We start from the raw sequence: 115,343 nt of genomic DNA, 5'->3' as shown, positions 1-115,343 counted from the left end.
CGACGTTAGGGCTCGGAATGCTGCTCGGATTCCGCCCGGAAGCGGGATTGCCTGGAGTGCTCCTGTCCATGCTGCTCGTCATGCTTTATGCTTTCAGTTTCAGCTGGATCTTTGCCTGCCTGGGACTGATCGTACGGAAAACCGAATCGCTCACGACGATGTCCTATCTCGTGTTGTATCCACTCATGTTTACGAGCAACGTGTTTGCCGATACGTCCACCATGCCGGATTGGCTGGGTCCGGTCGTTGCTTACAACCCCGTCAGCCTGGCTTCTTCATCGGCCCGGGCATTGATGCACGGTACGGCGGATACAGCTGCCCTGACCGCCGCGCTGATAAGCTTGGGATGTATCATTGCCGTGTTTATGCCGCTTGCATTTCAGCTTTACCGCAAAAAAAGCAAGTGACTGAAACCAAAGAAGACATCGTCAGGGACTGGCAACGCTTTGGTTGTAACCCTCCTTGATCCTTGGAGCGGGAAGCCCCGCCGCTAAGAGATGACTCTCCAAAGGCTTTCCCGCTTGCATTGAAAAACGGGCCTCCCGTATGCTATCATAATTTAGAGTCAATTCTATCAGAACGTGGAAGTTATCCATGAATAAACCGGCCGGGAGCAGCTATTCTCGGCCTTTTTCCATGCGGGGAGCGAATGATTGTTGAAAACTCTAGTCATAGCAGAAAAACCGGATATGGGGCGCAACATTGCCGCGGTCATTGAGCCGAGGGCGAAGAATGCCCGTTCCTATCTGGAGGGGGAGCAGTATATCATTACCTGGGCCATCGGACATCTCGTCGGATTGGCAGAGCCGGATGCCTATGATGACCGGTACAAGAAATGGAACTTTCGTGATCTGCCGATCATGCCCGACCAATTCAAAATCGTGCCGCATTATAAAACGAAAGACCAGCTGAAAACGATCGGGGAGCTGGCAAAACGCTGCGACCGGATCGTTAATGCCTGCGACGCGGGGCGGGAGGGGCAGTACATCTTTGCGCTGATTCAGCAGCAGCTGAAGCTGAAGCAGCCCGTCCGGCGGCTGTGGATTTCGGACCTGACCGCGGAAAGCATCGCCCAGGGCTTCAGGGAGCTGCGCGCCGCCGAGGAGTTCGAAAATTTGACGCAGGCCGCCAGGGCCCGCAGCGAGGCCGACTGGCTTATCGGCATGAACGCGACCCGGGCGTTTACGACCAAGCATAACACCCTGCTGTCCGTCGGACGGGTTCAGACGCCCGTACTGGCGCTCATTTATGACCGGCAGAAGGAAATCGAGTCGTTTGAATCGCTGACGTATTACGAGGTCAAGGCTCATTTTCGCCAAGAGGCGCTGGAGTACACGGGAACGTGGCAGGGAGACCGGCTGATCTCCAAGGAGAAGGCCGAGGCGATTGCCGCCAGGGTCAAAGGGAAGGAAGGCAAAATCGCCAAATACGAAGTCAAAGATACGAAGGAGTATCCTTTTAAGCTGTATGACCTGACGCTGCTGCAGCGGGACGCAAACGCCAAGTTCGGCTTCTCTGCCAAGAAGACGCTGGACATCGCGCAGGCATTGTATGAACGGCATAAAGTGATTTCATATCCGCGGACCAACTCGAATTACGTCAATGAGCAAAATATTGAAGGGATGCATAAGGCGCTGCATATGCTGAAATCCACTTCATATAAGGAACAGGCTGAAGGGGCCAACGCATCCCTGGTACACAAGAACAACAAGGCGATCTGCAATCCGGAGAAGGTCGAGGATCACCATGCCATCCTGCCGACGCTTAAGCGGCCCGGCCAGCTGGGCAAGGAGGAACAGCAGTTGTACGACCTGATCATTCTGCGGTTTTTGTCCCAGTTCTATCCGCCCGCCTTGTACAAGCAGCATACAGTCCTGACCGAAGTAGAGGGGGACCTGTTCAAAACGAACGTGAAAGAGCTGCTGTCGCTGGGATGGAAGGTGCTGATGCCGAGCACTGATAAGAGCGGGAAGAAAACGAAATCCGCAAAGCAGGAGGAAGAGGAAGAAAATCTGGAGTGGAATGACCGGGCTTTCGATCTGGATCCCGAGAAGCCGGTGAAATGCGGCAAGAGCGAAGCAAAAGAGAAAGCTACGCAGCCGCCGAAGAGCTATACGGAGGGCACCCTGCTGAAGGCGATGGAAAGCGCGGGCCGGACGATTGAAAACGACGAGCTGCGGGACGCGATGAAGGACAGCGGTCTCGGCACGCCGGCCACCCGGGCGGCGACGATCGAACGGCTGAAGAAGGTCGGATATATCGCTATGCAGGGCAAAAAGATCACGATTACCCAGAAGGGCAGGACGGCGGTCGAGCTCATTCGCCAGGCAGGCGTCGAGCTGCTGACTTCTCCCGAGATGACCGGGCAGTGGGAGCGGCGTCTGCATCAAATATCCAAGGGCGAGGCAGCCTCGGTTAAATTTATGGACAATGTCCGCAAATTTACCGTCTCCATCATCGAGAAGGTTGGTGTCCAGCAGGCGGCGCCGTCTTCGCTCTTCGGTACCGAACAGGAGCAGGGCCGGGGGAAGCTGCGCTCAAGATCGGCAGCAGGGAAGGGCAAGCGGGGGACAGGGACCGCTTCGCGAACGGCCCGCACGGAAACAGCCGCTGCTGCCGCGCCCCCCGCACCGCCGGGGGAACGGCTGACACATGGGCCATGTCCTCGGCCAGGCTGCCACGGCCAGATAATCGAAGGTAAAAAGGGTTACGGCTGTACCGCATTCAAAGACGGCTGCGGATTTGTGATCTGGAAGGAGTTCTCCGGCAAAAAAATCAGCGCCAACATGCTGAAATCGCTGCTGGCTTCCGGCCGTACGCAGCTGCTGTCCTTCAGCGGAACCGGGGGACCGTATAAAGCGCGGATCGTGCTGCAGGATCGAAGTTCCGGTAAACTGAGCATCGAGCGTTCGACTTAAATCAAACCAAAAAGAACGGACCCTGGCGGGCCCGCTCTTTTTTTTGCCTTTTTTTATCGAGGCGGCACATTCACTGTCTCAAGGCGTTTGCGGAAGCTACAATGCTCTTGCTGTGGATAACCTCGGGAACTTCCTCGATGCTTGTGACCGTGTAAAGGGAGCTGTCCGGCTTCTTCTGCAGCTCCACCATGTTATAAATCCATTCGTTCTGCTGTTTGATATAGATGCTGTGGATTCCTGCCGATAATGCCGGCATCACATCGGTGCGCAGGGAGTTGCCGATCATCCAGGTGGAAGGACGGTAGAAGCCGCCCTGCTTCAGGATGTTCTCCAGCGTCGCTTCGTTTTTGTGCTGCGTAATGTAGATCCGGTCGTCAAAGTACTGGCTCAGCTTCATCTGGTCAATCTTCCGCTGTTGTATCGCCGTTTCTCCGCCAGTGTACAGGTACAGATGATGTCCCTGTGATTTCAGCGAATCCAGCGTCTCTACCATGCCCGGATAGGGCTCCACTTCCTGCTCGTACACGCTCAGGCCGAGCTCCATCAGCTGTTTTTCTTCGTCCGGCTGAACGGGGCGGTTAAACTTGCGGCTGAAGAAGCGGTATGTTTCGATCAGCGATTTGGGGAAGATGCCGCTGCTGAAGCCAGCTTGGCTGACGGCCGCAACGTCGATTTCGATCTGCTTGCTGCGAATCTCTTCTGTCTTGATCTGGTGGGGCTCAAACCATTGTTGTACCCATTCAAAAAACTCCCCGAGGACGATGCCGAAATACTTGTTGCAGTGGATCAGCGTGTCATCCAGATCGAACAGAATATGCTGCTCAGGTGCTTTCACGTTAGGTCACTCCTTAAAGACGGATGTAGGACTCCAGAAACATCTGAAGCTCCGCCGCTCCGTCCGGACGAATGCTGAATTTCTCGGTGTTGTAGGAACCCAAATGGATGCGCAGCAGACCCGCTACCCTGAGGATCATCAAATGGTGCTTAAGCAGCTCCTGGGTCTGGTTCAGATCCCGCATCATATCGTCCAGGGAACGCGGCTTCTCCGCCGCATACCGCAGCAGGCGCAGCCGCTTAGGATCAGCCAGCGCATGCGTCATGCGCAGCAGGCAGGTCGGCGGCTCATCCTCCTGTTCTTCAGGGACGTCAACAGGATACTGGATCAGCATCATTTTCCGGTAAAAGCAGTAAGCGTTGATCGGGCGGTTGTGCACGGTCGGGAATAACACGATGGTTTCCAGCCCGGGAACATCTTCAACCACCAGTCCGCCGGAAGCGTACTCTACCAGGCTTTGAGGCTCCATCTTGGTCAGCAGCATGCGCTTCTCCTCCGCATCCTCTTCGATCAGCGGAATAATGGCGGGTTCCTCATGCTTGAAATAATGCTCATACCATAACTCGAGCAGCGGTGTATATGAATCACGAATTCGTTCAGCTTCCTTTACGGTTAAAGAAGGCAGGTAAGGGGAGGCGGCTTGGTACAGCACCTCTGCCGGCGTTTCATGCAGGCAATCCAAAAAGGCGCGGACGGTATCGCCGTTTGCGCGGTGAATCGCCCAGGCATACAGCACGTCGTAATCGTCGAATGGCCAAGCTGCGGCCGGGCCTAAGGCGGACGTCACTTCAGGTGGAAGCTTGCCGCTCACTTCACCGATCCATTCGGGCCCGATGTCGAGGTTGCGAATCCATTTCTTCGAAATGTACACCATAAAGCTGCTAAGCAGCTCGTAAATCGGTGAAACGTCAACCTTTACTTCATAGTTCATGAAACCAATAACCTCCTATGAAATCTGTGCGCTCATTCCATTATGGCTTGTTGATAGCAGGGTTGTCCACTATAATGTTCAGGGAGTTTGAACGGATTTGCACTCAAGGAGGATATTTTCATTGTCAACACAGAACGACAGCAATCGCGGATTATCTATTCATTACCTCATTCTGATCATCGTGATCGTTGGAGCAGGGCTCAGTCAGGGGCTGCTGCTGCCGGTCCTGTCCATATTTTTGGAGCAAATGGGCGTATCGTCTTCCGTCAACGGATTAAACGCAGCCGCCCTGTACGTCGGATCGTTCGCCATGACGCTTGTCGCCGAGCGGACGCTGGGCGCGCTTGGCTTTAAGAAGCTGGTGAGCGCCGGCCTCGTGCTCGTGCTCGTCTCCGTCATATTGTTTCCGCTTGTGCCGAGCGTGAAAGTGTGGTTTGTCTTAAGGCTGCTCGTCGGCATCGGAGACAGCGCCGTTCATTATGCTGCCCAATTATGGGTGCTGATGGTCACGCCGGCCGAATACCGGGGCCGAAACCTCTCGCTGTACGGCATGTCGTATGGCCTGGGATTCAGCTTCGGGCCGCTGGGTATCCAGCTCCTGAAGTATGGAAATGCGGTCCCCTTCATCGTGCTGGCGCTGCTGATGCTGCTCGTGCTTGTGCTGGTCTGGGCGAAGCTGCCCGATTTCCGCCCGGAGCGGACGGAAGGGGAGGCGCAGCCTCCGCGGCGCTTCCGCCGTAGCTATGCACTCGCCTGGTACGCCCTTCTACCCGCACTGCTGTACGGGTACATGGAAGCCGGGATTAACAGCAATTTTCCGGTCTACGGGCTAAGAACAGGGATGGGCGAGTCCCAGATCGCGTTCCTGCTTCCGTTCATCGGCATCGGCGGATTGATTCTGCAGCTGCCGCTCGGCATGCTGAGCGACCGCTTCGGCCGCAAAAACGTGCTTATCGCCTGCGGCCTCATCGGCGGCGCCGCTTTTATAGCCGTGCCGCTGGCAGGAACGGCGACAGCCTGGCTCGTTCTGCTCCTGTGCGTGGCGGGGGGCATGGTCGGCTCGTTTTTTTCGCTGGGCCTGGCCTACGCGGCGGATATTCTCCCGAAGGCGCTGCTTCCCGCAGCGAATGTCGTCGCATCCTTTCATTTTAATATAGGCAGCATCGCCGGGCCGAACATCGGGGGGATCCTGATGCAGTATGGGTGGAACGGAGGCGTGTTCGTTGTGATGGGCCTCGCCTTCGCCTTATTCGGCGCCGTCGGCACCGCCTTTCGGACTTCGGGTGGACGCAGTCAGGAGCCGCTATAGAATAGTTTTTCCCAAAAGGTTCAATAATGTGCGAAAACTCTATATAATCGATATAATAGAAACGTATTGTTCAAAGCCAAGAAGAGATAGAGATCACAGGACAAGAGGAGAAATGTCATGATACGAATTCAGCATTTAACCAAGTCAGTCGGTGTGGACAGAATTCCGATACTCAAAGGGGTATCCCTCGATATCCAGAAGGGCGAGCTTATCGCCGTTGTCGGTGCCAGTGGAAGCGGCAAGAGCATGCTGCTGCGGTGCCTGGCGCTGAAGGAAAAATGGGACGGAGGGACGTTTGTCATCGACGGCCAGGATGTGCTGAAGGAACCTCTCGGCGGAAAACGAAAAATTAGACGCGAATGGGCATACTTAGAGCAGAATCCCCAGCTCTATCCGAACCGGACCGGCCTGAAGAACGTGCTGATCGGCCAAGCCAGTCAGACGCCGCTTTGGCGCATGGTGACGGGGATGGTCCGCTCGGACGATTATATGGGCGCGATGGACGTCATCGAGCAGATGGGTCTCTTGGATAAAGCCCGTATGAAGGCGGGAACGCTGAGCGGCGGTGAAAAGCAGCGCATCGCCATCGCAAGAGCTTTGGTTCATGGGGCCAAGGTTATTCTCGCCGATGAGCCGGTGGTCGGGTTGGACCCGAAATCGGCGGAAAGCGTCATGGAAACGCTGAAAAATCTGTGCGAGGAGGAGCGCGTCACCGTCATTTCCGTGCTTCCGATTGAGCTCGCCGAGAAATTTGCCACCCGTATCGTCGGGCTGTCTGGCGGGGAGGTCGCATTCGACATCCGCGGCCGCCGTCTGACGATGAGGGAAAAAAATATGATTTAGACTTTGCGCCCGCTTGCGGGCTTGGTATAGAAAAGAGTGATGCAATGCATTTGTTGAAGACAAACTGGATACGTGCTGCAGCTGCGGTCCTGCTGACGTTTGTGCTGGGCGGCTGCACATTTATCAGCGACCCGGTCAGCTTGATGAAGACGCCGATGCTGTCTGCGGATAAAGAGACGCTGAGCTCGATCATCCACGCGCAGCTTCCCGATGGAGCGGATCTCATCCGCTCGAGGGAAGAAACCGACACCAACCTGATCCATTTCGTCGATCTGGACGGAGACAAGGTCAATGAAGCGGTCGTATTCTACGAAACACCGGATCAGCAGGTGGTCATCCACTGCATGATTTTCAAGCTGGTCAACGGAACGTGGACGAAGGTAACATCTTTCGACGGAGAGGGCAGGGTACTGGAATCTCTTCAGTTCAAGGACCTGAACAATGACGGCAAGCCGGATATTATCGCCGGATATTCCAGAAGGGACGAAAACCCTGTGAACCGTTTGTACGTCTATACGTATACGGAGGGCAGCATCAAGAAAGACCTGATGCAGGATTACACCAATTTCGTCATTATGGACCTGAACGGGGACAAAAAGAACGACCTGACGATTATTAGCCTGAAGCAGAATGATCAGGCTTTTGTGGCGACATACCAGTATGAAGAAGGCAGCTATGTCGAAATTGACAAGCTGGATATGGATCCGTACGTTTCGAATTATTACAATATTGTCGCAGGTAATGTCTATAAGGATCCAGAAGGTAGAGCCAAGGAAGGCATTGTGATCGACACCTCGATCGGCGGGGGAGACGCCTCTTATTCCAACATCATCGTGATGGAGGACGGGAAGCTGAAGTCCGTGTTCGGAGGCAATCAGGACACCACATTCAAGGATCTGCCGGTCAAGAGCGGCGACGTGAACAATGACGGGATCATCGAAATCGGATCCGTAGAGCCGCCGATCGGCTGGAACTATTTCAAGCCCGATGAAATTCCGAACTTCTTCGTATATTCGCAGTGGGACGGCAAACAAGGACTAAAATTCGTCGCCGAGCAATATCGTGATTTACAGAACGGCTTCGAGCTGGGCTTCTTCCCGCCGGAGTGGCATAACAAGGTGACGGTGGACACCAAGTCCATCAAGAACCAGTATTTGCGCTTCGTGATGGTCGATACCGGCAAAACGGTGGCCGAGATCAAATTTTTCACCCTGGCCGAGTGGGATAAACAGCATGATGAATGGAAGTACCTGTACCGGACTAACGACAAGGTGATCGGCTACAAGAAATACGGGGACTTTGATATCGATAACAGCAAAAAGCAGCTGAAGAACGAGGTACCCCCGATTGAAAGGAAGGAAAAGATCAGTGAGTAAAGTTTTAATTTTGGAAGACGAGGATTCCATCCGCAGTTTTATTGTGATCAACTTGAAACGCAACGGCTTCGATGTGCTGGAGGCGGCAAACGGGAACGAGGCGCTCGATAAACTGACGTCCAATCCCGATATCGATATCGCACTGCTGGACGTTATGGTTCCGGGGATCGACGGTTTTGAGGTATGCCGCCGTATCCGGGAAACGAACGAACGGATCGGTATTATCTTTTTGACAGCGAAAGTGCAGGAGCAGGACAAGGTGTACGCTCTGTCCGTCGGCGCGGACGACCATGTGAGCAAGCCGTTCAGTCCGACCGAACTCATCGCACGGATTCAATCGCTGCTGCGCCGGGTGAACGTTCACCGCGAAACGACGGCGAAGGTCAGCTTTCACTCCGGTCCGTTCAGCCTGGACCTGATCTCCAAGCAGTTCAAGAAGAACGGGCATGCGATCGAACTGACGCCGACGGAATTTTCGCTGATCCAATTTTTCCTCGAAAAAGAAAATACGCCTCTCAGCAGGGACGTACTGCTCGATCATGTATGGGGCAAAGAATATATGGGCGATCCTAAAATCGTGGACGTGAATATCCGCCGTCTCCGCCAAAAAATCGAGGAGAATCCGTCGGACCCCGAATTTTTACAGACCGTATGGGGCCACGGTTATAAATGGAAGGGTCAGGGACAATGATCAAGAAAGGCATACGCAGGCAGATTGTCCTGCACTACTTTATCGTAGTGTTCTCGGCACTTCTGCTGGCGGAAGTCATTTTTTTATTAGCCATAAGAACGTATTACTATGACAGCATTTATAGTCATATTAAAAACCATATCGACAATGTGGAGGATTATTATTACCAGCGGATCAACCCGGGACTTGACGGGAACCGCGACCTGGCTTCCATGCTGACCTACTACGATCTGAACTCGGCCAACGTGCAAATTCTGGATACCCAGGGCAACGTGCTGATCAACTCTTCCGAGTTTCAGCCCGATATGTCTGTGAAGACGGCCGATATATCCCAGGCGCTGTCCGGCAACGTTGGCCGCTGGGTCGGGCGTCAGGCCAGCACCGGTGAAAATGTCATGGCCGTGTCGAAGCTTGAGCAGAGCAGCGGGCAGGATGGCTATATCGTCCGTTATGTCACCTCGCTGGAAACGGTCAACGATAAATTGTTTAATCTAACCATGCTGGCCACGGGCGTAGGAGCGGCTGTCCTTGCCATCGTGCTCGTATTCAGTATGGGTCTTGCCAACTCAATCGTGCAGCCGCTGAACACGATTACGGCCGTCTCCGCCGAGATGGCCCGCGGCAAGTTCAACCAGCGGATCAAGGGCGACTACAAGTACGAGCTTGGCGAGCTGGCATCCACGCTGAACTATATGGCCCAGGAGATCGTCCGGAGCAATCAGGTCAAGGACGATTTCATTTCGTCGATTTCGCACGAGCTGCGGACGCCGCTGACGAGTATTAAAGGGTGGAGCGAAACGATCAATTCGGGAGGCTATGACCCCGAGGAGACCCGGATCGGCATGGAGATCATTACGAAGGAGACCGAGCGCCTGATCGGCCTCGTTGAGGAAATCCTCGACTTCTCCAAGCTGCAGCAGAATGAGATGAAGATTGCGATTGGCCGGGTCGATATCAAAGAGCTGCTCCAGGAAATCATGCTGAACCTGTGGACGAAGGCGGAGAGCAGGCAAATCGAGCTCCGGCTGAAGTCCGAGGACCGACCGCTCGTGGCCGGAGACGCGAACCGCTTGAAGCAGGTGTTCCTGAACCTGGTGGACAATGCGATCAAATTTTCGCATGAGCATTCGGCAATTGATCTGGTCGTGTACTTCGAAGGCGACAATGTCGTAACCGAAGTGAGGGATACGGGAATCGGGATCAGCGAGGATCACTTGGTCAAAGTGCGCGACCGGTTCTTTCAGGTGGATCCGCTCAACGGCGGCACCGGTCTTGGGCTAGCCATCTCCCAGCAGCTGGTTGAGCTTCATAAAGGAATTTTGCTCATCCAGAGCACGTTGGGGGAGGGGACGACGATCGTCGTGTCCCTGCCTCGGCTGCCGGAGAATACCGCTCAAACGGACGGTGCACCCGAGCTTCCTCCCGCAGACGAGAAACTTTCATGAAGTCCATACACATCAAAGAGCGAACTCCCGGAAAAAAAGGGGTTCGCTCTTTGTATATTCACACATATTGTATTAAGAGGATAAGCCTTCGGCACGCAGGCGTCCGGTTTTCTCGTATACATCCTGCAGCAGTCGGGAAGGCTGGGTACGAATGCTTGGTTTCGGCAAAACGGTTTCGTAAGGGCCGACTACCGTTACCTGACCCGGCGTTCCTTTGATGACCGCGCCGTCTTTAATGATCGCTCCTTCGCCAATAATGGCATGCTCGATCTGCACGTTGCGTCCGATCCGGACGTTCGGCATCACGACACTGTCCTTAATCTCGGACATTTTGCCGACTTCGACACCACAGAACATGACGGATTGATGTGCTATGCCGTCCAACGTGCACGTTTCGGAGATCAGGCAGTTGGTCGCCATCACGCTGCGGTTCCGTGTCGATCCGAGCTTCGTACGCCATGGACGGGTGTACATTGGCCATTCACTGTTATGCAGCTTCCAGTCCAGATCGTCGGACAAGAGGTCCATGTGTGCTTCCCAAAGGCTGGCAACAGTACCGACATCTCTCCAATACCCGTCAAAGCGGTACGCGAACAGCTCATCCTGATCCGCCAGCATCTTCGGAATAATATCCTTGCCGAAGTCATGGCTTGAGGCATCATTTGCGGCGTCCTCCATCAAATGTCTGCGGAGGTACTCCCATTCAAACAAATAGATGCCCATGGAAGCCAGGTTACTTTCGGGTTCAGCCGGTTTCTCGGCAAAGTCCGAGATACGAAGCGATTCGTCCACGCTCATGACCCCGAAACGGCTGGCTTCCTCCCAAGGCACCTCCATGACAGAGATGGTGGCTTTGGCGCCGTTCTTTTGGTGAAATTGAAGCATTTGTTTATAATCCATGTGGTAAATATGGTCACCGGACAAAACCAGTACGTGCTCCGGTTGGTGACGGTCAATATATTCGATATTTTTATAAATGGCATCAGCAGTTCCCAAATATTCAGAAGATCCTGTGTTGTAAGAAGGCAGCAGGGTGATTCCGTCCTCTCCATTTTTTTGGAGGCCCCATGGTTCGCCTTCCCCGATATGCAGATGAAGCGATTCTGCCTCGTACTGCGTCAGCACACCGATGGTGTCAATGCCTGAGTTTACGCAGTTACTGAGAGGAAAATCGATAATACGGTAACGGCCGCCGAACGGAACAGCGGGCTTTGCCAGTTTCGATGTCAGAGGTGATAATCTGCGCCCTTCACCTCCGGCAAGCAACATGGCGATGCATTCTTTTCTCTTCATGTCGTTTCCTCCCATTCAAAATTGTCAATGTAGTACATAAATAAACGACTATCGCCCATCTGAAACGATTATATTGAAATATCACTGAAAAATTACAATTTTATCTTTCAGCGGTCATTTTTATTTTCATTTTGGCTACAATGGGGTAATGGTTTACATGCACTATATTCCTAAAGCAGGTGATCATTTGGAGAACATGAATAAGGCGCCGGGTCAGCCGCTGTCCGCGGAAGACATCTATTTGTTTCATGAAGGGACCTCCTATCACAGTCACAGGATGTTGGGCGCTCATCCTGCTGTGGAAGAAGGCGAGGAAGGCGTCCGGTTCACCGTCTGGGCGCCCCATGCCCAGGCTGTAGGCTTGGCGGCAGACTGGAACAACTGGAACGGAGAAAAGGATTCGTTATATAAGATACCCGATTCAGGCTTTTGGACTCGCTTTTTCCCCGGAATCCGTTCAGGTACTTTTTACAAATATGACATGACCGGACCTGGCGGAGAACGGTTCCTGAAGGCCGATCCTTATGCGTTTCAGTCGGAGCTTCGCCCGGCCACCGCATCGGTGGTCACAGATCTTGCCGGATATGTATGGAATGACGGCCCCTGGCGTAGAAAGAGAAAAGCACCTTACCGCAAGCCGCTGAATATATATGAGATCCATTTCGGTACGTGGCGGCAGAAAGAGGACGGGACTTTTTATACATACCGGGAAATGGCTGATCTTCTTATTCCATATTTGAAGGAAATGCATTATACCCATGTCGAGTTTATGCCGCTTGCGGAGCATCCATACGATTTATCTTGGGGATATCAGGGAACGGGCTATTTCGCCGTGACGAGCCGCTATGGGACGCCGCATGACTTTATGTATTTGGTGGACGCCCTGCACCAGGCCGATATCGGCGTCATCCTGGACTGGGTGCCATCCCATTTCGCCAAGGACGCCCACGGACTCCGCCGGTTTGACGGGACGCCGCTGTTTGAATACAGCGATGCCTATAAGGCTGAAAAACCCGGCTGGGGCACGCTCAGCTTCGACTTCGGCAAACCGGAGGTCCGCTCGTTTCTGATTTCCAACGCGTTGTTCTGGCTGGATATGTTCCACATTGACGGGCTTCGGGTCGACGCGGTCACCAGCATGCTGCGGCTTGATTTCGAGAAGCAGGAAGGACAGTTCCAGCGCAACGAAAACGGTGGTCTCGAGAACACCGAGGCGATTGCTTTCCTGCAGCAGCTGAACACCGTGGTGTTCAGCTATTTCCCAAATGCGCTGATGATGGCCGAAGAATCCAGCGCTTGGCCCGGGGTTACCGCACCCGTGCACGAAGGCGGGCTGGGCTTTAATTACAAATGGAACATGGGCTGGATGAACGACACGCTGGATTATGTAGAAACGCCGTTTGACCAGCGGCCCGGGCGTCATCATCTGCTGACATTCCCGATTGCTTATGCTTATTCTGAGAATTATGCGCTGCCTTTATCCCATGATGAAGTTGTTCACGGCAAAAAATCGCTGCTCAGCAAAATGCCCGGGGATTACGGGCAGAAGTTCGCCGGGCTTCGGCTGCTGCTTGGATACCAGATGACCCATCCCGGGAAAAAGCTGCTGTTCATGGGCGGGGAGTTTGGCCAGTTTATCGAATGGAAGGACCAGGAGCAGCTCGACTGGCTGCTGCTGGACTACGAGAGCCACCGCAGCATGCAGCGGTATACCGCGGAATTAAACCGGCTGTATCTGAACGAACCAGCGCTGTGGGAGCGGGATCATGAGCTTGAAGGGTACCAATGGATCACGCCGCATGACAACACGCAAAGCGTCATTTCGTACCTCAGAAAAGGGAAGAAAGCCGGTGACACCCTTGTCGTCATTATTAATTTTCAACCGGTGCGGCGAGAGCATTACCGGATCGGGATTGCCAAGTCCGGCACGTACGTGCCTGTGTTCTGCAGCGAGGATTCCCGATATGGTGGAAGCGGCGAGTTTAGCGCCGAACCCGTGCAGACGGAGAAGATCCCTTGGCATGAACAAACCTGCAGTCTGGAATTAACGCTGCCGCCGCTCAGTATGCTGATATATAAAAGGGAGCAGCCTCGTACGAAAAAAGCGGTTCCGGGTAAAGAGAGTAAGCCAAGCAAGCGAAGTGCCGCGGCAAGGTCCGGCAAATCCGGTGAATCCAGCCGTGTGTCGGCGTCCAAAGGCAAGGAAGGGTTAGAAATGCCTACTGCAGAGACAAAGAAAAGATCGGGCAGAGGCACCGGAAGGAAACCGGTGACGGAAGACGGCCCGCGGATCAATGAATAGGAGGCAGGAGAGATGAAAGTCATATTTGCAGCAGCGGAATCGACACCGTTTATTAAAACAGGGGGACTTGCCGATGTAATCGGCGCCCTGCCCAAAGCGCTCAAACGAAGCGGCGCGGATGTGCAGGTCATTTTGCCCAAACATAAAGGGATACCACGGCAATTTAAAGATGAAATGCAGCATCTCACGGAAATAAAAGTGCCGGTCGGCTGGAGAAATCAATACTGCGGTATCGAAAAGCTCGTGTACGACGGCATTCCCGTATATTTTCTCGATAACGAATACTATTTCGGACGGGACGGCGTGTACGGATACATGGACGACGGCGAACGCTTTGCCTTTTTCAACCGGGCCGTGCTTGAAGTGCTTCCGCTGATCGGTTCCGAGCCGGACGTGCTCCACTGCCATGACTGGCATACGGCGCTTATTCCGGTGCTGCTGCAGGCGCACTACCGCCATAACGAGTACTACCAGCACATCCGTACCGTGTTTACGATACATAATTTGCTGTACCAGGGAATTTATCCTTACGAGGTACTTGGCGAACTGCTGGAGCTGGGACACCAATATTTTACGCCGGAAGGCCTTGAGTTTTACGGAAACGTCAACTTTATGAAAGGCGGGATCGTCTACGCCGATCACGTGACGACGGTGAGTCCGACCTATGCCAAGGAGATTCAGACGGCCCACTACGGATATGGGCTGGAAGGGCTGCTGTATTCGCTCGGTGACCGGCTTAGCGGGATCGTAAACGGTGTGGATACGAAGAGCTACAATCCCGCTAACGATGCGAGCCTCTACGTAAAATACCGGTCGAACCTGGCGAAAAAGAGGGAAAACAAAGCGGGGCTCCAGCAGGAGCTCGGCTTGCCGGTTAAGCCGGACGTGCCGCTCATCGCGATGGTGACCCGGCTGGTCGAGTCCAAGGGACTGGATCTCGTGACGCGGGTGCTGGACGAAATGCTGGATCACGACGACTTCCAGTTCGTCTTGCTCGGCACGGGCGACTCCGCCTACGAGCATTGGTTCCGCGAAGCGGCAGGGCGGCATCCGGACAACATGTCGGCGCAGATTACGTTCAGCGACGCCCTGTCACGCAAAATATATGCGGGCAGCGACATGTTCCTCATGCCGTCGAAGTTCGAGCCATGCGGCATCAGCCAGCTGCTGGCACTGCGGTACGGCAGCATCCCGATCGTTCGCGAGACCGGGGGGCTGAACGACACCGTGCAGTCTTACAACGAGTTTACGGGCGAGGGCAACGGTTTCAGCTTTACGGCGTTCAACGCCCACGATATGATGCATACGATCCGCCGTGCAGCTTCGTTTTACCAACAGCCGGAGCATTGGAGCAAAATCGTCAAGAACGCCTTTGCCGGGGATTACAGCTGGAACATGTCCGCCAAGGAGTATATGGACATTTATGAACGCGTCACCGTTTGAGCAACGGAGCTGGTACAAGCCGGCTCCGTGGTAATATCCACAGCCGCTAAGAATCCATTTGGAAAAAGCCTTCCGGAACTCCGGAAGGCTTTTCGTTATGAAGAAACCGATTTATTTGGTGAGGTTTCGGTACAAAATCCGGTACCCGTAAGGGTCCAGACTGACGTTCATCGTTCCGTTCTGGGTAGGCACCTTGTCGCCCGACAAGGCGTCCTTCCAGTCGTTCGTAACCATCGGGTGGGATAGCACTTGCGGTTTGTCGGTGTTGTTCATCCAGATGGTGAAATGAACCCGGCTGTCCATGCGCTCGTAAATGATGTTGGGATTACCCGGTTCCGCCTTCAAAAAGCGGAAGCGGCCTTCGCGAAGCGCCTTGTTTTTTTTGCGCAGACCGATGAGCAGCTTGTAAAAATCGTACAGCTCGCGGTCCTGCTTCTTCGGATCCCACTCCATGCATTTACGGCAGTCCGGATCGCCGCCTCCGGTGAGGCCCACCTCATCGCCGTAGAAGATGCATGGCGTCCCCATGAACGTGAACAGGAAGACGACCGCCAGCTTCATCCGGCGCTTGTCGTTGCCGACGCGCGTCAAGAGCCGCGGTGTATCATGGCTGCACAGCATGTTGAACACCACTTCGTTCGTCTGCTGCGGATAGCGCATCAGGATGGTGCCCATTTTGTTGGCGAACGTCAGTCCGTCCATGCCTCCGTTGAAAAACTCCAGCACCTTGTCAGCAAAAGGGTAGTTCATGACAGAGTCGAACTGGTCTCCGACCAGCCAGGCCAAGGAATCGCTCCACACTTCCCCGACGATATATGCGTCCGGATTGGCGTTTTTGACGACCATGCGGAAGTCCCGCCAAAAATGGTGATCGACCTCGTTCGCCACGTCCAGCCTCCAGCCGTCCAGTTTGATTTCCTTGATCCAGTACTCGGCAACGTCCAGCAAATACTGCTTCACCTCGGGATTGGCCGTGTTGAACTTTGGCATATTGCCGAAGAAGCCGAACGTGTCATACGTGGCGATCCCGTTCTCAACCCGTGCCGGAAACTGGTTGATATGAAACCAATCGGCATATTTGGACTTTTCCCCATGCTTAAGGACGTCCTGGAACGGTGGAAACTGTTCGCTGCAGTGGTTGAACACGGCATCGAGCATGACGCGGATCCCTTTGCTGTGACAGGCTTCCACGACCTGCTTGAGCAGCTCGTTATCCCCAAAATGCGGATCAACCTGCTTATAATCGACGATGTCGTATTTATGGTTCGACGGCGACGTGAACAAAGGTGTGAAATATATCGCATTGATGCCCAGATCGAGCAGGTCGTCCAAATGATCCAGGACGCCCTGCAGGTCGCCGCCGAAGAAATTGTCTGTTGTCGGCTGTCCTCCCCAAGACTGTGTCCCTTTCGGATCATTGCTTGGATCCCCGTTTGCAAAACGTTCCGGCATAATTTGGTAAAAAATAGCATCCTTTGCCCAATCCGGCACCTTAAATACGTCGATCTCATGTATGTAAGAAAATTCGTAATAGCCGCCCGTCGGCGCCGGACAATTTCGGTACAGCCCGTTGTCGAGCATGTAAATCGTTTCCTTGCCGGAAGTGATCCGGAACGCATAGCTAAGACGCTTGTATTTAGGCAGTACGGCAGCTTCCCAATAATCGAACATATCGTCGGTCGCGGCTTTTTCCATCGTAATTTCAAAATAGGTCGAATCCCAGTCGTATTTGTCTCCGGTCATCGCAACTACCGTATCCACGTCGTTTCGTTTGGTGCGGACACGCAGATGTATCGTCTTCGGATCGTATGCATAGGCCCATTTGTCCCGGGGGACATGGTATAAAGCTTCCAGCAGCATGACTACACCTCCACTAAATATCTAGCTATTTAATACCTCATTCCCGGAATGATGAACCATGGCTGCCGCCGTATTCTGACGTTTCGGTGAACTTTTTGCGTAGGAGTCCCCATTGCGTGTAATTACTTAATAAGAAGCGTTTCTTTCAAAGGGTGCAGGTTTTTGAAGGGATTTATGCATCGATATGAGGAAGGAGAAGGGCTTTGAAACGGTAAATACATATTTATTCCGAAAAAGAAGGGGAGGTGACTAAAAGAAACAATAGAACTAGGAATAAATGGGATTAAAAAGCTGTAATCCGCATTATTCTGGCTATTTTGAAATGTATTGACCACTGTATGAAAATGTCATTGCATAATCATGCATTTTTATTGTATGATTAGAACCGTGGTTTTTCGGGCTGAGCCGGATACGGATCATGCCTTTGAACAACAATAAGTATCATTGAAATGGACAGGAGAGATAGATATGAAAAAATGGGGTATTCTAACGGCATGCATTCTGCTGGCAGGCTCCCTGCTTGCCGGATGCGGAAGCAAACCTTCGACTGAGGGCGGCACGGCAGCGGGCGAAAAGCCGGCCAGCGGCAAGACGATCGTGCTTGGAACAAGCGCGGACTTCCCGCCGTACGAATTTCATAAAATGGTGAACGGCAAGGACCAAATCGTCGGCTTCGATATCGAAATCGCCAAGGAAATCGCCAAAGACATGGGGGCGCAGCTTGAAGTCAAGGACATGAGCTTTGATGCGCTTCTCGGCGAGCTGTCCACCGGCCGCGTAGATTTTGTCATTTCGGGCCTTACACCAAACGAAGAACGCAAGAAACAAATCGATTTCTCGAACAACTACTATAAGGCGGAGCAGGCCGTTGTCGTCAGAGAAGCTGACAAAAACAAATACAGCACGATGAAAGCTCTGGAAGGAGCTTCGCTCGGCATTCAGAAGGGTTCCATCCAGGAGGACATCGCCAAGACGATTCCGGGCGCGAAGATCACCGGTCTGGGCAAAATTTCCGACATCGTGCTGCAGCTGAACTCGAGCCGCGTGGATGCCTCCATCATGGAGAAGCCGGTTGCCGAGGCATACATCAAGAACGTCAAAGGTCTGGTAATTGCGGATGCGGTTCCTGATTATAAGGAAGACGGCTACGCGATCGGGATCAAAAAAGGCAACACCGAGCTCGTGAACCAAATCAACAAAACGCTGGACCGTCTGAAATCCGAAAACAAGATTGAGCAGTACGTTGCCGAAGCGAGCGATTTGGCTGCACAGAAATAGAGGTTAAGCTGTCTGTTCTCATTTTATACGTCGGATAAAATAGCGAAGCGAATTCGCTATTTTTTCTGTTCAATGATGGGTACCTTGTTTCAAAAATGTCCCGATCTGTTGTATACAGGGAAAGGATGGGACAGGCAGGTATGATGACAAAGGAGGTTCTTGGGTCTTTATGAATATATTCTCCGTTTTTTGGGAATACCGGACGTATTTTGCGACAGGTATCCAGTATACACTGCTCCTGGCGGCCATCGGCGTCATCTGCGGCTTCGTGCTGGGCATTATTATATCCTTGCTGCGGATGTCCCGCTTGTGGCTGCCGAAGCTGATCGGTTCGGTATGGGTGGAAGTTCTCCGCGGTACCCCGATGGTTGTTCAGCTGTTTATTATTCACTACGGCCTCGTGGCCTTCGGGGTCAAATTTACGCCAATCGAGTCCGGTGCAATTACGCTGTCCATTAACAGCTCCGCGTACCTTGCGGAAGTGTTCCGTGCCGGAATCCAGGGGGTAGACCGGGGCCAGTCGGAAGCGGCCCGTTCCCTCGGAATGACGCGCAGCATGACGATGCGGTACATCGTGCTGCCCCAAGCTGTAAAAAGCGTGCTGCCGGCCATCGGCAATGAGTTTATTACGATTATCAAGGAATCATCCATCGTATCGTTTATCGGCGTCACCGACTTGATGTACCAGTCGGGGGCTATCCAAGGAATTACGTATGATTACCTCAGTCCGCTGCTGGTCATTGCAGCCATCTACTTCATTATGACGTTTACCTTGTCCAAGCTGCTGGGGGCATTTGAAAGGAGGCTGAATACCGATGATCAGCGTTAAAGATTTGCGCAAATCGTTCGGCAAGCTGGAGATTCTGAAAGGGATCGACATCGACATCGCCAAAGGCGAGGTCGTCGTCGTGATCGGCCCCAGCGGCTCGGGAAAAAGTACCTTTCTCCGCTGTTTGAATCTGCTCGAAACCCCGACAGGGGGACAGATCACGTTTGAAGGCGAGCCGATTACGGACAAACGCCATAACATCAATGCCACACGCGAAAAAATGGGCATGGTGTTCCAGCATTTTAACCTGTTCCCGCATAAATCGGTGCTGCAGAACCTCATGCTGGCGCCGGTTAAGGTGAAAAAGCAGCCGCCGGCCGAGGCGGAACGGATTGCCCTTGACCTGCTGCGCACGGTCGGATTATCCGACAAGAAGGATGCGTATCCGTCCCAGCTGTCAGGCGGACAGAAGCAGCGGATCGCCATCGCGCGGGCGCTGGCCATGCAGCCCCACGTCATGCTCTTTGACGAGCCGACTTCGGCGCTGGACCCGGAAATGGTCGGCGAAGTGCTGGAGGTCATGAAGAAGCTCGCGGAGGGCGGCATGACGATGGTCATCGTAACCCATGAAATGGGGTTTGCCCGGGAAGTCGGCGACCGGATCGTCTTTATGGACGGCGGACAAATCGTCGAGCAAGGGACGCCTGCAGAAGTGTTCGGTAACCCGCAAAACAGCCGCACGAAAGATTTTCTGAGCAAGGTCCTTTGACCAAGAGCCTGCATCTACAAATGATAAAGCCCTGGACGAGAATATTACTCATCCAGGGCTTTTTTTGTACCTTTTTATGAATAAAAGTTAAAATGAATGAAGAAGTTGTAACTTTTTTGAAAGGAATTGAGCCGTTGCTCCCTTGCTTAAGTCAGCTAACAACTCTAAATAAAGCCTGATCATTCAATGGTTTTGGATTGGTAACATTTTCATGCGCACAGGTTACAAAATTGTGATATATTTGTTGAGCCGAAACTTTTAAGGTAAAGTGCGGGGGATGTAATTTGTGTACATAGTACGCTTGGGGTGAATCGCACCAACAGGGCGTAGGGTTGTCTCCTCAATCCGAATCCGACAGCTAACTTCGCAGGCATCACGACTTAAGGAGGAACCATGAAAAGATTTAAAGGAATCAAGACACTTGCAGCCATCATCGGCATTTCTCTGGCGGTACAGACGGTACCCACGTTTGCGGACTCGGTCCATGTAGCGAAGGATGGAGACACCTTCTATACACTATCTAAACAATATGGCGTTAATTTGAATCAACTGATGAATGCAAATCCGAATGTACAAGCAACCAATATTTATCCGGGCCTGAAATTAAACGTTCCCGGAGCAAGCACAGCCAAGGCATTTGCCGCAGAGGACAGCGGCTCCATCATCACAGCAGCTTCCCTGAACGTCAACGGCGATGACAAAGTTGTGGAAGCATGGGGTAAAACCTTCAATTACTCCAAAACACTCGACGTCCGAGCTACGGCTTATTCATCTGCCGCTAGCGAAAACGGCAAGTGGGGAGCAGTGGACTACTTCGGCAACCCGCTGAAGCTGGGAACGATCGCGGTTGACCCTTCCGTTATCCCGTTGGGAACGAAAGTGCTGGTTACCGGTCACAGCTTCCAAGGCCTTCCGAAGAAAGCCTTCGTAGCGACAGCTAAGGATACCGGCAGTGCGATTAAGGGGAAACGCATCGACATTTTCGTGCCGGGCAGCCCGGAAAGCGTTAGTGCCTTCGGGTTCCAGGACGTTGAGCTGTACTTCATTAAATAGTCAATGCTATTCATAATAACACGGAAAAACCGGCTTTTGTACTCAAGCCGGTTTTTTTTGTACGCTCAGCGCGTTACTTGTCTTTTGGAACGTGAAGTAACCTCGGCAGCGTGACGAATGAATAGCCTTTATTTTTCAAAGTCTGAATAATGTCCGGAAGGGCATCGATCGTACCGCTGAGATTGGACGTGGTTCCGCCTCCCGCATGCTGAAGAATGATCGAGCCTTGCCCAACGGTGGACAGCACGTTGCGCTTGACCGCTTCCTTGCTGATTCCTTTCCAATCCAGCGAATCGACGTTCCAGTTTACGATTTTGTAGCCCTGCTGCTTGGCCCAGCGCAGTTGGCGTTCCGTGATGTCTCCATAAGGCGGCCTGATCAGCTTGGGCTTATAGCCGACGATGCCGTAAAGCGTGTTCTCCGTCCGCTTAATCTCGGCTACATATTCGTCCATCTCCAATTTGTGAAACACGGGATGATTATAGGAGTGGTTTCCGATCACATGTCCTTCACGGACGATGCGCTCGACCAGCTCGGGATGCTTCTTCGCCCGGCTGCCCATCACAAAAAAGGTAGCTTTAATATGATGGGCTTTGAGCACATCCAGGATCTGAGGAGTAAATCTGGGATCCGGCACGTCATCAAAGGTTAGGGCCACCTCTTTGACGCGCGGACCGTGAATTTTGAACGTTTCGGGATATTTTTTGATCAGCTGGCCTAGCGTAAGGATCTGCTGTTCCTTCCGCTTTTCTTTCGCCTCCCGGCTGCTGGTTTCCCGTGCAGGTTCGGAACCTGACGGATGTTCCGGGGGTTCACCGCCTTGAGCGGCGGCTGCCGGCCACCCGGACTGCCAAGGACAGATCAACAACAAGATCAGCAGGGAAGACAGCAATGTGCATAACAGCTTCTTTTTCATCCGTCTCGACTCCTTTCCACCGCGGACAAACAGCGAAAGCATGATTTATCCTTGTTATGTCCATATGTTGATGCAATTATGTTGCTTTAAATCAGTTGCTGGGCTACATTTTCATATCGTTCGGCAAAGCGTGTATAATAGAACTGATGGATTACGGTCGCTGCACGTTGGCCGTAACCGCAAGGTATGGACGATGAGCGGCGGCGCTGCAATCATATAACCCTGTTGTCATATAGGCTTAATCACATACAACATAAAGGAGACACGAAGCAATGGCAGATCTATTTACACCTTATGTACTTAAAGGATTATCTCTGAAAAACCGGATTGTTATGCCTCCGATGTGCCAATATTCGGTACAGGCTGAGGACGGGATCCCTAACAATTGGCATTATGTCCATTATGTATCCCGCGCAGTCGGCGGAGCCGGATTGATTATCGTAGAGATGACGGGGGTTCACCCGGACGGACGGATTACGAACCGGGATACGGGAATATGGGATGACGGGCAGATCCCTGCTTACCGCAAAATCGTCGACGAAGTGCACGCCCATGGCGCAAGGATCGGCATCCAGCTGGGCCATGCCGGCCGCAAGGCGGAGGACGCGAACCCGCCCGTAGCCCCATCGGCCATCCGTTTTGACGAGAAATATAAAATTCCGAGAGCTTTGTCCACCGAAGAGGCCCAGAGTCTGGTTACCGCCTATGGGGAAGCGGCCCGGCGCGCGGTGGAAGCCGGCTTTGATACCGTGGAGATACACGGCGCTCACGGCTATTTAATCCATCAGTTCCATTCTCCGCTGACCAACCGAAGAGATGATGCGTATGGAAAAGACCTGGCGTTGTTCGGAGAAGAGGTTGTTAAAGCCGTCAAGAAGGCGGTCCCTGAAGACATGCCTGTTCTGATGAGAGTGTCAGCCAAGGAGTACGTGGACGGCGGTTATGACGTCGATTACTGCGCGGAAATCTGCCAACGATACCGGGATGCGGGCGTGGACGTATTCCATATTTCCTCCGGCGGTGAAGGTCATATCGGATCGAACGGCGGACCGAAGGCCGGCTCGGGGTACCAGGTGGAATTGGCGGAGCAAATGAAGGCAAAGCTGGATGTTCCGGTAATCGCTGTCGGCCGCTTGGAAAATTACGAGGAAGCGCAGCAGGTGGTGCTGGAAGGAAAGGCGGATCTGGTCGCAGTCGGCAGAGGCATGCTGAAGGATCCTTACTGGGCGCTTCATGCGGCCCAAGAGCTGAACGGAGAACAGAAGATCCCGAAACAGTACTTGCGCGCTTTTTAACTTAGGCATTGCGGAAATGAAGCTAATCAAGCATTCACAACAAAACGCTGGAGTCAGATCCGTAGGATCGGCTCCCGCGTTTTTTAAACGGTAAACATACCCTTGAATGAAGGCTCATTGCTGCTATATTATGGAAGATGAACAAACGCCGAAAAAATTTTGGTGATTTTTGAAACGGTCCTAAAACTGCTGCGTAAAAGAGTATCAAGAAGAACACATTAACCTTTCAGGAGGAACAAGAAACCATGGCTATTTTCAAAAGACTGCGCGATTTAACAATGTCCAATATTAATGCGATTATCGATAAGGCAGAAGACCCGATCAAGATGACGGACCAATACATCCGCGATATGACCGAAGATTTGGAAGACGCGGAGAAGGCTGTAGCCGCTCAAATCGCCATCGAGAAAAAATTCAAGCAGCTGTACGAAGAGCAGCAGGCGCTCGTTGAGAAGCGTACCCAGCAGGCACACACCGCAGCCCAGGCACAGAACGTTGAGCTGGCACGCCGTGCGCTGGAAGAGAAAAAATCGGCTGAGCAGAAAATGAACGAATACAAAGCAAGCTACGACCAGAACAAGGCTTCGGCCGACAATCTCCGTGCCAAGCTTGAGGAAATGCGCAAGCAGCTCACCGAAATGAAGAACAAAAGAGAGACGCTGGTAGCCCGCTATAATGCGGCCAAAGCGCAAACCGAAATCAACAAGGCGATGAACGGCTTCAGCACCGATTCTGCGACGAACGGCATGAAGCGGATGGAAGAGAAGATGCTGCAGATGGAGGCGCAAGCCGAAGCCAGCAACGAAATGTCCGCCAAAGGTAAATCGCTCGACGATGAGTTCGAACAGCTCGGTAAGGACAAAGAAGTTGAAGATGAGCTGGCAGCGCTCATGAAGCAGTACGAGAACAAATAATCTGCCATAAACCGGGTATGATGAATAGCGAAGGGGAACATTTGTCATATTTCTCCTTCGCTTTTATTATGTATGAGTGAGACGTTGAGAAGATGTGGAGGCTAAGGTAGATGGATTTTAATATCATTAAAGGGATTCTGGTATGGACAGGTTCCGGGGCGATCCTGCTCTTTATTTTGATGTTTGTGGATTCGCTGTTTACCAAGTACAAAGATTTTGAAGAAGTGAAGGCGGGCAACATGGCGGTCACCTCGCGCCTGGTCATCAAGCTGCTGTCCCAGGGTTACATTCTGTCCGTTTCGATTCGGACCTCGAATAACCTGCTGGAAGCGCTTGTCGTATCGATCGTCTCCTTCTTGATCTTACTCGTGCTGGAAGCGATCGTGCGCGTCTTGATGAGATGGTGGGCAAAGCTTGACCTGGATACAGGTACACAGCAGGGCAAAGTGGGTTACGGCCTGTTTGCCGGTACGATCCATTTGGTGGGCGCCCTCATCATTACCGCCTGCCTGTAGCACGACCCCAATATATATTAAAGTTTGATTACCTAAGGAGTTATAGCATATGAGTGTATTTAAAAGAATAGGCAACCTGTTTGCCAAGCCGGAACCGCCGAAACCGGAGAAAAGCATGCTGGCGCTGATGCCGGGAGATATTTGCGAGGTATCGCTGGTCACGTACGAAGTCATCGGACGCGTGCACAACCGCGGAAGAAACGCCGTTCTGCTCACGCTCCGGGACGGGAACACGATCGCTTACCTTCATATTGAAGAGCGCGAGACCGTGGAGTATGAATTGTACGCTCCGATCGACGGCCGGCTTGACAATCCTGCAGAAGTACCGACCGAGATCGACCTGGATGACCGGGTTTACTATATGGAAGAAGAATACATCGGTCATGTGTTGATTCAAGGCAAAACCCCGTTTACGCAAGGGGGAGAGCAGCACGTATGGCAGTACCAATCCGACGATTATCATCTGCTGCGGATCGAGTGGCAGAACGGACGCTTTATGCTGTATGAAGGAGAGAAAGTAATCCCAGGTGATGTGAAAGTCATCCGGGCCAATTAGAGGTGGGGCACATGATGGGTAAGAAGAGAAGCAGGTTTCTCGGCCTGAAGCTTCTGCTTGTCGCCAGCCTTGTGCTGTCTCTGCTGACCGGATGCGGCATCGGCTCGCCAAACGTCAAGGAGACCTATCCGCTGGAGTCGGTGAACCGTGACGGTAACGCTACGTCGTATGTGTACCGGGCCGCGGACAAGACGGTTCCCGAGGTTGCGAAGGAGCTGACGGACGAGAAGAAGCCCGACCAGATGTCGCCGGAAGATGCCGACCGGATGTTCCTGGTGTACGGTAACGAATGGTACCATCTGCAGAAAGATACCGCCAAGCCAAGCGATACGCTGATCGAAATCGACTCGCAGCAGTATGTGCAGCGGAATTACGATTCAAGCTTTCTTCAGGGCTATCTGACGGCCGCGCTCATCGGACAACTCTTTGATTCGTTCGGCGGCGGAGGCTCTTACCGGGGGTATACCAGCAGAGACATTTATCAGCCGAAGCAGGGAACGTACCATACACCGACGACCAACGATAAAAAGGTGGCGCCGCCGCTGACGGTTGAGAAGAAGGGCTCGATTCTCCGCCGCGGCAAAAACAGCGACACGAATCCGAGCGTCGGTTCCGGAGGCAGCATTTTTGACCGGAAGAAAGATACCAAGACTCCGAGCAGGGGCAGCATTTCAAGGGGCGGCAGCAGCGGCTCCGGCCTGTTTGATGCACCGAAGCGTTCGTATACGAAGCCGAAAACCCGCGTCGGGTCAGGCAAGATCACAAGGCGCAGGTGACGGCTGGCCGCAAGCGAATAACCTGATGCCGTGTTCACGGCGGACGAAAACGCACGAAGCATGGATTCGTGCGTTTTTTTGTGTCATGATAGACAGTGGAGACATTCAGCAACGGAAGGATGATACATAATGGATCAGACACGAACCGATTACGATAAATTTCACCGGAAACCTATGCAGGTCAAGGATGCCCAAAGGCTGATCGCCGGGTATGTAGAGGCAGGCGCTGTAGAAACGGTACCGCTGGCGGAGAGCGTCGGGCGCTTTCTGGCCGAGCCCGTTACCGCCCCGCATCCGTTTCCGCGGTTCCGCCGCTCCGGAATGGACGGGTACGCGATTCGGTCTGCTGACACGGCTTCTTGCAGCTCGGACGATCCGGTCTGGCTAGAAGTCATCGACGAGATTCCTTGCGGCAGCGTGTCCAGCCAAGTGATCCGTCCGGGGACGGCTGCGCGGATCATGACGGGCGCCGAAGTGCCGGACGGCGCGGACGCCGTCGTCATGCTGGAAATGACGGAGCAGCAGGAAAAGGACGGACGTGCCCGGGTTGGACTGAAGCGAAAAATCCAGGAGGGGCAAAACATAACCCCGATCGGCCTGGAGGTTCAGGAAGGACAGCTGCTGCTGAGCCCGGGGACCCGGATTTCGGCCGGGGAAATCTCGGTGCTGGCGACGTTCGGCATTCACCGTGTCCCGGTGTATCGCAAGCCGCGGATCGCGATTTTCTCGACGGGGTCGGAGCTGCTGTCTGTCGAAGAGCCGCTGCAGCCGGGGAAAATCCGCAACAGCAACACGTACATGCTCGCGGCCCAGGTGCGGGAAGCGGGGGGCGAGCCCTTTATTCTGGAAGCCATTATGGACGATTTGCAGCTGGCACAAGCACGGGTCGAGGAGGCTCTCCGGGAATATGATGCCGTCGTGACCAGCGGCGGTGTGTCGGTCGGCGACTATGACATTATGGGCGATCTCGTCCGCGGCGGCGGGGTGGAGATGCTGTATAACAAAATCGCCATGCGTCCCGGCAGCGTCACGACGGCGGCCGTAAAAGACGGCAAACTGCTCTTTGCGCTGTCCGGCAATCCCGGCGCCTGCTTCGTCGGCTTTGAGCTGTTCGTCCGGCCGACAATCCAGGGCATGATGGGAAGAAAGGATGCCTACCTTAAGGAGTGGACAGCCGTCCTGGACGTCGACTATACGAAGGTGAACGCCTTTACCCGCTACGTTCGCGGAAGAATGGAAGTCCGCGATGGATTGGTGTATGCCGTTCCGGCAGCGGTGGACGAATCGAGCGTCATGGTGACGATCAAGGACAGCGACTGCCTGATCGTCATTCCGCCCGCCAAGGCAGTCACACCTGCCGGATCCAAGGTGCAAATTTTGCTGCTTAAAGAGGGATCGAGATGAGCCGGCAAGATGTGAAACCGCCCGTCTGGCAAATCGTCGGGTATAAGAACAGCGGCAAGACGACGCTCGTCTGCAGTCTCGTCGAGAGGCTTGCGGCCAAAGGCATACGGACAGCGGTGATTAAGCATGACGCTCACGATTTCGACATCGATCATCCGGGAACGGACTCGTACCGGCACCGGAAATCGGGAGCGGGTGCAGTCGCCCTAGTGTCCTCGCAGCGTACGGCCGTGATCGAGGAAGCGGAAACCGGGCTGGACGAGCTCATCGGGCGGTTTTCCGCATACGACATGATTTTAGTGGAGGGCTTTAAGCAGGCAGAGTACCCCAAACTCGTGATGGTCCGCAGCCAGGAAGATCATTCGCTCGTTTCCGAATTAACATCCGTGAATGCGATCGTCTCCTGGCTTACCGATGACAAGGTGAGGGGGAACATGGATGTGCATCCGGGTTCCGTTCCGGTATTTGGCGTCAATGACACCGGCCGGATCACGGAATGGCTGCTTCACCATAGTAAGCAAGGTACGACGGAATGAACGGAAACTAACCGTTTTGCAATAAAAAACAGCACGCCCATCCTGAATATACCGGATGCGGCAGTGCTGTTTTTTATTGTGACCTCGCCTAAAGCCGTTACGGTTCAAGCCTACGCTCAATCGCCTCGGACATCGTTTTGTCCGTGAGATGGGCGTACACCTCCGTCGTTTCGGTTGAGGCGTGGCCGAGCTGTTCCTTCGTTTTGTAAATATCGTTTTGCAAATAATAGTCGGTGGCAAAGGAATGCCGGAGCTTATGTACGGTGAGATAAGGCTTGCCAAAGCGCTTGGCATACTTGATGATCATCGCCTGGATCGCCCGCTTGGTCATGCGTCCGCCTTCCTGATGCCCGTTCGGAAGCGCTGCAAACAGCGCTTTTTCCCGCTTGGGCACCTTGTATCTGGACTGACGCAGGGTAAGGTACTGGGCCAAATCATCCCTTGCCTGCTCGCGGAAATAGACCGGGGTCTTGAACGTCTCGTCGTTATTGCCTTTCCGGTACACATACAGCATCTTGTTGTTCATGTCCAGATCATCGACATTCAGGTTAACGACCTCGGACACCCGAAGCCCCGAATTCAAAATCAGGCTGGCAATGCAGGCATCGCGTTCCTTATTCAGCTCATGGGCGTAGAGCGCCTGCTTGTTATTGGCGACATCCTTGGCATAGCCGTCCATAATATAACCGATAAACTCCAGCAGCTCGTCTTCCTCGAGGATCTTTCCTTTTAGTTTGGCGGCCGTGTCTTTCGGTTTGTGGATCCGTTTGATCTCCACCTTCGCCATAATGTTGCGCTTCAGGAGCGGATAAAAGTTGTCATCCTCGGCAATTTGGCTTAAGTAATGAAACAGGGAGCGCATGGAAGAAAGCTTGCGGGAGACGGTAATTTTGGAGTTGGCACTCTCCCGGCGGGTCGTTAAATACAAGCGGTAGCTGACGACGTCTTCCATCCGCAGCACCTCCAGCTCTTCCAGCGTTACCTTGCCGTTGTCCGGCGCAGCGGACAATCCTTCGGCCCGGAGCCAGTTGAAGAACGTTTCGTAATCCCGGATATATTCAAGCAAAGTGGACGGCGACAGATCAGGCAGCTTGTAATCGATAAATTGCTGGACGTACCAAGGCATGGTCAGCACTTTGTCGTCGAGCTTTTTCCGGTCTTGTTCCTTTTGAACATTCATCGTCATCCCTCATCTTTCCTTTTCTTCGTATCTTTTTATATTAACACAATGGGCGAACAGATGTCCGCTTCAATTACGTATATGTCAGGAAATCCGTCCGTGTATAACCTTGCCCGTCCGTTGACAAAGTTATATAGTGGAAATGAAGTTTAGGATCGTGAACAGGAAAATAGGAAGGTGAAGTTAATGGAGTTCAGGCTGGACCTGGTTCCGCACAAGCGCAGGCAAGTGATCTACAATTTGATGCAGCTGTATATGTACGATTTTTCCCGCTACCAGGATATCGTAGTGGACGATAACGGCAAATTTCCCGAGTACCCGGGAATCGACGAGTACTGGCGCAGGGGAACCGGCAAGCATGCTTTTTTGATTTCGTACGATAAGGTGCCGGCCGGTTTTGCGCTGGTGGACCGGTTGTACGACCCGATCGAAGGCGACTTTTACATGACAGAGTTTTTTATTATGCAAAAATACCGCCGCACCGGCATGGGAACCTGGGCTGCGCAGTCGCTGTTCGATCGGTTCAAGGGCAGATGGAAGGTGACCCAGATCAAAAACAATCTGCCGGCTCAGGCCTTCTGGCGGAAAGTGATCGGCAGCTACACGAACGAGCGGTATTCGGAAAAGGTTCACCCGCAGTATGGCAATATCAGCCAATATTTTAGCAGTTTATAGATGGAACTGAATACATAGGCTCTCGTTGACTGGGAAGCGAGCATTTCTTGAATCGGAGCGGGCCGGGGAGGAAGAACCGTCCATGCCAGCGGTTTGGCGGCCCTCCGTTTTGGGTAAACATCTCATATACTGCGTAAAAGTCACTTCGTATCTATGAACGTATCCAATTATGAAACCAGGGAGGATTTCATTATGGAAAGACGGGCATTCGGCAAGACAGGCATGGAAGTGAGTATTTTGGGCTTTGGCGGCGCGGAGATCGGCAAGGAAACGGACCTTTCCAAAGTCGAGCAGCTGCTGGGCAGCGCGCTTGATGCGGGCCTGAACATGATCGATACGGCGGAGTGCTACGGCGACAGCGAGGAGCTGATCGGCAAAACGATGGCGAACCGCCGCAGCGAATATTATTTATTCACCAAGTGTGGACATGCCTCCGGCTTGGATTATAAAGATTGGGACCCTGAGCTGCTGGAGAAAAGCATCGACCGCAGCCTGAAGCGGCTGCAGACCGATTATGTCGACTGCATCCATCTGCACAGCTGCTCGGAGGACGTGCTGAGACAGGGCGCGGTGATTGAGGTGCTGCAAAAGGCCAAGCAGCAGGGAAAGACGCGGTTTATCGGATACAGCGGCGATTCGATTGACGCATTGTATGCGGTGCAAACCGGCGTGTTTGACAGCTTGATGGTGTCGCTCAATATCGCCGACCAGGAAGTGATCGACCTGACGCTGCCCGAAGCGCGCAAGCGGGGAATGGGGATCATCGCCAAGCGGCCGATCGCCAACGTAGCCTGGACTTACGACAAGCTCCCCGAGAACGCCTACCCGTATAAATACTGGCAGCGGCTGAAGGAGCTGCAGTATGACTTTCTGCGGGACAACGAGCAGGCGGTGGCGGATGCCCTTCATTTTACGCTGGATACACCCGGAGTGGATACCGCGATCGTGGGAACGAACAAGCCGGGGCGCTGGTCGCAGAACGCTGAGATGCTTGCAAGCACGAGCCTGAGTCATGATAAGTACCAAGAGATCCGGGCGCGCTGGAAGGAAGTGGCCCCGCGGGATTGGGTGGGTCTGACGTAAGTAGATCAGTTTGACGTAAGGCGGTCAAGTTGAATGGACTCATGAAAAAGCACTACGAACAGGAATCATTTGCCCGATAGAGAAGGCTCCCTCTGGAACACTTCAAGTTCCGGTAAGGAGCCTTTTTGCATGCGCGAAGACCGGGAGAACCACCCTTTATTCGGCCTTTCCGAGCTTCGTTTCGCTAAATTGAAGACGGTACTGCCCTGGCGTCATCCCCTCAAGCTTTTTAAACATCCGGTTGAAATACGGCGGCTGATAGCCTACCGATTTGGCGATTTCATTCATTTTGAGGTCGGTCGTCAGCAGAAGCTTTTTGCAGCGGCCGATTTTGAGCGCCGTTAAATAATCAATGTAATTCGAGCCTGTCATTTGGCGGAACGCCTTGCTGAGATGCGACACGCTGACTCCGGCTTCCATGGCGAACGTCTCGAGGGAGATATCACACATGTAATTGTCGTGAATGGTTGACAGCACCTGATCGACGATATCCTTCATGGCATGCTGATAGCTCTTGGACAGCATGTCGATGTACGGCCGAATTACCCGTTTGCCGAACCACTGGATACACGCCTCAGCGTCCCTCAGCGTCCTCAGTTCTTCTTCCAGCTGGACGCCGTCAAAGAGGGCGTACGGGTTATGTCCCGACTGCAGCATGGACCGGTACAGGCTGCTCTTCAGGCGCATCAGTCCCTGGTGGACGACCCATTCGGGCGCGCCTTCATTTTTCAGCGCGGTCACGAACCGCTCCAGGATGTCCGCTGCCTCGCGTTCCAGCCCGAGGTTCAGTGTATGCGTAAATTCCTGCTCCAGATCGTACGGAAAATCGACTTCGGGATTCGCCTGCTCCAGCACGGCGGTTGCATCCAGCAGCTGGCTCTCCGACGTAAACGTGCGGTAGCTGAGCGCTTTGCGCGACTGTTCCAGCAGGTAAGGAATGTCCATCCACAGCGATGCTGGGCCATTCACGACGATCGTTGACGGCATGCGCAGCACATGCTCCAGCGCACGGAGCATATCCCCGCCAAGCCGAAGCAGTTCATCCCGCGCATCCATGGCGGAGGTTTCAGGAAATATCAGCACCGCGGCAATCGAACCGTCGAGCAAATCGAGCGTATGCACATAGGCGGCCGAAGCCTCCGACATTTCGCCGACGATGTTGATGGCCGCGTAGGTGATGAGCTGGCTGTCCTTTTCTGTCAGGGGGGCCTTGTGACCGTCAAGTCCGTGCAGCTGGCAGACCACGACCGAAAACAGGCAGCCTGTCACGTCGAGCTGCAGAGCGCGAAGCTTTTCGATCATTTCCGTCTCCGATAAATGGGCGGCTTGTCCCAGCACAAACTGGTTGATCAGCGCTTCCCTGACTTTGGGAGTGGATTGATCCAGCCGGCTCTGCAGCGACTCGTTGGCGAACCGGTACTGCTGCCATTTTGCCTCAATGTAGGCCATTTCGTCGGACGGGTCGGCGTCTTCATCCGTTTTGCCGTCCCTGACCAGATCCATCACTTTGCGGAACGGCTGGTAGAAGCGGTTGGACGCAAACCAGCTCAGCCCGAGCGCGGCGATGAGAGACAGGATCCAGTAGACGACCACCACATGCGTATACGCACTGTTGGGCGCGGTGACTTTGGATGACGGGGTACCCGTCACAAAGGTCCAGATCCGGTTCATTTTTTCAAAAGAAACCGCATTCATGAGGAACTGCTCATGATCCGCACGGATTTGAAAGCGCGACTGGCTGTCATACGTGCGCTTGGTCGAGCCGAGCTGTTCCATGATCCGCGGCAGCAGCTCGGGATACGACTTGGCGGCATCCGACTGACCAATGACCACGTCGCTGCCATCAAGAACATAGGCGGCCTGGTCGGGGGTCACGTTCAATTGGAGCATGGACGGGTTGACGTAGAGGACGAGCGCCCCGTAAGAGGTTTGGCCGTTAAAAGGCAGCTTCATGACGATCGCATGCTTGGAGCCGCTGCGCCCAAACGGCCGAGTGAGATGATTCGTCCAGAAAATACCCTTATCCCCGTTCATGAGACTGTTCCAAACGGCACGATCCGCCGGATCGTCCAGCGTGCGCAGGCCGAGGACCGGCTGCAGCAGCACATTCTGCTTCGGTATGTACAAATAAGCCTGATCGATCAGCGATTCCCCGTTTTCGATCAGCGACATCGTGTCCAGCAGTTCCTGGGTCTTTTCGAACTCATCGACATAGTTCATGTCCGCGATCGCAGGCTTAAAGATGGGGTTGGCCATCATGTGCAGGGCGTACTGTACCAGCTGGGCGAACTGGCCGTCGATTCTGCGCACCGATTCCCGCAGCATGATCTCGTTATTTTGCTGATACTGCTGGATCAGGTACCGGTTGCCGACATACCCGCCAATGCAGCTGACGATCGTGATCGGAATACAGGTCAGCAGGATCGCAAGCGCGATGCTTCTCCAGTATACGGTCCCTTTCGATGCGAACCTTTTCGCCAAGTAGTCTCTCAACATGGTATCCACTCCCGCTCGTTTGCTTCCGCCCTGAATCTTGATCATGACGATAGTATGTCTATCATAACGAACGGCAGCGGGGTTGAATAGACCTGTAACCCATGAATTTCCGCCAGTCAAAAAAGTGCAATCCCCAGAAACGGACACGCGGAAATGATTGATCAAAAGCGGCCTCAGCCGCTTCGCTTAAAGAATTGTGCATGACCATGGGTGTGGCGCCCGTTCTGACGGGAAAGAAAATCGAATTGCCGGAAATCCGGCGGCCCCCTAACATGATTCACATAAGCGGCCGCAGGGCGGCAGGCTCATAACCACCGGATGGATATCAACCCGGGCAGCAGCCAGCCATCCCGATTGCCGCGGACCAGCTAGCAGGGGACCGACATTTTTGACGAAAGAGAGGGAGCGCGATGAGCGAAACATCGATGGGCGGGCAGTCCGAGCGGCGATCCGCCCCGGGGAAATCTGCTCCGCTAAGGGAGATCACGCTGAAGAAGCGGAGGCTGTGGCCGGATCTTCGGCGCGACAAGTATTTGTATTTACTGGCCATGCCGGGACTGCTGTTTTTCATTATTTTTAAGTACATCCCCATTACGAATCTGGTCATTGGCTTCCAGGATTATTCCCCTTACCTTGGGATCATGGGCAGCAAGTGGGTCGGATTTGAGCACTTTGTCCGCTTTTTCTCCAACCCCGATTTCTGGATGCTGCTCCGCAATACGCTGGGCATCAGTCTGATGAATCTGGTGTTCTTCTTCCCGGCTCCGATTATTCTGGCCCTGATGATGAACGAAGTGAGAAATCAGATCATGAAGCGGTCGGTTCAGTCGCTGATCTATATTCCGCATTTTCTGTCCTGGGTGCTGATTTACGGGCTGACGTACTTGATGTTCTCCCAGTCAGAAGGGCTGATCAACAAGCTGCTGGAGGCAAGCGGGAGGAGCACCGTCGATATTTTATCGAATCCGCATTATTTCTGGGGCATGCTGACGGTTCAGTCCATTTGGAAGGAAGTAGGGTGGGGTACGATCATCTTCCTCGCGGCGATCGCGGGCGTCGATCCCCAGCAGTATGAAGCAGCTGTCATGGACGGTGCCGGGCGGTTCCGCCGGATGTGGCATATTACGCTGCCCGCGATGCGCAATGTCATTATGATCCTGTTCATTTTGCGCCTCGGCACGATTATGGATACCGGCTTCGAGCAGGTGTACCTGATGATGAACGCGGCGGTAACGGAGGTGGCCGAAGTGTTCGATACCTATGTATACCGGGTCGGCATCCGCCAAGGCGAGTTCAGCTACAGCACGGCCATCGGCCTGTTCAAATCGGTCGTCGGCGTCGTCCTGGTCGTCCTTGCGAACAAGGCGGCTAAACGCCTGGGTCAAGACAGCTTGTACTAAGGTAAAACTTCGAAAGGAGAGTTGCAGCGGATGGAACTGTCCCTGACCTGGAAAGACCGCCTGTTCAGCCTGTCCAACGGCGGGCTGCTGATTTTGTTCAGCCTGGCCATGGTGTTTCCGATTTATTATACGATTGTGCTTTCGTTTACGGACCCGACGGAGTATTATACGAGGGATTTGATTTTGTGGCCGCATCACTGGTCGCTGGACGCGTACCGCTATCTGCTCGGCAACGGCTTGTTCGTCAATTCGGTGCTGATCAGCCTGTTTCTGGCGACCGTGGGCACGCTGCTGAGCTTGCTGGTGACCGGGGGACTGGCCTATGCCATCTCGGTCCGCCGGCTCCGGTTCCGCAAGACGATGATGGTCATGATCCTGATTACGTTTTTGTTTACGCCGGGACTTGTGCCGCTGTACATGGTGGTCCGAAACCTCGGCCTGATCGACAGCGTCTGGTCGCTGATTTTGCCGTCGCTGACGAGCGGCTGGTACGTGCTGCTGATGAAAGGCTTTTTCGACAGCATCCCGGACAGCCTGGAAGAGGCCGCGCGGATTGACGGCTGCACCGAAATCAGCGTGTTCTGGCGGATTATCATTCCGTTGTCGCTGCCGGCGGTGGTCGCTTTCGGGCTGTTTTTTGCGGTGGGGTACTGGAACACCTATTTCAACGCGATCATGTTTATTAATGAGCAGAACAAATGGCCGCTGCAGGTGCTCCTGCAAAATATGCTCGTCGATCCGACGACGATGGGCGGCGGCGAGAACGCCAATATCAGCGTTACCATGAACCGGCAGATGCCGACGGAGACGCTCAAAATGGCCGCGGTGGTCATTGCGACGGTTCCGATTATGCTCGTATATCCGTTCCTCCAGAAGCACTTCGCCAAAGGGGCGATGGTGGGCTCGGTCAAGGAATGAAGATATAGTACAGGGTAAATCCAAAGGAGGTTATTCTCTATGAAAAGACAAGCAGAACAGAGAGCAAGGCAATGGTTCATCAAAACGCTCGTTGTGGCGGTGGGCACCAGCCTGCTGCTGTCCGCCTGCGGCGGCGGGGGTAAAAGCGGTTCGTCGGATTCTTCGGCCCCGACCAAGATACAGATGCAAACGCTGAATTACGCGACAGAGTTTATCGACAATACGAATCCGATCTGGAAGGAATTTGAGAAGCGCACGAACACGCAGCTGGATATTACCTGGCTGTCGCCGACAACGTCCGAGGAGAAGATCAACGTCATGCTGGCATCCGGCGATCTGCCGGAGGTGACGTTCGTGGAATCGCTGCTGAATCCGCAGCTGCAAAAAATGATAGGCCAAGGCGTGTTCTGGGATCTGACCCCGTTCATCAAGGATTACCCGAACCTGAGCCAGCCCGCGCTCGCCGAAATGTGGACGGATTCGAAGGTCGACGGCAAAAATTACAGCATTCCCCGCTATTATCCGAGCTATGGAGGAGGGGCGTTCCCGATTCTGCGCAAGGACTGGATGGACAAGCTGGGACTGCAGACCCCGACCACCATGGACCAATTTTTCGACGTGCTGAAGGCGTTCAAGGAGAAGGATCCGAACGGAAACGGCCAGGCGGACGAAATTCCGTATGCCGCCAACAGCGATACGATGGGCTTTGTGTATGGAGTGTTCAATGGCGTGCAGGGTGCCTGGAAGCTGAAGGATGACAAGCTGGTGCCGACGATTACGGAAGACGCGTCGCGGGATGCGCTCCTCTGGATCAAAAAAGCGTATGACGCCGGACTGTTCCCGAAAGATTTCGCGATCCTGAAGTACTCCCAGACGGTCGACCTGATCCGCGGCGGCAAATCGGGCGGCACGTCGCAGTCGATGAACCACGCCTGGGTGACGGGCTCCAAAATCAGGGAAGTGGTGCCGACGGCCGATTACATGCCGATTACCTACCTGCAAAACGCGGAAGGGGAGAAATATACGCCATCCGGATCGCCGTATTACGGCGTGTACCTGATCCCGAAAAAAGTGTCGGAAGCCAAGGTGAAGAAAATCCTTGAATTTTTCGATTACGCTTACGGCAAGGAAGGCAATGAGCTGGCAACTTACGGCATTGAGGGCGTCGACTACACGGTCGAGAACGGCCGCAAAATCCCGACGCCACAGGCAGCCAAGGACCAGGTGGGCGACGGCAACATGAACAACCTGATCCACCTGATCAGCGACGATATGTCGATCGGAGCGGTCGGCATGCCGGACGACGTATACAACCGTAATGTGGAAATCGTCAATGAGCGCAAACAAATCAAAACGCCGAATCCTGGCAACGAGCTGTACTCCGAAGCCTACAATAAATACTATCCGGAAATTTCGAAAAAAGTGAGCGATATGCGCACCAAAGTGATCATCGGCAAGGATACGATCGAAAACTACGACAAGCTCATCGAGCAGCTCCGAAGCGATCCGACGCTGAAACAGGTTGCGGATGAGATGACAGAGGCTTATCATAAAAAAATGGAAAGCAAGTAACCTCCAAATCCCATTCATGAGAGAGGCGAAACGATGAGTGTACTAAGTGTTCAAGGCAAGCAGTTTGTGTGGGACGGCGAGCCCATCCGCCTGGTTTCCGGGGCGATCCATTATTTTCGGGTCGTTCCCGAGTATTGGCGCGACCGGTTAACGAAGCTGAAGGCTTGCGGCTTTAACACGGTGGAGACCTACGTGGCCTGGAATATCCATGAGCCCAGAAAAGGGGAGTTCGTGTTCGATCACGGGGCGGATCTCGTCCGCTTCGTCGAAACGGCCGGTGAACTTGGCCTGCATGTCATCGTAAGGCCCAGCCCGTATATTTGCGCCGAATGGGAATTCGGCGGTCTGCCCGCCTGGCTGCTCAAGGAACCGGGCATCCGGTTGCGCTGCAATGACCACCGGTATTTGAGCCACGTCGATGCTTATTATGACGTGCTGATTCCGAAGCTGGTTCCGCTGCTCAGCACGAACGGCGGGCCGATTATTGCGATGCAGATCGAGAACGAATACGGCAGCTACGGCAATGACAAGGCGTATCTGAACCATTTGAAGAAAGGGCTTACATCCCGCGGTGTGGACGTGCTGCTGTTCACCTCGGACGGGCCGGGAGATTTTATGCTGCAGGGCGGCATGGTGGAGGGCGTGCTGGAGACGGTCAACTTCGGGTCCCGTGCGGTTGAAGCCTTTCAGGAACTGGAAGCCTATCAGCCGGACAAGCCGTATATGTGCATGGAGTTCTGGAACGGATGGTTTGACCATTGGGGCAAGCCGCATCATACCCGCGATGCGGCGGATGCTGCGCGCGTGTTCGAGGACATGCTGGCGGCCGGCGCTTCGGTCAACTTCTATATGTTCCACGGCGGGACGAACTTCGGCTTTTACAACGGCGCGAACTGCGGGGAAGAAGGGTACGCGCCGACCGTCACCAGCTATGATTATGATTCTCCGCTGAATGAATGGGGAGAGCCGACAGAGAAATTTTATGCGGTCCGGGACGTTCTATCGAAGTACGTGGACCTGCCGGAACTGCAGCTTCCCGATCCGATCGAGCGGAAGAGCTACGGCGAGGTCCGCCTGACCGACCGGGTCGGCTTATTCGACTCGCTCTCCGACCTGTCGAACGCGGTGGAGCGGGCTGTGCCGGAAACGATGGAGCAGCTGGATCAGGACTACGGCTTTATCCTGTACACGACCTTCGTCTCCGGGCCGCGCGGCGAAGCCGACCTGATCCTGCAGGAGGTGCGGGACCGTGCACTCATTTTTGTCGACGGGGAGTACCGGGGCGTCGTGCAGCGCTGGGATGAGCAGCGCAGCCTGAAGCTGACGATTCCGGCCGGCGGCGCGAAGCTGCAAATTTTGGTGGAGAACCTCGGAAGGGTCAATTACGGGCCGTACATGCACGACCCGAAAGGGATTACCGAAGGGGTCCGGTTAGGCAACCAGTTTTTGTTCGGATGGACGATCCACACGCTTCCGCTGAACAACCTGGACCAGTTGGCCTTTGTTCCGCATCTGAAGGAAGAAGAGGCCGCCGGCTTGGATGCTGCAAGCCAGAATACCCCTACATTTTACAGAGGCACCTTTGAGGTAAGCGGAACCGCCGATACCTTCTTGGACGTCACAGGCTGGACAAAAGGCGTCGCTTATATTAACGGGTTTAACCTCGGCCGGTACTGGGAGGTTGGGCCGCAGTCCACACTGTATATCCCGGCACCGCTGCTGCGCGAAGGCCGGAACGAAATCATACTGTTCGAGCTGCACGGTACGCGGCAGCCGTCCGTCACGCTGGCGGATCAGGCAAAGCTGGGTTAAAGCGAACAAAGTTAATTCCTGCGAGAAAGACAGTATTATACGAACTTATCTTATAGAGTAGGAAGACATCTTCTGAACGGGAAAAGGGAACGGCCTTAGGCGGCCGTTCCCTTTTTAATTTATGGTTGGCTCAATTCATTATGTGAAAAATTCATAATAGAAAAGCAGAGCGTCATGGCTCTACGTTGGACTGGATCGACTCGCGGATGACGAGCTCTGTGGACAGCAATATTTTTTTGGATCCGCCGGACAAGTCTTTGCTGCTCTCAAACAGCAGTTTTGCCCCTTCATAGCCCAGCATCTCGAAGGGCTGATTGACGGTGCTCAAAGATACTTTGGCATATTTCGAGCTTTCTACGTCATCGAATCCCATGATCGATATTTGCTCCGGAATGCTGACCCCTTGCTGCGTAAGCTGCCCGATCACTTCAAGCGCGCGTCTGTCGTTGACGCAAAACAGGGCGGTGAGCCCGCCTCTTTCAATTTGCCGCAGCAGCCTCGCATAATCTAATTCCCGCTGAAGAAACAAGACATCGTCATCCGGCCCGAGCGAAGCGTCTGCCATGGCATGGCGGTATCCGTTGTACCGTTCGACCTCGGTGCTCAGATGAAAATCATATGCGGCGAAGCCGATCTTCCGGTGGCCCTGGGCGATTAAATACGCAACAGCCTCATAAGCGCCGTCATGGTTATTGCATGTAATGCAGTTGACCGGATAACCGGCAGGAAAGCGGTCGAGCATGACGAACGGGATCGACTTCTTCCGGATTTCGTTGAGGTACTCCCTTGCTGCGTCGGGATTGGCGGAATAAATCAGCAGCCCGCGGTTTTCGGACTGAATCAGCTTCAGGATCAGCTCCCGCTCCTGTTCGACATCATTTTCCACAAATTCAATGATAAGTTTGCATCCCTGCTGGTTCAGAAAGGATTGCACGCCTTTGATAATCTTCATATACGAACTGTCGTACATATCGTTGCCGGAAATGATAAAGGTCACGTAATTGGACGTTTGGTTGACTGTTTCCGCCGGATTGGCGACAAAGCTGCCTTTTCCCCTGATCCGGTAGATGACGCCTTCATTGACGAGCTCCGCCAGTGCTTTCCTTACCGTAATGGAGCTGACATCCAGCAGCTTGGAGAACTCCGATTCGCTCGGAATCCGGTCATCCTTGCCAAGCTCGTTATTCTCGATTTGCGACAGTACATAATCTTTCACCAGCTGGTACTTGGGCAATGTTGTATCGTTCTTGCTCATGCAGGGTCACCTCTTATATAGACATATACTTACTTATAGTGCGTTGTTTGTTAAATAGTATACCAAGTAGTGCGTACTAACTCAACTTTATTGTATGAATCTGGGTTAAGCAGATGGGGTGTCTATGCGATTTATCTTGAAATTTGTTGATTTTATCCGGAAATATCTGATTTGTGCTGGTGTGGATGAATAGTATACTAACAACATTGTATAAAAATCATAAATCTATATATTGACGACCAAATTAGTATGTGTTATCCTTCGCTTAGCATAAGAACTCCGGGGAAAATGCATATGGTTTTACCTGCTTGATGAGTACGTTTAAGTTATGTCTAACCGTCTTTACCGTTGTAGTGACTCAAGCTTGCACACCTAATTGAAAGCGTTTCGATCTCGGGAAGTAGATATTTAACAGCATGTATTGAATGCGCTTTCAAAAATGAACGTATCCGATGCGGTTTTTCGGTGAAGAACGGCCGGAGTTCAAGCGATGATTTGAAGTAACTAGAAAAGGGGTGTTTATGTTGGCGGCAACCAATAAAAAGCGATGGTCCAAACTGTGGAAACACCGATATCTGTACCTGATGGTGTTGCCCGGTATGATCACGGTGCTGGTCTTCAGCTACTTTCCGATGTATGGAATCACCATCGCCTTCAAGGATTACAACGCATCAAAGGGGATCATGGGAAGCCCTTGGGTCGGCTTTAAATATTTCACCACGTTTTTTCATGACCCGATGGCCTTCCGCGTATTAAAAAACACGCTGCTTCTGGGGCTGTATACGCTGCTGTGGTCGTTCCCTGCGCCTATTATCCTCGCTTTGTTGTTTAACGAACTGAGGAATAAGCATTTTAAAAAATTCGTCCAAACCGTTTCTTACTTCCCGCATTTTATTTCGGTGGTGATCGTTGCAGGGATGCTGAAGGACTTTACGGCGAGAGACGGCCTCTTCAACCAAATCATTACATACTTTGGCGGCACCCCGATCATGTTTCTGCTGGAGCCGGGATATTTCCGAACGATCTTCATCTCTTCCGGCATATGGCAGGGAGTTGGCTTTGGAACAATCATCTACCTTGCCGCTTTGAGCGGGATCGATCCGACCTATTACGATGTGGCGGAAGTGGACGGAGCGAGCCGGTGGAAAAAGATCGTGCACATTACCTGGCCCTCGATCAAACCGACGACGATCATCCTGCTGATTTTCGCCTTGGGCGGAATTCTCGGATCCGATTTTCAGAAAATTATTCTGCTGTATTCGCCTGAAACTTACAGCGTGGCTGACGTCATTGGATCGTATGTTTACCGTCAGGGGATCCTCGGCGCAAGATACGAGTACACCACGGCCATCGGATTATTTATGTCGGTCATCTCCTTTGTAATTTTGTACATTTCCAATTGGGTCAGCCGCAAAGTCTCGGAGACGAGTTTGTTTTAGGGGGGATAATCTTGAGAAAAATCAGCTTCGGTTCCAGAGTGTTTGACGCCTTTAATATTTTCATCATGCTGTTGATCCTTGTCGTTGTGCTGTACCCCATTCTGAATATTATCGCTACCTCCTTCAGCAGCGGGAAGTACATCGCCTCGGGAAGCGTTACGATTTGGCCGAAAGGCTTTACCGTACAGGCTTACGCAGACGTATTTAAAGACTCGCTCATTTATAAGGGGTATCTGAATTCCATCCTTTACGCGGTAGGTTCTACCGGTATTATGCTGCTGTTTACCTCGCTGCTGGCTTATCCGCTGACCATTCCCGGATTTGCGGGAAAGAAATTTATCACCATCTTTCTGATGATCACGATGTTTTTCAGCGGGGGCTTAATTCCTACTTACCTGCTGATGCGCAGTCTACATCTGCTTGACACCGTTTGGGTCATGATCCTTCCCGGCGCGGTTGGAGCTTACAATGTGTTTTTGTTCCGGACCTTCTTTTCGAATGTGCCGGCAGAACTGAAAGAATCGGCGGTCATGGATGGAGCCAACGATGTCGTCGTCCTGTTCCGGATCGTCCTGCCGTTGTCGAAGGCACTGCTTGCGACATTTGCCTTGTTTGGTTTGGTAGGAAGCTGGAACAGCTGGTTTGAAGCGCTCATCTATCTTAAGGATCAGGATAAGTATCCGCTGCAAATGATTCTGCGAAACTATTTGTTTGCGCTGGATACCAACGCGATCCAAGGCAGGGTAGGTGCCGGTAACGTGGCCATCAATTCTTCGGGATCCTCGCTTGACCCGAAGGCGATCCGAATGAGCGTGATCATCATTACGATGTTCCCTATTATGGCGATTTACCCATTCTTTCAAAAGCACTTTACGAAAGGGGTATTGGTGGGAGCGATTAAGGGCTGACAGATATTTTCAACATGGATGTAAGAGGAAAGATTCTTTTACGCCATATTTAATAAACAATGTTATAGGAGGAATTGGGATGGTTAAAAAAGCAAAAATGCTCAGCCTGATCCTGGCTTGCATGCTGGCCTTTTCCGTAACGGCCTGCTCCAAGTCCGACGAGACTTCCAAGGATTCTGCGGATGGCGACACGTTATCTTTTTCCGTAACGCTTCCGTCGAGCGGGGTGGACAACGAGAACAGCATGATCGGCAAGGAATGGAAAAAGCAGATGGAAGCCAAACTGGGCAAAAAACTGAATATCAAGTTTAATTATATTCCGTCATCGGAATATGACGAAAAAGTAAAGCTCATGATTGCGAGCGACGATTTGACGGATTTTTTCGTCACGCCATTATTTTACGACATCACAGACATGGCTGAACAAGGCCAAATTCTTGAGCTCAGCCAGTATAAGGATTTAATGCCCAACTATATGAACTATCTCAGCAAGGTGAAGAACGGCATGGCGCGTGTGACCAACTCTGAAGGAAAAATGTACTCTTTCAAGGAAACTTCGACGCCCAGATTTCCTCAGGATAAAGGCTTGCTGATTCAAAACGTATCCGCCTACAGATACGATGTATTCAAGGAGAAGAACATCAAAATTCCGGAAACGCTGGATGAATTTTATGACGCGGCCAAAAAGCTGAAACAGCTGTATCCCGATAAGTACCCGGTGGATACGAAGTGGAACAGTTTGAGATCGCTCTTCTCGGCGAATCACATCAAGGACGACATTTACTGGGATGGCAGCAAATACGTGTACGGCATTTTTAATGAAGGATATAAAGACGCCCTTCAGTTCGCGAATAAGCTGTATTCGGAGCAGCTGCTGGATCCCGAGTACACGATCGATACGGACGACATGATCCGGAAGAAGGCGATGAATGGCGATACTTTCATGTGGCTGACCCAGTGGTTTACGGAGCCGGGAGATTACACAAGAAACGCGGATGACGGCAAAATATTTGCAGTTTCGCTGTACCCGGACAATCCGAAGTACGGAAAGGCGTGGCAGGAAGCGACGAACGGAAATACCCCGGACCTGGGCTGGGCCACGTTCTGCATCAGCTCCAAAGCCAAAAATCCGGAAGAATTAATCAAGCTGATCGATTTACAATATTCCGACGAAAACATCAGGCTCGTGACTTGGGGAATCGAAGGAACGACCTACAAAATCGGAGAAGACGGCAATCCGACCTTTATGGATTCGTTTAAAACGGCGAAGGATCCATGGCTGGAAGGGGATAAGTACGGGATCCGGGCAAGCAAAAATTATAACCCGGGTTTGCAAATGGTCAACGATGCCAGAGCATTCGTAGATTTTGCCGCAACGGATTATACCGTATTTAACGGCAAGTATGAGGAAGTCCCGCTTGAAAAGTCGCCTTATCTGACAAGTCTGCCAATGCCGAACAACGATTATGTCCCTTCGTGGTACAGCGAGCCGGCCATCCAGTTCACACCGGACGAAAGCCAGGAAATATCCGAGATCATGAACCCGATCAAAACATTCGTTACGGAAGAGCAGGCAAAGTTTGTCGCCGGGAAGCAGAGCTTTGACAACTGGCCGAAATTTATCGATCAGGTTAAAAAAATGGGCGATATCGATAAAGTGTTGAAAATTTACAACGATGCGGCCCAAAGAGTCCTGTCCAAAACGTCCTAACCAACAGCATCGAGACCATTCCACCAATGACAAATCGACAAGAAGTCGGGAGGAAGCCGAGATGGTAGTGAAGATGAAAATGTGGAAGCAGGCTGGTGTATGGACCTGCGCCGCGCTGCTGTTAGTTACAATGGCACCGGGCGTTACGCCGGTCCAGGCTGCAGGAAGTAGCGCCGAGCAAAAAGCAGGCAGCTCGTTAAATCAGGTGCAGGAGCCGTTCATGATCAAGGTCGTGGATGCCGAGACGGGCCGGGGCATTCCGCTTGTGGAACTGAAGACGACGAATAACATTTTGTATTATACGGACAGCGCAGGCGTCGTGGCATTCGACGAACCGGGGCTGATGGATACGACGGTCTTCTTCCATATGTCCAGCGACGGCTACGAAATTCCCGCCGACATGTTCGGCAACCGCGGGCAGGCAGTCGAGGTTACGCCTGGCGGCAGTGTCACGCTGCAGATGAACCGGGTCAACATCGCCGAGCGGCTGTACCGGGTGACCGGCCAGGGCATTTACCGTGACAGTCTGCTGCTCGGTTTAAATACGCCGATTCAACAGCCCGTCATCAACGGTCTGATTATGGGCCAAGATTCCGTGCAGACGATCGAATACAACGGGAAGCTGTACTGGTTCTGGGGCGATACGGACAGACCCGCCTACCCGCTGGGAAATTTCCGCACGACGGGCGCGACGTCGGAATTGCCGCAAAACGGCGGACTTGACCCGGATGTCGGCGTGAACCTGAAGTATTTTACCAAAGAGGACGGATTTGCCAAAAGCATGGTGCCGACGCTTCCCGACGGAGGAAACATGGCTTGGATTTTCGGTCTGATGACGGCAAAGGACAGCACGGGAAAAGAGCGTCTGCTTACAGGTTACACGACGCTAAATCCTGATATCGTTGCGCGCGGCATCCTGGTCTTCAACGATCAGACGGAGCAGTTTGAACAGGCCGTCCAGTTCCCTTCCAAGGACGATTGGCGCCATCCGGGCGGTCAGGCAACCTATTACGAGGAGAACGGCAAGGGATACTGGCTGTTTACCGAGCACCGGATTCCGAACTTACGTGTGGCCGCCAGCTACGACGCCATCACCGACTACACTCAATACGAGTCGTTTACGTGCCTGACGCCGGGAGCGGCTTACGACGGCGCGAATACGTCCCTCGAGCGCGACCAGAACGGCAAGCTGGTATGGGGCTGGAAGAAGAACACCCCGGTGCTGACCCAGGATCAAGAAAAAGAATTAATCGGGTTTGGCCTGATCAAGGCGGACGACCCGCGCTACTATCAGCTGAAAGATGCCGATACCGGCGAAGAGGTTTCGCTGGCCCAAAGCTCCGTCGAATGGAACGATTACCGGCAGCGCTACGTGATGATCGGACAGCAGGTGATGGGCAAAACGTCGGTTCTCGGGGAAATGTGGTACGCGGAAGCAGACTCGCCCCAAGGACCCTGGACGAATGCCAAGAAGATCATTACGCATAACAACTATACCTTCTATAACCCGGCCCAGCACAAGTTCTTCTTTAAAGACGGCGGACGCGTCATTTACTTCGAGGCGACCTATACGAATACGTATACAGACCATATTCCAACACCGCGCTACAACTACAACCAGGTCATGTACAAGCTGAATCTTGACGATCCGCGGCTTGGTCTTGAGCCAGTTCAGAACCGCAAGTGACGGCTGATGCGGAAGCGGACATGATTCGCCGATCCCAATAGGGCACTCCGCCCAGGAGGTAAACGAAATGAAATGGAAGCCTTGGAAAAACGCGGGCATCTGGACCTGTGTCATGCTGACGGTCTTGACGGCGCCGGGTGCCGCGATGGCGGCTCAGGCGGAAGGGAATAGCGCCATGCCGGATGTAAGCAGCGCTAAGAAAATGGTTCAGAAGCCGTTTATGATCAAAGTCGTGGACGCCGAGACGGGTCGGGGGATTCCGCTGGTCGAGCTGAAGACGACGAACAATATGTTGTACTATACGGACAGCGCAGGTGTCGTGGCTTTCAATGAGCCGGGCTTGATGGATCAAACGGTCTTTTTCCATATGTCGAGCGACGGCTATGAGGTGCCGACAGACATGTTCGGTTACCGCGGCCAGGCTGTTGAAGTGACGCCCGGTGGAAGCGTGACGCTGAAAATGGACCGGGTCAACATTGCTGAGCGGTTATACCGGGTCACCGGTCAAGGCATCTACCGGGACAGCGTCCTGCTTGGCCAGAAGCCGCCGGTCAAGGAGCCGCTCCTGAACGGGCTCGTGATGGGTCAGGACTCCGTCCAAACGATAAAGTACCGCAATCGGCTGTACTGGTTCTGGGGCGATACAGACAGACCCGCTTATCCCCTCGGGAACTTTCGTGTGACGGGTGCCACTTCGAAGCTGCCGGAAAAAGGCGGTCTCGATCCCGATACCGGCATCGATTTGGATTACTTTACGAAAGAGGACGGTTTCGTTAAAAGCCTGGTTCCCCAGCTGCCTGACGGTGCCGGCATCGCCTGGGTGTTCGGCTTGATGACCGCCAAGGACGGCAGCGGGCAGGAACGCCTGCTCGCCGGTTACAGCACGCACAATCCCGAGCTCAGTGCCTTCGGCATTCTTGCCTTTAACGACGAGAAGAAGGAGTTTGAGCAGGTCGTTCAGTTCCCTTCCAAAGACGATTGGCGCCATCCGGGGGGCCAGGCGGCTTATTACGAGGAGGACGGCAAGGGCTACTGGCTCTTTACCGAACACCGGATGCCGAACCTGCGCGTGGCGGCAAGCTATGATGCCATCACCGACTATACCCAATACGAGTCGTTTACGTGCCTGACACCGGGAACGACTTACAACGGGGCCCAAACGTCCCTTGAACGCGGCGCGGACGGCAAGCTCGTATGGGGCTGGAAAAAGAACACCCCGCCGCTCACCCAGGTTCAAGAGAAGGAGCTGATCGATGCCGGGCTGATTCAGGCGGACGATCCGACCTACTTTCAATTAAAAGACGCCGATACCGGCGAAGAGGTTCAAATCGCTTCAAGCTCCATCGAATGGAACGATTACCGGCAGCGTTACGTGATGATCGGGCAGCAGATGCAAGGCAAGTCCTCCGTGCTCGGAGAAATCTGGTACGCGGAAGCTCCCGCGCCTCAAGGACCTTGGACCACGGCTAAAAAGATCGTCACGCATAACAACTATACTTTTTATAACGTGGCCCAGCATAAGTTTTTCAATAAGGAGGGCAGCCGGATCATCTACTTCGAGGGCACGTATACGAATACGTTCACCAATCATGTCCCGACGCCGCGTTATAACTACAATCAGGTCATGTATAAGCTCGACTTGGCCAATCCGAAGCTTGGGCTGACGCCGGTCCAGGGAACGAGTGGTTCATAGAGCGCCGGGCTGCTCAGGCAGATTGCAATGGGATGGAGATTTTTTTCAAACAACAGTGAGGAGGAATATCACATGCTGAAGGGATTGACGCTTGCCGGTTTGGGAGCAGTCGAAAGTGAAGAGAGGTTCATCGAATTGGCGGGTGAGGGCGGTTTTCAAGCGGTTGACATCGATGCCCGGGGATTGATCGAGCGGCTGGGAACAGAGGGGGCTGCGGCTAAGCTTGAGCGGCACGGAGTCGTCGTCGGCGCGATCGGCCTGCCTGTGGAGTGGAGGGCGGGCGAGGAAGAGTTCCTCGCCGGGCTGCCCGGCCTGACGGAAGCTGCTGCCGCAGCCCGGGCGCTGGGCTGTACGCGCTGCTGCACGTACATTCTGCCATCGACCGACGCCAAACCGGCGCACTTCATGGCGGTCGCCACCCGGCGCCTCCGCATCTGCGCCCAAATCCTCGGCGCCTATGGCATCAGGCTCGGACTGGAATTCGTTGGTCCGCATCATCTGCGGACGGCGTGGAAATATCCTTTTATCTGGACGATGGAAGAGACGCTGGACTGGGTCGAAGCGATCGGCGAGCCGAATGTCGGCCTGCTGCTGGATGCGTATCATTGGTATACGAACGGTCTCTCCGTAGACGACATCGAGCGGCTGCAGCCGCAGCAGATCGTTCATGTGCATATCAACGACGCACCGGATCTGCCGGTCGAGGCCGTGCTGGATAACGGGCGTCTGTACCCTGGGGAAGGCGTCATCGACCTGGAGGGCTTTTTAAGAGGGCTGCAGCGCATTGGATATGACGGTATCGTATCGCAGGAAGTGCTGACGCCGGCCATGCCGGAAGACACGCCGGAACAGCTGATTCGCCGCTCCAAAGCCGGGTTCGATCGCGTATTCTCCGCTGCCGGAATCGGTGCGGGAGGCAGATGAGTCCGATGGAGCGGGCGGTAACATCGTATTTTGTAGACGGATACCACGGCGGGATTCAGGGGCATATGCCCCTTGGATCCTGACCAGACCTCTCGTGTGAACCTGTCGCTGCAGCAGCATGGTCTCGCCACGCTCCGGTGCAGCGGCATCCGCTGCAACCCAGATCAATTCATAGGATGTGATCCGTCATTTGGATAAGAGAAAAGAGATTCTATACCATGTTGAGAAGCTGCTGAGGGATAAAAACCGCTACATGTATACCGTGGTCTCGCCGGTCGATTTTACCTGCTTTGTCACGAAGGAGCGGCTATCCTGCAGGGAAATAGAGAGTAACCGATTTGAGGCGATCGAGCCGGGCGACCGGTGGGGCGGAGACTGGACGTATGCATGGCTCCGCTCTTCCGTTACCGCTCCCATGGAAGCCGAGGGCAAACGTTTGGTCATCCGGGCCGATTTCGGTTCGGAGGCGACGGTCTACGTGAACGGAATCGTACGGGGGGCGCTGGATCTTCAGCACCATGACGTGACGTTGACACGCAGCGCTAAGGCCGGCGAGCGGTTTGAAGTCGCTGCCGAGGCGTATGCCGGCCATTCGGGCATCCAGCCGGTGCTTGGGGAATCGCAGCTTTGCCTTTTTGAAGAGGAAATCTATCAATTTTATATCGATTTGGAATGTTTGGTTCAGGTCAGAAATCATATCGATCCGGATTCGCTACGCGCGGCGGAGATCGACCGCGGTTTGACGGAGGTCGTCCGGACGATTGATTGGGGGCTTGCGAAGGATGCGCTGACGGCAAATGTTCAGCAATGCCGGCAGCGGATGGCGCCGCTCCTGGAATGCGTAAACGGATCGACGGCGCCCTTGCTGTACCTCATGGGGCAGTCCCATCTCGATATCGCCTGGTTGTGGCCGATGGAGGAAACGAAGCGGAAAATCGCCCGGACGATGTCCAATCAGCTTGCCCTCATGGAGGAATATCCCGATTACCGCTACGTCCAGAGCCAGCCGTACTTGTTCCAGCTTGCCAAGGACCTGTATCCCGAGTTATACGCGCGCATCCAACAAGCGGTGAATGAGGGTCGGATCATTCCGGAAGGCGGCATGTGGGTGGAATCCGATACGAATCTGCCCGGCGGGGAGAGCCTGATCCGGCAAATACTTCACGGCAAGCGCTTTTTCAAGGAGGAGTTCGGCAAGGAAAACGAAATGCTGTGGCTTCCCGACGTGTTCGGATACTCCGGCAACATGCCGCAAATTATGAAGGGCTGCGGGCTCCGGTACTTTGCTTCCGTGAAAATGTTCCAGACGTACGAGAACGTGTCGGACCCGTTTCCGTACAATACCTTTCTTTGGGAAGGGATCGACGGCTCGCAGGTGCTGACCCATCTGCTGGATTATGGCGATTTTCCGATTCGGGTCAATCCTTCGTTTCTCATCCGGCAATGGAATGATCGGGTGCAGAAGGACGGCATTGCGACAAGACTTGTACAGTTCGGCCACGGCGACGGCGGCGGCGGGGCGAACCGGGACGACTTGGAATTCCTCCGCCGGCTTGAAAATTTGGAGGGCGTGCCGCGTACGGTGCACGGCTCACCGATCGACTATTTTGAGGATCAGATCGAAAGAGGTGTTCCGGATGCCAAATATGTCGGGGAGCTGTACTATCCGGCGCACCGGGGAACCTATACGACGCAGGCTCAGATCAAGCGGCTAAACCGGAAGGCGGAAGTCGGGCTTCACGAGGCTGAAATGTGGGGTGCCGCAGCCAGCCTGCTTCAGCGCCGGGCCTATCCGTACGAGGAGATGGACCGGTTGTGGAAGAAGCTGCTGCTGCATCAGTTCCATGATATTTTGCCGGGCACGTCCATTCACCGCGTCCATGAGGAAGCGCAGGCAGAGCTGACGGAATTGAACGGGCAAGTCGATGCGATGGCTTCCGGCGCAAAAGAGGTGCTTGCGGGTAGCGGACGTTCCGGTGTTACGGTGTTTAACTCGCTCTCCTGGGCAAGGAAAGAGCTGGTTGTCCTGCCCGAAGGCGTAGAAGGTATCGCGGACCGGGACGGAAAAACGCTCCCTGTGCAGCGGCATGACGGCAAACGTTACGCCGAAGTCGAGACGCCGTCTGCGGGATGGGCGGCATACTCGGTTACTGCGGATGACGTAACGCCGGAAGCGCCGGGACAAGCTGTCCTAACGGCTACGAAGTCGCATCTTGAGAACGAGTACTTAGCCATGGGGATAAATGAATACGGTGAGATCGTCAGCATCCTGGACAAGGAAACCGGAACGGAATGGACGGCGGGACATTGCAACGCCATGAAGATGTACCGCGATCAGCCGTCGGCGTTCGATGCGTGGGAAATCGACCGCGGCTATCAGGCTGCTCCAGTCGCGTTGGATGAGAAGGCCGAAGTCTATGTCACCGCAGAGGGGCCTCTGTTTGCCAATATCCGCGTTGAGCGCATGCTTCATCGATCCAAATTAATCCAGGATATCCGGATCCGGGCCGGCAGCCGCCGCGTTGAGTTTCATACGACGGTACATTGGCACGAGAAGAACAAAATGCTGCGGGTCGATTTTCCTGTACGTGTCCATGCGAACGAATCGTTACAGGAAATTCAGTTCGGTTACGTCAAACGGCCAAATCATGCCTCCAGGCCCCACGATGCCGACCGGTTCGAATTATGCCAGCATAAGTGGGCGGTGCTTGCGGAGAGTAACCGCAGCTTTGCGCTGCTGAACGATTGCAAGTACGGGATCGCCGTGCAGGACAACACGATGAGCTTGACGCTGCTTCGTTCGCCGACGCATCCGGACGAAACGTCGGATCAGGGAACGCACGAGTTTACGTACGGATTCTTTGTATGGAACGGGTCATTTCTGGAATGCCCCGTCGTTCAGGAAGCGTATGAGCTGAACTATTCGGTAAGCCTCGTGCACAGCGGAAACCAGGCGGGTCATAAATCTTTCCTGCAAACGGATCAAGCCAGCGTAATTACAGAGACGGTCAAGCTTGCCGAAGACGGATCGCGAGACTGGATCATCCGGGCCTATGAGTGCAAAGGTGCCACCGTATCATGTGGATTCACCTTTAACCTCCCCGTCAAAATCGCGTACGAAACCAATATGCTGGAGGAAGTGACGGCCGATCTGCCGGTTGCTGAAGGGAAGCTGAAGCTGGATTTCCGCCCTTTTGAAGTGAAAACGATTCGGCTTGTGCTGCTTGATGCGTAGAAAAAGGTGTAAAAGGAACAAAAGATGGGAGGAATCGCGAAGATGAAGATGGACAAAGGACAGCGCCTGGTCATGATCGGCGATTCGATTACGGACTGCGAGCGTAAATTCCCTTACGGGGAAGGGTTGTTTCAAGGCGTAGGCAAAGGGTATGTGTCGCTCGTGGACACCCTGCTTCAGACGGCGTATCCAGAGCTGAACCTGCGGGTCACGAACATGGGAATCGGCGGCAACACGGTCAGGGATATGAAAGAACGGTGGCAGACGGACGTACTGGATCTGAAGCCGGATTGGCTGTCCATTATGATCGGTATCAACGACGTGTGGCGGCAGTTCGACCAGCCGGCGATTCCGGAATCGCATGTGCTGTTGGAAGAGTATGAACATACTTTGGTGGAATTGGCGGAGCAGGCGCTCCCCGGCCTCAAAGGGCTTGTCATCATGACTCCGTTTTATATCGAACCGAACTCCGAAGACGGGATGAGACGGCGGATGGATGATTTCGGCCGGGCGGCCCACAGGGTTGCCGAGCGCGTCGGAGCGCTATTCGTGGACACGCAAGCGGTGTTTGAGCCGATGTTCGGTTATGTGCATCCCACCGCGATCGCATCAGACCGGGTACATCCGAGCCTGACCGGCCACATGCTGATCGCACGAGCCTTCCTGCAGGCAATCGGCTTCGATTGGAAGCGTATGAGCGGTGAGGTTTGACTTCGATAACGGTCAGGAGATGAAAGAACAGATTCAGAATCAAGCATCGGGAAGTGATCGCAGCTGGCTACGATGTTAATATAGCATTATATGAAAAATTCACAACAATATCTGCTTAAGGGGCGAGCGTACTTCATACGCTTGCCTTTTCCTGCTTATATACTCCGGTTTATTTACTGATAGCTGCAACGGTCATGTTTCTTTGGCGCCGATCACGAAGGAAGAATACGAAACAACGGTGAACGTGCTCAGCCGCTTGATCCGACACATGAACGCGACGATCACTAAGGACTAACCGCATTAAATATATTAAAAAAACAACATATGAAAAATTCATAATAGCAAACATGATCATATTCGTATCTAGACCATACCTGCTTAAACCATCATTTCTGCGGATCTATACCGGTAAAAAAGGCGGCTTGCGCCTGACATTTACCGCCTTATCGCAAAAGCATCCTCCTGACCGGAGCGGCCGGTCTAAGGGGATGCTTTGTTGCGAATTTATAACGTGCTTGCTTGTGGGGCAGCGGGACCGTCCCGCTTCCGTTTACGTCCGCAGCATATCCCGGAACATTAGGACCAGTTTCAGCCGCAGTAGATGGTGATAATCTTTGAAGTCGACCTGAAGCAGCTCACTGATTTTCTCGAGCCGGTAGGCGGCGGTGTTGCGGTGTATAAACAGCTGCTTGGCGGTTTCGTGGATCTGTCCGTTGTTCGCCATGTACAGCTCCAGCGTTCGCAGCAACTCTTGGGCGGAGTCGGGGGCTCGGTCCTGAAGCGGGGCCAATGCCATTTCGACGAACTGCCGCATTTTATGAACCGGAACGGATTGGAAAATATAAGAGATTTCCACGTTGGCAAACTCGACGACAAAAGCGTCCAGGTTGAGCCGGGCGGCCGTGTCGCGGGCGTTCTGGCATTCACGGTAAGCCGCTTCCAACTGATCGGGCCGGGTTTTGATATGGCTCACCGTCATGCGCAGATGCCTGCCGGCTTTGGAGGCAAGCTCGAAAAAGACACGTGTCAACAGCTGAGGCAGCTTGCCGGAGCTTCGCGGGAGCTCAGAAGGAAAGATCGAGAGAATGGTGTCTTCGAGTTGAAAATGCAAAGGAGATAAATCTTTGAGCATCGGATGATAATGGAATTCCTGCTTGACACTCTTGAGCAGATGGTCGGCCCGGCCGGTGTATTCGGGATCGCATGTGGTAAGCACGCATTGGAAAGAACCGGTGCCGAAAGGGATGCCGTGGCTGGAAGCACAGGCAACGAGCTCTTCGGCGGAGACTTGCTGCTTGAGGTAGTTTTTCAGCATTGCCGCAAATTCGTTCTGGGTCGATTGGGTGAGATCGTTGCGTTCGACCGCGTTCAAATGGTAGCCGATAATTTCGGCCGCCTGATGGTACAGCCCTTCCTCCTCCTTCATCGGAATGCCGGGAGGAAGCCGGAAAATCGCCCGGCTGTTAAAATCATGCTCCTGGCCGGGGCTTTTCAGGGGCACGCACAGCAGTCTTCCCTGCTCGCAGCGGAGCCACTGCGGCGTATCTTTGAGCTGGCGTTTTTTGAGCAGCTGCATTTCGTCTGTGGTCAGGGTGCTGAAAAGCGTTTGGCCGCGCATGCCGGTGACGGCCAGGGGCACGCCGAGAATCTCGCGGATCCGGTCAAACAGGCGGCCCGTATCAACAGGGGATAGGGCGAAGCGGATGAGCTCCTTTTGTTTGTCCAGGACGTTTTGCAGGAGGAGCGTGTTCTTTTGAAGTTCGGCATTGAACAAGCCTTTCATTTGATCCGAGAACGTAAACGGAAAGGGAAGCTCGATAAGGGGAAAACCGAGGCGGTCTGCTTCCTGAAGCATTTCGTCGGGGACCGAAGCCCAGAACCGTCCAAGCTTGATACCAATTCCCGCCGCCCCTTTGTCAACCAGCTTCTGCAGCAGGCGGACCCCATCCGCGGGATTGTCCTTGATCAAATAGGCCGTCGTGAACAAGATATCCCCTTCCCGGACCCAGTCCGAAATATCGGGTGCATCCATCACGTTGACCGATTTGACGATACGGTTCAAACCGCTGCGGCCTGCGGTCAGTTTACCTTCAGAAAGCGGGTAAATGGTGAGTGCATCTTCGATGGTCAAATACATACAGTCATCATCCTTTCGCAACTGAACTCTGTCGAAACCCGAAACGTACAAGGTAAGCCCTTAGGGAAGGGCTGTACCGGATTGAATTCAATCATCGGGAAAGGCGGTTACTGCAACAGGGGATAGAATCGGACGGCCGTCCGGGTTCGCCAGGGCTACGGAGGGAAGGACTATCTTCCCAGAAAGATGCCTCCGTAAACAAAAGCGCCCACGATGACGAGCGCGGGATGAACTTTGCGGCGCTGCATCAGCCAGTACGAGATGAGGGCGATAGCGCCGAATTGGATCCAGCCGATGGAGAGTATCGACTCTTTGGAGCTTTGAATGGTGAGCTGCAGCATCATGACGGCGATAACAGGCTGCACGAGCAGTGTCATGCCCTTGACGGCCTGGGACTGCTTGTATTTCTGCAAAATTCGCATCAATACGATCAGGGCGACCGCGGAAGGCACGACGGTAGCGGCTTCGGCGGCAAGCACCCCCATCCATCCGGCGGCATCATAGCCCACGTAAGCGGCGATCTTCGTCGCGATCGGTCCGGGGAGCGAATTGCCGAGAGCGAGCATGTTGGAAAATTCAGCGCCCGACAACCAGTGGTAATGCGGCACGATCTCCCGGTACATGAGCGGAATGGAGGAGGGGCCGCCACCGTAGCCGAATACGTTGGCTAGAAAGAAGCCGATGAGGAGTTCAATCCATGTCTCCATGGCGGCGTTCCTCCTTCCGCTTGCGGGTTTCTTTTAGCTTGCCCATAACTTTAAAGTGTACCGAGCCATAGGCCAGCGCGATTGCAATCAGGATCGCCGGGTGCAGCTGCACCCACTCCAGCAGGACAAACGCAATAACCCCGCAGGCGAGCGCCATATATTTGCCAAGGCCTTTGACTGCCTTTTCGCCGAACTCGTAACACATTTGACCCAGCATGACGGCCACGACCGGAACGACCGCTTCGATCATGCCATGGATGATGCGGGACGAACTGAATACGTCGATAAAAGAGACTAGGGCGATCATCGCAACCGCAGTGGGTAGAATATGGGCGAGCAGCCCGACCAGCGCACCGAGCGTTCCTTTCAGGCGGTAGCCGAGATAGGCGGCCAACTTGGTCGCAATCGGACCGGGCAGCGTGTTGGCGATGGCCAGCACCTCCCCGAATTCCTCATCAGCCATCCACCTGTACCGGGAGACGGCCTCGTGCCGGATGAGGGGGACGGTCGACGGACCGCCGCCATACCCGAGAATTCCGGTCCGGAACATGGCGAGGGATAATTCTGCGTATGTTTTCAGCATGGTGCACTTCCTTCCTTGTCTATCAACTATTGTGACATTTCATCTCGGATTCGGGTAGGATGCGAGGGTCGCATTCTATAGGCACAGCTCTGGCATCATGGGAAAGGGAGCTGGACCGTTTCCGATGCTGATGATCATCCGTGCGGCATTGATGTTATTTAAATTTACACTATAACGGTTTTCCTTCAGGATGAAAAGTAGTTATTGCCAAAAAATCCTGCTGCATGTTAATTTAGTTAACAATTTAAGGATGCAGGAGGGATGAGTGATGAGGCAGGTTTCAATCGGCACGAAAACGATGGTGGTCAGCCCCCATGCACTGGCATCGGCCGCGGGTGCCCGAATATTGGAAAAGGGCGGGAATGCCTTCGACGCTGCGGTTGCCGTCAGCAGTACCCTGGCGGTCGTGTATCCGCATATGACCGGGCTGGGCGGCGATTCATTCTGGCTGTTGTACAGTCCCGGAGAGGGTGCAGTCCGGGGTTACAACGGAAGCGGCCGCTCGGGGTATAAGGCATCGCCGGAAGCATATGCCGGCGAGCAGGCCATCCCGACGCGGGGGATCCGCAGCGTACTGACCGTTCCCGGCATGGTGGACAGCTGGAGCGCCATTCTGCGCGAGTATGGTACCCTGCCGCTTGGGGACGTCCTCGAGCCGGCAATGACTTACGCCGGAGGGGGCTATCCGGTATCCCGCAGCCAGTACGCCAATACGAAGCTGTGCGCCGGGCTGCTGGCAGCGAATCCCTATTCGGCTGCAGCGTATTTGCGAGGCGGCGGTGTCCCGCCGGCAGGCACCCGCTGGATCCAAAGCGGCTTGGCCCAAAGTTTGCGCCGGATCGCGTCGAATGGCCGGGACGAATTTTACCGGGGCGGATTAGCCCGGGACATCACGTCATACATCCGGAAGTCCGGCGGGCTGCTGCTGGCGGACGATTTCGCCGATCATGAGGGCAATTGGGTTACCCCGCTCACCGGTTCCTATCGCGATCTTGAGCTGTATCAGCTTCCTCCGAATTCGCAAGGGTTTACGGGCATCGTGATCGCCCAAATGCTCGAACATTTTGATTTTAACAGTATTCCGCACGGTTCGGTAGCATTTTACCACGTACTGGTCGAGGCGGTGAAGCTGGCTTTCCGCGACCGCAACCTCGAGCTCACCGATCCGGATTTCCGGAATATTCCGGTGGAGCGCTTTCTGGATAAGGCCTACTGCAGGGAATTGGCGGGACGCATAAGCCGCGATTCGGCCGCTCCGCTCACCGCCGAACCGCTCGGCAGCGATACGGCGTATGCCGCCGTAGTGGACGGGGACGGCAACGCCGTTTCTTTTATCCAAAGCCTGTACTTTGAATTTGGATCGGGCGTGACGGCTGGGGAAACGGGCATTCTGCTGCAGAATCGCGGCTCGTTTTTCTCCCTGGACGAGTCTTCCGCCAACCGGCTTGAACCGCGGAAACGAACGTTTCATACCCTGATGCCTGCCCTCGCGCTCAAGGACGAGAAGCCTTACTTGCTCTACGGCTCGATGGGAGGGGAGGGGCAGCCGCAGACGCAGACGGCGCTCCTGACCCGGATCGTCGATTACCGAATGGACCCTCAGGAAGCGATTAACGAACCTCGATGGGTGTGGGGAAGGACATGGGGCGAAGCCTCCACGGAACTGAAGATGGAAGCCAGGGTGGGGGAGCAGGTGCTCAGCGGGCTTGCCGCCATGGGGCATGAGGTTCGAAAAATCGGCGACTGGGATGCCTTGACCGGGCATGCGCAGGCGATCCTTCTGGACGCTCACGGTTTTCGGATCGGCGGCTCGGACCCCCGCTCTGACGGAGCGGCGATCGGCTGGTAGTTCACCATATCATAAAGAAGTTATGAAATATGACATAGATAAACGGGTTCCTTGTGGCCGATGTCCAAACATCGGCCTATTTATTGTGCCTCGTCACAAAGATGCCTTCCGAACCGTTGTAGACTCCTGTATTGTCTGTTATAAAATGTAACATCTAACGAAAAACAGAATCACAATGGGGGGACAGCTGTGGAATTCGGACATGTGAAAGTGGAGAGGAAAGCAGCCTGCGTCATGCGGGACGGCATCACGCTGTATGCCGACATTTACCGTCCGGCGGAGGAAGGAACATACCCGGTACTGCTGATGCGGCAGCCGTACGGCCGGAAAATCGCCTCGACGGTTACATACGCCCATCCCGTTTGGTATGCTGCGCGGGGGTATATCGTCGTCATTCAGGACGTACGGGGGCGCGGGGATTCGGAGGGAGAGTTCACGCCATTCGTGAGCGAAGCCGAAGATGGCTATGATACGGTCGAATGGGCAGCCGGGTTGGAAGGGGCCAGCGGAAAGGTCGGCATGTACGGCTTTTCCTACCAGGGAGCGACGCAGTGGGCTGCCGCTTCGCAGCATCCGCCGCATTTGGCTGCCATCGCGCCTGCGATGACGGCGGCCGACCTGTACCACGGCTGGATGTACAAATTCGGCAGCTTTGATCTGCAGAGCTGCCTGCCCTGGGCCTATCAGCTGGCCAGGGATACGGCGAGAAGGAAGGACGACACGGAAGCCGAAGCGGCGTGTTCCCGCGTAATGAGCGATCCTTCCGGTGTGCTGGCCCAACTGCCGTTGGCCCAGGGGCACCCGCTGCTCGAAGCTTACCTCCCCGCTTATTTCGATTGGCTGGGTCATCCCTCGTATGATGAGTATTGGTCCCGGCTGAACTGGCTGGACGCCTTCAAGGAACAGCCGGTTCCGGCGCTGCATATCGCGGGCTGGTACGATTTTCTGCTGGAAGGTACGCTGCAGTCTTACAATGCACTGCAAGCACAGGAGAGTAGGCCGGACTGCTTTCACCGTTTGGTGGTCGGGCCATGGACGCATATTCCGTGGGGCCGCAAAGCAGGCGGAACGGACTACGGACCGAAGGCGGACGGCAATATCCACCTGGAACAGCTTGCCTGGTTCGACTATTGGCTGAAGGGCGAAGGCGGATCAGCCCTGAAGGAGCGGCAGCCGGTCCGTTATTATGAAGCCGGCAGCGGCGTTTGGGTCGAAGCCGAAGCGTATCCGGCCGGAGCGGAGGGCGACAGCCGGTGGTATTTAACCGGAACGCGGCTGCCTGCGAACGGGGCTTCCGGCGGCGGTCGGCTCGCTGCGGATGCAGGCGCGGAGCCTGGCCGGGCGGCGGACGTGTTCGTCTACGACGCGCGCCTGCCGATGCCGCTTCGCTCGGTGATGCCGCAGGACCGGAGCGCACAGCAGGACCGCTTCGAAATCCTGGTGTATACCGGGGAGCCTGCCGGCGCGCCGCTGCGGATCCTCGGCGCCCCGGAGATAACCGTCTCCTGCCAGGTGATGGACGGTCCTACCGACCTTATCGCCATCCTCACGCAGGTCACACCAGCGGGCGAAGCGAGGTTTCTGTCCGTGGGGCGCACGGAGATCGGCGCATCCGGCGGCATCAGCGGCTGGGAGACGGCGACGATCCGGATGCGGCCGCTGGCCGCCGAGCTCCCGGCCGGTTCGATGCTCCGGCTGGAGCTGAGCGGCAGCGCATACCCGCTGCTGCTTCGCCACCCCAACGGTATTCCGCTGCAGGAAGCCGCACGCCAAGGGCCGGATGCGCTGCAGATTGCCACAGTGGCGGTGGATGCCAGTGGAGGCGCCTCGTGGCTTCAGCTGCCGATTCTTGGTGACACCTCGGAATAAAGCGGACTATGAAATGAACCATTGCGTGACAAACGGAGCGGGAGCCTGCATTCAAACGCTTATTGCCCAGCCGGGTCGAACGCATATGCCCTTTATGTCCTCAGAGCCTGGCGCACGAGAGTACAGAAGTAGATAACATAAATACCGACGGATGAAAGGAGCGGGATTGATATGGAACAAGAAGTGGTGATCTTCAACGCCTCCCTGCCGCTGCAATCGGAAGAGACGCTGTACACGCTGGCCATCGGCGGCGGAAAGTGGACGTCGGTGACGGCCCAAACCGGTGAAGTGGAGGCTCCTGAAGCGGTGTGCCTGGACAAATGGAACGGATCCTCTGCGGATGCGCGGCTGCTGCTCGACGCAAAGGGGAAAATCGTTCTGCCGGGTTTCGTCGATGCCCATATGCATCTGGATAAAGCTTTTTCGCTCCCGCAGGTCGGGAATGTCTCCGGCACGCTTGGCGAAGCGGTCGTCAATTACGCCGCAGCCGCCCCAAGGTTTTCCAAGGAGGAGATCAAAGCACGCATCATGCGCTCGGCGCTGCAGTCCATTTCTTATGGAACGGTAGTGCTGCGCAGCCATCTTGATTTTCACATCAAGCATGGAAAAGACGTCGCGATGCGCACCATCGAAGCTGCGCTCGAAGTCAAAGAGGAGCTGAAGCCGTATGCTGAGCTGCAGCTGTTCCCGCTGCTCCCTTATTTTGAGCTCAGTGAAGCGGCGCTGGATACGGCCGAGGAATCGGTTGCGATGGGCGTGACGGGATTGGGCGGCGCCCCTCATCTTTCCCCCAACCCGGAACCCGACATCGACAGGCTGTTCGCCTTGGCCGATAAGCTGGGCTGCCCGGTTGATCTGCATACGGACGAGAGCGACGATCCGAACCAGCGGACGGCAATCCATATCGCCCGGCGCGCGATGGAACACGGCTGGAGGGGAAAAGTCACGGCAGGGCACTTATGCTCCTTAGCCGCCATGAAGGACGAGGATGCCGCCATGATCATTGGACTTATGGCCGAGGCAGGCATGGGCGCCGTTACGCTTCCCGGCGCGAATCTGTACCTGCAGGGCCGGCATGACGCCTTCCCGGTGCGCAGGGGGGTCACCCGAGTCAAGGAGCTGCTGGCGGCCGGCATTCCGCTGGCGGCGGCTTCAGACAATATGCATGACCCGTTTCACCCGTTCGGAAGGGGCGACCTGCTGCTGATTGGCCTGGTTACTGCCTATGCCGCCCATATGGGCAGTCCTGCCGAGATGCGCGAAGTGCTGCGGATGATCACCGAATACCCGGCCAGGGTAACGGGTGCTGACGGTTACGGCATCCTGCCGGGGAACCCGGCCCATTTTGTGGCGCTCGATGCCAGGACGCCGGAGGAACTGCTGACCATGCTGCCGGAACGCCGCTGGGTATGGCGCGGCGGCACCTGCCTGAAAGCAGCCCCGGCGAAGGAGAAATGGAGCTCCGCATTGTTACAGGGCTATTGGGAAGACTCATGCGAACGAGTCGACTTTGTCCAGAAACGTGCGCTCACGCTATGATTCGATCCGTTTGAAGGCATGCTCCGTTTCCACTATGCAATGAGGAGGTATGAGGATGAGCCGCACATTGGTGATTTATTACAGCGCATACGGCCATGTTTTGGACATGGCGCGGGCGGCCGCTGATGGAGCACGAAGGACGGGAGCCGAGGTCCGCATCTGCCGCATTCCCGAGCTGGAATCAGAGCGTAACCGGACCCCTTATCAGGATAAGCACTCCACCGGGGAGTCAGGCGAAACTTCGCAGCTGAAGACCCGTTTTAAGACGGTTGACCGCTTCGCCAAATACGAAGAAACAATGCGCCGGCAGCAGGACATACCGGTGGCCACGAACGAAGATTTAAGATGGGCGGACGGCATCGTCTGGGGATTTCCGACGTATTACGGCTCCATGCCCGCGCAGGTCAAACTGTTTCTGGAATTTGCCGGGGACCTGTGCGCCGACGGGAGCCTGGAAGGCAAACCGGCGGGTCTGCTGACGAGCACCGGATCGATCCATACCGGGCATGAAGCGAATGTGCTAACGTCGATGGTGCCGCTGTTTCATTTCGGCATGATCATGGTCGGGCTGCCCTATTCCGAAAATCCGGAATACTTGACCGCCGATCCGATCGGCTGCTCTCCTTACGGAGCTTCCACATTGGCGGGTCCGGACAGCAGCCTCAAACCGGATGAACGCGAACTGGTGATGGCCGGCCGGCTCGGACGGCGCGTGGCGCTGTGCGGGGAGGCCCTAAAGGCCCAAAGTTTTTTAAAATAACCGGTAACGGCAGAGGATGGCATCGATCGCCGGGGTATTTCATGAAAGTCCGGATGAATTCCGGGCTTTTTGTGTTAGATAATGTTACATAAATGATCATCCCTTTCGTAAATAAACCCAAAAGAATTGCGCATTATTGTAATTGACCACAAAAACAACGGATATTTATTGAGCGGTATAGGCATAGATGTTATTTATTATTACATAAAGGATTAGAGGAGGGCTGGAAATGTATACAGCACAGCAAACCGCAGCAAATCCGCAGCCGCCCGGAAGTCCCGGCGCTCCCGAGCTTTTGGTCGGCATGGACCAGATCGGCAAGGTATACCCGAATGGAACGATTGCCGTTCAGCAGGTCAATCTGCAAGCGGGGGAGGGTGAGTTCCTCTGTTTTGTCGGACCGTCGGGATGCGGAAAATCGACCATGTTTAACATGATTGCCGGCTTGACCGAGCCGTCGACCGGCCAGCTTTCGGTCCTCGGTACGACGCCGCGCGAAGCGCGGAAGCAGAACGAAATCGCTTTTGTGTTCCAGGAGCACACCCTGCTGCCTTGGGCGAAGCTTCTGGACAACGTGACGATGCCGCTGACCCTCCGCGGCGTTCCGAAAAAGGCTCGCAACGAAGAAGGCGAACGCGTGCTGGAATTGGTTGGGCTCAAGGATTACCGGAAAGTACTGCCGAGACAGCTCTCGGGAGGCATGAAGATGCGGGCGTCGATCGCCCGTGCGCTCATAGCCCGGCCGAAGCTGCTGCTGATGGACGAACCGTTCGGGGCGCTGGACGAAATCACCCGCCAGACGCTGCAGGATGAACTGCTGGGCATTTGGCGCCAGGATCAGAAGATGACCGTACTTTTCATTACCCATAACGTGTTCGAAGCGGTTTTTCTATCCACCCGGGTTGTCGTCATGACGCCGCGGCCGGGGAAGATTTCCGATATCGTGCCGATTGAGGCGCCTTATCCGCGTACGGATGAATTCCGGACCACGTCCGAGTTCGGCAAATATGTGCGCAGCATAACCGAAGTGCTGAATCACTGAGGCTCGCAGAAACCGGTGCTTGCTTTCCTGGATAATGGAAATTTAGAGGTGCATGGAAACATGCCACTTACGAAAGGAGTCGTTGAGGTCATGGAAAAAGCAGCAGTGAGCGCGGTTACCGATGCGGCGAAACAGGCTTCGCCGGCCGCGCCTATGGTCAGGAGGAGTGTCGGCAGCGGCAGCCACATCTGGGGGAAAATGGTGTCTCGGGTCGTACCGCCGCTGAGCGTATTCGTCTTCGTCGTCTTTGTATGGGAAATGGTGCTGCGGCTGACCGGCACCCCGGAGTACTTGCTGCCCAAGCCGTCCGATATCGTTCAAGCGGTGTCGCAGAACGGGCACAATCTGGTGGTGTCGGTGAGCACGACCATCATGGAGGCGGTCTTGGGATTTGCCCTTAGCGCCATTCTCGGCGTGGCCGTCGCGATTTTGCTTGCGCTGTCCAAAACGGTCGAACGGAGCGTGTATCCTTACGCGATCATTTTGCAGACGATCCCGATCGTGGCGATTGCGCCCATTATCGTCATCTGGTTTGGGGCCGGCATGAACGCCATCGTTATTATCGCCTTTCTGATCAGTTTCTTTCCGATTTTGTCCAATACGCTGATCGGGCTAAACTCGACCGAGCAGAACATGAAAAATCTGTTCTATCTGTACAACGCCACGAAGATGCAGACGATCTGGAGGCTCAGACTCCCGGCAGCGCTGCCCTACATTTTGGCCGGCTTCAAAATCTCCTGCTCCCTGTCGGTCGTCGGGGCCATCGTCGGCGAGTATATCGCAGGCATCGGCGGGCTGAACGGCGGGCTCGGTTACGCGATTACGGTCGCGGCGACGCGGATGCAGACGGCGTATTTGTTCGCCTGCGGCTTGTCGGCCGCCGTGGTCGGCATCGTCTTTTTCCTGCTGATCAATGCCCTGTCGAACCGGCTTCTGCGTTCTTGGCATGACTCGGCCATCGCCGGCTAACTGCATCCGCCAAACCGAGCGGCAAGTTTGCAGCAAAGGAGGGGGGTTCCCATGCACAGACTGGGGAATTCGAAAAATTACTGGAACGTGTCGGAGGAGCTGGCCGATTTGTCCAGGAGCGATCCCAAACCGCTCGTCACCGTGACCCTGCCGGCGCTGCCGCAGCGGATCACGCTGGATCTCGCCAAAACCGCCATCGTCATCATTGATATGCAGAACGATTTTTGCAGCCCGGGCGGATGGTTGGACTCGATCGGAGTCAATACCGCCCCGCTGCTGGCTCCCGCCAAGCCGCTTCAGCGGCTGCTTCCGGCCCTTCGCGAACAGGGGGTTCCGGTGCTGTGGGTCAACTGGGGCAATCGGGAGGACCGGATGAATCTAAGCCCTTCGGTGCTCCACGTATATAATCCGGACGGTGTCAGCCATGGGATCGGCAGCCCGCTGCCGGATACAGGCTCGAAGGTGCTGGAACAGGGGAGCTGGGGCGCGGCGCTGATTGATCGGATGGTACCGGAGCCCGGGGATATCCGGGTGGATAAATACCGTATCAGCGGTTTTTGGGATACGCCGCTGGACAGCATTCTCCGCAATTTGGACGTGAAGACGCTGCTGTTTGCCGGCGTCAACCTTGACCAGTGCGTGATGCATACGCTTCAGGACGCCGTATGCCTCGGATATGACGCCATTCTGCTGGAAGACTGCTGCGCGACAAGTTCTCCGGCTTACTGCGCGGAGGCGGCCTTATACAATATCAAACAGTGCTATGGCTTTGTTGCCGGTTCCGAGGATCTGCTGCAGGCCTGCACACGAAAAGAAAGGGATGAAGTGATATGATCGATGGTCTGGTTCTGGGGCATTTCGAGCAATGCGAGGTACGCAAAATTTCAAGCAAGGATTCCAACAAGTTTGTCATGCTGTGCGACGGGACGCAGGTGCCGTTCGTGTCCGTTGTGGAAATTTTCGACGCCGGCGGACAGACGCCGCCGAACGAGCACAGCGGAGCGTATGAGTATTTTTACGTGCTGGCCGGAGAAGGGATTGCCATCGTAGGCGATATAGAAACCGGGATTCGCACAGGATCGTTCTTCGTCGTTCCGCCCGGCAACAACCATCAGGTCAAAAATACCGGTGAGGGCAGGCTCTATGTTCTGACGACTATGGTGCCCGACGAGAAGTTTTCCGATTTAATCAAGTCAGGTCCGGCGGCAAGCCTGGACGAGGAGGATTTGGCGGTGCTGCGCGGAGCGGCTTTCCCGGGAGCGGCCGCTCCCGCGAACTCATAACGATTGGAGGAACTCGTATGCAGCCAGAATGCACGCCGTGGATTCGGTTGGGAACGGAGGCGAGACACGCGGAAGGCGGTCTCCTTCAAGGGCTCAACTTTGCCGTAAAGGACGTGTTTGCCGTAGCAGGACACACCAATGCTGCCGGCAATCCCGATTGGCTTAACACGCACAAGCCTGCCGTGAAGCATTCGGCCGCCGTGGAACGTCTGCTCGGCAGCGGAGCAAAGCTTCATGGAATGACTCACACCGATGAGCTGATGTTCAGCCTGAACGGGGAAAATGTGCATTACGGCACGCCGCCGAACCCTATCGCTCCAGGACATATTCCCGGCGGTTCCTCAAGCGGCTCGGCGTCCGCCGTTGCCTCCGGGGAAGTGGACTTTGGCCTTGGCACCGATACGGCCGGTTCGGTGCGGATTCCTTCCTCTTTTTGCGGTATTTGCGGATTTCGCCCGACGCACGGCGGCGTGCCCATGGACGGCGTCATCCCGCTGGCTCCGGCCTTTGACACGGTCGGCTGGATGGCACGCCGGGCAAGCACCTTGCTGCAGGTCGGCCGCGTGCTTCTCGAGAAACCGCTCGATGACGGCGGGAAATTCGCCCGAATGATGCTGCCGGTTGAAGCGTGGGCAGCTGCCGAGCCCGGCTGCGCCGAGTCGCTCCGCGGTGCGCTTGAATCATTCGGACCGCTTGGAGCTTTTGAATCCATCCATATGACGGACGGGGAACTCGCGGCGTGGGCCGGCATTTTCCGAACGATTCAGGGGTACGAAATATGGTCTGCCCATGGCGCATGGATCACGGCGCAGCATCCCCGATTCGGTCCCGGCATCGCCGAAAGATTTGCCTGGACCGCCACAATTACCGAGGGAGCGTACCGGGAAGCGAGCCAGCTTCAGCAAGCGATTGCTGCCCGGCTTGAGGCGCTTCTCGGAAGCGAAGGCGTGCTCGTTCTCCCGACAGCGCCTTGCGGAGCCCCCGTGATCGGGCTGCCCGGCGAGGAAATTGAAATGACGCGCACGCGGATTCTGCAGCTATCCTGCATCGCCGGGCTGGGCGGGCTGCCACAGGTTACACTTCCGCTGGCAAAGACGGACGGTCTGCCGGTCGGGCTGTCGCTTATTGCCGGCAGAGGCCAGGACCTGAAGCTGCTTCGATGGGCAGCGGATATCGAGGCGTCGATGAAGCCCGCGGCCGCGGCCGTGATCAACCAAATCCAATAGCAAAGGAACATGCCGATGTTTACACGATACGAAGGAGCAGCCTGGGAGGAGAGATTCCTGCCAAGGCTGACCAGCAAGCAGGTCAAGGAACTTCCCAAGGAAAGCACGCTGGTCATTCTGCCGGTCGGCGCGATCGAACAGCATGGACCGCATCTGCCTCTCATGACCGATACGCTGATCGGGGAGGCTACGGTGTCTCTGGCGCTCGAAAAGCTGAAGCCCGATGCGCGGGTGTGGCTGCTGCCGCCGGTTTCGTACGGCAAAAGCAATGAGCATCTCGGCCTGCCGGGAACCATTTCGCTGTCGGCAACGACCCTGCAGAGCGTGATCCTGGATATCGCGGAAAGCCTGCGGCTGAGCGGTTTCCATAAGCTGCTGCTGTTTAATACGCATGGCGGCAATACCGACTTGCTGAACGTGGTGTCCCGGGAAATCCGCATTCGCCATGATATGCTCGTCTTTTATTTATCGCCCTCCTCCCTGGGAGGTGCGGAAGATCTCATGCCCGCCGATGAACTGGAATACGGCATTCATGGCGGGGACTACGAAACGTCGATCGTGAAGGCCATCAAACCGGGATGGGTGCAGGATCAATGGCTCGTCTCGGAAACCCCGTCCATGACCGGGCAGAAATTTTTGACCCTTGAGGGGAAAATACGCTTCGCCTGGCGGATGGCGGACATTTCCGACAGCGGCATATGCGGCGATGCGACCCAGGCGACGGCAGCCAAAGGCAGCATCATTCAGGAACGGGTGACCGACATTCTAGCGGAGGTGTTTCGTGAGCTGAGCGAATTCGAGTTCAGCGATATCCGGGCCAAGGCGGAAGCGGGAGCCGAGCGATGAGGCTCGTAACTTTGGCGGGAAGCGGGCCAGGCAGCGCGGGCATCGTTGCAGGCAATCGGGTATTTCCCTTAACCGGGATCAATGAATCGCTTGGAACGGCTTGGCCGACGACCGTTCTGGAACTGCTGCGGACCGGCGAGGCGGCGGCACTGTCCGGATGGCTGCGGGAACGAGGGCAGGAGGTGCTGACCGCCATTCCCTCCGTTCCCCTGGAGCAGGCACATCTTGGCCCCTTGTATCATGGTGCGGTCAATGTCTGGGGCGTTGGCGCGAATTTCCGGAAAAAGGCCGCAGATATGGCCGTGGTGCCGCCGGAGCAGGAGCCTATCTGCTTCTTGAAGCCGGCAAGCACGATGATCGGCCCAGGCGAAGCCATTCTTCTTCCGGACGGGGCCGGACGCATTACCGCCGAGGCGGAGATCGGCCTGGTGATCGGTAAGACCTGCAAGCACGTCAGCCCCGAAGAGGCGCCGCACGTACTTGCCGGCATCGTTCCGACGCTGGATATGACTGCCCAGGACATCCACGCCCGTAACCCGCGGTTTCTTGGCCGCTCGAAAAGTTACGACACCTTCTTCAGTTTCGGACCGGAGCTGGTCAGCATGGACGAAATCGGGGATCTGGATGCACTGGATATACAGACCGTGCTTAACGGATCGGTCCGGTACAGAAGTAGTGTATCCGATATGATCTATTCCCCATGGTTGATTCTCTCGTATTTCTCGCGGATGATGACCCTTTATCCCGGCGACATCATCATGACCGGGACACCGGGATCGGTAGACATCCAGGATGGGGATACGGCCGAATGCCGGATCGGCTCCCTGCTTCCCTTGCGGAATCCGGTCGTTCAGGAACGGATTAGCACCGTTTTTTGAAATCGAAAGATTGTCCTCGCGAAATTGTTCTTCTATATGGAGTAAGCTGTGAATACAAAGAAAGCGGGTGGTTCTCATGTCAATGGTATGGAAGCCTGAAATGCCTGAAGCGTTCAGCGCACTGAGGCTGCTTACCGACGAAACGGCGGTCGAAAAGCTGTCGAAGGATTTTTATTGGTATTCCCCCGTGCTGAGCGGAAAACTGAAGGACAAAAAAGCGGATGCCGTTCTCGTGCCAGCTACAGTCGATGAAATCCGTGAAGCGCTGCGCATTGCTTACCGGCATCGGATCCCCGTCACTGTCCGCGGAGCGGGAACCGGGAACTACGGACAGGCGATCCCGCTCGAAGGCGGCCTGGTGCTGGACCTCAGCGGCATGAACGAAATCTTGGAGATTGGCAGCGGCTATGCCCGTGTACAGTGCGGCGTCAAGCTCGGCGTCCTGGAGAAGACGGCCCGGGAGCAGGGACAGGAGCTGCGGATTTACCCGAGCACTTTCGCCAAGGCGACGGTCGGCGGGTTTGTGTGCGGCGGCTCCGGGGGCGTCGGGTCGATTACCTGGGGTGACCTGTGGGACGGCAACGTGCTGGAGGCGACCGTCCTGACGATGGAAGAGGAGCCGCAGGTTTTCCGAGTCCATGGCGAGGATCTCAAGGACTATATTCATAACTACGGGACGACGGGCATCGTCACCGAGCTGGTCATTCCTTTGGCACCCCGGACCGAGTGGGCACAGGTGGTGGTGAACTTCGATCGCTTGGAAGACGCGGTCCGATTCGGGGAAGCGCTGGCGGAGGAAGCGGCCATCCCCAAACGGCTGATCACGCCGATGGAGTGGCCGATTCCCTCCTTCTTCAAGCCGCTGGAAAAAGTGATCGCATACGGCAAATCGGTGGTTTTTACCGAAATCGCCGGGCATGCCGCCGAAGCGCTGCCGGCACTCGCCGCAGCTTTCGGCGGGGAAATCGGCTATGTCATTGACCCTGAGAAGTACCGCAAATCGATCGGGCTGTCCGATTTTACCTGGAACCATACGACACTCTGGGCGCTGAAGCGTGATCCGGCTTATACCTACCTGCAAGCAGGTTTCAAGCGGGACTGCTACTTGGAGCAGATCCGGACGCTGAAATCGATGTTCGGGGACGAAATGCTGCTGCATTTTGAATGGATCCGCTCGAGGGGCAAACTCCAGCCGAACGGCCTGCCCGTCGTCCGCTACAGCACGGAAGAACGGCTGTACCATATCATAGACACCTGCCGGTCCATCGGTGTGGAAATTTATGATCCCCATACCTGGCTGCTGGACAATGGTGGACGCGGGGCTATACCCGGCATGCAAGAACGTAAGAGGCATAACGATCCGCTCGGCCTCCTGAATCCGGGGAAAATGGGCTGAGCAGCGGGGCAATGCGAAGGAAGAATCGTGTCCGGGAGAAGCGCATCCGTGCGGCATCTCCCGGACTTTCCGTACAAGAAGGGGGAAGCGCCTTTGACAACGACGATCATACGCAATGCCATCATCATGACAATGAATCCGGCCGATGAAATTATCCATGGCGATGTTCGGATTGAGGACAACCGCATTACTCATATTGGACCCGGCGCGCCGAGCGAAGCCGACCGGGTGATCGAAGCCGGGGGCAAAGTATTGCTGCCCGGCTTTGTGCAAACGCACATCCATTTATGCCAGACGCTCTTTCGCGGACGGGCCGACGACCTGGAGCTGATTGATTGGCTAAAACAAAAAATTTGGCCGCTCGAAGCCGCGCATGACGAGGAGTCGGTGTACTATTCGGCGCTGCTTGGCCTTGGAGAGCTCATCCGCAGCGGGACGACGACCATTCTCGATATGGAGACCGTACACCATACCTCTATGGCTTTTCAGGCGATCGAGGAAAGCGGCATTCGGGCGTTCTCCGGCAAAGTGATGATGGATCACGGCGATGAGGTGCCCCTGGCGCTGCAGGAGGATACGGATCGTTCCCTCCGGGAAAGCGTCGATTTGCTGCAAGTGTGGGACGGGGCTGCCGGTGGGCGGATCCGTTATGCGTTCTGCCCGCGTTTTGTCGTCTCCTGCACCGAGCGTCTGCTGACCGAAGTCCGGGATTTGGCAGAGCATTACGGGGTTCTGGTGCACACGCACGCGTCGGAAAACCGGGGCGAGATCGCCATGGTCGAGGCCGAACGGGGGATGCGGAACGTGATTTATCTGGACCATATCGGCCTTGCCCGACCGAATCTCGTGCTCGCGCACAGCATTTGGCTCGATGACGAGGAAAAGCGGATCATCCGCGAGCGCGGCGTCAAAGTCACCCACTGTCCGGGATCCAACCTGAAGCTGGCATCCGGGATTGCAGAAGTGCCGGAATTGATGCGAAGCGGTATCCCGGTCGGCCTCGGCGCGGACGGAGCCCCGTGCAACAACAACCTTGACATGTTTCAGGAAATGAGATTATCCGCATACATGCAGAAGGTGGAGCACGGCCCGACGGTAATGAACGCGAGGACCGTGCTGCGAATGGCCACGATTGGCGGAGCGGAAGTGCTTGGCATGGAACGGAAGATCGGAAGCATTGAGACGGGAAAACTTGCAGACCTGATTTTGCTGGACCTGGAAGATTACCATGTCTATCCTTCCTTTGACACGGATTGGTTCTCACGGGTCGTCTATGCCGCCACCCGCGGGGATGTTGAAATGGTGATGATCGACGGTCATGTTGTGATGGAAGGCAGGCAGGTGCTGACCCTGGATAAGCCGCGGGTACTCGACGGAGCGAACCGGGCCTTGCAAAAGCTGCTCCGTAGATTGTAATCCTACTTCAAGGAACAGGATCACTGTATTTATAGGAAAATGCATGTAAGGAGGAGTTCGGATGGAGACGGAAAGCATTCTCCGGTACGTGCAGAAAGAAGAGGGGATGGCGGTGCTTGCGAGCCTGGTATCGGTGCGCGGCCATGCTTACCGCAAGTCCGGAGCCATGATGCTGATGACCGCGGATGGACACCGCATCGGCAGCATCAGCCCCGGCTGTCTGGAAGCGGATCTCGCTGCAAGGGTTCCCCGGATTCTCGAGCGCGGCCGGTTCGAATGGGCGAGTTATAACACCGAGCCTGGCGTCGACCCGATCTGGGGAGAGGAGATGGGCTGCGGAGGCGAGCTGGTCATATTGCTGGAGCCGATCGAAGGCCGTCTTCTTGCGGTGCTTCTGGAAGCGGCCAAAATCGTCCTACAAGGGACGGCTGTCCGGCTCGTTCGGGAACTCCGCCCGGATCAGGAGATGGATTACCGGCTGGAGGAAGACGGCCCCATACAGGATTCGGTAGCAGGGCGGGGAGTGTTCTTCTATGCGACCCGGCTGGCTCCGAGCCGCCGGCTTATCATTTTCGGCGCCGGGGAGGAAGCGGCGGCGCTGGAGGCGATGGCGCGCTCCATCGGATTTGCGACAGCGGTGGCGGATTGGCGCGAGGATTGGTGCAGCAGGGAGCGGTTCCCGCTGGCCCGAACGGTTGTTGGCGATGCCGGCAGGATCGTTGAGGAGCTGTGCATCGGCATCCGCGATTACGTCGTCCTTGCCGGCCATCATTTGCGCCGCGACCGGGAGATGCTGCAGCGCCTTCTCCCGCTGCAGCCGGAGTATGTCGGCGTCATCGGCTCTGCACGGAGGATCGGGCTGCTCTTTGGTGAGCTGCCGATCCCGGACTTCGTGGATGCTCCTGCAGGTATTCCCATTGGCGCGGAAGGCGCCGCCGAAATCGCCGTCAGCATCGCGGCCCGGCTTGTGAAGTGGAAGAGCGGCGCTGAGGCGGCTGTTCGGGAGAGGCGGCATGCATGAGCATTATGGGCGTATACCTTGCGGCAGGAAGCAGCCGGAGAATGGGCTGCCGCAAGCAGTCCTTGGAGCTTGCACCAGGTATGCATCTGGCCGGCAGCGGCTTGGCGGCACTTCGGGACAGCGGCCTGAGCGGGTTGATCGTAGTCGTTCATCCCGAAGACCCGCTGGTATGGCTGGACGCCGGCCTCCCGGCAGACCAAGCGGACGGCCCTAGCATTGTCGTCGCTGTCTGCCTGGAAGCGGATCAAGGCATGGCGCTCTCGCTGCAGTGCGGTATCCGTGCTGCTTCCGATGCAGGCGCCGATGCTGTGCTTGTGGCGTTGGCCGACCAGCCGTACGTATCGCCGGCTTGGCTGATGCAGCTGATCGACGCGTGGCGATCAGCTCCCGGGCTGGATTATGTGATAAGCGAGGCGGGAAGGGAGGCGATGCCGCCCGCGGTTCTGTCGGCAACGATGTTTGAGGCGGCTGCCGGGCTGAAAGGGGATCAGGGGGCGAAGCGCCTTCTGGATTTTTCACGTTTTCAGGGGCTCCGCTTGGCCCCTGCCGATCCTTTGCTTGTTCTGGATATCGACACGCCGGAAGATTGGGCGGAGGCAAAACGAATATGGACGCTTCAGACGAAGCAGCATCTCCCTGCGTGTGAGAAATAATGACATAATTTTGATGGGTCATGCCCAATTTTGGCATCGGGCACAACGCAAATGAATCGGATTGTGCATGACTCCTAAATCGAAGTTAAGTTTATTTACACAAACACGGTGGCGGCGTATATTGTGAAAAACCAACCAATCAATTCCATTTAAGCACCAGGATGCATTCAAGACACTGCAAAGGAGAGATGGCCATGGATGCTACCTTCAACCCGGTGATGAGTGCACCGACTGTATGGCATCCGGCAGATGCCCGGGAAGCCTACTTGCTGAAACGCCGTTTTGGTCAGCAAGCGGACTATGTCGCTGGCGGCACACTCCTCCGCACGGAATGGGAAGCCGGAACACGGAGCGTTTCCCCGCATTGGATCGACCTGCAGCGTGTGACCGGCTTACGGGAGGTGTTCATGCAGGCCGGGGGATTGTGCATCGGTTCCCAGGTAACCCTCGGGACATGCCGGAGACATCCGAGCCTAGCGAACCTTTATCCTTTGGTAGGGGAAGCTATCCGCAGCACGGCAGCGTCGTCCGTACGAAACGTGGCGACGCTCGGAGGTAACGTATGCTCCGGCGTGGGAGACGTGCTGCCGGCGCTGCTCCTCTACGACGCAGAGCTGGAATGGCAGGATGAACACGGCCCCGTGGCGCCGCTGCCTTTGACGGAATGGCTGGAGCTTCGTGCAGCTGATGCCTTGGACCCGGACCGGATCCTGCTGACGATCAGGCTTCCTGCAAGGGCGGATGTGACCGGGATCCCACAGGCATCGGGCAGCGATAGCGGCTTGCCTTCGCTGCCTCGGATCGCGGTCTACCACAAAGTAGGGAGACGCGAAGCCTTCTCCCCGTCGCTCGTTACGACGGCAGTGTCTGCGGAAATCGATACCGCCGGCTGTTTCCGGCAGGTGAAGATCGCGACAGGCGGCGGGAAAGCAAAGCCAGCTCGCCTTGGCGCTCTTGAAGCATGGCTGGAAGGGAGCAAGGCAGACCAGTGCCGGCTTCCGGACGTTTATGAACGGGTCATGGATGAGTACAGACCGGCTGGCGATATATTCGCCGGAGAATCCTACCGCCGCAAGACGGCAGCATCGCTGATCACCGCAGATTTGTGGCGGCTGCTTCAACAGACTGCATCCGAAGGAGGGGAGACCCTATGCTGAACCGATCCAGCAGCGGAACGCGCTGGAGGGTGCGTCCGGACGGCCCGGATAAAGTGACGGGGCAGCTCAAGTATTTGACGGACCTGAGCGCGCCGGATATGCTATACGGCCGGGTGCTGCGTGCGGCTTATCCGCATGCGGCCATCCGGTCCGTGTGGACGGAACGGGCGTTGGCGCTGCCCGGCGTGGAGGCGGTCCTGACCTGGAAGGATGTGCCCGGACTGAACCGTTTCGGCATCGCCCGCGCCGATCAGCCGGTCTTCTGCGAGGACCGGGTCCGGTATACGGGCGATGCCGTGGCGGCCGTCGCCGCGGCTACGCCGGAAGTCGCCGAATACGCCCTTCAGCTGATCGAGGTGGATTACGAGCCGCTCCGGGCTCTTACCGAGCCCGATGAAGCTTTGGCCGAAGGTGCGCCGCAGCTTCACCAGGACGGCAACCTGCTTCACAGGAGCGAGTACCGCCGGGGCGATGCCGACGAGGCGTTCGGGATGTGCACTCATATCGTGGAGGCGACCTACCGGACGCCGCGCCAGATGCACACCTATATGGAAACGGAAGGCGGGCTGTTCGTTCCGGGAGAAGACGGGAGACTTACCGTCTACTCTCCCACACAGCACGGCCTGATGGACCGGCTGCAGCTGGCGCGGATTTTGGCGGTTCCGCCGGAGTCGATCCGGGTCGTGTCCAGCCCGATCGGGGGCTCCTTCGGCGGGAAGGACGAATTAAACGTCCAGCCGTACGGGGCGCTTCTCGCCAGGGTGACGGGCAAACCGGTGAAGATTCACCAATCCCGCATGGAATCGGTACGGGCCGGCCTGAAGCGCCATCCGATGACCATCCGTATGAAAACCGGCGCGGACGCATCGGGACGTATCCTTGCCCATCAGGTCAAGGTTCTGGCCGATACGGGCCCATACGCCACGCTGGGTGCGGAGGTGCTGAACTTTGCGACGGAGCATGCCGTTGGTTCTTATGCCTTCGGCGCCGTTGATGCCGTAAGCATCTCGGTGTTCACAAACAACGGCATGTCCGGCGAGTTCCGGGGATTTGGCGGCAATCAGGCGCTGTTTGCGCTGGAGGGTCAGATGGACCGTCTCGCCGAGGCGCTCGGGATGGACCCATGGGAATTCCGCCGCATCAACCTGCTTCCGCCGGACGGGACCGGACCCTTCGGTCAGCCGATTTCGGTGACTGGCGGGGCACTCAAAGTATGGAATGCCTTGAAGGAATCACGGTTGTGGCAGGAACGGGAACATCTCACGGAAAGCGGGAACCGGCCGCCCTGGATTCAGACCGGCGTCGGAGCTGCTTTCGTCATGCATGGTGCAGGCCTTGGTTATGGCATTCCCGACCCGTCGGGCGGCCGGCTTCTGCTCACGCAAGACGGGAAGGTGGAGGTCGCGTTCGGTTTCGAAGAATGCGGACAGGGACTGCTCGCGACGCTGGAGCAAATGCTGGTCGAGATGTACGGTCTGGACGCTTCCGATCTCAGGCTCGTCATCGGGGATACCGATGCGGTGCCGGACAGCGGCTCCAGCACTGCGTCCCGTGCGACCAGCATGATGTGGCAGTCACTGAAGCGTATGCAGAAGCCGTTTACAGAACGGCTGCTGGCCGCCGCTGCCGAAGCAGCGAGCGTGTCGGCGGAATGTCTCCGGATCGGTAACGGAGGTATTTACGACATTTACACGCAGAAGCGGGTGATGACGTACCAGGAACTGGCCGCCGCCGGGAAGGATCCCCTCCGTGCCGAAACGAGCTTTGCATACCCTGTGTCCCCTACCGAGCGGATCGGAGCTCACTATTTATATTCGTATGCCGCGGTTTGTGTCAGGATCGAGGTGAACCGGTTGACCGGGCGCATTCGACTGCTGGACCAGTTCCATGCCGTGGCTGCAGGCCCGGTCATGAACCCGCAGGGCTATCTCGGCCAAATCGAGGGAGGGAGCGGGATGGCGCTAGGCTTTACGCTGAGTGAGGATGCCGTCATGGAGGAGGGGATATACAAAACCGGCAACCTTGACACCTATCTCATTCCGACCGTAACCGACTTGGCTGGTCCCGTCGTAGTGCTGCCGATCGAGGATCTGCCGGAAGGCGACGAGCACGGACCGAGAGGAGTTGGCGAGATCGGCTCTGTCGGGCTTGCGCCGGCCATCGCAGCGGCTGTCCGGCAGGCGACGGGAGTTTGGCTGGAGAAACTCCCTGCGAATCCGGCTTTGCTTCAAGATGCATCCTTCCTTGGGAGAAAGGGGGAGACGGTATGAAATCCGAAAAGGATCGTATCCGGCTGAAGCCGTGGACCTGCGAGATCAATGGCGGGCGGGTGTCGTTAAACATATCGCCGTCCAGACGGCTCCTCGACATTCTCCGCGACGATTTGGGCATGACCGGAACGAAACGGTCATGCGACATCGGTCGGTGCGGCGCCTGTATGGTGCATATGGACGGCGTGCCGGTCAACAGCTGCCTGATCCCTGCGTATCAGGCGGAAGGCCGGTCCATTACGACGATCGAAGGCATCGGACGGGATGGACTCCATCCCGTACAGCAGGCCTTTTTGGAGGAAGGGGGCTTTCAATGCGGTTACTGCACGCCGGGAATGATCATGACCGTCATTGCGCTGCTTGATGAACATCCCGATCCAGAGCCGGAGCAGGTAGAGGAAGCGCTGTCCGGCAATCTGTGCCGTTGTACGGGATACGCGGCGATTCTAAGGTCGGTCCGGAGAGCATCGGAACGGATCATCTGGGAAAGGCGCGGTCCCGGAGGGAAGGAGGATGCGCGCATATGATCACGATCAACGAACTGAACGAAGGGACGGCCGAAACGTTCGTCCAGCACCTGGGCGGCGTCTTCGAGCATTCGCCTTGGGTGGCACAGCAGGTATGGGAGCTGCGGCCGTTCGCATCGGCTGCGGAGCTGCACGAGCGGATGATGGAGCAGGTGTATGCGGCGTCTGAGTCCCAGGTGCTGGCGTTGCTTCAGGCGCACCCCGACCTTGCCACGCGCATGCAAGTCACAGCATTTTCGGCTCAAGAGCAGCGGGGCGCGGGTTTGGATCAGCTGACCGGAGAGGAATACGAAGCCTTTGCATCCATGAATGCACAGTATGTAAGCAAATTCGGTTTTCCTTTCATTATGGCCGTAACCGGATGCACCAAAGACGACATCGAGCAAGCGATGCGGCAAAGAATGGATCATGATCCAGAGCGCGAATGGACGCAAGCGCTGCGCGAGATTGCCCGAATTACGCGAATCAGGCTGGAGCGGATCGTAACGGATCGCAGCCAGGAATAGAAAGGATGATCTAATCATGCTGAAAATAAACTCCGGACGCACGCTTTATTACGGAAAAGGAGACGTCCTTGTTTACAGGACTTACGCAGAGCCGTTGGAAGCGGCCCCAATACCAGAATCTCCCTTTGTGGGGGAGGATAATATATTGTTTGCCCATAACATTCGTTTTGCGGTCAGCGGTGACGCTCTGCTGACTTCGTTCACCGACGGGGACAATGCGCAGCTGGTGGCCACCGATTCCATGAAAAATTTTATTTTGCGCCAAGCTGCAACCTTTGCAGGAGGGACGACGGAAGCGCTGCTGCATTTTTTGGCCGTACGGTTTATGGAGACTTACAGCCATATCGACACCGTGCGGCTGTCGGCCAACCGGATTCCCTTTCTTCCTCTGCCGGTGCCGGGCCCCGGAGGGTTTCTGGATAACCGTCTCGTGTACAGGCGTTCCTACAACGATCATGCCTCCGCGGAGATGAAACTGGCGCGCGGCGCCGAGGGGTATGATCTCGACGAGGCGTGGAGTGGCCTGTCGGACCTGCAGCTGATCAAAGTCAGCGGCAGCTCGTTCTATGGCTTTATACGCGATGAATACACGACGCTGCCTGATGCCTATGACCGGCCGCTCTTTATATTTCTCGATATCCGCTGGAGGTATGAGGACCCGCAGGATGCGATCCATCCGGAGGCAGGCAAGCATGTGCCCGTCCAGCAGATACGAGACATTGCCCAGAACGTCTTTTATGAATTTGCGACCCCGTCGATCCAGCATTTGATCTGGTTGATCGGGCAGCGGATTCTGATCCGGTTTCCGCAGCTGGCCGAGGTCAGATTTGAAACGAGCAACCGGACATGGGAGACGGTCGTGGAACCTGCGGACGGCTTGTCATCCGGGGTCTTTACCGAGCCGCGCCCGCCATTCGGCTTTCAGGGCTTTTCGATGACCCGGGAAGATCTAATTGCCGCACCGGAGCCGGCTGAAGGCGCCGTCAGTTCCGGATGAGCGGGCGGATTTCGACACATGTGCTCGATACGTCCCGCGCGGTGCCTGCATGCGGCCTTAAGGTAGAACTCCGGCTGCTGGGGCGGGATGCGGAAGGGGGACGGCTGCTGGCATCCGGTATAACGGCAGCTGATGGGCGTCTTTCGCAGCCGCTGTGGGACGGCGATTTGGTACCCGGGGGCGAATACGAGCTGACATTTTGGGTCGGCGATTATTTCCGTCAACAGGCGGCGGCCGACGGGATTTCGTTTCTGGACCTTGTTCCGATCCGGTTCAGGGTGTCTAACGGCAATGAAAATTACCATATTCCGCTGCTGCTGGCGCCGGGAGGGTACAGCACGTACCGCGGAAGCTGATAGAAAAAGGGGGGGCGAAGCATGGATGCGCACGAAGAATGGATCATACGCGGCGGAAACGTCGTGCTTGAGGACGAAGTCGCAAAGATGGATATCGCCATCCGCGATGGAAAGATCGCCGAAATCAAAGACTGCATCTCGGGGATGTCCGCTTCGAAAATCGTAGAAGCGGACGGCCAGATCGTCATGGCCGGCGTTGTGGATATCCATGTCCATCTCAATGAGCCAAACTTTGGACATTGGGAGGGGTTTGAGACGGGCTCTGCCGCGCTCGCGGCCGGCGGCTGCACGGCGTACGCGGATATGCCGCTGAACGGAAACCCGCCGACGGTTACGCTGGATGCGCTGCGGCACAAAGAACGATTGGCGCAAGGCCGGTCGGCGGTGGATTATGCCTTGTGGGGCGGACTGGTGCCAGGGCGAATGGACCAGCTGCGAGCGCTGGCCGATGCCGGCGTCATCGCATTCAAGGCGTTCATGTCAAATCCCGGCGGGGAAGGGGAGGGACGATTCCGTGAAGTAGGGGCGGACGAACTGAGGGAAGGGATGCGGCATATTGCCGGTCTCGGTGGCCTCCTTGCACTGCATGCCGAAAGCGACGAAATGACGTCACGCCTGACCGCCGAGGCCCTTGCCGCAGGGCGGACCGATGCGGCAGCTTATGCGTTGACCCGCCCGGTCGAAGCCGAATTCGAGGCGGTAGCCTCCGCACTTGCCCTTGCGGAAGAGACGGAATGCCCCCTGCATTTCGTTCACATCAGCAGCCCCGAAGCGGTGGATCTGATTCAGGATGCCAAACTACGGGGCCTTGACGTAACGCTGGAAACCTGCCCGCATTATCTGACATTGAGCGAGGAGGATATGATCCGCATCGGACCGGCGGCCAAATGTGCGCCGCCGCTCCGTTCGGCCTTTCTAATAGAAGGCATGTGGGAACGTCTTAAGGCGGGTGCGATTGATTTCATTGCTTCCGACCACTCACCCTGCCCGGAAGCGATGAAGGCCGTAACCGAAGGTGACGGCTTCTTTGGAGCATGGGGCGGCATCGCCGGTGCCCAGAGCACCCTGCTGCTAATGCTGGAGGAAGGTTGGATCAAGCGGGGAATTCCGCTTCCGCAACTCTCGAAGTTGTTGTCGGAACGTCCGGCCGGAAGATTTGGCCTTGGCCGCCGCAAAGGCAAAATTCAGGTGGGAATGGATGCCGACTTGGTGCTGATTCAGCCATCGTCTCCGCACGTCTTGCGCAGAGAGGATCTGCTGCAGCGCCACCGGCACAGCCCATATATCGGCAGGATTTTCAGCTGCTCCGTAGCTGCGACTTACTGCCGGGGCCGCCTGGTCTACACGTCGGAGGGAGGAATCGTAAGTCCGGGTGCCGGCCGGCGGCTGACACCGCTGAAGCCGCACACTGCCGGCCGCAGCGGGGAGGTTGTGGCTCCATGAATATTGCCGCTGAATCTGGTGCTTTTGCCGATATGATGCGTCTGCTGGAAGATCTGGGCCGGATCGGGCGCGAACCCGGTGGCGGCGTCACCCGGCTGCTGTATTCGCCGTCCTGGCAGGAGGCGCAGCGGCTGCTGGCCGGCCGCATGGCAGATGCGGGGCTGGAGGTGCGTTATGACCGGGTCGGGAACCTCTACGGCCGGCTGCCGGGTACCCGTCCCGATCTACCCGTGGTTCTGACTGGCTCCCACGTGGATACCGTCCGCGCCGGCGGAGACTACGACGGAGCCGGCGGAATCGCCGCCGGTATCGCCGCGCTGTCCTATTTGAAGCGGAGGTTCGGGATGCCTGTCCGTACGCTCGAAGTGGTCTCCTTCTGCGAGGAAGAAGGCAGCCGATTCCCCTTAACGTATTGGGGCTCGGGCAGTATTGGCGGCCGCTACCGGATCGGCGATGGAACCGGAATTTACGACGCTGATGGTGTATCGCTGGATGAGGCCATGAAAGCGGCTGGCTTCGGACACGAGAGCCAACCCGACTGCCGCCGAAGGGACATCGGCGATTACGTTGAGCTGCACATCGAACAGGGCGTCGTACTGGAGGCAGCCGGACGGCGAATCGGCGTGGTCGAATCGATCGTCGGACAGCGCCGGTACGGGATTGCGGTGACGGGCAACAGCAACCATGCGGGAACGACGCCGATGTCCTACCGTGCCGATGCGCTGGCCGGAGCGGCCGACATGATCGTCCGGGTGGAGGAAATGGCGAAGCAGGCCGGTAACGGAGTGGTAGCGACCGTCGGGCGTATCGAAGCCTTGCCTAATACTCCGAATGTCATTCCCGGTGAGGTACGCTTCTCCTTGGATATCCGCCATACCGAGAGTGGGATGCTGAACGAGTTCAGCGAGTCTGCTCTTGAAACGTTCCAACGGATAGCCGCCGCAAGAAAGCTGCAGGTGAAGGCCGACTGCTGGCTGAAGACAGAGCCTGTCCCGATGGACGGTACGCTGGCGGGACGGATCGAGCGGCTGTGCATGGAGGCGGGGCTTCCGTACCTCCGCATGGTCAGCGGCGCGGGACACGACGCGCAAATGATGGCCGCCGTCAGCCGCGCGGCCATGCTGTTCGTTCCGAGCCGGGGCGGGATCAGCCATGCCAAGGAGGAATACACGGAGCTGGCTCACCTTGCGGAAGGAACGGCAGTTTTAGCTGCCTGCCTGCATGAGCTTGCCTATACGACAGGAGTGGATGGATGATGAATAGGGTACCCGGAGGAAGCTGGAATGAATTTGTGCCGATTTCGCGCATCATTATGACGCCGGGGCCGGTAGAAGCCGACCCGCGCGTGCTGCGGGCTATGTCTTATCCGATTCTTGGTCAATTCGATCCGGCATTTACGGAGCTGATGAATGAAACGATGGGAATGCTTCGCGAATTGTTTCGCACGGACAACCGGTGGGCGTATCCCGTCGACGGGACGTCGAGGTCCGGGATTGAGGCTGTGATGGCAAGCCTGATCGAGCCGGGGGACCGGGTGCTCGTTCCGATCTACGGGCGTTTCGGCCATCTGCTGCACGAAATCGCCGAGCGGTGCGGCGGCAGGGTTATTACACAGGAGAAGCCGTGGGGTACTGTGTTCGACCCTGCCGAATTGATCGAAGCCATCGGCCGCGAGCAGCCGGATGTCGTCGCCATGGTGCACGGGGAGACTTCCACAGGCCGGATGCAGCCGCTGGCTGGGATCGGCGAAGCCTGCCGTCGCCACGGCGCGCTGCTGATCGTCGACGCTGTAGCAACCATTGGCGGCACGGCGGTCGATTCGGACGCATTGCAGCTCGACGCGGTCATCGGCGGCACGCAAAAGTGCCTGTCCGTTCCGTCAGGCATGGCGCCGATAACGTATAACGACCGCGCAGAGCGGAAAATTGTTGCCCGCAAACGCATTGAGCGGGGACTGCGCAGCAATGCCCCTTCCCTCCCGTTACGGGAGGCTCCGCCGGGGCCTAGTCCTATCCAGAGCAATTATCTGGATTTGGCCCAGCTGCAGGATTACTGGAGCCCCAAGCGGCTGAACCATCATACGGAGATGACCTCCATGATGTATGCGCTTCATGAAGGGCTTCGCCTGGTGCTGGCCGAGGGACTGGAGGCGCGTTTCAAGCGGCACCGTCTGCACGAATCCGCGTTGATGGCTGGACTGACCTCGATGGGACTGTCCATGTACGGCGATCCGCTGTCCAAGCTGCCGATGGTGACCTGCGTGCAAATTCCGGAGGGCGTAGACGGGGAGACGGTACGTGCGATGCTGCTGCACCAATTCGGCATCGAAATAGCCAGCTCCTTTGGGCCGCTCGCGGGTCAGATTTGGCGGATCGGCACCATGGGATACAGCTGCAGGCAGACGAATATCCTGCACCTGCTGGGTGCGCTGGAGGCGGTACTGCTCCGGGCCGGCGTCAAGCTGCCGGCGGGTGAAGCGGTGCAGGCGGCATTAGACGCGTATGAAGAAGCGCGAGTGGGTTAGGTTCAGGCACCATCCATCCGTTTGCCTTTCGACTAAGGGTGTCGAAAAGCGCAAACGGCTTTTTTGGATTGTGCCAATGGAATTTACGGGCCACGGGCGGGTAAAGACAAATACAATTTTAGTCAGGTTCATGTAAGTATAATTTACAAATTAGACGTAGTAATGTTAGTGAATAGGCGTTCGTTACACATTTAATTTGATTTTTTGTTCGTGATTACAAAACGACGGTATATTTGTTGACGCTAATTTGACGTATCTCCTATGATAGGCATAGAAAGTCAAGTCCTAAGGGGGATGGGTAACATGGCAACGAAAATGACAGCGAACAAACGCAGTGTTAAGAAGATGATGGCATTGTCCTTATGCGCCGTATTGATGACGGGAGTGCTGGCCGCCTGTTCGGGGAAAACGGCAGCTCCGGAAACAGCATCCTCCGGGGAAAAGACGGGGACGGCTTCCGCAGAGCCGAAGCTGGAGAAATCCACCTTGGTTCTCAACTGGTTCGCCGAACCGGAACACGGCGGCAACTTCGCGGCCGTCCAACAAGGCTTCTATAAGGACGCGGGACTGGACATGACGCTGACACCCGGGGGTCCGCAGGTATCCTCCACACAGATCGTAGCTTCCGGCAAAGCCGATTTCGGCATCGCGAACGGCGACGACATTCTGGTTGCAAGGCAGGAGGGCATTCCGATTGTAGCCATCGCCGCCTCGTTTCAGAAGAGCCCGCAGGTGCTGATTTATCATAAGGAAGCGGGAATCCAGGACTTCTCCAACCTGAACGGACATGCGGTTTACGTCGCTCCGACGGCGAGTTTCTGGCTGTACATGAAAAGCAAATATAAGCTGGATCAGGTCAAGGAACTGAAGTATACGGGATCGTTGGTCAATTTTGTGAACGACCCTAACGCTTTGACGCAGGGATACATCACATCCGAGCCTTATACTTTGGAAAAACAGGGAGTGAACGTCGGCACGCTGCTGATCGCGGATTCCGGGTATAACCTTTACGCCAACGTCTATTTTACGACCGAGAAGATGATCAAGGAGCATCCGGACAAAGTCAAAGCGTTCGTTGAAGCTACGGTAAAAGGGTGGGATTACTACAAGAGCCACGCCGAGGAAATCAATCCAGCCATCCACGAGCAAAACCCGGATATGGATCTGGATATGATGAAGTACAGCGCCGAAAAGGAGATGGATCTCGTATTCGGCGGTGACGCGGCGGAGCAGGGCGTCGGTACCATGACGAAGGAGCGGTGGGAAGAGGTGCAGAAGCAGCTCATCGAAGTCGGCGTTTTGAAGGAAGCGGAGCCGATCGCCAACGTATTTACCACCGAGTTTTTACCGGCCAAATAAAGCAACTCCGGCCATTCCGCCGTATCCTTCCTCTCGCCAGTCCAGAACAAGGAGCGGCCAATATGATCCCTTTAGACCCAAAGAAAAGCAGTGCCGATGCGGCAATGCTTTTCTTTTTTTTGAATGCGATACAACCTTTGGAGAACGCCGGGCGGTTTTAAATTCATGCCTTTTGGATAAAAATCTTTTCAACATTCCGCCTTCCATCCATTGACTTCATCCAAGGTGCGATGATATATTGTGCATACACGATATACACAATTTATCGAGGAGGAACGGTATGCTGGCATTAGACATTCGAAACTTAAGCAAAACCTATCCGAATTTCCAGTTGAAAGACGTGACGTTTCAGCTGGAAAAAGGTTATATTATGGGTTTTATCGGCGCCAACGGGGCGGGGAAGACGACGACGATCAAATCGATTTTGAATCTGATTCATATCGACAGCGGCGAAGTGCGGATATTCGGCAAGAACATTGCCGAACACGAAATCGAATTGAAGCAGGACATCGGATATGCGTTTGGCGGCATCGACTTTTATACCCGGAGCAAAATAAAAGCATTGACGGAAGTGGTTAAAAAGTTCTATACCAACTGGGATGATGAAATTTATTCGTATTATTTAAGAAGATTCAAATTGGATGAAAACAAAAAAATCGTCGAGTTGTCGACAGGGATGAGAGTAAAGTACAGTTTGGCCCTTGCCTTATCCCATGGCGCAAAGCTTCTGATTCTCGATGAACCGACAAGCGGGCTGGATCCGATCGCCCGGGACGATCTGCTCGATCTTTTTCAATCGCTCGTCGCAGAGGGTGAAATCAGCATCCTGTTCTCAACGCATATTACATCGGATTTGGAAAAGTGTGCGGATTACATTACCTATATTCATAACGGAAGAATCATCAACAGTGCCGTGAAAGAAGAGTTTATTGAATCCTACCTTTTACTGAACGGTAGCGTGAGTCAGCTGGACCCGGTGAAGGCGCAGCTGATTTCCTACAAAACGAATTCGTTCGGCTTTACGGGATTGATCCATGCCAAAGACTTCGATCCTTCCTTAGATGTGAAAGCGGCCCGGCCCACTCTTGAGGAGATTATGATTTATTTCGCGAAAAAGGAGGATATGTATGTATAACTTGGTAATGAAGGATTTAAAATTGGGGATCAATCCGTTGTTTTTTTTGGTGCCTGTCGTTTTGGGCGCGTTGATGCTCATACCGGGCTGGTTGTATTTTATCGTGCTGCTGTATTTTTGCTGGATCACGGTCCCTAATACATTTGGCCAGTTCCGGTCACAAAACGATTTGATGTTTACTTCGATGATGCCTGTCACCAAAACAGATATGGTCAAGGCCAGGGTGCTTGTCATTGTCATCCTGGAAATGCTTCATATGCTGATGGCCATCATCTTTGGTATCATCAATATTCGTCTCTATGGGGAAATACACAACGTTTTCTTCGGACCGTATCCGGGTTTTTGGGGACTGTGCTTTGTGATGTTTGCGGTTTTCAACGTGTTCTTTATCCCCATGTTTTACAAGACGGCGTATAAATTTGGCGGGGCGGCGCTGGCGGGCATTACCGGGGCGATGATTTTTGCCGGACTCGCGCAATGGATCGGAATCCAGAATTCCTATGTGTCCGACATGTTTAATGGCAGCGGCGTCCACAATGTGGCACTTCAAGCATCCTTAATGATCGCCGGAATCGTTATTTTCATCGCACTCACTGTGATTGCTTACCGGATTGCGGTTAAACGTTTCCACAAAGTGGAGATCCAATGAACATTGCGATTTCGAACAACTCCGAAAAACCGATCTACCAGCAGCTTTTCGAACAAATCAGCGCCCAAATTTTGAAAGGGGAACTGGAAAGCGGATATAGTTTACCGCCGATCCGGCAAGCGGCCCAGGAGCTGCGTGTTAGCGTCATCACCGTAAAGAAAGCCTGGGAAGAACTCGAGCGATGCGGTTTGATCAACACGGTCACGGGAAAAGGGTGCTTTGTCGCCGATTTCTCACCTGAAGACAAGCTGCGTCTACGCGATGAAATGATTTTGAAGCAGATGGTAAACGATACTGCATACTACAAATCCTTCGGCCTTACCCTGGATGAAGTGATGGATCTGATGAAGAAGATTTATTAAGCACCGCCTGATTGAGCTTGAAAAAAGTCACCGTAAAAGCCCAGCGGAACAGCGAATGAACGATCGCCGTTTCTGCCGGGCTTTTTTTGCCGTTGTCTACGCAGCTACCGCATGCAGAGTATTTTCCTGGGCTAACGCGATAAATCGTTAATGCATGCCTGGCTTCGCCTGTGTTAACCTACATCTGATCTTCTCCCATTTCATTTTCCAAGACCTGAAGGAGGGGCCAAGCCAAGCATGAGAAAAGAGGGACTGCCATGATGAATGCCATGAAAACAAGGTGGAAGGCACGTATCTATCATTATTTGACCTTGAAACGAAGGATTATGATCATTTTTCTGTTCAGCTCATTGATTCCGTTTGTCAGCATCGTGCTCATCTCGTATTTCACCATTTACTCCATCCTCACCAACAAAATCCAAAACGGTATCCAGAGCAACCTCAAGCAGGTCGAGCTCTCCCTGGAAAACTCCATCAACAACCTCAACCATGTGTCGCAGCAGTTCGCCGTAGGCGGAAGCGTCGGAAACAAGCTGAGTGAAATGCTGTCGGCAGAGGAGCCATTCGAACGGGCGAAAACGCTCAGCGATTTGAAGGAGGAGCTCGGCCTGATTACGTTCACCAACCCTAGTATCGGACTGGCCATGTATTATTTTATGAACGACCGTCACTATGAACTGGAGAATACGGGCGTCAAGGACAGCTTCGCTCCAGAGAAACTCCCCCTGCTGGCCCAGTACAGCCAAATTTCGTACTACGGACCGCATGTGAGCAACAGCCGTTTTGACAACCAATACGTGCTTTCGGCCATGCGCAAAGTGGATCTGCCTAACCTGGACGGCGTGTACATTTACATGGAGACCGGCTTTAAGCTAACGCAGAACATATTGAATAATGATGCCGTCGGCGGGACGGCTTCCCATGTGTTCGTGGATAACGACGGGCGGATCGCCTACAGCGACGCCCCGGATTCGTTTCAGGTCGGAACGAAGTTTCCGCATTTCGACCAGGCCAAGTCGTCGGGCACGGAACAAGGCTATTACTGGTTTAAAGAAACAAGCAATCAAGGCTGGAGCATCGTCTCGTTAACGTCCAAGGCGGACTATAACCGCGAAATGAACCGTTGGTTCGTGCAGATCGGCCTGTTTTCGCTGCTGTTTCTCGGCATGAGCCTGCTGTTGGGTTGGCTGTTGTGGAAAATGGTGTACCGCCCGCTTCGCGGCTTTCACCGGGAAATCGAACAGATGGCCGACAGTCGCATCGGCAGTCCGGCCGCCCGCACCCATATTCCGGAATTCGACCTGCTGGTGCGACGCTTTCAGCAAATGAAGCATCAAATTTGGGAATTGTTCCGGGAAGTCGAGGCCAAGGAAAAACGGCGGGCGGATCTGGAGGTGGAGAAGCTGCTGTATCAAATCAACCCGCATTTTCTGATGAACAGCCTGGATACCGTCCGCTGGATCGCGGTCATGAATGGGCAGGAGGAAATCGACAGGCTTGTCTCTTCCTTGAACAAACTGCTGCATTACAATCTGGGAAAGCTCGGCCAGACATCCACCATTCAGGAGGAGATCGATGCGGTAAAGCAGTACCTGATTTTGCAGCAGATCCGCTACGATTTCCAGTTCGACGTCCATATCCACGTTGATCAGGAGGTGCTGGATGTGCCCATTCCCCGGTTTATTTTGCAGCCGCTCGTCGAGAACGCCCTCTATCACGGATTGGACGACGACGGCTATATCCAGGTGGATGTACGGCAGTTGGATCAAATCGAGATCTCCATCCGGGATAACGGAGCGGGCATTCCCGAGGACAAAATCGAGGCGCTGCTGTCCGCGGAGGGCGGTAACCGGAGTGCCGGCATGGGCATCGGGATGAGTTACGTCAACCGGATCATCGGGATGCATTACGGCGAAAGGGCTAAGCTCGGTGTATCGAGCAGGCTCGGAGAAGGGACGACGATCAAGCTTAGCTTACCTAATGAAGGAGGTGCGGATCATGATTAAAGTGCTCGTGGTCGATGACGATAAACTGGTCCGGAAGGGGCTCATTTCGGTGATGCCCTGGCAGGATTTCGAGATGGAGGTGATCGGGGAGGCGAATAACGGAGCAAAAGCGCTGGAATTTCTGGACAATCATGAAGTCGATCTGCTGCTGACGGATCTGGAAATGCCGGTTATGTCCGGCATGGAGCTGATGCGCTTGGTGCGTGAACGGCATCCGGAGGTTTACATTGCGGTGCTGACCCTGCATCAGGATTTCGAATACATCCAGGAAGCGATCCGGCTGGGAGCGATTGATTATATCGCCAAGGTCCAGCTGGAGAAGGAACGGTTCGAGGAGGTGCTGGGACGGATTCATCGCCGCATCACAGAGCAGGAAGGGCGGCTTCGGAAGCTGCGCATACTGCCTGGGGCAAGCAGTCCTGACGAATCCTTTGCGACGGACAGGGGTTATGCGCTGCTGTCAGTGGTCCGCGATCCAGAACAAGGTGCTGTGGTGGAGTGGGCGGTCCGGCATGCGGAGCATTTTGCTGAATTGGGGCGCCAAGTCTTGTTCTTTACCCTCGGGGGAGGGGAGAAGGAGGAGGAGGGACTGGATGAACTGGTACGATTGGCTTCAGCGGACGCCGGGTGGACGCTGATCCGGTTAAAGGGTATCCAGGGCCGAATGCCTGCCGAAGTCCATGACCAGGTGCGGAGGTACTGCGAAGGGGAGTTTTTTTACGAGTATGACCCGGCCGTAAAGGTCATGGATCGATCCTTGTCAGCGCTCGTGCAGAGCGTGAATCCCGTAAATGATGATCTTACACTCACCGTAATGGCCCAGTGGCTCTCGCCGGGCTGGATCTACCGGGAAGGTTTGTTTCAGGCAAATCTGCAGGAGCTGAAAGAACTGCGGCTGCCGCAGGCGGAGCTCTCGGGGCGGCTGTACGTGCTGGCCGACCGGTTGGACCAGCTGGCCGGTAAAACCGGAACGACTCGCATTCGCCTGCCCGCCCCGCTGAATTCCTGGTTCGAAGTCGTAGCATGGTTTGACGGCGTTCGCAAGCAGCTTCGCGAAGAATGGGGCAGGGCGCCGTATTCACCCGAAGTCGTTCAGAGCGTGATGACGGCCGTATCCATGCTGCACGAGGAGCTGGGCCAGCCGGTGACGGCGGCGGACATCGCCCGCAGGGTCAGCATGAGCCGCAGCTATTTCAGCCAGTGCTTCAAGGAAATTGTCGGGACCAACTTCAACGCCTACCTGCGCCGCATCCGTCTGGATCAAGCCAAACATTACTTGCGGAATACGACCAAAACCGTCCTCTGGATCGCGCAGCACGTCGGCTATGAGGATGAAAAGTATTTCAGCCGTTCTTTCCGGGAGTATACCGGGCTGCTGCCGAGCGAATATCGGAATCAATCGGATCTGGATAGAAAAGGGTAGAGAAATGTCCTCCGGCAGGTAGGAAATTCGTCGAAAACGCTTCAGTGAAACCGCTGACATCCTCCCGATTTGAAGTCAATTGTCTATCTCAACCTGAAACTTCCGTCTAACCGGGAAAAGCGGAATCCTGTGTTACCTTAAAGGTGCAAGCAAACCAAGAGCGAAAGAAGGGGCGAAGAAGATGAGAGCAAAATCCATGATGAGCCTGGCGATAGCGGGCCTGATGCTGGTTCTGTCGGCCTGCGGCAGCGGCGGCGCTTCGGAGAAGGAAGCCGACGTATCCAAAGATCCGGTGGACCCGTTCGGCAAGTACAGCGAAACCGTTACGATCAACATCGGCAAAGAGGTGGACTCGGCAGATAAGAGCCTTCCGCCAGGAGACTCACCGGAAAACAACGTGTATACCCGGTACGTCAAAGACAACCTCAATATCGATACGAAAATTATTTGGCAGGCCGGCGTCGGCAAGGATTATCAGCAAAAGGTAAATCTGGCCATCGCCAGCAACGACCTTCCGGATGCGCTCGTCGTGACGGACACGCAGCTGCGGCAGATGGTCAAGAGCAACCAGTTGGCCGACCTGTCGGAAGTATACGAGCAGTATGCCTCCCCTGTGCTGAAAAAGATCATCGATTCGACGGATGGGCTTGCGATGAAATCCGTCACCTTCGACGGAAAAATGTATGCGCTGCCAAACGTGACGGCGGAATCGGACATGCAGCATATTATGTGGATTCGCAAAGACTGGCTCGACAAGCTCGGTCTCGAGGTCCCGCGTAACGTCGATGAGCTGGAGAAGGTCGCCAAAGCCTTTGTGGAACAGGATCCGGACGGTAATGGCAAAAACGACACCATCGGCATCAGCGGCCCGCAATCCGGCGGACTGCTCAATGCGGATTTCATCAATCCTAACAACAACAACTACGGATTTGATCCGATCTTCGGCGCCTATCACGCGTATCCGGGCTTTTGGCTGAAGGGTGCGGACGGGAATCCAACCTACGGATCCATCGAACCCGAAACGAAGGAGGCGCTCGCCAAACTCCGGGACCTGTATGCCAAAGGGCTGATCGATCCGGAAATGAGCATCCGCAAGGACGCGCAGGAGCTGATCAAGAACGGCACATCCGGGATCTACTTCGGCCTGTGGTGGGCAGGCGGGTACGGGCCGCTGGCGGACGCCATCAAAAACAATCCGAAGGCGAACTGGCAGGCCTACACCCTGCTCGACAAGAACGGGGAGTTCACACCTCATATGGGAACGCCGTCCAACCAATATCTCGTCGTCCGCAAAGGCTACAAGCATCCGGAAGCTGCGATTAAAATGGAAAACCTTCTGCTCCGGGACGAATCCAAATTCGACGTCAGCGTCGGCATTGGGAATTACCCGCTGCGCATCGTGTTCGCGCCAATGGACGAAATGTACGTGACCTACAACGCGATGAAGGAAGTGCTCGCCGGCACCAAAAAGCCGGAGGAGCTTGATCTGCCGGGTTACAAGCTGCTGAAGGCCGATGCCGAGAACATTAAGAAGGTGAAGCTCGAACCGTACGATAAAATGGACATCCAGTATTGGGACCCGAATGCGGATCTGGGCGCCTGGAAGCGGCTCTACTCCACCTTGGTCGGCATTGCGCCGCTGATGGAGCCCTATAAAAAGACGTACAGCCTGACTTATTCCCAAACGAAAACGATGGAGAGCAAGTGGGCGACGCTCGACAAGATGGAGAAGGAAACGTTCCTGAAAATTATTATGGGAGCAGCCCCGCTGGACACCTTTGATCAGTTCGTGAAGGACTGGCGGAAGCAGGGCGGAGACGACATCCTCAAAGAAGTAGCGGAAATCGCGCAGCAGTAAGCTTTCAACGCTCCAAGGAAAGGCAGGTGCCGGAAACCGATCCGGCGCCTCCCCTATTTAAGCATATGACCCGGAAAAGGAAGGAGCTGCAAGATGATTAACAAGGGATTCGCCAAGCACTATTACTTGATGCTTCTCCCCGGAATGATCTGGCTGACCTTGTTCAGCATCGTTCCGATGTTCGGCATCGTCATGGCTTTTCAGGATTACAACCCGGGCCTCGGAATTCTGCATTCGGAATGGGTCGGTCTTGAAAACTTCAAATATATGTTTTCCTTGAACGACAGCGTCACGATTCTGGTCAACACCCTGGTGATCGCCGTGCTCAAAATTGTAGGTAATCTGATCATCCCGCTCGTCTTTGCCCTGCTGCTGAATGAGCTGCGGCTGCGGTATTTGAAGCGCTGGATTCAGACGATCGTATACCTGCCGCATTTTTTGTCCTGGGTTATCCTTTCGGGGATTCTGCTCGATATCTTCGGCTACACCGGTCCGGTGAACCAAATTTTGTCGGTGTTTCATATCAAGCCGGTCCTGTTCTTCGGGCGGGCGGACCTGTTTCCGGCCCTCATCGTTGGAAGCGACGTGTGGAAGGAATTCGGGTTTAACACGATCATTTATTTGGCTGCGCTGACCGGCATCAACCCGGCTCTTTACGAAGCGGCTGCGATCGACGGGGCGACCCGGTTCAAGCGGATGCTGCATGTGACGCTTCCCGGCATCGTCTCGGCGATCGTGCTGCTCTCAGTGCTCAGCCTTGGCAACGTGCTGAACGCGGGCTTTGAGCAGATCTTCAATCTGTACAACCCGCTGGTCTATTCCAGCGGCGACATTATCGACACCTGGGTCTACCGGACGGGGCTGGTCAATCTGCAGTTCAGCCTGGCGACCGCCATGGGCCTGCTTAAATCGGTGGTCAGCTTCCTGATGATCACGATCTCCTATTATCTCGCTTACCGGTTTGCCAACTACCGTATCTTTTGATGACAAAAGGAGTGCATGTTCAATGGTAAAAGACAACACGGCAGGCTCCCGGCTGTTTGATATTGCGCTGATCGTGATCCTGGTAGGCATCGCAATCTTATGCATCCTGCCCATCTGGTACACCCTTGCCGTATCCCTCAGCAACAATGCAGCGGCAAGCTCGGGCCGGGTCGGGCTGTGGCCCGTCGGTTTCAACCTCGGTTCTTACCAGGAGCTGATGGGAGACCGCAAATTTTTTAACTCGTTCTGGATATCCGTGCAGCGGGTCATCCTCGGGGCGGGGCTGAACTTTGTGGTCATTCTGCTGATGGCGTATCCTTTATCCAAAAATGCCAAGGAGCTGCCGTATCGCAATGTTCTCATGTGGATCCTCGTGTTTACGATGCTGTTTAACGGCGGACTGATACCTTGGTACATGACGGTAAAGTCGCTGGGGCTCATCAACAACATTTGGGCGCTCGTTCTCGGCAACAGCGTACCGGTATTCAGCGTCATCCTTGTCATTAACTTTTTCCGCAATCTGCCTAAAGAGTTGGAGGAGGCAGCGCTTGTCGACGGTGCGGGCCCCTGGCGGATGATGATCCAGATCTTTGTCCCGCTCGCGGGGCCGGTCATCGCCACGGTTACGCTGTTCAGCATCGTGTACCATTGGAACGAATTTTTTAACGGGCTGGTGCTGATGTCGGCGGCGGACCATTATCCGCTTCAGACGTATATCCAGCAGATGGTGGTGGTGATCGATGCCAACACGATGACGGCCGAACAGATTCAGCGGATGAGCGAACTGTCGAACCGGACGCTGAATGCGGCCAAAATTTTCATAGCGATGATTCCCGTGCTGGTCATCTATCCGTTTCTGCAGAGGTTCTTTATTACGGGGATTACGCTGGGATCCGTGAAGGAATGAGGGGGATGCTGGCAAAATGGATCAGGGAACAGCCGCTGATCCGGTATCGTCCTTGCGTGCTTAGCCCAACGAAAAAGCAAGGAATAAAGACAAAAGGGATGCCCTTACGCCGATATGACGGCAGGGCATCCCTTTGTGTGTTGAATAAAGCGGCAGCTTAGATGAAGCCTGACCGGATCAGCGAGTAAAGTTCCACATGCCGGTGATGAATCGGGACCCGTCCTGCCGGTTTGCAGGTTGGTCCGTCCTTCGCGCTGCAGCAGGCTCCATCATTCCTAATTGGAGAGCTTGGCTGACATAACCTGCGGCCCAGGAGGGAACGGTGGCTTCGTTGGCTTCGGGAGCTTCCCCTGACGCCGAGGCTTCGCGGTGAATGAACCCATAGGCACGAACCGCAATCGCAGCCATTTCAGCACGAGTGATTGGAGCAGACCCATTGAACAAGCCCTCACCGGTTCCGCGCACGAGGCCAGCTTGACGGGCTGCGGCGATATCGCCTGCAAACGGATTGTCGTCACGGATATCGTGAAATTGGCTGGATTGATCCGCAGCGGATGCCAGGCCAAGTTCCCGGGCGACCAGGGAAGTGAACTCCGCGCGGGTGAGCGGACTGCCGGCGGATGCTTCCTGATCCTTGACCTGCTCGCTGTAGATGGCTCTGGCGGCCTTTTGCACGATGGGATTGCCGATCCGCTGCGCTTCGTCGAAATCTTGGGTTGTCGTTACCTGCAGCAGCACGGAGACGGCGAGCTCATGTCCCGGTACAAGGAAATACCCGGCATCGTGGGTGACGTTGGCGTTTTCCCCGGTTTTATGAGCGATTGGCGCATCAGGCAGCGCAGCTCCAAACTTGGTGTTGACCTCCTGCCGGGCCATCCAGGCGATGATCTGGTTTCTGGAGGAGACGCTGAGGAAGGAACCCTGATAGATTTGGCCGAGCAGCTCCGTCAAATCCGCGGCGTCGATGTAATTGTCCTGGGCGGGGGAGGGGGCAGCCGCAAACATTTTGCGTCCAAGGTGCATCGTCCGCAGGTCCAATTGGTCCATCAGCTGCTGGACCCTGTTCATGCCGACCTTGTCGATGAGCACGTTGGTCGCCGTGTTGTCCGACTGGGTGATCATCAGGCGGGCAAGGCGTTCCAGGGTAAGGTCCTGCGGAAAGCTTTCGGTCTGCAGCGATCCGCTGCCGCCCACGACTTCTTCGGGCGTTACCCTGACCTGATCGGCCAGGGACAGCTCGCCCCGGTCAACCTGCTGCATCAATGCGGATACGACGGCAAGCTTGATCGTACTGGCCGGCATGTAGGGTTCCCGCGACCCAAGCAGCAGCGTTTCATGCCCGTAGTAGCCGCTGAGGTCGCGGATGCCGACCGACATGCGAATCCCGTCCTTCTCCGCCTGCTGGAGGATGGGAGTCAGGGCTGACGCGATAGCAGATAAGCCCTTTTCCGGAGAAGCATCGGACGCTGCCGGAAGCAAGCTGGTCAGCAGGGCAGTAGCGGCAATCGTCGTCATCAGGGTTCTTCTTAATACCGGTTTCCGTCTGCGGGTCATCAAACATCCCTCCACAAAAGAAATGTTATATAAAATGACATGATCGGTTGATGTATACCTCTTATTATAAATGGATGTAATATTAGTTTACAATCTGTTTTTGTGAGCGTTCACTTTTTGTTCATAACATTCTGTCGATGCCGTGGATTTGACAAAATTACTTACATAAACCCGAAAAAAAGCGGTGCGCAGACTCTGTTTTTTATTTTACAAAAACATAAAATAGTAGGGACGTCAGAAGAAACGTGCGGAAAAATGTCGATTGGTTGGGGTGGAATGCAGACAATGAGGATAACGATCAGCTAAGTAAAGGGATAAAAGAGCTAGTTTGGGCAGCTAAATGAAGAAAAGGACGTATTGGAGCTAAATGTGACTCCTGTTATTATGTTTTAAAAAAATATAAAATGTTTTAGATTTTATATTTACAACTCCATTTCCTGTATGTTATTTTATACTTGCAAACGGATTCATTCAATATGTATTGAATTATTTTAGAAAACATTAAAACCGAGGAGGTCATCTTCGCAGCAACCTATCGAAGCTGCCCCGGTTCAGCTTGCGGGAGTCGCCCGGAAGAATGGTTCCTGAGATGAGGAGCCGCCGGACCCGGCAGGAGAGTTGAAATCAGACACAAATGAAAGCGCTTTATTCATGTTTTTAGGTCACCCGTTCTTGGTCAGTCAGATTTGTTTTGTCCTGCAAGTGCTTGGCGGCAAGAAAAATCATTGAAACTTAAGGGAGGATCCTGGATATGAAGAAAAAATGGCTGATGCTGCTGCTGGTCGTCACGATGACGACGATGTTGTGGGGATGCGGCAAGTCTTCCAATAGTGCGGAAGGCAAAACGTCCGTCCTGGACGGAGGGGCCGGCGACACGGCAACCGAGCTGTCCTATTGGACATTTGTGGAGCTGCACGGGCAGCATTTTAAGAAGATGCTGGAGAAGTGGAACGCGGCGAACCCGGACCGCCAGATCAAGCTGAACGTCACGGTCATGCCGTATGACGACATGCATAACAAGCTCTCGATCGCGGTACAGACAGGCGTTGGGGCACCGGATATTGCAGACATCGAAGTCGGTAAATTTCCGGACTTTCTAAAAGGAACGCCGCAGCTGGAGCCGCTGAACGATGTGGCCGACCCAGTCAAAGATACGCTGGTTCAGTCCCGGCTGGACCTGTACAGCAAGGATGGCCAAGTTTATGGCCTTCCGACCCACGTCGGTGCGTCGGTTGCGTTCTATAACACCGAAATTCTAAAGGAAGCCGGTGTGGACTACAAATCGATCGTCACCTGGGACGATTTCAAGAAGGCAGGCATGCAGGTGTACGAGAAGACCGGCAAATACATGGGCACGGCGGATACGAGCGCCGGTTGGGAGGCATCGATGATGCTGGCTCAGCAGAAAAGCGATTTTACCGATGATGCGGGCAATCCGATCGTCAATTCGGACGCCATGGTTAAAGGATTGAAGGTGCTGAAAGACCTGCAGGATAACAACGTCATCGCCACAATTGCCGGCGGACAGCCGGACACGGAGGAAGCCTACGGCGAGTTTAACGAAGGAAAATATGCGACGGCTTTCATGCCGCTGTGGATGATGTCGCGTTACACGAACTACATGCCTGACCTGTCCGGTAAAATCGCACTTGCGCCGATTCCGGTCATGGAAAAAGGAATGCCGCGCTCTTACGGCGGAGGCGGAACAGGTACCGTCGTCACCAAAACGGCCAAAGACGTTCAGCTGGCCAAAGACTTCATTGCTTACGCCAAGCTGTCCCTCGACGCGAACATCGAAATCTGGAACACGCTCGGCTTTGACCCGATCAATATGGACGTATGGAATATGAAGGACGTGACGCATAATCCCGAAAACCAATTCGTGAAATATTTCGTCAACAACCCGTTTGACGTGCTGAACGATATCAAGGATGAAATCCGTCTGATCAAATCGACGCCGGCTTCGCCGACGATCAACAACGTGCTGTACACGACGACGCTCAACGAAATTTTCGAAGACGGACGGGACATAAAGGAAGCGCTGGACGATGCGCAGGCACAGATCGAACAGGAACTGAAATAGCCCGCCGGCATGCCCGGAATCAGAGCTGCTCTTGTCTTTTCGGGGAGCGGCTCTTTTTCAAACAGAAAGGAGTAGAGACATGATCAAGCGTTTTATATATTCGCAAAAGGTCGCCCCGTACGTGTTCGTGTTCCCGTTTGTCGCCATTTTTCTGGTGTTCTGGGTTTACCCGCTGCTCAGCTCGTTCGGCATGAGTTTCCAGCATGTCACCCTGGGGCAGGAGGCCGAGTGGACAGGGATGGACAACTATCAGAAGCTGATGGGGGACGGCGTGTTCCTGAAGTCGATCGGCAACAGCGCGCTGTATATGGTGCTGACGCTGGTCATTCTGATTCCGTTTCCGATGCTGCTTGCGGTGCTGATCAACAACAAATGGATGTGGGGCCGCGAATTTTTTAAGTCGGCTTTCTTCTTTCCTGCACTGACATCCGTGGTGGTGGCGGGGACAATCTTCCGCCTGATGTTCGGGGAGATGGAAGGGTCGCTGATCAACAGCGTCCTTGGTGTCTTCGGTATCGAGCCGGTGAAATTTCTGAAAGGGCATCTGACCGGTTTTGTTGCGCTGCTCGCCCTGGCGACCTGGCGGTGGACGGGAGTTAACATCCTTTACTTCCTGTCGGGTCTCAAAAATATTCCGGAGGAATACTACGAAGCCGCCTCGATCGACGGCGCCTCCGCATTCCAGAAATTCATGAGAATCACGATGCCGCTGCTGAAACCGACCACGATCTATGTGCTTACGATCAGCATTTATGCGGGACTGGCCATGTTTATCGAAAGCCTCATGCTGTGGAACGGCAACAACTCGCCGAAAAACATCGGCCTTACGATCGTCGGCTACTTGTACCGCCAAGGGATCGAGAAGAACAACCTCGGCTACGCCGCCGCGGTCGGCATTGTGCTGCTCGCCGTGACGATGATCATTAATCTGACGCAGCTGGCGTTCTCCGGCATGTTTAAGAAGGAGGATTAGGGATGAAAAAGAACACCGCGCTCAACATCGTCCTCGTCGTCATTTTCGCCGTCATCTGCTTCCTGATCCTGCTGCCGTTCTACGCTATTACGCTCGCTTCCTTCAAGCCCGGCGAAGAGCTGATCCGGTACGGATTGAACCTGAAGCTTGATTTCTCGGTGATGAGTCTGGACAACTTTGTCTTTTTGTTCACGGGGGATCATGCGTATTTTACGTGGTTCTTCAACTCGCTGCTGCTGACCGTGGTACAGGTCGTTCTGACGCTGCTGGTCAGCGCAACGGTAGCTTACGGCTTTGCCGCTTATGATTTTAAAGGAAAAAATATCCTTTTTGTCTGCGTACTGCTGATCATGATGGTTCCCTTTGAAATACTGCTGCTTCCTTTATACACGCTTACTTTTAACCTTGGCATGATGAACTCCTACTCGGCGATTATTTTGCCGGGCATTGCCAATGCGGCGACGATCTTTTTCTTCAGACAATACCTGTCTGGAATCCCTAAAGAGATTATTGCCTCCGGCCGGGTGGACGGTGCAAGCGAGTACGGCATTTACGCCAGGCTGATCCTTCCTGTCATGAAGCCTTCCTTCGCGGCGATGGCCATTCTCAACGGCATGAACAGTTGGAACAACTTTTTGTGGCCGTTTATGGTGCTGAGCGATTCGCACAAGTATACGCTGCCGATCGGTTTGAAGACGCTGCTGACGCCGTACGGCAACAACTATGACCTGCTCATCGTCGGCTCGTTCTTTTCGATTCTGCCGATCTTTATCCTGTTTGTGGCCTTCCAAAAGTACTTCATCGACGGCATGACAGCCGGTGCGGTGAAAGGGTAGATTCGTTTCGGAAAAAGCTGCATACGACCCGCGAGTACCGGCAAATTTGCCGGTTTTTCTTTTGAGCTACATATGAGAAATTCGATATATGAAAAAATCACACTAGTCGGATGAAGGTTTCTTAACCCATGCCAGAAGCAAAATCAGTCCGATGATACACGCCGTACCCAGCCACTGAAAAAAACCAAAAGGCTCTTTCAACCAAAATACGGTTGTAATCACGGCGGCCAGCGGCTCCAAACTGCCTAAAAGGCTCGTTTCTTTGGGGGATAGGCTTTGTAAGCTTTCGATATAAAACCAAAATGCGACCATCGTGCCGAAAATGACCACGAAAGCAAGGTATAGATAGGCGTCGATCGTCAAGCCTGTAAAGTCGGTGTGCCATGGCGGATGGATCACACTTAAGCCCAAACCGCCGATGATCATCGCCCAACCGACAATGACGAGGGAATCGTATTGCTTCAGCAGCGGGACGGCATATAAGGTGTAGAACGCCAAGGCCGCGCCTGATAAAACACCCCAAACTACGGCTGGAACTGGCACGGAAAGCTCCGAGATCGAGCCGTTGGTTAATAAGAAGAAGCAGCCCGCTAAAGCCAGGATCACGGTGAGCAAGTCTTTTCGCGTGAAAACCATTTGCTTCCGCAGCATTAAATAGAGGATGATCATGACAGGCGCCAAATACTGCAGCAGTGTTGCCACAGCGGCATTTCCATGTTGAATCGATGCCAAATACGTATATTGAACCGATAGCATGCCAACCCATCCGAAAACAATGAGCCGCAAAGCGGTCCAACGGTTTCTCCATACCCCTACGATTTGCGAGCGGTCTTTGACCCAAAATTGAATGGTTAACAGTAAAATACCGGCGATGAGCAGGCGTACCGTGACCAGTCCGTTAACATCGATTGCGGTTTGCTCAAAGAGCTTTTTGGCGACGGTGCCGCTCACTCCCCAAAATATCGCCCCTGTAATGACAAGAAATAACCCTTTTCTTCTAGCTGTTGGATTCATCGATCGATTCTCCGCTTCAAATATAATAATAGTGTTATAATAGGTAAAAAATCTCGTTCGGAATACCGGAATTGGATATAAAAATATAACAATATTGAGGTGGGGGTTATTTGCAAATTAAAGATTTCAGGATTGGCGGCAATTTGAAGGAATTAACCGAGCACCGGACGGTCGTGCTTCCGGTTGCATGCTACGAAACGACGATTAACCAAAATATACACGGACATATTCCGCTTCATTGGCATGATGAATTGCAATTCGTTCGGGTTGTCCAAGGGGAAGCCGAGTTCCAAATTAACGAAGAGAAGCTCGTTGTTCGGCAAGGGGAAGGGGTCTTCATCAACAGCGGCTGCCTGCACATGGCGGAAGATCGGAATGCATCGGGCTGCGTGTATATTTGCCTCAATGTCTCACCTGACTTTGTCGTATCACGGGAGCTATATGCAGCCTATGTGGCTCCGTATATTCAAGCGACGAATCTGCCTTATTTATACATCGATCCTAATCAGGCTTGGGGCGTAAATATTTTAGATGCCTTGGTGAACATTCATCAATGGATTCAGACTCAACCGCCATACTTTGAACTGAATATGACGATGCAGCTGGCTTTCATTTGGAAAAACCTGATCCTGAACGGATTTCAACTGCAATATGACCAGGTGGAAGCTCTAAAAAACGAGCGGATGAAGCAGATGTTGAGCTGGATCGATAACCATTACGCCGAAAAAATCGCGTTAAATGATATTGCCAGAGCCGGTCAATTGAGCCGCTCGGAATGCTGCCGCTATTTTAAGCGAATGCTCCATACGACTCCGCTGAATTATGTGACTGATTACAGACTTCAGAAAAGCGCAGTCCTTCTGCAGCGAGCCGATTCCAGCATTACCGAGGTGGCTTACCAAGTTGGATTTAACAGCACCAGCTACTTTATAGAAAAATTCAGAAAGGCAATGAAGATGACACCACTTGCTTACAGGAAATCAAAAATGGATGCACGTTCATAATCGGAACGGGGCGAGGACAGCCGGTCAAAGAGACCGGCTGCTTTGTATGTTCAAAAAGGCCTCTGCGGCGAGCGACAGAGACGAATGCTTTCTGACGGCTACGCCTACGTGCCGGTCCGGCAGCGGAACTTCCATAGAAAGCTCCAATAAAGCGCCCTCATCGATTTTAGAAGCTACAAACGCTCTCGGCAAAATAGCTGCGCCATACCCCCGCTCGGCAAACTCCGCCAGCATATCCAAGCTGTTCAGCTCGAAATCGGCCGCCGCTTCCACGCCTTGGGATTGAAACCAGGCTTCGATATAGGAGCGGGTCGCACTTCCCTGGGACAGCATTAGCAGGGGAAGCTCGGCCAATTGTGCAGCGGACAAGGGGGCTTCTGCCAGAGCGGCAAAGGGTTTCCCCGCCACCACACCATACGGCGAGACAAAAGTATCCACGACCTGAATCTCCGCATCCTTCACCGGAAGATAAACATAGCCCAGATCAAGTAAGCCCTGCTGTAACTGCTCCAATATCTGACCGGTCTTTTGCTGCGAGACTTGAACCCGGATGTTGGGGTATTGGGACCGGAAAATATCGAGTAGAGGAACGATATAGTCGCGGATGATCGCTCCGTTGGCACCGATCCGCAACCGCCCTTCGTTCAGCTGTCCCAACTGCTTCATGTATCGTTCGGCGTAATCCAGTTTATCGAATACTTGTCTGACTTGATCGTACAAGGCATGCCCTTCTTCTGTTAAAACGATTCCTTTGGATAAGCGGTCGAACAGCTTAACTCCAAGCGCGTCTTCCAGCTGCTTGATCGCATAACTGACGGAGGGCTGTGTCATATTTAAGCGCTGCGCGGCTTTCGTCATATTCAAGGTTTCCGAAGCGTGAAGAAAAATCCGGTACCATTCCGTGTTAATCATCATTTGGCATCAATCCATTCTATGGCAAGAGTCGAAAATTACAATTTCATTTATTACAAGTATACCTCTAAACTAGTACATAACGACACTACATGATATATGAGGGGGATTTTTATGCCGGGAAGTACTTTTGGTGAACGGTTTAAAATGACGACGTTTGGTGAATCGCATGGAGAAGCCATTGGCGTCATTATCGAAGGCGTCACTCCAGGCCTTGAACTGAACGAGGACGATATTCAGGTTCAGATGGACCGCAGAAAGCCGGGACAGTCTTCGGTCACAACGCCGCGTAAAGAATATGATAAGGTCCGGATTTTATCCGGTGTGTTTGAAGGCCGGACAACAGGGACTCCGCTCAGCGTGATGTTGAACAATACGGACATGCGTCCGTCCGCATACGATGACATCAAACAGATGTATCGCCCGGGGCACGCGGACTTTTCTTACGATCAGAAATATGGCATTCGGGACTACCGGGGCAGCGGGAGGGCTTCCGGAAGGGAAACTGCGGCACGGGTTGCGGCCGGAGCGGTTGCGCGGAAACTGCTGGAACGGCGGGGAGTCTCCGTCATGGCCTACACGACCGAGGTCGCCGGAATCCGCTGCGAAGCCTTCCATCCCAATGCCATCGAACGAAATCCTGTTCGCGCCTGTGATCCTGAAGCGGCGGCGAAGATGATTGAGCGGATCGAACAACTCGCGGCAGAGGGCGACAGCTGCGGCGGCATCGTTGAATGCCGGATCAGCGGCGCTGCGGCAGGGCTTGGGGAGCCTGTGTTTGATAAGCTGGACGCTGATCTGGCCAAGGCCATGCTTTCGATCGGCGCGATCAAAGGGATCGAGTTCGGGACCGGTTTCCAGGCGGCATCCATGCTGGGAAGCGAACACAACGATCAAATGGACGAGAACGGGTTCATCACGAACCATGCCGGAGGCGTTATCGGTGGAATCAGCACCGGGGCCGACATCATTTTCCGGGTTGTCGTGAAACCGACTTCGTCGATTTCCAAGCCCCAGCGAACCGTAGATACGGAAGGAAACGAAAGGGAAATCACAACGATCGGAAGGCATGATCCGTGCATCTGTCCGCGGGTTGTACCCGTGATTGAAGCTATGGCCTGTATGGTGATCGAAGATCACTATAAAAGACAAGCGGCGCTGCTGTACTAGCCTCATTCGAGGGTAAAGTTGACTTAACTTATTCATTGCCTATATCCGTTACATGATCAGGTGGTATGATGACGACAGATCAGGGGCGCGCAGCTGATACTGAAACATCAATCTTTTGTGTATGTAAAGGAGATCTGCACATGAGTAAGGATCATATCCTTAAGTCCATGCTTTCCGAACAGGTGAGCATGACACCAAACGGATTTCTCGCCGATGCGTTAAATCCGCAGCAATTTGCCGAAGTCTACGAATTGTTTTTTGACAGCATCTTAAAAATCAGCGCATCAGATATAACGGGCGTCGAAGGCTACGGTGAGTTCAATGAGAATTGTAAAACGGAGTACAGCACCTGCAGGGAGTTTCTCGTTGACACATTCGCGGATGATAAAGAAGGGTATTGGTATCATTGGAAAGAGCTCTATGATACGACGCTTCTGGATCGTGATTTTGTCGACAAATACTTGATGGAGATGGAAGCCAGAATCAAGTATTGTGAAGGCAGACGTTTTTTAGTAAACAATAATACGTTTTTTGAAATTATGATTACCGATGGAAAAACGCAGGTTGGTTTCCCGGACTGGAGCCGGTCCGGCATTTGCGATTTCCTTCTGGATTTTGCCATTATGGACTTAAATAAGCCCTATTTGAACATCCCTGAATTGTTATTCGAATATTGCGGTAAACGAAACATCGTCATCCCGGATTTTAAAGAAAGATTTTTATGTATGGCGTATTATAAGGGAATCGATGTGTTGCGGTGGCATGCGTCGATCGATGACGAGGAATCGTGCATGTCCATCATGAAATCCATCAGCGAACTGAAGGATCGAATTTACGCTATATAAAAGGTGATCGTATGAAATATGAAAATGCCGGCGAGGTCCTGCCTGAGGAGCTGCTGAAAGAAATCCAGAAATACGCCGCCGGGAAACTGCTGTATATACCGAAGGGTGAGGAGAAAAAAGGCTGGGGAGAAACGTCCGGCTACCGGGATCGCCTGCAGAGGCGAAATGTGATGATCCGCAACAAATATGCCAACGGGATGACGGTTTCGGAGCTTGCGGACGAGTACTTCTTATCCCTGGATTCCATAAAGAAAATCATTTATTCGAAGAAACATGACAGGCATATCACTTATGCTCCGACGGTACGCTCGGCAGTACAATATGCGAATAACGGGCTGCTGGAAGAATGGATTCAGTGCTACCTGATGCTTACGAGGCAGGTGGCTTCGACTCTGCATGATTATTCAGGAGAGAAGAATCATTATTTTGGCGTCGTCAAGTTTCCATTACGCCTGATCCAGATGGATGGAATAAAGCTAGAGGCAGATGATTCGGCTGAAGCAGATGATCACGCTGCGGATCTTCCGCCTCTTCTTATTGAATATGAAAGAGGCAAATTTTACTGTATCGAACAGAAAGAACTTCTCGCCAGACTAAAACGGCGCAAAGTAAATGCTTATTCCACAATCATTGTCTTAAAGGAATCGGCCGATTATAAAAGGTTCATGAAGCACTATGGTCACGCGCTGTTTTTTATAGATCATGCATAATGAGCACGGATGCGGAAAAATTTACAATTTAATGAGAAGGAATTTATCCTGGGCCCCGAGAATGCTTATTTACCACAATCGAAGGGGCTACAGGGAATGCATATCGAATCCAACCTAATCCTCAATGTATTCATTATATTACTGCCTATCATGTTCTACCGTTTTGTGTGTAAATCGAATAAAACCGTGCTCTATTTCCTGCTGTTTCTTATACCTATAATTATTACAATGTCGTTCCCCGTCAAAGTGTTTAATACGTTTTTAGATTTGCGGGGAATACCGCTTGTGGTGGGCTCCTTATACGGCGGGGTGTACAGCGCCTTACTGTTATTCGCCAGCGCAATTATTTATCGACAAGTATTGGGTGACATTCATATTGTTTATTATACGCTGTCCCTATTGCCTACATTGGTGCTCGTATGCCTGGCGATTCCAGCATTTAACCGTGGGAGCTTCATGAAGCGGATGCTGATCGTGTTGGGCCTTTGCTTTTTTCTACGGATTACCGTCTTAAATATTTATTATTTGCTTGATAGCAATCCATCGTATTTCCTGCACTCCTTTGTGCCATCCTTGCCAATCGTTCTGATGCAGTGCGCGATATCGGTTCTATTGGTGTACATATTGGAAACGGTCCGTCGCGACGTCAAAATTCAAGAAGAGATGATCGAAGCCGAGAAGCTGAAGGTCGTCAGCGAAATCGCCGCATCGGTCGCTCATGAAGTACGAAATCCGCTCACAACTGTGCGGGGATTTGTTCAACTATTGGGTGAGCCGTCCTTAACGGATCAGAAGCGTAAAGAATTTTCCCTCATTACCCTCGTGGAATTGGATCGGGCGGGATCGATCATTTCCGATTACCTGTCGTTAGCCAAACCTCAAAACCAGAAATTGGAACCGATTTCACTGAACGAAGAGTTTTTGGAAACCTCCCATGTGCTGAGCTCCTATGCTAATTTACAAAATGTGAAAATGGTCACCGAATTTCATTCATCCGGTACCATTTATGGAGACAAATCCAAGTTAAGGCAAGCTATCATTAATCTGTGCAAAAATGCGGTTGAAGCGATGCCTGACGGCGGTACATTAACGATTAAATACTTTGTGGACGAAAGCGACAACAAAGCCAGGATCTATATCTCGGATACAGGTGTAGGCATGACGAAAGAGCAGATTCAAAGACTGGGATCCCCTTATTACTCCACCAAGTTAAAAGGCACGGGGCTCGGAACCATGGTCACCTTCAATATCATACGCGAGATGAACGGACAGATTTCGATTGAAAGCAAGGAAGGCGAAGGAACTACTTTTATCATTACATTGCCGCTGTATACCGTAAAAGAGGACGCTGACCATAGTAAGTAACGGATGATGTAGAAGGTACATATCAAGGTACATATTTTCCATAGATGGCTTTCACAAGCAAAATGATCGCTAAGAGATTTTGACTTCGGGGAATGTTTGTCTACCTATCCGAATTATTTATAATGTAAGGAAACCATATTTTTCAATGAGAAGGGGTTCGTCATATGTATGGAATTATGGCTGTTTCCGGCTTATCTTTCCTTCTGGTTGCCGTACTGACGCCATTGCTGATTTGGACCTTGCGCAGGCTGAAGCTGACGCAGCCGATCCGCGCTGAGCTTCCGGCAGATCATCAAGCCAAACGTGGTACGCCGCTGATGGCCGGATTAATCCTGCTGATCGGGGTAGCGATTTCGCTGCAATCACAACCGGCATCCCTTATGCTGCTCCTGTGCGCTGCGTTTCTGTTGTTCAGCTCGGTCGGCTTTCTCGATGACTTTAAAAAAGCCTTCTGGCAAGACCCGGCCGGCATCTCCGGCCGTACGAAGCTGGTGCTACAATTTGCTTTTACGGGAATCCTCTTGTATGTATTGCTCCATTCGTTTGGCGTAACGAGTGATATCGCGTTGTTTCAAGGATACCATCTGCAGCTGCCTGTTTACGTATATGTGGCCATCATACTGCTGTTTGTGGTAGGTTCTGCGAATGCGATCAACTTTACGGATGGATTGGACGGACTGCTGATCAATGTGGCGATCCCGACTTATTTTTTTTTCTTTTTGATTTCGGACAAACCTGAGGTGCAGACATTTTCGCTGGTCATGATCGGCTGTCTGCTTGGACTTTTTCTTTACAACATCTATCCGGCAAGGGCGTTTATGGGGGACACGGGATCGATGGCGATCGGAGGGTCGCTTTCCATTTTGGCCGTCATTGAAAAGGTTGAAATATTGATCCCGATCCTGTTTTTTATCTATCTTGCGGAGCAGTTGTCGGTCATTTTGCAGGTGTGGTATTACAAAAAGACGAAGCTGCGGTTATTTCGAATGACCCCGATCCATTTCCATTTCAGTCTGAAATATGGATGGAGCGAAAATAAAATCGTTACGATCTTTGGTATTATTTCGTGGATTTGTGTGCTGATATGCTGGCTGATCTGGAAATATGTCATGCATTGAGCGATAGATTCATCTAAATGAGGGAGCAGCGGTCAAGGGACCGGCTGCTTTTTTTGTGCTATTCTTGTAGCAGTCAGACATATCGATGATTGAGCAATGTAAGCGATAGAGGAGGGAGCGTCATGGCCAAGTGCTGGACGAACGGAACCATCTACACGATGGAACAGGAACATAAGACGGTTGAAGCGGTAATGACTGAAGGAGGCCGCATCCTTGATGCTGGCGATACGCGGGAACTGAAAGAGAAATTTGGCAGCCAGATCGACGAGGTGATCGATCTTGGCGGGGGCACCCTGTTCCCGGGATTTGTGGACAGTCACATTCACTTGATCGGTCACGGGGAGACCTTTCTCAAGCTGCAGCTTTCCGGTTTGAAGCACCGGGGCGAGCTGCTGGACAAGATTGCCGGACAAGCCCGGCGCCTTCCGCCAGGCACGTGGATCATCGGAGAAGGATGGAACGAAAATGAGTGGGAGGAAGCGCTTCTTCCGACAAGGGTGGAGCTTGACAGGGCCGCCCCGAATCACCCCGTAATGCTGCGGCGCGTCTGCCGGCACGTGCTGACCGTCAATACACTGGCCCTGCAGGAGACCGGCGTTAATGAAGACACAGAGGTGCCAAGCGGCGGAGTCGCGGGAAAAGGCAGTGACGGACGCTTAAACGGTATTTTTAAGGAGCAGGCCCAGGATCTGATCCTGCACCGGATGCCCGGCGTGACTCAGAGCTACCTGGAAACTGCACTGACGATGGCCATTGAAGACTGCTGGAGACAGGGAATCACCGGCTGCCATACGGAAGATCTGAGCTACTATGGCGGCTGTACCCGAACGCTGCAAGCGTTCCAAAAGGTCATTATGGAGGGGCAAAAGAAATTCAGAACGCATTTTCTGATCCACCATCTTGCGCTCGATGAATGGCTCGAGGAAGGAAGGCTTCTTGTGCCCGAATCCGAGTTCCTCGAATACGGGGCGATGAAGCTGTTTGCGGACGGATCCCTGGGCGGAAGAACGGCCTTGCTCAGCCGCCCCTACGCAGATGATCCAGCCACGAGCGGCGTGGCCGTTCATTCGGATGAGGAGCTGGACCGGCTGGTGGCCAAGGCAAGAAGCGCTGGGCTTGCGGCGGCTGCGCATGCAATTGGCGACGGGGCCGCAGAGAAGGTGCTGCACGCATTGGCCGCAAATCCATGCCCGGCGGGCAGGAGGGACCGGCTGATTCACGGGCAGATTTTGCGGGATGAGCTGCTGGCTCAGCTGAAGGAGCTGCCTGCTATCGTCGACATTCAGCCGAGCTTTGTCACCTCTGATTTTCCGTGGGTGCTGGACCGGGTCGGCGATGCGAAGGGGCTGCATGTATACGCTTGGCAGACACTGCTTCGCAGCGGGATTCCTTGTGCCGGCGGATCGGATGCGCCGATCGAAAGCGTCTCGCCTCTTCTAGGCATATACGCTGCCGTAACCCGTATGAAGCCGGGGGATGCTCAAAAGACCGTGTATGGTTCAGATGAGCGGCTCAGCATGTTTGAAGCGATCTCGCTGTATACGACAGGCAGTGCCTATGCAGCAGGGCATGAACTAGACCGGGGACGGATTCATCCGGGATACGCCGCTGATTTTACCGTTCTGGAACGGGACCCGTTCGGCAAACCGCCGGAAACCATTTTGGAAAATAAAGTCCGGATGACGGTTGTCGATGAAACGATCGTATACGGATAGCCTGGTTGGAAGGAACACGGCTGTTGAAGGCGAAAGAAGCGTAATTTTGCTGCTGGGTCAACTTAAGACTGGGTAAATTGAGGTAGTTTTGTTCCAAAAACTCACTATATGAATAATTCACAATAGAAAAATTGTCACAACACCGACCCTAGATTTTCCGAGCTATATCACCATTACAACGTACTTAACAGCAGATCATTTGGAAAAAAGGAGCTGCGAAAAACCATAATTAATATGATGTTAACTTAAAGATCAAGCGTAAATGTAGTTATTCGAGCACTCCGATTATAACGGCTTAAATATTCTGATGGAGAAAGGTTCCGAGGGGTACTTTGTTTCACCGTGCTCGACTGGGAGGAAGCTTTTGCCTGGAACCGGCATGCAGATGTCGGCAATATGCTGCGTTATGAGGTGAACGGTTCGAGGATCGAACAGCACTTCATAAAGGCTTACGGGGCGGGGGAGAATCAAATATCCACCTTTACAAAAAAAGACACAGGCGTTTTGGAGAGTTACTCCAAGACTGCCTGTGTCTTTTTCAAAAGCGAATCAAGTCTTATTCGAATGTTTACTTTCCTTGGCTTTCAGTATTGGTATCTGCACCGGCTGCTGCATTGCTGTCTGCAGCTGGTGTTTGGTTTGTTGCTCCTGTGTTTGCGCCCTCACCGGCAGGACTTGAATCCTGTTGTGCGCCATCACCCGACTGAGCCGGTTGCTGGCTGTTATCCGGCTGCTGGGCAGGATCGGTTTCTGGTGAAGCTGGCTGGTTATCATCCGTAACTGGACTTTGATAAGGGCTCTGGGTTCCATCCGTGCTTTGAGAACCATCCGGGCTTTGTGCCTGGTCTGGGCTTTGATCTTCATTCGTTGTTAAGTTGTCATCAAGATTTTGTGCATCGTCGGAATTGGAGCCTTTGCCAGGTTTTTTGCCACCGGTGACTTCTACGCTGGTACCGGTCAATTTTCCGGATAGAACGGGCTGCTGATTTGAATCGAGCATCGTGACGCTGCTGATCTCAAAATCGTAGGTGCCTGCATCCGAAGCGGTGAAGGAGAAATCCACCAGGGTACCACTTTTGACTGGTTTGTTGAATTCAATGCCGAACACGGCCCGTTTTTTGCCAGTCTGTGCCAAAGATGCTTCCGCATCGGTTGCCGTGACATCATTTTGGATTTTAACCTGCTTGGAAGAAGGTGTAATCTTGTTTAGTTTTAATTTAGCATCGTAAGTTACCTCAACCGTCATAAATTGCACGGCTTGTTTACCTTTGAATTCGACGGAAACGTTAAAGGGTTTACCTGTTTTGATCTTGCCTTGCTTGGCAGACAATTCTACATCTGTGCTTGGGGTCTCCTCCGGCTTGTATTTATACTTATAGGATTTGGCCGCTTTAGCTGTTCCGTTGCCGGCATCGTCAGAAATATACAGGTCGATGTTGTTCGTTCCGTTCTCAAGCGGAACTTCTACGGTGTAATTACCGTACTCGTCGATTGTTCCCTGATATTCGTTATCTTTGCCTTTTACGGAATTGACCGCCTTCACATGGATCAGATCCTGCAGATTCGTGCCGTCGTAGAAGTAATCCAGCAGCAAATCTCCGTTAATCGTTCCTTGAAGCAAGCCGACGTTCGGCTTATCCGGATTAACGACCAGTTCATCCGGCACCGAAGCATCCGGTGCAGTGTTGTCGACCAGGAACTGCGACAGCGAGTCGGTCACTACTTCGGCGGTTTTGTCGCCTTCCTCGACCGTTACCGGAACGATGCCGTATACACCTTCCGGATCAAGGTACACGCGTTTCTTTCCTGGTGTGGTAGCGATATCCACCTTGCCGTCCCATTCATAGGAGTAATAGAAAGGGTCCAGCTTGTTCTGGAAGTCGCGGTCATAGATATATCCTACGTACTCGCCGTTCCCTTCGTCATCAAAACGGTAGACGTCGAATTCGTAATCCACCAATTTTTTATTGAGTGCATAATAAAGGGTTGAGCCTTTGCCTTCGTTGGTGCTGGACAGGTAAATCGGATCGAGTTCTACATTCGAAATATCGGCCAGGTTATAAGTTTCGCCGACATACACGCTGAACGGCACATGAAGGACATGCCCGTTTCCGGCTTGTGTAAAGATCAGCTGACCGTCATACAGGCCATCTGCGGTTCCTTCCGGAATGTTCAGGGATACGTTCAGATCGGCAGTCGATTGGCCTGCGGACAGGCTTACCGATTCCGCTGCCGGCGTCAACACTGGCCCTCCGCCATGATTCCATTTGACCTCAATCGAATAGGACTGATCTGTATTTGCGATATTTTCCACCGTGAGCTTGCGGGTGACGTCCGCTCCTGCACCCTGCAGACCAAAAGAAATGCTGCCGGAGTACGAGGTTTGGTGGGTATCGTCCTGAAGCTGAGCCGGAAGCGATTCTTCCACCTTAACGATGGCATCCGCCTCAGAAGAATTTTTCAGGTCAACGCGGCCGGCGCCTTGCTCGTTGGTGCCATACTCACGGTTATCCCGGTCTTTAATCAGAACCGCATTGTTCGTAAGCAGAGCCTTCACGTCATCCGGCTTCAGCTGAAGCCCTTCTTCGCGCGTCTTTTCCAGCATGAGGGCAGCCGAACCCGCCACATGCGGAGCGGCCATGCTTGTGCCCTGCAGTTCCTCGTAAGCGTTGGTGTAGTCACCGCCAAACGCTGGAATGGAAGACTTGATGCCCACGCCAGGCGCGGTAATGTCCGGCTTGATTGTATAGTTCGGCAGAGCAGGACCTCTGGAGCTCAGGTCTGCGAGCAGGTCGACTTCGGCTTTATAGCCGAACGTTACGTGGTTATTGCCTTTGGCAATCTCGCTCTTCAGCTTCTGGCCGCTTTCCTGGCTGATCGTATAAGCCGGCACGACGTCTTCGGCGCCATTTAGCGTAGCTCCGCCGATTTCGCCTGGCACGTTATTGTAAATGATGACGGCCACGGCGCCGTTGGCGGCCGCGTTTTGCGCTTTCTCAGCGAAGGAGATTTCTCCGCGCTGCACAAACGCCGTTTTGCCCTTTACGTCAATGTTGGCGTAATCGGAAGTACGGCCGAGGCCGGCGTCCACAAGCTCCAAGTCCGCACCTTCCGTTTCCAGCTTCGGCGATGTCGCCGCCAGCTGGGCGTAAGTAATGCCGATGGTGTCGGAAGTGAAAATCGGTGTTTGGAGCGGCGGCGTCGAGGCGCCAACGGAAATGGCCAGCTGTGCCGCAGCCGGGCTGCCAACCGTTTCCGCATCCGGTCCTTCATTGCCGTTGGAGATAACGACGGTGACTCCCGCCAGCGCCGCGTTGTCCGCTGCGATGGCATCCGGCGTATACGAGTTGTTCATATTGGAACCCAGCGACAGGTTAATGACATCCATTCCGTCGCTGACTGCCTTTTCAATCCCGGCAATGACGTTTTCGGTCGAGCCGCTGCCATAAGGACCGAGTACGCGGTATACGTACAGATCCGATCCCGGCGCTACGCCGCGGACCCAGCCCTTGCCCGCATCGGGGTGCTCAGGGTCGCCTCGTCCGGCAACCGTTCCGGAGACATGCGTTCCATGATACGTATCATAGGTGTTGCCATTGCTGTCGAGCGGCTTGCTTGGATCCGGAAGCGTCTCCATCGGATCGGCATCGTTGTCGACAAAGTCATATCCACCTTTGTAGGCGTCCTTCAAGCTGGGATGATTGTAGTCAATACCGGTATCAATGACGCCGACCTTAACACCTTCTCCGTCATATCCCGAATCCCACATGTCTTCCGCACCGATCAGCGGAGCGCTTTCATCCATGTTCGGCGTCATTTCATGCCCGTCCGCAACCGGCAGGGCGTGCATTTCCTCATTCGGGAAGACCGCTTTGACGTTCGGCAGTGTCAGCAGCTTGTCCACTTCGTTCGCCGGGAGCGTCACGGAATAACCGTTAAACACTTTGGAATATTCCCGTTTGAATTTGGCGCCGGTTTTCGATAAAGCTGCCGATTTAAAGGCGCTGTGCTCCTGATTCAAAATGCTGTTGTAACTGCCGAGGGATGAACGGGCCTGTGCTCCCGGTTTGGCCTCATAGACCTTAAGCGGATCGTTCTTCAGCTGAACGATGACCGTTACCGGTTCACTGCTGTCCGAAGGATCTACGAAGTTTTGGGGCTCATCCGGCGCCGCAGCCGCCAGGCTTTGAACAGGGGATGAAGTACCTTGGGCCGGAGGGTTAAGCTTCCAGTCCCCTTGGCGCAGGGAAGATTCCAGATGAATGGCCGAATGGTCGGCCGAACGTAGATCGGGTGCAGCAGCCGCCGACACGCTGGCGTTCGGATAGGCGACACCAATAGCCAGCAAGGCACTTAACAACAGCGTCGAATAAGTACGGATGGTCGATGAACCTTTTTTCAAAAGATGTCCTCCTTTATCGAATGAGATAGGAAATCATGCCGAAAAAACGATCCTCCTTTGCGCGAAACTAATTGAACACTAGTAAAATACATTTTTCATTTTACAATTTTTGCATTCTATTGGGATGAGACAAAAGGTTGATAGGTACTTTGGGCAGGGTGGGCGTTTGCTGTCGAGCAGAGGTGTCGAAATGCTCCAAAACGGCGCTTTCTATGGCATAACGGATATTTTTTGCCTTATCCCATCGGTTAGATAGGTTTATAGAATCGTTAACGTAGGACTAAAGAAAGAGGGAAATGCGAAAGGCTGAAAGACAAAAATCCTCTTGATCTCCCATGAGACGGGAGGCCAAGAGGATCGAAAAGTCCCCCTGCGGGGCTCAGGGGACCTGATCAGTTCTCCTGCTGGGTGACAGGATGCCGCAGGATGGTTCTCATTTTATGGGGGGGCGTTCTGCGCGGATCCGACAAATAAATTTCGTGATGCCGCCCTTTAGGTGTCAGGCGCTGGGCCTCGATATACTCGAAAATCTGGCGGATCGTTTCCGGCTCGGCACTGAACGGACCGACATGCAGCATCTGAACACAATCGCCCTCATACAGGCGTTCGAAGCTCAAGAAGCGAAGGGGGGCAAGATGCGGTTTCTTGTTCACTGCCAGCATCCGGGCTTCTTCGAATCGTTCGCCCGATACATAGTCCGGCATCCGGATCAGCAGCTTCCACATCCAATCCTCCCTGGAAGCGTACATGGAGTCTTGTCCGGAATGGGACCTTGCCCACCAGAGTCCTTCGAGCTTGGCCACGGTAAAATCCTGCTCCTCCTGTTTACACATCCCTTTTATGCCATAAGCTACGGTATAGAGGGCTTCGGTCGCTTCAGCAAATCCTGGTCCGTTTGGATCTCCCTCACCGTCAATCGTGAGATAGGGGATCTCATCAAAATAGCATTTTTGCGGTTCTTGAGGCGCGGAATAATACGAGGGGTTCGCTTTGGTCAAATCCAGCTTGCGGTTATCCAGTTTCATAAGGTTATACTCCTTTCTTGTATTACAGGATAACCGCATCATACGACAACTTCCCTGACAGCTAGATTGTCAGGGAAGTTTAGGGCTTGTATGATGTTCGGCAATTTCGTGACAAAGTTCGGCGATCCGTTCTCCCAGCAGGGATGGTTCCAGCACAGATACCAGCGTACCGAAGGAAAGAAGAAGGTGGGGCATATAGGTCAGCATCACGGAGGGCGGCATTTCAAACCGAAGCTCCCGGTCCATGTGTTTGGTCAGAAACGGCTGCACGAAATATTGATTCCCGATGGACTCCAATACATCCGAATCGCCGCCAATTCGCACCGTAACCCAGGATGCATCCGTTTTCGAATAACCGGCCAAGGTATCCCTGGCCAGATCAGTAAACGAAACATCCTCCGGCCTCGCAAACGTTTCTTCCGTTACCTCCAGCTGCTCAATCCGGTCGCCGCGAAACATTCGGACAGAACCCCGCAGCTCACAGTAAGCGGCGACATACCAGCGGTTCGTCCGGTAAGCCAAGCGGTAGGGATGGATGCGGCGCATCCGCTCAGCATCTCCAGTCGTGTTGGCATATTGAATGCAGCACACACGGGAATGGGCGGCCGCTTCTTCAAGGTCGGAAAGTAACCGCTTAATCTCCCGGCTGGTTGAATAGGGGACGGCTTCCAGCCCGGCCTGGTGGCGCCTTAATTGTTCTCCTTGGTCCTCATTCAGCCGGTGGCTGATTTTATCGAGCGCATGTTCCAGAGCGTCCGCAAACGGATACCCTGCCTGGGAGGCGATCCGCGCGCTGTGAGCCATCGCTTTCAATTCATTGGTGTCAAAAAACAGCGGCGACTCCCGAAAGGAGTCCGGAAGAGTGTATCCGCCCCCATGACCCGGTTCCGCGACGACCGGAACGCCGCTCTGGCATAGGAGGTCGACATAACGGTAGACGGTGCGGACGCTGATTTCCAACGCTTCGGCCAATTGTTCCGCCGTCATTTTACCCCTCGAGCGCAAAAGCCACAGCAGCGACAGCATGTAATCCAGTTTGGGCATATGATGAGCCAGCCTTCCATTTTTTATAGTAAAAATGCAAATAAATGGGATATTCATCCGTTCTCCGTTTGTATGATATTCCCACAGTACCATGGGCACGTCCGCGATGCAAAATCCATCCTAAAACCGCTTCGGCGCACATATGGTGTAGGTAGAAGGGAGTGGGAAGATGGACAAGATCGTAGACAGGTATTACCTGCTGAAGCAGCG

95 protein-coding genes and 1 riboswitch (2 of these 96 cut by a window edge) are annotated in these 115,343 nt (G+C 54.4%); of the genes, 78 read left to right on the top strand and 17 right to left on the bottom strand.

The genetic code is table 11. The features are described from left to right. Both KI379_RS16525 and KI379_RS16520 read left to right on the top strand, forming a co-directional pair. Positions 1-407 carry the 3' end of an ABC transporter permease gene (locus tag KI379_RS16525; RefSeq protein WP_212984232.1) on the top strand. It extends 415 nt beyond the left edge of the window, so 407 of the gene's 822 nt are visible here — the last part of the coding sequence; its start codon lies beyond the left edge, outside the window; the stop codon is at positions 405-407. A 249-nt stretch (positions 408-656) separates the two neighbouring features. Beyond that, a complete protein-coding gene (locus tag KI379_RS16520; RefSeq protein WP_212984231.1) occupies positions 657-2,918 on the top strand; it encodes a type IA DNA topoisomerase in 2,262 nt (753 codons plus the stop codon). Between the two features lie 70 nt (positions 2,919-2,988). On the opposite strand, the gene KI379_RS16515 is transcribed toward KI379_RS16520, so the two are convergent. Then, positions 2,989-3,753 (bottom strand): HAD family hydrolase, encoded by a 765-nt coding sequence (locus KI379_RS16515; protein ID WP_212984230.1) that lies wholly within the window; start codon positions 3,751-3,753, stop codon positions 2,989-2,991. A 13-nt stretch (positions 3,754-3,766) separates the two neighbouring features. After that, the gene (locus KI379_RS16510; RefSeq protein ID WP_089547872.1) at positions 3,767-4,684 is read right to left on the bottom strand and encodes an ArsR/SmtB family transcription factor; all 918 of its coding nucleotides are present in this window, start codon (positions 4,682-4,684) and stop codon (positions 3,767-3,769) included. A gap of 121 nt (positions 4,685-4,805) precedes the next feature. Between KI379_RS16510 and KI379_RS16505 the strand changes: the two genes are divergently transcribed. The 5 genes from KI379_RS16505 (at position 4,806) to KI379_RS16485 (ending at position 10,348) form a co-directional block, all read left to right on the top strand. Then, positions 4,806-5,993: an MFS transporter gene (locus tag KI379_RS16505; protein WP_212984229.1), complete on the top strand. Its 1,188-nt coding sequence runs from the start codon at positions 4,806-4,808 to the stop codon at positions 5,991-5,993. A 117-nt stretch (positions 5,994-6,110) separates the two neighbouring features. Then, positions 6,111-6,836, top strand: coding sequence for a phosphonate ABC transporter ATP-binding protein (locus tag KI379_RS16500; RefSeq protein WP_076171370.1), 726 nt, complete (start codon positions 6,111-6,113; stop codon positions 6,834-6,836). 44 nt (positions 6,837-6,880) lie between these two features. Then, the gene (locus tag KI379_RS16495) at positions 6,881-8,212 is read left to right on the top strand and encodes an FG-GAP repeat domain-containing protein (RefSeq protein WP_212984228.1); all 1,332 of its coding nucleotides are present in this window, start codon (positions 6,881-6,883) and stop codon (positions 8,210-8,212) included. Then, complete coding sequence (locus KI379_RS16490) at positions 8,205-8,903, top strand: response regulator transcription factor (protein WP_076171376.1); 699 nt, start codon at positions 8,205-8,207, stop codon at positions 8,901-8,903. The genes KI379_RS16495 and KI379_RS16490 overlap by 8 nt, the downstream gene beginning before the upstream one ends. After that, complete coding sequence (locus KI379_RS16485) at positions 8,900-10,348, top strand: sensor histidine kinase (protein ID WP_076171378.1); 1,449 nt, start codon at positions 8,900-8,902, stop codon at positions 10,346-10,348. Before KI379_RS16490 ends, KI379_RS16485 begins: the two co-directional genes overlap by 4 nt. Positions 10,349-10,420: 72 nt before the next feature. On the opposite strand, the gene KI379_RS16480 is transcribed toward KI379_RS16485, so the two are convergent. Beyond that, positions 10,421-11,641 carry a glucose-1-phosphate adenylyltransferase gene (locus tag KI379_RS16480; protein WP_212984227.1) on the bottom strand — a complete coding sequence of 407 codons (1,221 nt, stop codon included), beginning with the start codon at positions 11,639-11,641 and terminating at the stop codon, positions 10,421-10,423. Between the two features lie 196 nt (positions 11,642-11,837). Here KI379_RS16480 and glgB point away from each other — a divergent pair, with 196 nt between their 5' ends. Continuing rightward, complete coding sequence (gene glgB / locus KI379_RS16475) at positions 11,838-13,943, top strand: 1,4-alpha-glucan branching protein GlgB (RefSeq protein ID WP_212984764.1); 2,106 nt, start codon at positions 11,838-11,840, stop codon at positions 13,941-13,943. Positions 13,944-13,955: 12 nt separating this feature from the next. Then, positions 13,956-15,386 carry a glycogen synthase GlgA gene (gene glgA, locus KI379_RS16470; protein WP_212984226.1) on the top strand — a complete coding sequence of 477 codons (1,431 nt, stop codon included), beginning with the start codon at positions 13,956-13,958 and terminating at the stop codon, positions 15,384-15,386. 111 nt (positions 15,387-15,497) lie between these two features. Here glgA and KI379_RS16465 read toward each other — a convergent pair whose 3' ends face one another. Beyond that, complete coding sequence (locus tag KI379_RS16465; protein WP_212984225.1) at positions 15,498-17,246, bottom strand: alpha-glycosidase; 1,749 nt, start codon at positions 17,244-17,246, stop codon at positions 15,498-15,500. 468 nt (positions 17,247-17,714) lie between these two features. Between KI379_RS16465 and KI379_RS16460 the strand changes: the two genes are divergently transcribed. From KI379_RS16460 to KI379_RS16445, 4 genes are all read left to right on the top strand, one after another. Beyond that, positions 17,715-18,524, top strand: a complete 810-nt coding sequence (locus KI379_RS16460; protein WP_212984224.1) for a transporter substrate-binding domain-containing protein — start codon at positions 17,715-17,717, stop codon at positions 18,522-18,524. A 169-nt stretch (positions 18,525-18,693) separates the two neighbouring features. Beyond that, on the top strand, positions 18,694-19,353 hold the full coding sequence (locus KI379_RS16455; protein ID WP_212984223.1) for an amino acid ABC transporter permease: 660 nt from the start codon (positions 18,694-18,696) through the stop codon (positions 19,351-19,353). Next, positions 19,340-20,062, top strand: a complete 723-nt coding sequence (locus KI379_RS16450) for an amino acid ABC transporter ATP-binding protein (protein ID WP_076171392.1) — start codon at positions 19,340-19,342, stop codon at positions 20,060-20,062. The genes KI379_RS16455 and KI379_RS16450 overlap by 14 nt, the downstream gene beginning before the upstream one ends. A gap of 237 nt (positions 20,063-20,299) precedes the next feature. Beyond that, a riboswitch (cyclic di-AMP (ydaO/yuaA leader) is annotated at positions 20,300-20,452 on the top strand. A 3-nt stretch (positions 20,453-20,455) separates the two neighbouring features. Further along, positions 20,456-21,115 (top strand): 3D domain-containing protein, encoded by a 660-nt coding sequence (locus KI379_RS16445; RefSeq protein WP_212984222.1) that lies wholly within the window; start codon positions 20,456-20,458, stop codon positions 21,113-21,115. A gap of 73 nt (positions 21,116-21,188) precedes the next feature. On the opposite strand, the gene KI379_RS16440 is transcribed toward KI379_RS16445, so the two are convergent. Beyond that, entirely contained in the window at positions 21,189-22,031 is an 843-nt protein-coding gene (locus KI379_RS16440; protein WP_089547864.1) for a polysaccharide deacetylase family protein, read from the bottom strand. A gap of 272 nt (positions 22,032-22,303) precedes the next feature. On the opposite strand from KI379_RS16440, the gene KI379_RS16435 reads away from it, so the two are divergent. The 7 genes from KI379_RS16435 to mobB all read left to right on the top strand — a co-directional run bounded on the left by KI379_RS16435 (position 22,304) and on the right by mobB (position 28,027). Then, the gene (locus KI379_RS16435) at positions 22,304-23,326 is read left to right on the top strand and encodes an NADH:flavin oxidoreductase/NADH oxidase (RefSeq protein WP_076171398.1); all 1,023 of its coding nucleotides are present in this window, start codon (positions 22,304-22,306) and stop codon (positions 23,324-23,326) included. A gap of 245 nt (positions 23,327-23,571) precedes the next feature. Further along, positions 23,572-24,240: a PspA/IM30 family protein gene (locus KI379_RS16430; RefSeq protein WP_089547862.1), complete on the top strand. Its 669-nt coding sequence runs from the start codon at positions 23,572-23,574 to the stop codon at positions 24,238-24,240. Between the two features lie 110 nt (positions 24,241-24,350). After that, the gene (locus KI379_RS16425; RefSeq protein WP_076171403.1) at positions 24,351-24,755 is read left to right on the top strand and encodes a DUF350 domain-containing protein; all 405 of its coding nucleotides are present in this window, start codon (positions 24,351-24,353) and stop codon (positions 24,753-24,755) included. A gap of 49 nt (positions 24,756-24,804) precedes the next feature. Continuing rightward, positions 24,805-25,311, top strand: a complete 507-nt coding sequence (locus KI379_RS16420; protein ID WP_076171405.1) for a DUF4178 domain-containing protein — start codon at positions 24,805-24,807, stop codon at positions 25,309-25,311. A 14-nt stretch (positions 25,312-25,325) separates the two neighbouring features. Next, complete coding sequence (locus KI379_RS16415; RefSeq protein WP_145132344.1) at positions 25,326-26,087, top strand: DUF4247 domain-containing protein; 762 nt, start codon at positions 25,326-25,328, stop codon at positions 26,085-26,087. Between the two features lie 129 nt (positions 26,088-26,216). Further along, positions 26,217-27,491 carry a molybdopterin molybdotransferase MoeA gene (locus tag KI379_RS16410; protein WP_212984221.1) on the top strand — a complete coding sequence of 425 codons (1,275 nt, stop codon included), beginning with the start codon at positions 26,217-26,219 and terminating at the stop codon, positions 27,489-27,491. Continuing rightward, positions 27,488-28,027: a molybdopterin-guanine dinucleotide biosynthesis protein B gene (gene mobB / locus KI379_RS16405; RefSeq protein ID WP_212984220.1), complete on the top strand. Its 540-nt coding sequence runs from the start codon at positions 27,488-27,490 to the stop codon at positions 28,025-28,027. Before KI379_RS16410 ends, mobB begins: the two co-directional genes overlap by 4 nt. Positions 28,028-28,124: 97 nt before the next feature. Here the strand turns inward: mobB and xerS are convergent, their stop codons facing one another. Continuing rightward, complete coding sequence (gene xerS, locus KI379_RS16400; protein WP_076171780.1) at positions 28,125-29,207, bottom strand: tyrosine recombinase XerS; 1,083 nt, start codon at positions 29,205-29,207, stop codon at positions 28,125-28,127. A 186-nt stretch (positions 29,208-29,393) separates the two neighbouring features. Here xerS and KI379_RS16395 point away from each other — a divergent pair, with 186 nt between their 5' ends. Both KI379_RS16395 and KI379_RS16390 read left to right on the top strand, forming a co-directional pair. After that, positions 29,394-29,882 carry a GNAT family N-acetyltransferase gene (locus tag KI379_RS16395; protein ID WP_076171413.1) on the top strand — a complete coding sequence of 163 codons (489 nt, stop codon included), beginning with the start codon at positions 29,394-29,396 and terminating at the stop codon, positions 29,880-29,882. A 192-nt stretch (positions 29,883-30,074) separates the two neighbouring features. Beyond that, positions 30,075-30,965 (top strand): aldo/keto reductase, encoded by an 891-nt coding sequence (locus KI379_RS16390; RefSeq protein WP_089547858.1) that lies wholly within the window; start codon positions 30,075-30,077, stop codon positions 30,963-30,965. A gap of 156 nt (positions 30,966-31,121) precedes the next feature. On the opposite strand, the gene KI379_RS16385 is transcribed toward KI379_RS16390, so the two are convergent. Continuing rightward, the gene (locus KI379_RS16385) at positions 31,122-33,461 is read right to left on the bottom strand and encodes a helix-turn-helix transcriptional regulator (RefSeq protein WP_212984219.1); all 2,340 of its coding nucleotides are present in this window, start codon (positions 33,459-33,461) and stop codon (positions 31,122-31,124) included. Between the two features lie 410 nt (positions 33,462-33,871). Between KI379_RS16385 and KI379_RS16380 the strand changes: the two genes are divergently transcribed. The 4 genes from KI379_RS16380 to KI379_RS16365 are packed head-to-tail and all read left to right on the top strand — an operon-like array spanning position 33,872 to position 39,163. Beyond that, positions 33,872-34,861, top strand: coding sequence for an ABC transporter permease (locus tag KI379_RS16380; protein WP_234489929.1), 990 nt, complete (start codon positions 33,872-33,874; stop codon positions 34,859-34,861). A 30-nt stretch (positions 34,862-34,891) separates the two neighbouring features. Further along, complete coding sequence (locus tag KI379_RS16375) at positions 34,892-35,779, top strand: carbohydrate ABC transporter permease (protein ID WP_152398101.1); 888 nt, start codon at positions 34,892-34,894, stop codon at positions 35,777-35,779. A gap of 39 nt (positions 35,780-35,818) precedes the next feature. Further along, positions 35,819-37,351, top strand: coding sequence for an extracellular solute-binding protein (locus KI379_RS16370; protein WP_212984218.1), 1,533 nt, complete (start codon positions 35,819-35,821; stop codon positions 37,349-37,351). A gap of 33 nt (positions 37,352-37,384) precedes the next feature. Beyond that, complete coding sequence (locus KI379_RS16365; protein ID WP_212984217.1) at positions 37,385-39,163, top strand: glycoside hydrolase family 35 protein; 1,779 nt, start codon at positions 37,385-37,387, stop codon at positions 39,161-39,163. A 172-nt stretch (positions 39,164-39,335) separates the two neighbouring features. Here KI379_RS16365 and KI379_RS16360 read toward each other — a convergent pair whose 3' ends face one another. Then, on the bottom strand, positions 39,336-40,418 hold the full coding sequence (locus KI379_RS16360; protein WP_212984216.1) for a GntR family transcriptional regulator: 1,083 nt from the start codon (positions 40,416-40,418) through the stop codon (positions 39,336-39,338). A gap of 521 nt (positions 40,419-40,939) precedes the next feature. On the opposite strand from KI379_RS16360, the gene KI379_RS16355 reads away from it, so the two are divergent. The 8 genes from KI379_RS16355 (at position 40,940) to KI379_RS16320 (ending at position 52,726) form a co-directional block, all read left to right on the top strand. Then, complete coding sequence (locus KI379_RS16355) at positions 40,940-41,857, top strand: ABC transporter permease (protein ID WP_373309561.1); 918 nt, start codon at positions 40,940-40,942, stop codon at positions 41,855-41,857. Between the two features lie 11 nt (positions 41,858-41,868). Then, positions 41,869-42,765, top strand: coding sequence for a carbohydrate ABC transporter permease (locus tag KI379_RS16350; protein WP_089547852.1), 897 nt, complete (start codon positions 41,869-41,871; stop codon positions 42,763-42,765). Between the two features lie 79 nt (positions 42,766-42,844). Then, on the top strand, positions 42,845-44,476 hold the full coding sequence (locus tag KI379_RS16345) for an extracellular solute-binding protein (protein WP_212984215.1): 1,632 nt from the start codon (positions 42,845-42,847) through the stop codon (positions 44,474-44,476). Positions 44,477-44,537: 61 nt separating this feature from the next. Continuing rightward, positions 44,538-46,163: a DUF4185 domain-containing protein gene (locus tag KI379_RS16340; protein ID WP_244879313.1), complete on the top strand. Its 1,626-nt coding sequence runs from the start codon at positions 44,538-44,540 to the stop codon at positions 46,161-46,163. A 67-nt stretch (positions 46,164-46,230) separates the two neighbouring features. Then, a complete protein-coding gene (locus KI379_RS16335; RefSeq protein ID WP_212984214.1) occupies positions 46,231-47,856 on the top strand; it encodes a hypothetical protein in 1,626 nt (541 codons plus the stop codon). 72 nt (positions 47,857-47,928) lie between these two features. Continuing rightward, positions 47,929-48,780 carry a sugar phosphate isomerase/epimerase family protein gene (locus tag KI379_RS16330; RefSeq protein ID WP_212984213.1) on the top strand — a complete coding sequence of 284 codons (852 nt, stop codon included), beginning with the start codon at positions 47,929-47,931 and terminating at the stop codon, positions 48,778-48,780. A 190-nt stretch (positions 48,781-48,970) separates the two neighbouring features. Next, positions 48,971-52,015 carry an alpha-mannosidase gene (locus tag KI379_RS16325; protein WP_212984212.1) on the top strand — a complete coding sequence of 1,015 codons (3,045 nt, stop codon included), beginning with the start codon at positions 48,971-48,973 and terminating at the stop codon, positions 52,013-52,015. 42 nt (positions 52,016-52,057) lie between these two features. Then, a complete protein-coding gene (locus tag KI379_RS16320; RefSeq protein WP_212984211.1) occupies positions 52,058-52,726 on the top strand; it encodes an SGNH/GDSL hydrolase family protein in 669 nt (222 codons plus the stop codon). A gap of 550 nt (positions 52,727-53,276) precedes the next feature. On the opposite strand, the gene KI379_RS16315 is transcribed toward KI379_RS16320, so the two are convergent. The 3 genes from KI379_RS16315 to KI379_RS16305 all read right to left on the bottom strand — a co-directional run bounded on the left by KI379_RS16315 (position 53,277) and on the right by KI379_RS16305 (position 56,153). Then, positions 53,277-54,863: a PucR family transcriptional regulator gene (locus KI379_RS16315; protein ID WP_212984210.1), complete on the bottom strand. Its 1,587-nt coding sequence runs from the start codon at positions 54,861-54,863 to the stop codon at positions 53,277-53,279. Between the two features lie 170 nt (positions 54,864-55,033). Continuing rightward, complete coding sequence (locus KI379_RS16310; RefSeq protein ID WP_076171446.1) at positions 55,034-55,570, bottom strand: chromate transporter; 537 nt, start codon at positions 55,568-55,570, stop codon at positions 55,034-55,036. Continuing rightward, positions 55,554-56,153, bottom strand: a complete 600-nt coding sequence (locus tag KI379_RS16305; RefSeq protein ID WP_076171448.1) for a chromate transporter — start codon at positions 56,151-56,153, stop codon at positions 55,554-55,556. Before KI379_RS16305 ends, KI379_RS16310 begins: the two co-directional genes overlap by 17 nt. A 268-nt stretch (positions 56,154-56,421) precedes the next feature. On the opposite strand from KI379_RS16305, the gene ggt reads away from it, so the two are divergent. From ggt to KI379_RS16140, 33 genes are all read left to right on the top strand, one after another. Then, positions 56,422-58,002 carry a gamma-glutamyltransferase gene (ggt, locus tag KI379_RS16300; RefSeq protein WP_212984209.1) on the top strand — a complete coding sequence of 527 codons (1,581 nt, stop codon included), beginning with the start codon at positions 56,422-56,424 and terminating at the stop codon, positions 58,000-58,002. Between the two features lie 189 nt (positions 58,003-58,191). After that, the gene (locus tag KI379_RS16295) at positions 58,192-59,871 is read left to right on the top strand and encodes a CocE/NonD family hydrolase (RefSeq protein ID WP_212984208.1); all 1,680 of its coding nucleotides are present in this window, start codon (positions 58,192-58,194) and stop codon (positions 59,869-59,871) included. 171 nt (positions 59,872-60,042) lie between these two features. After that, complete coding sequence (locus KI379_RS16290) at positions 60,043-61,410, top strand: amidohydrolase family protein (RefSeq protein ID WP_212984207.1); 1,368 nt, start codon at positions 60,043-60,045, stop codon at positions 61,408-61,410. Between the two features lie 55 nt (positions 61,411-61,465). Next, positions 61,466-62,170, top strand: a complete 705-nt coding sequence (gene wrbA, locus KI379_RS16285) for an NAD(P)H:quinone oxidoreductase type IV (protein ID WP_212984206.1) — start codon at positions 61,466-61,468, stop codon at positions 62,168-62,170. A 229-nt stretch (positions 62,171-62,399) separates the two neighbouring features. Beyond that, on the top strand, positions 62,400-63,212 hold the full coding sequence (locus KI379_RS16280; RefSeq protein ID WP_212984205.1) for an ABC transporter ATP-binding protein: 813 nt from the start codon (positions 62,400-62,402) through the stop codon (positions 63,210-63,212). A gap of 90 nt (positions 63,213-63,302) precedes the next feature. Continuing rightward, positions 63,303-64,181, top strand: a complete 879-nt coding sequence (locus KI379_RS16275) for an ABC transporter permease (RefSeq protein WP_212984204.1) — start codon at positions 63,303-63,305, stop codon at positions 64,179-64,181. 51 nt (positions 64,182-64,232) lie between these two features. Beyond that, a complete protein-coding gene (locus KI379_RS16270) occupies positions 64,233-65,015 on the top strand; it encodes a cysteine hydrolase family protein (RefSeq protein ID WP_212984203.1) in 783 nt (260 codons plus the stop codon). Continuing rightward, positions 65,012-65,464, top strand: a complete 453-nt coding sequence (locus KI379_RS16265) for a cupin domain-containing protein (RefSeq protein WP_076171460.1) — start codon at positions 65,012-65,014, stop codon at positions 65,462-65,464. The genes KI379_RS16270 and KI379_RS16265 overlap by 4 nt, the downstream gene beginning before the upstream one ends. A gap of 17 nt (positions 65,465-65,481) precedes the next feature. After that, positions 65,482-66,690 (top strand): amidase, encoded by a 1,209-nt coding sequence (locus tag KI379_RS16260; protein ID WP_212984202.1) that lies wholly within the window; start codon positions 65,482-65,484, stop codon positions 66,688-66,690. 15 nt (positions 66,691-66,705) lie between these two features. Next, positions 66,706-67,536 carry a creatininase family protein gene (locus KI379_RS16255; RefSeq protein WP_212984201.1) on the top strand — a complete coding sequence of 277 codons (831 nt, stop codon included), beginning with the start codon at positions 66,706-66,708 and terminating at the stop codon, positions 67,534-67,536. Further along, a complete protein-coding gene (locus KI379_RS16250; protein WP_212984200.1) occupies positions 67,533-68,414 on the top strand; it encodes a fumarylacetoacetate hydrolase family protein in 882 nt (293 codons plus the stop codon). Before KI379_RS16255 ends, KI379_RS16250 begins: the two co-directional genes overlap by 4 nt. 76 nt (positions 68,415-68,490) lie before the next feature. Beyond that, on the top strand, positions 68,491-69,810 hold the full coding sequence (locus KI379_RS16245) for an FAD-binding oxidoreductase (protein ID WP_212984199.1): 1,320 nt from the start codon (positions 68,491-68,493) through the stop codon (positions 69,808-69,810). A 93-nt stretch (positions 69,811-69,903) separates the two neighbouring features. Then, positions 69,904-71,226: a 5'-deoxyadenosine deaminase gene (locus KI379_RS16240; RefSeq protein ID WP_145132402.1), complete on the top strand. Its 1,323-nt coding sequence runs from the start codon at positions 69,904-69,906 to the stop codon at positions 71,224-71,226. A 61-nt stretch (positions 71,227-71,287) separates the two neighbouring features. Then, positions 71,288-72,247 carry an XdhC family protein gene (locus tag KI379_RS16235; RefSeq protein WP_212984198.1) on the top strand — a complete coding sequence of 320 codons (960 nt, stop codon included), beginning with the start codon at positions 71,288-71,290 and terminating at the stop codon, positions 72,245-72,247. Further along, positions 72,244-72,900, top strand: a complete 657-nt coding sequence (locus KI379_RS16230; RefSeq protein ID WP_212984197.1) for a nucleotidyltransferase family protein — start codon at positions 72,244-72,246, stop codon at positions 72,898-72,900. Before KI379_RS16235 ends, KI379_RS16230 begins: the two co-directional genes overlap by 4 nt. A 194-nt stretch (positions 72,901-73,094) precedes the next feature. After that, entirely contained in the window at positions 73,095-74,057 is a 963-nt protein-coding gene (locus tag KI379_RS16225; protein WP_212984196.1) for an FAD binding domain-containing protein, read from the top strand. Beyond that, positions 74,051-76,327: a xanthine dehydrogenase subunit D gene (pucD, locus tag KI379_RS16220; RefSeq protein WP_212984195.1), complete on the top strand. Its 2,277-nt coding sequence runs from the start codon at positions 74,051-74,053 to the stop codon at positions 76,325-76,327. Before KI379_RS16225 ends, pucD begins: the two co-directional genes overlap by 7 nt. Continuing rightward, a complete protein-coding gene (locus KI379_RS16215; protein ID WP_212984194.1) occupies positions 76,324-76,854 on the top strand; it encodes a (2Fe-2S)-binding protein in 531 nt (176 codons plus the stop codon). Before pucD ends, KI379_RS16215 begins: the two co-directional genes overlap by 4 nt. After that, positions 76,851-77,360: a 2-oxo-4-hydroxy-4-carboxy-5-ureidoimidazoline decarboxylase gene (gene uraD, locus KI379_RS16210; RefSeq protein ID WP_212984193.1), complete on the top strand. Its 510-nt coding sequence runs from the start codon at positions 76,851-76,853 to the stop codon at positions 77,358-77,360. The genes KI379_RS16215 and uraD overlap by 4 nt, the downstream gene beginning before the upstream one ends. 16 nt (positions 77,361-77,376) lie before the next feature. Continuing rightward, positions 77,377-78,357, top strand: coding sequence for a factor-independent urate hydroxylase (gene pucL / locus KI379_RS16205; RefSeq protein WP_076171482.1), 981 nt, complete (start codon positions 77,377-77,379; stop codon positions 78,355-78,357). Further along, complete coding sequence (uraH, locus tag KI379_RS16200; RefSeq protein WP_212984192.1) at positions 78,354-78,713, top strand: hydroxyisourate hydrolase; 360 nt, start codon at positions 78,354-78,356, stop codon at positions 78,711-78,713. Before pucL ends, uraH begins: the two co-directional genes overlap by 4 nt. Positions 78,714-78,734: 21 nt before the next feature. Then, positions 78,735-80,156, top strand: coding sequence for an allantoinase AllB (allB, locus tag KI379_RS16195; RefSeq protein ID WP_212984191.1), 1,422 nt, complete (start codon positions 78,735-78,737; stop codon positions 80,154-80,156). Beyond that, positions 80,153-81,412 (top strand): Zn-dependent hydrolase, encoded by a 1,260-nt coding sequence (locus KI379_RS16190; RefSeq protein ID WP_212984190.1) that lies wholly within the window; start codon positions 80,153-80,155, stop codon positions 81,410-81,412. The genes allB and KI379_RS16190 overlap by 4 nt, the downstream gene beginning before the upstream one ends. Beyond that, complete coding sequence (locus KI379_RS16185) at positions 81,409-82,680, top strand: pyridoxal-phosphate-dependent aminotransferase family protein (RefSeq protein ID WP_280518758.1); 1,272 nt, start codon at positions 81,409-81,411, stop codon at positions 82,678-82,680. Before KI379_RS16190 ends, KI379_RS16185 begins: the two co-directional genes overlap by 4 nt. 303 nt (positions 82,681-82,983) lie before the next feature. After that, a complete protein-coding gene (locus KI379_RS16180; RefSeq protein ID WP_212984189.1) occupies positions 82,984-84,039 on the top strand; it encodes an ABC transporter substrate-binding protein in 1,056 nt (351 codons plus the stop codon). A 280-nt stretch (positions 84,040-84,319) separates the two neighbouring features. Continuing rightward, positions 84,320-85,174, top strand: coding sequence for an ABC transporter ATP-binding protein (locus tag KI379_RS16175; RefSeq protein WP_212984188.1), 855 nt, complete (start codon positions 84,320-84,322; stop codon positions 85,172-85,174). Beyond that, positions 85,167-85,823, top strand: a complete 657-nt coding sequence (locus tag KI379_RS16170; protein ID WP_089547821.1) for an ABC-2 transporter permease — start codon at positions 85,167-85,169, stop codon at positions 85,821-85,823. Before KI379_RS16175 ends, KI379_RS16170 begins: the two co-directional genes overlap by 8 nt. After that, complete coding sequence (locus KI379_RS16165) at positions 85,820-86,185, top strand: GntR family transcriptional regulator (protein WP_212984187.1); 366 nt, start codon at positions 85,820-85,822, stop codon at positions 86,183-86,185. Before KI379_RS16170 ends, KI379_RS16165 begins: the two co-directional genes overlap by 4 nt. A gap of 257 nt (positions 86,186-86,442) precedes the next feature. Continuing rightward, positions 86,443-88,191: a sensor histidine kinase gene (locus KI379_RS16160; protein ID WP_244879312.1), complete on the top strand. Its 1,749-nt coding sequence runs from the start codon at positions 86,443-86,445 to the stop codon at positions 88,189-88,191. Beyond that, positions 88,184-89,614: a response regulator transcription factor gene (locus tag KI379_RS16155; protein WP_212984186.1), complete on the top strand. Its 1,431-nt coding sequence runs from the start codon at positions 88,184-88,186 to the stop codon at positions 89,612-89,614. Before KI379_RS16160 ends, KI379_RS16155 begins: the two co-directional genes overlap by 8 nt. Before the next feature lie 181 nt (positions 89,615-89,795). Then, entirely contained in the window at positions 89,796-91,472 is a 1,677-nt protein-coding gene (locus KI379_RS16150; RefSeq protein WP_089547819.1) for an extracellular solute-binding protein, read from the top strand. 93 nt (positions 91,473-91,565) lie between these two features. Then, on the top strand, positions 91,566-92,456 hold the full coding sequence (locus KI379_RS16145; protein ID WP_089547818.1) for an ABC transporter permease: 891 nt from the start codon (positions 91,566-91,568) through the stop codon (positions 92,454-92,456). A 22-nt stretch (positions 92,457-92,478) separates the two neighbouring features. Further along, positions 92,479-93,363 carry a carbohydrate ABC transporter permease gene (locus KI379_RS16140; protein WP_076171504.1) on the top strand — a complete coding sequence of 295 codons (885 nt, stop codon included), beginning with the start codon at positions 92,479-92,481 and terminating at the stop codon, positions 93,361-93,363. A gap of 177 nt (positions 93,364-93,540) precedes the next feature. Here KI379_RS16140 and KI379_RS16135 read toward each other — a convergent pair whose 3' ends face one another. Next, positions 93,541-94,917: a serine hydrolase gene (locus KI379_RS16135; protein ID WP_212984185.1), complete on the bottom strand. Its 1,377-nt coding sequence runs from the start codon at positions 94,915-94,917 to the stop codon at positions 93,541-93,543. 751 nt (positions 94,918-95,668) lie between these two features. Between KI379_RS16135 and KI379_RS16130 the strand changes: the two genes are divergently transcribed. The 3 genes from KI379_RS16130 to KI379_RS16120 all read left to right on the top strand — a co-directional run bounded on the left by KI379_RS16130 (position 95,669) and on the right by KI379_RS16120 (position 98,809). After that, positions 95,669-97,000: an ABC transporter substrate-binding protein gene (locus KI379_RS16130; protein WP_145132434.1), complete on the top strand. Its 1,332-nt coding sequence runs from the start codon at positions 95,669-95,671 to the stop codon at positions 96,998-97,000. Positions 97,001-97,079: 79 nt separating this feature from the next. Continuing rightward, on the top strand, positions 97,080-97,973 hold the full coding sequence (locus KI379_RS16125) for a carbohydrate ABC transporter permease (protein ID WP_212984184.1): 894 nt from the start codon (positions 97,080-97,082) through the stop codon (positions 97,971-97,973). Positions 97,974-97,975: 2 nt separating this feature from the next. Further along, a complete protein-coding gene (locus KI379_RS16120; RefSeq protein ID WP_212984183.1) occupies positions 97,976-98,809 on the top strand; it encodes a carbohydrate ABC transporter permease in 834 nt (277 codons plus the stop codon). 102 nt (positions 98,810-98,911) lie between these two features. Here KI379_RS16120 and KI379_RS16115 read toward each other — a convergent pair whose 3' ends face one another. Next, positions 98,912-99,823, bottom strand: coding sequence for an EamA family transporter (locus KI379_RS16115; RefSeq protein WP_212984182.1), 912 nt, complete (start codon positions 99,821-99,823; stop codon positions 98,912-98,914). Between the two features lie 110 nt (positions 99,824-99,933). Between KI379_RS16115 and KI379_RS16110 the strand changes: the two genes are divergently transcribed. Next, positions 99,934-100,827, top strand: a complete 894-nt coding sequence (locus KI379_RS16110; RefSeq protein ID WP_212984181.1) for an AraC family transcriptional regulator — start codon at positions 99,934-99,936, stop codon at positions 100,825-100,827. A gap of 24 nt (positions 100,828-100,851) precedes the next feature. Here KI379_RS16110 and KI379_RS16105 read toward each other — a convergent pair whose 3' ends face one another. Further along, positions 100,852-101,742 carry a LysR family transcriptional regulator gene (locus tag KI379_RS16105; RefSeq protein WP_084203939.1) on the bottom strand — a complete coding sequence of 297 codons (891 nt, stop codon included), beginning with the start codon at positions 101,740-101,742 and terminating at the stop codon, positions 100,852-100,854. Positions 101,743-101,853: 111 nt separating this feature from the next. On the opposite strand from KI379_RS16105, the gene aroC reads away from it, so the two are divergent. The 6 genes from aroC to KI379_RS16075 all read left to right on the top strand — a co-directional run bounded on the left by aroC (position 101,854) and on the right by KI379_RS16075 (position 108,662). Next, positions 101,854-102,909 carry a chorismate synthase gene (gene aroC, locus KI379_RS16100; RefSeq protein ID WP_212984180.1) on the top strand — a complete coding sequence of 352 codons (1,056 nt, stop codon included), beginning with the start codon at positions 101,854-101,856 and terminating at the stop codon, positions 102,907-102,909. Positions 102,910-102,974: 65 nt separating this feature from the next. Further along, the gene (locus KI379_RS16095; protein WP_244879311.1) at positions 102,975-103,754 is read left to right on the top strand and encodes a hypothetical protein; all 780 of its coding nucleotides are present in this window, start codon (positions 102,975-102,977) and stop codon (positions 103,752-103,754) included. Between the two features lie 11 nt (positions 103,755-103,765). Continuing rightward, positions 103,766-104,464 carry a CD3324 family protein gene (locus KI379_RS34305; protein ID WP_306433674.1) on the top strand — a complete coding sequence of 233 codons (699 nt, stop codon included), beginning with the start codon at positions 103,766-103,768 and terminating at the stop codon, positions 104,462-104,464. A gap of 9 nt (positions 104,465-104,473) precedes the next feature. Then, on the top strand, positions 104,474-105,829 hold the full coding sequence (locus tag KI379_RS16085; RefSeq protein WP_089547810.1) for an ATP-binding protein: 1,356 nt from the start codon (positions 104,474-104,476) through the stop codon (positions 105,827-105,829). Positions 105,830-105,993: 164 nt separating this feature from the next. Further along, a complete protein-coding gene (mraY, locus tag KI379_RS16080) occupies positions 105,994-106,947 on the top strand; it encodes a phospho-N-acetylmuramoyl-pentapeptide-transferase (protein ID WP_212984179.1) in 954 nt (317 codons plus the stop codon). A gap of 122 nt (positions 106,948-107,069) precedes the next feature. Further along, on the top strand, positions 107,070-108,662 hold the full coding sequence (locus KI379_RS16075) for an amidohydrolase (protein ID WP_212984178.1): 1,593 nt from the start codon (positions 107,070-107,072) through the stop codon (positions 108,660-108,662). A 568-nt stretch (positions 108,663-109,230) separates the two neighbouring features. Here KI379_RS16075 and KI379_RS16070 read toward each other — a convergent pair. The 3 genes from KI379_RS16070 to KI379_RS16060 all read right to left on the bottom strand — a co-directional run bounded on the left by KI379_RS16070 (position 109,231) and on the right by KI379_RS16060 (position 115,133). Beyond that, positions 109,231-113,064, bottom strand: a complete 3,834-nt coding sequence (locus KI379_RS16070) for a S8 family serine peptidase (RefSeq protein WP_212984177.1) — start codon at positions 113,062-113,064, stop codon at positions 109,231-109,233. 392 nt (positions 113,065-113,456) lie between these two features. Next, positions 113,457-114,089, bottom strand: coding sequence for a GyrI-like domain-containing protein (locus tag KI379_RS16065; protein WP_212984176.1), 633 nt, complete (start codon positions 114,087-114,089; stop codon positions 113,457-113,459). Between the two features lie 69 nt (positions 114,090-114,158). Further along, positions 114,159-115,133: a helix-turn-helix transcriptional regulator gene (locus tag KI379_RS16060; RefSeq protein ID WP_212984175.1), complete on the bottom strand. Its 975-nt coding sequence runs from the start codon at positions 115,131-115,133 to the stop codon at positions 114,159-114,161. 169 nt (positions 115,134-115,302) lie between these two features. Between KI379_RS16060 and KI379_RS16055 the strand changes: the two genes are divergently transcribed. Continuing rightward, positions 115,303-115,343: the beginning of a hypothetical protein gene (locus tag KI379_RS16055; protein WP_076171542.1), read on the top strand. The gene runs 307 nt beyond the window's last position; only the first 41 of its 348 coding nucleotides appear in the window; it begins with the start codon at positions 115,303-115,305; the stop codon falls past the right edge of the window.

The organism is Paenibacillus cineris (assembly GCF_018333335.1).
Taxonomy (GTDB): Bacteria; Bacillota; Bacilli; order Paenibacillales; family Paenibacillaceae; genus Paenibacillus_AQ; species Paenibacillus_AQ favisporus.
This window is presented reverse-complemented; position numbering and strand designations above follow the sequence as displayed.

Excerpts from the sequence above, each read along its gene's own strand:
- KI379_RS16360 (WP_212984216.1), bottom strand. The coding sequence starts at position 40,418 with ATGAGCAAGAACGATACAACATTGCCCAAGTACCAGCTGGTGAAAGAT.
- KI379_RS16465 (WP_212984225.1), bottom strand. The coding sequence starts at position 17,246 with ATGCTGCTGGAAGCTTTATACCATGTCCCCCGGGACAAATGGGCCTAT.
- allB (WP_212984191.1), top strand. The coding sequence starts at position 78,735 with ATGGATGCGCACGAAGAATGGATCATACGCGGCGGAAACGTCGTGCTT.
- uraD (WP_212984193.1), top strand. The coding sequence starts at position 76,851 with ATGATCACGATCAACGAACTGAACGAAGGGACGGCCGAAACGTTCGTC.
- KI379_RS16340 (WP_244879313.1), top strand. The coding sequence starts at position 44,538 with ATGGTAGTGAAGATGAAAATGTGGAAGCAGGCTGGTGTATGGACCTGC.
- KI379_RS16255 (WP_212984201.1), top strand. The coding sequence starts at position 66,706 with ATGTTTACACGATACGAAGGAGCAGCCTGGGAGGAGAGATTCCTGCCA.
- aroC (WP_212984180.1), top strand. The coding sequence starts at position 101,854 with ATGCCGGGAAGTACTTTTGGTGAACGGTTTAAAATGACGACGTTTGGT.
- wrbA (WP_212984206.1), top strand. The coding sequence starts at position 61,466 with ATGAGCCGCACATTGGTGATTTATTACAGCGCATACGGCCATGTTTTG.
- KI379_RS16335 (WP_212984214.1), top strand. The coding sequence starts at position 46,231 with ATGAAATGGAAGCCTTGGAAAAACGCGGGCATCTGGACCTGTGTCATG.
- KI379_RS16275 (WP_212984204.1), top strand. The coding sequence starts at position 63,303 with ATGGAAAAAGCAGCAGTGAGCGCGGTTACCGATGCGGCGAAACAGGCT.
- KI379_RS16480 (WP_212984227.1), bottom strand. The coding sequence starts at position 11,641 with ATGAAGAGAAAAGAATGCATCGCCATGTTGCTTGCCGGAGGTGAAGGG.
- KI379_RS16155 (WP_212984186.1), top strand. The coding sequence starts at position 88,184 with ATGATTAAAGTGCTCGTGGTCGATGACGATAAACTGGTCCGGAAGGGG.
- KI379_RS16375 (WP_152398101.1), top strand. The coding sequence starts at position 34,892 with ATGGAACTGTCCCTGACCTGGAAAGACCGCCTGTTCAGCCTGTCCAAC.
- KI379_RS16355 (WP_373309561.1), top strand. The coding sequence starts at position 40,940 with ATGTTGGCGGCAACCAATAAAAAGCGATGGTCCAAACTGTGGAAACAC.
- KI379_RS16250 (WP_212984200.1), top strand. The coding sequence starts at position 67,533 with ATGAGGCTCGTAACTTTGGCGGGAAGCGGGCCAGGCAGCGCGGGCATC.
- KI379_RS16235 (WP_212984198.1), top strand. The coding sequence starts at position 71,288 with ATGGAGACGGAAAGCATTCTCCGGTACGTGCAGAAAGAAGAGGGGATG.
- KI379_RS16230 (WP_212984197.1), top strand. The coding sequence starts at position 72,244 with ATGAGCATTATGGGCGTATACCTTGCGGCAGGAAGCAGCCGGAGAATG.
- KI379_RS16130 (WP_145132434.1), top strand. The coding sequence starts at position 95,669 with ATGAAGAAAAAATGGCTGATGCTGCTGCTGGTCGTCACGATGACGACG.
- KI379_RS16170 (WP_089547821.1), top strand. The coding sequence starts at position 85,167 with ATGTATAACTTGGTAATGAAGGATTTAAAATTGGGGATCAATCCGTTG.
- KI379_RS16510 (WP_089547872.1), bottom strand. The coding sequence starts at position 4,684 with ATGAACTATGAAGTAAAGGTTGACGTTTCACCGATTTACGAGCTGCTT.
- KI379_RS16310 (WP_076171446.1), bottom strand. The coding sequence starts at position 55,570 with ATGGAGACATGGATTGAACTCCTCATCGGCTTCTTTCTAGCCAACGTA.
- pucD (WP_212984195.1), top strand. The coding sequence starts at position 74,051 with ATGCTGAACCGATCCAGCAGCGGAACGCGCTGGAGGGTGCGTCCGGAC.
- KI379_RS16105 (WP_084203939.1), bottom strand. The coding sequence starts at position 101,742 with ATGATGATTAACACGGAATGGTACCGGATTTTTCTTCACGCTTCGGAA.
- KI379_RS16075 (WP_212984178.1), top strand. The coding sequence starts at position 107,070 with ATGGCCAAGTGCTGGACGAACGGAACCATCTACACGATGGAACAGGAA.
- KI379_RS16495 (WP_212984228.1), top strand. The coding sequence starts at position 6,881 with ATGCATTTGTTGAAGACAAACTGGATACGTGCTGCAGCTGCGGTCCTG.
- KI379_RS16365 (WP_212984217.1), top strand. The coding sequence starts at position 37,385 with ATGAGTGTACTAAGTGTTCAAGGCAAGCAGTTTGTGTGGGACGGCGAG.
- KI379_RS16370 (WP_212984218.1), top strand. The coding sequence starts at position 35,819 with ATGAAAAGACAAGCAGAACAGAGAGCAAGGCAATGGTTCATCAAAACG.
- KI379_RS16385 (WP_212984219.1), bottom strand. The coding sequence starts at position 33,461 with ATGTTGAGAGACTACTTGGCGAAAAGGTTCGCATCGAAAGGGACCGTA.
- KI379_RS16125 (WP_212984184.1), top strand. The coding sequence starts at position 97,080 with ATGATCAAGCGTTTTATATATTCGCAAAAGGTCGCCCCGTACGTGTTC.
- KI379_RS16190 (WP_212984190.1), top strand. The coding sequence starts at position 80,153 with ATGAATATTGCCGCTGAATCTGGTGCTTTTGCCGATATGATGCGTCTG.
- KI379_RS16165 (WP_212984187.1), top strand. The coding sequence starts at position 85,820 with ATGAACATTGCGATTTCGAACAACTCCGAAAAACCGATCTACCAGCAG.
- glgB (WP_212984764.1), top strand. The coding sequence starts at position 11,838 with ATGAATAAGGCGCCGGGTCAGCCGCTGTCCGCGGAAGACATCTATTTG.
- KI379_RS16085 (WP_089547810.1), top strand. The coding sequence starts at position 104,474 with ATGCGGAAAAATTTACAATTTAATGAGAAGGAATTTATCCTGGGCCCC.
- KI379_RS16120 (WP_212984183.1), top strand. The coding sequence starts at position 97,976 with ATGAAAAAGAACACCGCGCTCAACATCGTCCTCGTCGTCATTTTCGCC.
- pucL (WP_076171482.1), top strand. The coding sequence starts at position 77,377 with ATGCTGAAAATAAACTCCGGACGCACGCTTTATTACGGAAAAGGAGAC.
- KI379_RS16390 (WP_089547858.1), top strand. The coding sequence starts at position 30,075 with ATGGAAAGACGGGCATTCGGCAAGACAGGCATGGAAGTGAGTATTTTG.
- KI379_RS16185 (WP_280518758.1), top strand. The coding sequence starts at position 81,409 with ATGATGAATAGGGTACCCGGAGGAAGCTGGAATGAATTTGTGCCGATT.
- KI379_RS16305 (WP_076171448.1), bottom strand. The coding sequence starts at position 56,153 with ATGCTGAAAACATACGCAGAATTATCCCTCGCCATGTTCCGGACCGGA.
- KI379_RS16485 (WP_076171378.1), top strand. The coding sequence starts at position 8,900 with ATGATCAAGAAAGGCATACGCAGGCAGATTGTCCTGCACTACTTTATC.
- KI379_RS16430 (WP_089547862.1), top strand. The coding sequence starts at position 23,572 with ATGGCTATTTTCAAAAGACTGCGCGATTTAACAATGTCCAATATTAAT.
- KI379_RS16140 (WP_076171504.1), top strand. The coding sequence starts at position 92,479 with ATGGTAAAAGACAACACGGCAGGCTCCCGGCTGTTTGATATTGCGCTG.
- glgA (WP_212984226.1), top strand. The coding sequence starts at position 13,956 with ATGAAAGTCATATTTGCAGCAGCGGAATCGACACCGTTTATTAAAACA.
- KI379_RS16175 (WP_212984188.1), top strand. The coding sequence starts at position 84,320 with ATGCTGGCATTAGACATTCGAAACTTAAGCAAAACCTATCCGAATTTC.
- KI379_RS16060 (WP_212984175.1), bottom strand. The coding sequence starts at position 115,133 with ATGCCCAAACTGGATTACATGCTGTCGCTGCTGTGGCTTTTGCGCTCG.
- KI379_RS16425 (WP_076171403.1), top strand. The coding sequence starts at position 24,351 with ATGGATTTTAATATCATTAAAGGGATTCTGGTATGGACAGGTTCCGGG.
- KI379_RS16145 (WP_089547818.1), top strand. The coding sequence starts at position 91,566 with ATGATTAACAAGGGATTCGCCAAGCACTATTACTTGATGCTTCTCCCC.
- KI379_RS16270 (WP_212984203.1), top strand. The coding sequence starts at position 64,233 with ATGCACAGACTGGGGAATTCGAAAAATTACTGGAACGTGTCGGAGGAG.
- KI379_RS16290 (WP_212984207.1), top strand. The coding sequence starts at position 60,043 with ATGGAACAAGAAGTGGTGATCTTCAACGCCTCCCTGCCGCTGCAATCG.
- KI379_RS16320 (WP_212984211.1), top strand. The coding sequence starts at position 52,058 with ATGAAGATGGACAAAGGACAGCGCCTGGTCATGATCGGCGATTCGATT.
- KI379_RS16280 (WP_212984205.1), top strand. The coding sequence starts at position 62,400 with ATGTATACAGCACAGCAAACCGCAGCAAATCCGCAGCCGCCCGGAAGT.
- KI379_RS16345 (WP_212984215.1), top strand. The coding sequence starts at position 42,845 with ATGGTTAAAAAAGCAAAAATGCTCAGCCTGATCCTGGCTTGCATGCTG.
- KI379_RS16150 (WP_089547819.1), top strand. The coding sequence starts at position 89,796 with ATGAGAGCAAAATCCATGATGAGCCTGGCGATAGCGGGCCTGATGCTG.
- KI379_RS16435 (WP_076171398.1), top strand. The coding sequence starts at position 22,304 with ATGGCAGATCTATTTACACCTTATGTACTTAAAGGATTATCTCTGAAA.
- KI379_RS16225 (WP_212984196.1), top strand. The coding sequence starts at position 73,095 with ATGGATGCTACCTTCAACCCGGTGATGAGTGCACCGACTGTATGGCAT.
- KI379_RS16065 (WP_212984176.1), bottom strand. The coding sequence starts at position 114,089 with ATGAAACTGGATAACCGCAAGCTGGATTTGACCAAAGCGAACCCCTCG.
- KI379_RS16180 (WP_212984189.1), top strand. The coding sequence starts at position 82,984 with ATGGCAACGAAAATGACAGCGAACAAACGCAGTGTTAAGAAGATGATG.
- KI379_RS16095 (WP_244879311.1), top strand. The coding sequence starts at position 102,975 with ATGATGACGACAGATCAGGGGCGCGCAGCTGATACTGAAACATCAATC.
- KI379_RS16460 (WP_212984224.1), top strand. The coding sequence starts at position 17,715 with ATGAAAAAATGGGGTATTCTAACGGCATGCATTCTGCTGGCAGGCTCC.
- uraH (WP_212984192.1), top strand. The coding sequence starts at position 78,354 with ATGAGCGGGCGGATTTCGACACATGTGCTCGATACGTCCCGCGCGGTG.
- KI379_RS34305 (WP_306433674.1), top strand. The coding sequence starts at position 103,766 with ATGAAATATGAAAATGCCGGCGAGGTCCTGCCTGAGGAGCTGCTGAAA.
- KI379_RS16500 (WP_076171370.1), top strand. The coding sequence starts at position 6,111 with ATGATACGAATTCAGCATTTAACCAAGTCAGTCGGTGTGGACAGAATT.
- KI379_RS16315 (WP_212984210.1), bottom strand. The coding sequence starts at position 54,863 with ATGTATTTGACCATCGAAGATGCACTCACCATTTACCCGCTTTCTGAA.
- KI379_RS16135 (WP_212984185.1), bottom strand. The coding sequence starts at position 94,917 with ATGACCCGCAGACGGAAACCGGTATTAAGAAGAACCCTGATGACGACG.
- KI379_RS16160 (WP_244879312.1), top strand. The coding sequence starts at position 86,443 with ATGATGAATGCCATGAAAACAAGGTGGAAGGCACGTATCTATCATTAT.
- KI379_RS16330 (WP_212984213.1), top strand. The coding sequence starts at position 47,929 with ATGCTGAAGGGATTGACGCTTGCCGGTTTGGGAGCAGTCGAAAGTGAA.
- mraY (WP_212984179.1), top strand. The coding sequence starts at position 105,994 with ATGTATGGAATTATGGCTGTTTCCGGCTTATCTTTCCTTCTGGTTGCC.
- KI379_RS16450 (WP_076171392.1), top strand. The coding sequence starts at position 19,340 with ATGATCAGCGTTAAAGATTTGCGCAAATCGTTCGGCAAGCTGGAGATT.
- KI379_RS16115 (WP_212984182.1), bottom strand. The coding sequence starts at position 99,823 with ATGAATCCAACAGCTAGAAGAAAAGGGTTATTTCTTGTCATTACAGGG.
- ggt (WP_212984209.1), top strand. The coding sequence starts at position 56,422 with ATGAGGCAGGTTTCAATCGGCACGAAAACGATGGTGGTCAGCCCCCAT.
- KI379_RS16415 (WP_145132344.1), top strand. The coding sequence starts at position 25,326 with ATGGGTAAGAAGAGAAGCAGGTTTCTCGGCCTGAAGCTTCTGCTTGTC.
- KI379_RS16380 (WP_234489929.1), top strand. The coding sequence starts at position 33,872 with ATGAGCGAAACATCGATGGGCGGGCAGTCCGAGCGGCGATCCGCCCCG.
- KI379_RS16410 (WP_212984221.1), top strand. The coding sequence starts at position 26,217 with ATGGATCAGACACGAACCGATTACGATAAATTTCACCGGAAACCTATG.
- KI379_RS16445 (WP_212984222.1), top strand. The coding sequence starts at position 20,456 with ATGAAAAGATTTAAAGGAATCAAGACACTTGCAGCCATCATCGGCATT.
- KI379_RS16265 (WP_076171460.1), top strand. The coding sequence starts at position 65,012 with ATGATCGATGGTCTGGTTCTGGGGCATTTCGAGCAATGCGAGGTACGC.
- KI379_RS16395 (WP_076171413.1), top strand. The coding sequence starts at position 29,394 with ATGGAGTTCAGGCTGGACCTGGTTCCGCACAAGCGCAGGCAAGTGATC.
- xerS (WP_076171780.1), bottom strand. The coding sequence starts at position 29,207 with ATGAATGTTCAAAAGGAACAAGACCGGAAAAAGCTCGACGACAAAGTG.
- KI379_RS16245 (WP_212984199.1), top strand. The coding sequence starts at position 68,491 with ATGTCAATGGTATGGAAGCCTGAAATGCCTGAAGCGTTCAGCGCACTG.
- KI379_RS16215 (WP_212984194.1), top strand. The coding sequence starts at position 76,324 with ATGAAATCCGAAAAGGATCGTATCCGGCTGAAGCCGTGGACCTGCGAG.
- KI379_RS16260 (WP_212984202.1), top strand. The coding sequence starts at position 65,482 with ATGCAGCCAGAATGCACGCCGTGGATTCGGTTGGGAACGGAGGCGAGA.
- KI379_RS16440 (WP_089547864.1), bottom strand. The coding sequence starts at position 22,031 with ATGAAAAAGAAGCTGTTATGCACATTGCTGTCTTCCCTGCTGATCTTG.
- KI379_RS16420 (WP_076171405.1), top strand. The coding sequence starts at position 24,805 with ATGAGTGTATTTAAAAGAATAGGCAACCTGTTTGCCAAGCCGGAACCG.
- KI379_RS16455 (WP_212984223.1), top strand. The coding sequence starts at position 18,694 with ATGAATATATTCTCCGTTTTTTGGGAATACCGGACGTATTTTGCGACA.
- mobB (WP_212984220.1), top strand. The coding sequence starts at position 27,488 with ATGAGCCGGCAAGATGTGAAACCGCCCGTCTGGCAAATCGTCGGGTAT.